Source organism: Desulfovibrio sp. SGI.133 (assembly GCF_050313955.1).
In the GTDB taxonomy this organism is placed as follows: Bacteria; Desulfobacterota; Desulfovibrionia; order Desulfovibrionales; family Desulfovibrionaceae; genus Desulfovibrio.
The window spans coordinates 338142-452941 of the sequence record NZ_JBNPMK010000001.1; the positions used below are offsets into that span (position 1 = coordinate 338142).

Annotated in this window: 100 protein-coding genes, 3 tRNA genes, 1 pseudogene and 2 CRISPR repeat arrays (1 of these 106 only partly in view); of the genes and pseudogenes, 31 read left to right on the plus strand and 73 right to left on the minus strand. The window is 61.2% G+C overall.

Features of this window, described 5'->3' with window-relative positions; translation table 11 throughout:
* Positions 1 to 146: 146 nt before the first annotated feature.
* From ACQRBR_RS01625 to ACQRBR_RS01685, 13 genes are all read right to left on the minus strand, one after another.
* The gene (locus ACQRBR_RS01625) at positions 147 to 602 is read right to left on the minus strand and encodes a GNAT family N-acetyltransferase (protein WP_427812134.1); all 456 of its coding nucleotides are present in this window, start codon (positions 600 to 602) and stop codon (positions 147 to 149) included.
* Positions 603 to 741: 139 nt separating this feature from the next.
* Positions 742 to 1263 (minus strand): 3'-5' exonuclease, encoded by a 522-nt coding sequence (locus ACQRBR_RS01630; protein ID WP_427812135.1) that lies wholly within the window; start codon positions 1261 to 1263, stop codon positions 742 to 744.
* Positions 1264 to 1269: 6 nt separating this feature from the next.
* Complete coding sequence (locus tag ACQRBR_RS01635) at positions 1270 to 1698, minus strand: hypothetical protein (protein WP_168935790.1); 429 nt, start codon at positions 1696 to 1698, stop codon at positions 1270 to 1272.
* 456 nt (positions 1699 to 2154) lie between these two features.
* Positions 2155 to 4377, minus strand: coding sequence for a ferrous iron transport protein B (gene feoB / locus ACQRBR_RS01640; protein ID WP_427812136.1), 2223 nt, complete (start codon positions 4375 to 4377; stop codon positions 2155 to 2157).
* 118 nt (positions 4378 to 4495) lie between these two features.
* A complete protein-coding gene (locus ACQRBR_RS01645) occupies positions 4496 to 4768 on the minus strand; it encodes a DUF2325 domain-containing protein (RefSeq protein WP_204626239.1) in 273 nt (90 codons plus the stop codon).
* A 209-nt stretch (positions 4769 to 4977) separates the two neighbouring features.
* On the minus strand, positions 4978 to 5745 hold the full coding sequence (trpA, locus tag ACQRBR_RS01650) for a tryptophan synthase subunit alpha (protein ID WP_303880418.1): 768 nt from the start codon (positions 5743 to 5745) through the stop codon (positions 4978 to 4980).
* 190 nt (positions 5746 to 5935) lie between these two features.
* Positions 5936 to 7126: a tryptophan synthase subunit beta gene (gene trpB / locus ACQRBR_RS01655; RefSeq protein ID WP_204626237.1), complete on the minus strand. Its 1191-nt coding sequence runs from the start codon at positions 7124 to 7126 to the stop codon at positions 5936 to 5938.
* An 83-nt stretch (positions 7127 to 7209) separates the two neighbouring features.
* Positions 7210 to 7860 (minus strand): phosphoribosylanthranilate isomerase, encoded by a 651-nt coding sequence (locus ACQRBR_RS01660; protein WP_303880419.1) that lies wholly within the window; start codon positions 7858 to 7860, stop codon positions 7210 to 7212.
* Positions 7850 to 8665: an indole-3-glycerol phosphate synthase TrpC gene (locus tag ACQRBR_RS01665; RefSeq protein ID WP_303880421.1), complete on the minus strand. Its 816-nt coding sequence runs from the start codon at positions 8663 to 8665 to the stop codon at positions 7850 to 7852. Before ACQRBR_RS01665 ends, ACQRBR_RS01660 begins: the two co-directional genes overlap by 11 nt.
* On the minus strand, positions 8655 to 10247 hold the full coding sequence (gene trpD, locus ACQRBR_RS01670) for an anthranilate phosphoribosyltransferase (protein WP_303880422.1): 1593 nt from the start codon (positions 10245 to 10247) through the stop codon (positions 8655 to 8657). The genes ACQRBR_RS01665 and trpD overlap by 11 nt, the downstream gene beginning before the upstream one ends.
* A complete protein-coding gene (locus ACQRBR_RS01675; protein ID WP_427812137.1) occupies positions 10228 to 11670 on the minus strand; it encodes an anthranilate synthase component I family protein in 1443 nt (480 codons plus the stop codon). The genes trpD and ACQRBR_RS01675 overlap by 20 nt, the downstream gene beginning before the upstream one ends.
* Positions 11671 to 11906: 236 nt before the next feature.
* The gene (locus ACQRBR_RS01680; RefSeq protein WP_303880426.1) at positions 11907 to 14099 is read right to left on the minus strand and encodes a glutamine synthetase III; all 2193 of its coding nucleotides are present in this window, start codon (positions 14097 to 14099) and stop codon (positions 11907 to 11909) included.
* Between the two features lie 28 nt (positions 14100 to 14127).
* On the minus strand, positions 14128 to 14550 hold the full coding sequence (locus tag ACQRBR_RS01685; protein WP_072332620.1) for an FKBP-type peptidyl-prolyl cis-trans isomerase: 423 nt from the start codon (positions 14548 to 14550) through the stop codon (positions 14128 to 14130).
* 318 nt (positions 14551 to 14868) lie between these two features.
* Between ACQRBR_RS01685 and lysA the strand changes: the two genes are divergently transcribed.
* The 6 genes from lysA (at position 14869) to ybaK (ending at position 22266) form a co-directional block, all read left to right on the plus strand.
* Positions 14869 to 16149, plus strand: coding sequence for a diaminopimelate decarboxylase (gene lysA, locus ACQRBR_RS01690; RefSeq protein ID WP_303880428.1), 1281 nt, complete (start codon positions 14869 to 14871; stop codon positions 16147 to 16149).
* A 348-nt stretch (positions 16150 to 16497) separates the two neighbouring features.
* Positions 16498 to 17874 (plus strand): MATE family efflux transporter, encoded by a 1377-nt coding sequence (locus ACQRBR_RS01695; RefSeq protein ID WP_427812138.1) that lies wholly within the window; start codon positions 16498 to 16500, stop codon positions 17872 to 17874.
* A gap of 15 nt (positions 17875 to 17889) precedes the next feature.
* A complete protein-coding gene (locus tag ACQRBR_RS01700; RefSeq protein WP_427812139.1) occupies positions 17890 to 18765 on the plus strand; it encodes a DUF2156 domain-containing protein in 876 nt (291 codons plus the stop codon).
* A gap of 9 nt (positions 18766 to 18774) precedes the next feature.
* A complete protein-coding gene (locus ACQRBR_RS01705) occupies positions 18775 to 20136 on the plus strand; it encodes an NlpC/P60 family N-terminal domain-containing protein (RefSeq protein ID WP_427812140.1) in 1362 nt (453 codons plus the stop codon).
* The gene (gene coaE / locus ACQRBR_RS01710) at positions 20136 to 21731 is read left to right on the plus strand and encodes a dephospho-CoA kinase (protein WP_427812141.1); all 1596 of its coding nucleotides are present in this window, start codon (positions 20136 to 20138) and stop codon (positions 21729 to 21731) included. Before ACQRBR_RS01705 ends, coaE begins: the two co-directional genes overlap by 1 nt.
* 40 nt (positions 21732 to 21771) lie before the next feature.
* Positions 21772 to 22266: a Cys-tRNA(Pro) deacylase gene (gene ybaK / locus ACQRBR_RS01715; protein ID WP_168935992.1), complete on the plus strand. Its 495-nt coding sequence runs from the start codon at positions 21772 to 21774 to the stop codon at positions 22264 to 22266.
* Positions 22267 to 22410: 144 nt separating this feature from the next.
* Here the strand turns inward: ybaK and ACQRBR_RS01720 are convergent, their stop codons facing one another.
* The 4 genes from ACQRBR_RS01720 to ACQRBR_RS01735 form a co-directional block, all read right to left on the minus strand.
* On the minus strand, positions 22411 to 23676 hold the full coding sequence (locus tag ACQRBR_RS01720) for an O-acetylhomoserine aminocarboxypropyltransferase/cysteine synthase family protein (RefSeq protein ID WP_427812142.1): 1266 nt from the start codon (positions 23674 to 23676) through the stop codon (positions 22411 to 22413).
* A gap of 150 nt (positions 23677 to 23826) precedes the next feature.
* Positions 23827 to 24270, minus strand: coding sequence for a DUF523 domain-containing protein (locus ACQRBR_RS01725; RefSeq protein ID WP_297138535.1), 444 nt, complete (start codon positions 24268 to 24270; stop codon positions 23827 to 23829).
* Positions 24270 to 24548: a hypothetical protein gene (locus ACQRBR_RS01730; protein WP_303880438.1), complete on the minus strand. Its 279-nt coding sequence runs from the start codon at positions 24546 to 24548 to the stop codon at positions 24270 to 24272. Before ACQRBR_RS01730 ends, ACQRBR_RS01725 begins: the two co-directional genes overlap by 1 nt.
* A 77-nt stretch (positions 24549 to 24625) precedes the next feature.
* Positions 24626 to 26350 carry a YeiH family protein gene (locus tag ACQRBR_RS01735; protein WP_279136064.1) on the minus strand — a complete coding sequence of 575 codons (1725 nt, stop codon included), beginning with the start codon at positions 26348 to 26350 and terminating at the stop codon, positions 24626 to 24628.
* A gap of 422 nt (positions 26351 to 26772) precedes the next feature.
* Here ACQRBR_RS01735 and ACQRBR_RS01740 point away from each other — a divergent pair.
* Positions 26773 to 26847, plus strand: a tRNA-Gln gene (locus tag ACQRBR_RS01740).
* A 17-nt stretch (positions 26848 to 26864) separates the two neighbouring features.
* Positions 26865 to 26941 (plus strand) — tRNA-Glu (locus ACQRBR_RS01745).
* A 183-nt stretch (positions 26942 to 27124) separates the two neighbouring features.
* Here the strand turns inward: ACQRBR_RS01745 and ACQRBR_RS01750 are convergent.
* The 22 genes and pseudogenes from ACQRBR_RS01750 to ACQRBR_RS01855 all read right to left on the minus strand — a co-directional run bounded on the left by ACQRBR_RS01750 (position 27125) and on the right by ACQRBR_RS01855 (position 52540).
* Positions 27125 to 27760, minus strand: coding sequence for a hypothetical protein (locus ACQRBR_RS01750; RefSeq protein ID WP_427812143.1), 636 nt, complete (start codon positions 27758 to 27760; stop codon positions 27125 to 27127).
* Complete coding sequence (locus tag ACQRBR_RS01755) at positions 27757 to 29058, minus strand: TIGR02710 family CRISPR-associated CARF protein (protein ID WP_427812144.1); 1302 nt, start codon at positions 29056 to 29058, stop codon at positions 27757 to 27759. The genes ACQRBR_RS01750 and ACQRBR_RS01755 overlap by 4 nt, the downstream gene beginning before the upstream one ends.
* A 19-nt stretch (positions 29059 to 29077) precedes the next feature.
* Entirely contained in the window at positions 29078 to 30229 is a 1152-nt protein-coding gene (locus ACQRBR_RS01760; RefSeq protein WP_427812145.1) for a Card1-like endonuclease domain-containing protein, read from the minus strand.
* Positions 30230 to 30318: 89 nt separating this feature from the next.
* Positions 30319 to 32313: a CRISPR direct-repeat array (repeat unit 35 nt; unit sequence GTCTTAATCCCTTTGAGAATCAGGTCTATTTCTAC).
* Positions 32314 to 32575: 262 nt separating this feature from the next.
* Complete coding sequence (gene cas2, locus ACQRBR_RS01765) at positions 32576 to 32860, minus strand: CRISPR-associated endonuclease Cas2 (protein WP_427812146.1); 285 nt, start codon at positions 32858 to 32860, stop codon at positions 32576 to 32578.
* The gene (gene cas2, locus ACQRBR_RS01770) at positions 32861 to 33136 is read right to left on the minus strand and encodes a CRISPR-associated endonuclease Cas2 (RefSeq protein ID WP_427812147.1); all 276 of its coding nucleotides are present in this window, start codon (positions 33134 to 33136) and stop codon (positions 32861 to 32863) included.
* 16 nt (positions 33137 to 33152) lie between these two features.
* Positions 33153 to 34304: a CRISPR-associated endonuclease Cas1 gene (gene cas1, locus ACQRBR_RS01775; protein WP_427812148.1), complete on the minus strand. Its 1152-nt coding sequence runs from the start codon at positions 34302 to 34304 to the stop codon at positions 33153 to 33155.
* Between the two features lie 12 nt (positions 34305 to 34316).
* The gene (gene yecR / locus ACQRBR_RS01780) at positions 34317 to 34691 is read right to left on the minus strand and encodes a YecR family lipoprotein (RefSeq protein WP_427812149.1); all 375 of its coding nucleotides are present in this window, start codon (positions 34689 to 34691) and stop codon (positions 34317 to 34319) included.
* A gap of 154 nt (positions 34692 to 34845) precedes the next feature.
* A CRISPR array of direct repeats spans positions 34846 to 36236; the repeat unit is 35 nt; unit sequence GTCTTAATCCCTTTATGAATCAGGTCTATTTCTAC.
* A 228-nt stretch (positions 36237 to 36464) separates the two neighbouring features.
* On the minus strand, positions 36465 to 38045 hold the full coding sequence (locus ACQRBR_RS01785; RefSeq protein WP_427812150.1) for an RAMP superfamily CRISPR-associated protein: 1581 nt from the start codon (positions 38043 to 38045) through the stop codon (positions 36465 to 36467).
* Position 38046: 1 nt separating this feature from the next.
* Positions 38047 to 39012, minus strand: a complete 966-nt coding sequence (gene csm4 / locus ACQRBR_RS01790) for a type III-A CRISPR-associated RAMP protein Csm4 (protein WP_427812151.1) — start codon at positions 39010 to 39012, stop codon at positions 38047 to 38049.
* 170 nt (positions 39013 to 39182) lie between these two features.
* Positions 39183 to 39872, minus strand: a complete 690-nt coding sequence (gene csm3, locus ACQRBR_RS01795; RefSeq protein ID WP_427812152.1) for a type III-A CRISPR-associated RAMP protein Csm3 — start codon at positions 39870 to 39872, stop codon at positions 39183 to 39185.
* Between the two features lie 22 nt (positions 39873 to 39894).
* Positions 39895 to 40287, minus strand: a complete 393-nt coding sequence (gene csm2 / locus ACQRBR_RS01800) for a type III-A CRISPR-associated protein Csm2 (protein ID WP_412627519.1) — start codon at positions 40285 to 40287, stop codon at positions 39895 to 39897.
* 11 nt (positions 40288 to 40298) lie between these two features.
* Positions 40299 to 42710, minus strand: coding sequence for a type III-A CRISPR-associated protein Cas10/Csm1 (gene cas10 / locus ACQRBR_RS01805; RefSeq protein WP_427812153.1), 2412 nt, complete (start codon positions 42708 to 42710; stop codon positions 40299 to 40301).
* A gap of 230 nt (positions 42711 to 42940) precedes the next feature.
* Positions 42941 to 44035, minus strand: coding sequence for a CRISPR-associated ring nuclease Csm6 (gene csm6, locus ACQRBR_RS01810; RefSeq protein WP_427812154.1), 1095 nt, complete (start codon positions 44033 to 44035; stop codon positions 42941 to 42943).
* Positions 44032 to 44967 carry a CRISPR system precrRNA processing endoribonuclease RAMP protein Cas6 gene (gene cas6, locus ACQRBR_RS01815; RefSeq protein WP_427812155.1) on the minus strand — a complete coding sequence of 312 codons (936 nt, stop codon included), beginning with the start codon at positions 44965 to 44967 and terminating at the stop codon, positions 44032 to 44034. The genes csm6 and cas6 overlap by 4 nt, the downstream gene beginning before the upstream one ends.
* Before the next feature lie 196 nt (positions 44968 to 45163).
* Positions 45164 to 45433 (minus strand): hypothetical protein, encoded by a 270-nt coding sequence (locus tag ACQRBR_RS01820; protein WP_427812260.1) that lies wholly within the window; start codon positions 45431 to 45433, stop codon positions 45164 to 45166.
* A 3-nt stretch (positions 45434 to 45436) separates the two neighbouring features.
* Positions 45437 to 45964 carry a hypothetical protein gene (locus tag ACQRBR_RS01825; protein WP_427812261.1) on the minus strand — a complete coding sequence of 176 codons (528 nt, stop codon included), beginning with the start codon at positions 45962 to 45964 and terminating at the stop codon, positions 45437 to 45439.
* A 367-nt stretch (positions 45965 to 46331) separates the two neighbouring features.
* Positions 46332 to 46703 (minus strand): annotated as a pseudogene (locus ACQRBR_RS01830) (relaxase/mobilization nuclease domain-containing protein); the annotation flags it as partial.
* Positions 46694 to 47035, minus strand: coding sequence for a plasmid mobilization protein (locus tag ACQRBR_RS01835; protein WP_427812156.1), 342 nt, complete (start codon positions 47033 to 47035; stop codon positions 46694 to 46696). The pseudogene ACQRBR_RS01830 and the gene ACQRBR_RS01835, both read right to left, overlap by 10 nt.
* A 211-nt stretch (positions 47036 to 47246) precedes the next feature.
* Entirely contained in the window at positions 47247 to 49601 is a 2355-nt protein-coding gene (locus tag ACQRBR_RS01840) for a DUF6371 domain-containing protein (protein ID WP_427812157.1), read from the minus strand.
* Positions 49594 to 49818, minus strand: coding sequence for a helix-turn-helix domain-containing protein (locus tag ACQRBR_RS01845; protein ID WP_300646294.1), 225 nt, complete (start codon positions 49816 to 49818; stop codon positions 49594 to 49596). Before ACQRBR_RS01845 ends, ACQRBR_RS01840 begins: the two co-directional genes overlap by 8 nt.
* A 233-nt stretch (positions 49819 to 50051) precedes the next feature.
* Positions 50052 to 51137: a hypothetical protein gene (locus tag ACQRBR_RS01850; protein WP_427812158.1), complete on the minus strand. Its 1086-nt coding sequence runs from the start codon at positions 51135 to 51137 to the stop codon at positions 50052 to 50054.
* A gap of 251 nt (positions 51138 to 51388) precedes the next feature.
* Positions 51389 to 52540 (minus strand): tyrosine-type recombinase/integrase, encoded by a 1152-nt coding sequence (locus ACQRBR_RS01855; RefSeq protein WP_427812159.1) that lies wholly within the window; start codon positions 52538 to 52540, stop codon positions 51389 to 51391.
* A gap of 197 nt (positions 52541 to 52737) precedes the next feature.
* Here ACQRBR_RS01855 and ACQRBR_RS01860 point away from each other — a divergent pair.
* Positions 52738 to 52818, plus strand: a tRNA-Glu gene (locus ACQRBR_RS01860).
* Between the two features lie 390 nt (positions 52819 to 53208).
* Here ACQRBR_RS01860 and ACQRBR_RS01865 read toward each other — a convergent pair.
* The 8 genes from ACQRBR_RS01865 to ACQRBR_RS01900 all read right to left on the minus strand — a co-directional run bounded on the left by ACQRBR_RS01865 (position 53209) and on the right by ACQRBR_RS01900 (position 66152).
* Complete coding sequence (locus ACQRBR_RS01865; protein ID WP_303878629.1) at positions 53209 to 53553, minus strand: hypothetical protein; 345 nt, start codon at positions 53551 to 53553, stop codon at positions 53209 to 53211.
* Between the two features lie 444 nt (positions 53554 to 53997).
* Positions 53998 to 54909, minus strand: coding sequence for a glycyl-radical enzyme activating protein (locus ACQRBR_RS01870; protein ID WP_427812160.1), 912 nt, complete (start codon positions 54907 to 54909; stop codon positions 53998 to 54000).
* A 64-nt stretch (positions 54910 to 54973) separates the two neighbouring features.
* Positions 54974 to 57466: a (2S)-3-sulfopropanediol dehydratase gene (gene hpsG, locus ACQRBR_RS01875; protein WP_427812161.1), complete on the minus strand. Its 2493-nt coding sequence runs from the start codon at positions 57464 to 57466 to the stop codon at positions 54974 to 54976.
* 54 nt (positions 57467 to 57520) lie between these two features.
* A complete protein-coding gene (locus ACQRBR_RS01880) occupies positions 57521 to 58921 on the minus strand; it encodes an MFS transporter (protein WP_303878615.1) in 1401 nt (466 codons plus the stop codon).
* Positions 58922 to 58934: 13 nt separating this feature from the next.
* Entirely contained in the window at positions 58935 to 60581 is a 1647-nt protein-coding gene (locus ACQRBR_RS01885; protein WP_427812162.1) for an amidohydrolase, read from the minus strand.
* A gap of 416 nt (positions 60582 to 60997) precedes the next feature.
* Positions 60998 to 63430, minus strand: a complete 2433-nt coding sequence (locus ACQRBR_RS01890; RefSeq protein WP_427812163.1) for a pyruvate formate lyase family protein — start codon at positions 63428 to 63430, stop codon at positions 60998 to 61000.
* On the minus strand, positions 63430 to 64413 hold the full coding sequence (locus ACQRBR_RS01895; protein WP_427812164.1) for a glycyl-radical enzyme activating protein: 984 nt from the start codon (positions 64411 to 64413) through the stop codon (positions 63430 to 63432). The genes ACQRBR_RS01890 and ACQRBR_RS01895 overlap by 1 nt, the downstream gene beginning before the upstream one ends.
* Positions 64413 to 66152, minus strand: a complete 1740-nt coding sequence (locus ACQRBR_RS01900) for a sigma 54-interacting transcriptional regulator (RefSeq protein ID WP_321127891.1) — start codon at positions 66150 to 66152, stop codon at positions 64413 to 64415. Before ACQRBR_RS01900 ends, ACQRBR_RS01895 begins: the two co-directional genes overlap by 1 nt.
* A 414-nt stretch (positions 66153 to 66566) precedes the next feature.
* On the opposite strand from ACQRBR_RS01900, the gene ACQRBR_RS01905 reads away from it, so the two are divergent.
* The 4 genes from ACQRBR_RS01905 to ACQRBR_RS01920 all read left to right on the plus strand — a co-directional run bounded on the left by ACQRBR_RS01905 (position 66567) and on the right by ACQRBR_RS01920 (position 71883).
* Complete coding sequence (locus tag ACQRBR_RS01905) at positions 66567 to 67736, plus strand: MFS transporter (RefSeq protein ID WP_427812165.1); 1170 nt, start codon at positions 66567 to 66569, stop codon at positions 67734 to 67736.
* Between the two features lie 9 nt (positions 67737 to 67745).
* Complete coding sequence (locus tag ACQRBR_RS01910; RefSeq protein ID WP_303878586.1) at positions 67746 to 68585, plus strand: amidohydrolase family protein; 840 nt, start codon at positions 67746 to 67748, stop codon at positions 68583 to 68585.
* Positions 68586 to 68623: 38 nt separating this feature from the next.
* Positions 68624 to 69781 (plus strand): iron-containing alcohol dehydrogenase, encoded by a 1158-nt coding sequence (locus tag ACQRBR_RS01915; RefSeq protein ID WP_427812166.1) that lies wholly within the window; start codon positions 68624 to 68626, stop codon positions 69779 to 69781.
* 476 nt (positions 69782 to 70257) lie between these two features.
* Positions 70258 to 71883, plus strand: a complete 1626-nt coding sequence (locus tag ACQRBR_RS01920) for a bifunctional metallophosphatase/5'-nucleotidase (RefSeq protein WP_427812258.1) — start codon at positions 70258 to 70260, stop codon at positions 71881 to 71883.
* Between the two features lie 294 nt (positions 71884 to 72177).
* On the opposite strand, the gene ACQRBR_RS01925 is transcribed toward ACQRBR_RS01920, so the two are convergent.
* The 24 genes from ACQRBR_RS01925 to ACQRBR_RS02040 form a co-directional block, all read right to left on the minus strand.
* On the minus strand, positions 72178 to 72900 hold the full coding sequence (locus ACQRBR_RS01925) for a lytic transglycosylase domain-containing protein (RefSeq protein ID WP_427812167.1): 723 nt from the start codon (positions 72898 to 72900) through the stop codon (positions 72178 to 72180).
* Between the two features lie 99 nt (positions 72901 to 72999).
* Positions 73000 to 73455, minus strand: a complete 456-nt coding sequence (locus ACQRBR_RS01930; protein WP_321031707.1) for an ATP-binding protein — start codon at positions 73453 to 73455, stop codon at positions 73000 to 73002.
* 19 nt (positions 73456 to 73474) lie between these two features.
* On the minus strand, positions 73475 to 73813 hold the full coding sequence (locus ACQRBR_RS01935) for an STAS domain-containing protein (RefSeq protein ID WP_168936127.1): 339 nt from the start codon (positions 73811 to 73813) through the stop codon (positions 73475 to 73477).
* 17 nt (positions 73814 to 73830) lie between these two features.
* Positions 73831 to 74481, minus strand: coding sequence for a type III secretion system export apparatus subunit SctR (sctR, locus tag ACQRBR_RS01940; RefSeq protein ID WP_321031709.1), 651 nt, complete (start codon positions 74479 to 74481; stop codon positions 73831 to 73833).
* On the minus strand, positions 74468 to 75664 hold the full coding sequence (sctQ, locus tag ACQRBR_RS01945; protein ID WP_427812168.1) for a type III secretion system cytoplasmic ring protein SctQ: 1197 nt from the start codon (positions 75662 to 75664) through the stop codon (positions 74468 to 74470). The genes sctR and sctQ overlap by 14 nt, the downstream gene beginning before the upstream one ends.
* Before the next feature lie 84 nt (positions 75665 to 75748).
* Positions 75749 to 76372 carry a type III secretion HpaP family protein gene (locus ACQRBR_RS01950; protein WP_427812169.1) on the minus strand — a complete coding sequence of 208 codons (624 nt, stop codon included), beginning with the start codon at positions 76370 to 76372 and terminating at the stop codon, positions 75749 to 75751.
* A 56-nt stretch (positions 76373 to 76428) separates the two neighbouring features.
* Positions 76429 to 76920, minus strand: a complete 492-nt coding sequence (gene sctO / locus ACQRBR_RS01955; RefSeq protein ID WP_427812170.1) for a type III secretion system stalk subunit SctO — start codon at positions 76918 to 76920, stop codon at positions 76429 to 76431.
* Positions 76921 to 76956: 36 nt separating this feature from the next.
* Positions 76957 to 78273, minus strand: a complete 1317-nt coding sequence (sctN, locus tag ACQRBR_RS01960; protein WP_006004792.1) for a type III secretion system ATPase SctN — start codon at positions 78271 to 78273, stop codon at positions 76957 to 76959.
* Positions 78274 to 78897: an HrpE/YscL family type III secretion apparatus protein gene (locus ACQRBR_RS01965; protein ID WP_204673975.1), complete on the minus strand. Its 624-nt coding sequence runs from the start codon at positions 78895 to 78897 to the stop codon at positions 78274 to 78276.
* Complete coding sequence (locus ACQRBR_RS01970) at positions 78876 to 79559, minus strand: SctK family type III secretion system sorting platform protein (RefSeq protein WP_427812171.1); 684 nt, start codon at positions 79557 to 79559, stop codon at positions 78876 to 78878. Before ACQRBR_RS01970 ends, ACQRBR_RS01965 begins: the two co-directional genes overlap by 22 nt.
* On the minus strand, positions 79559 to 80353 hold the full coding sequence (gene sctJ / locus ACQRBR_RS01975; protein ID WP_040369131.1) for a type III secretion system inner membrane ring lipoprotein SctJ: 795 nt from the start codon (positions 80351 to 80353) through the stop codon (positions 79559 to 79561). Before sctJ ends, ACQRBR_RS01970 begins: the two co-directional genes overlap by 1 nt.
* Before the next feature lie 28 nt (positions 80354 to 80381).
* On the minus strand, positions 80382 to 80951 hold the full coding sequence (locus ACQRBR_RS01980) for a hypothetical protein (RefSeq protein WP_427812172.1): 570 nt from the start codon (positions 80949 to 80951) through the stop codon (positions 80382 to 80384).
* 39 nt (positions 80952 to 80990) lie between these two features.
* Positions 80991 to 81347, minus strand: coding sequence for a tetratricopeptide repeat protein (locus ACQRBR_RS01985; protein WP_303878546.1), 357 nt, complete (start codon positions 81345 to 81347; stop codon positions 80991 to 80993).
* A 75-nt stretch (positions 81348 to 81422) separates the two neighbouring features.
* Positions 81423 to 81674 carry an EscF/YscF/HrpA family type III secretion system needle major subunit gene (locus tag ACQRBR_RS01990; RefSeq protein WP_040369130.1) on the minus strand — a complete coding sequence of 84 codons (252 nt, stop codon included), beginning with the start codon at positions 81672 to 81674 and terminating at the stop codon, positions 81423 to 81425.
* Positions 81675 to 81814: 140 nt separating this feature from the next.
* Positions 81815 to 82036, minus strand: coding sequence for a hypothetical protein (locus tag ACQRBR_RS01995; protein WP_204625455.1), 222 nt, complete (start codon positions 82034 to 82036; stop codon positions 81815 to 81817).
* The gene (sctD, locus tag ACQRBR_RS02000; protein ID WP_427812173.1) at positions 82033 to 83520 is read right to left on the minus strand and encodes a type III secretion system inner membrane ring subunit SctD; all 1488 of its coding nucleotides are present in this window, start codon (positions 83518 to 83520) and stop codon (positions 82033 to 82035) included. Before sctD ends, ACQRBR_RS01995 begins: the two co-directional genes overlap by 4 nt.
* The gene (gene sctC / locus ACQRBR_RS02005; protein ID WP_427812174.1) at positions 83517 to 85472 is read right to left on the minus strand and encodes a type III secretion system outer membrane ring subunit SctC; all 1956 of its coding nucleotides are present in this window, start codon (positions 85470 to 85472) and stop codon (positions 83517 to 83519) included. The genes sctD and sctC overlap by 4 nt, the downstream gene beginning before the upstream one ends.
* The gene (locus ACQRBR_RS02010; RefSeq protein WP_303878538.1) at positions 85469 to 85951 is read right to left on the minus strand and encodes a molecular chaperone Tir; all 483 of its coding nucleotides are present in this window, start codon (positions 85949 to 85951) and stop codon (positions 85469 to 85471) included. The genes sctC and ACQRBR_RS02010 overlap by 4 nt, the downstream gene beginning before the upstream one ends.
* Positions 85952 to 86066: 115 nt before the next feature.
* Entirely contained in the window at positions 86067 to 86846 is a 780-nt protein-coding gene (locus ACQRBR_RS02015) for a hypothetical protein (protein WP_427812175.1), read from the minus strand.
* A 20-nt stretch (positions 86847 to 86866) separates the two neighbouring features.
* Entirely contained in the window at positions 86867 to 87973 is a 1107-nt protein-coding gene (locus ACQRBR_RS02020) for a hypothetical protein (protein WP_303878530.1), read from the minus strand.
* Positions 87974 to 87977: 4 nt separating this feature from the next.
* On the minus strand, positions 87978 to 88514 hold the full coding sequence (locus tag ACQRBR_RS02025; protein WP_303878528.1) for a SycD/LcrH family type III secretion system chaperone: 537 nt from the start codon (positions 88512 to 88514) through the stop codon (positions 87978 to 87980).
* Positions 88515 to 88559: 45 nt separating this feature from the next.
* Positions 88560 to 89192, minus strand: a complete 633-nt coding sequence (locus ACQRBR_RS02030; RefSeq protein ID WP_427812176.1) for a USH1C-binding protein 1 — start codon at positions 89190 to 89192, stop codon at positions 88560 to 88562.
* A 25-nt stretch (positions 89193 to 89217) separates the two neighbouring features.
* On the minus strand, positions 89218 to 89784 hold the full coding sequence (locus tag ACQRBR_RS02035) for a USH1C-binding protein 1 (RefSeq protein ID WP_427812177.1): 567 nt from the start codon (positions 89782 to 89784) through the stop codon (positions 89218 to 89220).
* Positions 89785 to 89869: 85 nt separating this feature from the next.
* Positions 89870 to 90166 carry a hypothetical protein gene (locus ACQRBR_RS02040; protein WP_427812178.1) on the minus strand — a complete coding sequence of 99 codons (297 nt, stop codon included), beginning with the start codon at positions 90164 to 90166 and terminating at the stop codon, positions 89870 to 89872.
* Positions 90167 to 90491: 325 nt separating this feature from the next.
* On the opposite strand from ACQRBR_RS02040, the gene sctW reads away from it, so the two are divergent.
* The 17 genes from sctW (at position 90492) to ACQRBR_RS02125 (ending at position 111109) form a co-directional block, all read left to right on the plus strand.
* Entirely contained in the window at positions 90492 to 91607 is a 1116-nt protein-coding gene (gene sctW, locus ACQRBR_RS02045; RefSeq protein ID WP_427812179.1) for a type III secretion system gatekeeper subunit SctW, read from the plus strand.
* 30 nt (positions 91608 to 91637) lie between these two features.
* Positions 91638 to 92012, plus strand: coding sequence for a type III secretion chaperone SycN (sycN, locus tag ACQRBR_RS02050; protein ID WP_168934961.1), 375 nt, complete (start codon positions 91638 to 91640; stop codon positions 92010 to 92012).
* 2 nt (positions 92013 to 92014) lie between these two features.
* Positions 92015 to 92383 carry a type III secretion protein gene (locus tag ACQRBR_RS02055; protein WP_303878509.1) on the plus strand — a complete coding sequence of 123 codons (369 nt, stop codon included), beginning with the start codon at positions 92015 to 92017 and terminating at the stop codon, positions 92381 to 92383.
* A gap of 1 nt (position 92384) precedes the next feature.
* Positions 92385 to 92741 carry a tetratricopeptide repeat protein gene (locus ACQRBR_RS02060; RefSeq protein ID WP_427812180.1) on the plus strand — a complete coding sequence of 119 codons (357 nt, stop codon included), beginning with the start codon at positions 92385 to 92387 and terminating at the stop codon, positions 92739 to 92741.
* Positions 92738 to 94831, plus strand: a complete 2094-nt coding sequence (sctV, locus tag ACQRBR_RS02065; RefSeq protein WP_427812181.1) for a type III secretion system export apparatus subunit SctV — start codon at positions 92738 to 92740, stop codon at positions 94829 to 94831. Before ACQRBR_RS02060 ends, sctV begins: the two co-directional genes overlap by 4 nt.
* Before the next feature lie 9 nt (positions 94832 to 94840).
* Positions 94841 to 95098 carry a type III secretion system export apparatus subunit SctS gene (sctS, locus tag ACQRBR_RS02070; RefSeq protein ID WP_006004747.1) on the plus strand — a complete coding sequence of 86 codons (258 nt, stop codon included), beginning with the start codon at positions 94841 to 94843 and terminating at the stop codon, positions 95096 to 95098.
* 64 nt (positions 95099 to 95162) lie between these two features.
* Positions 95163 to 95999, plus strand: a complete 837-nt coding sequence (gene sctT / locus ACQRBR_RS02075) for a type III secretion system export apparatus subunit SctT (protein ID WP_303878503.1) — start codon at positions 95163 to 95165, stop codon at positions 95997 to 95999.
* A 56-nt stretch (positions 96000 to 96055) separates the two neighbouring features.
* Positions 96056 to 97099 carry a type III secretion system export apparatus subunit SctU gene (gene sctU / locus ACQRBR_RS02080; RefSeq protein ID WP_321030828.1) on the plus strand — a complete coding sequence of 348 codons (1044 nt, stop codon included), beginning with the start codon at positions 96056 to 96058 and terminating at the stop codon, positions 97097 to 97099.
* A 3-nt stretch (positions 97100 to 97102) separates the two neighbouring features.
* Complete coding sequence (locus ACQRBR_RS02085; protein WP_427812182.1) at positions 97103 to 98398, plus strand: sigma-54 interaction domain-containing protein; 1296 nt, start codon at positions 97103 to 97105, stop codon at positions 98396 to 98398.
* The gene (locus tag ACQRBR_RS02090; protein WP_427812183.1) at positions 98395 to 100467 is read left to right on the plus strand and encodes a PP2C family protein-serine/threonine phosphatase; all 2073 of its coding nucleotides are present in this window, start codon (positions 98395 to 98397) and stop codon (positions 100465 to 100467) included. The genes ACQRBR_RS02085 and ACQRBR_RS02090 overlap by 4 nt, the downstream gene beginning before the upstream one ends.
* Positions 100464 to 102800, plus strand: a complete 2337-nt coding sequence (locus tag ACQRBR_RS02095; protein WP_427812184.1) for an MFS transporter — start codon at positions 100464 to 100466, stop codon at positions 102798 to 102800. The genes ACQRBR_RS02090 and ACQRBR_RS02095 overlap by 4 nt, the downstream gene beginning before the upstream one ends.
* Positions 102797 to 104287 (plus strand): hypothetical protein, encoded by a 1491-nt coding sequence (locus ACQRBR_RS02100; RefSeq protein ID WP_427812185.1) that lies wholly within the window; start codon positions 102797 to 102799, stop codon positions 104285 to 104287. The genes ACQRBR_RS02095 and ACQRBR_RS02100 overlap by 4 nt, the downstream gene beginning before the upstream one ends.
* Positions 104280 to 105473 carry an alanine racemase gene (locus tag ACQRBR_RS02105; protein WP_427812186.1) on the plus strand — a complete coding sequence of 398 codons (1194 nt, stop codon included), beginning with the start codon at positions 104280 to 104282 and terminating at the stop codon, positions 105471 to 105473. Before ACQRBR_RS02100 ends, ACQRBR_RS02105 begins: the two co-directional genes overlap by 8 nt.
* A complete protein-coding gene (locus ACQRBR_RS02110; protein ID WP_427812187.1) occupies positions 105470 to 106621 on the plus strand; it encodes an ABC transporter substrate binding protein in 1152 nt (383 codons plus the stop codon). Before ACQRBR_RS02105 ends, ACQRBR_RS02110 begins: the two co-directional genes overlap by 4 nt.
* 88 nt (positions 106622 to 106709) lie before the next feature.
* Complete coding sequence (locus ACQRBR_RS02115; protein WP_427812188.1) at positions 106710 to 108623, plus strand: hypothetical protein; 1914 nt, start codon at positions 106710 to 106712, stop codon at positions 108621 to 108623.
* A gap of 492 nt (positions 108624 to 109115) precedes the next feature.
* Positions 109116 to 109952 (plus strand): hypothetical protein, encoded by an 837-nt coding sequence (locus ACQRBR_RS02120; RefSeq protein WP_289615807.1) that lies wholly within the window; start codon positions 109116 to 109118, stop codon positions 109950 to 109952.
* A gap of 98 nt (positions 109953 to 110050) precedes the next feature.
* Positions 110051 to 111109, plus strand: coding sequence for a helix-turn-helix transcriptional regulator (locus ACQRBR_RS02125; RefSeq protein WP_427812189.1), 1059 nt, complete (start codon positions 110051 to 110053; stop codon positions 111107 to 111109).
* 599 nt (positions 111110 to 111708) lie between these two features.
* On the opposite strand, the gene ACQRBR_RS02130 is transcribed toward ACQRBR_RS02125, so the two are convergent.
* Both ACQRBR_RS02130 and ACQRBR_RS02135 read right to left on the minus strand, forming a co-directional pair.
* Positions 111709 to 112455 carry a Rossmann-like domain-containing protein gene (locus tag ACQRBR_RS02130; protein ID WP_427812190.1) on the minus strand — a complete coding sequence of 249 codons (747 nt, stop codon included), beginning with the start codon at positions 112453 to 112455 and terminating at the stop codon, positions 111709 to 111711.
* 249 nt (positions 112456 to 112704) lie between these two features.
* Positions 112705 to 114285: a lysylphosphatidylglycerol synthase domain-containing protein gene (locus ACQRBR_RS02135; RefSeq protein ID WP_321126814.1), complete on the minus strand. Its 1581-nt coding sequence runs from the start codon at positions 114283 to 114285 to the stop codon at positions 112705 to 112707.
* Positions 114286 to 114527: 242 nt separating this feature from the next.
* Here ACQRBR_RS02135 and greA point away from each other — a divergent pair, with 242 nt between their 5' ends.
* Positions 114528 to 114800, plus strand: the 5' portion of a protein-coding gene (gene greA, locus ACQRBR_RS02140; protein WP_040369181.1) for a transcription elongation factor GreA. Its footprint extends 216 nt past the window's final position; only the first 273 of its 489 coding nucleotides appear in the window; the start codon lies at positions 114528 to 114530; its stop codon lies beyond the right edge, outside the window.

The following is a 114800-nucleotide window of genomic DNA, read 5'->3' on the forward strand; positions in this document are numbered from 1 at the left end:
CCTGTATCCATATATACTTAGCAAAGAGGATGCCATTCATAAATAGTCATTAATTACAATATATTAAACATCTTTATCAAAAGACTTCACATAAATATTCAAAAAAATGACGCACGCTGTCCCTGACCCAAGTCCACGTTCCCTGCCTATCTCCCGACAGACAGCTGGCGCCGCAGGTACACCATATCACGCAAGCGAATGCCCTCTTCCACGATGGGTCGGGGATAGTTGCGGGTAAAGAAGTCAGGGATGCGGTCAAACGGCACAAAACCACAGGCCCGGTAAAATGCCAGCGTCGATGGGACTTCTCCTGTTCCCAGCTGCACACTGTGGCAGGACGAGGCATAGCGCGCACAGACAAATTCTATCAGCGCCCTGCCGTAACCGCGTCTGCGCCAGGCGGCTGCCACGGCCAGGTTCTTGATCTCCACCACGCCTTCACTCTCACGGGTCACGACGCAAAGCCCCCGGGCATCGGGATCATGAAGGACGAACAGCTCCCCGCGTTCCAGATAACGGTCTATCATGGCTTCGCTCTCATCCCCTATGAGCAAGAGCGGCAACCAGGCTTTTTTATGACTACGGACATGCACGATATCCATATCCCCTCCCGGTTCTCTGTCTCTCCATACGGTCGCGCGGCTTCTCCCATCCGCCCGTGTCCCGTTCGCCAACCTTCAGTAATAAAAAAAGGAGGTCATCCCCCGGGGGATGCCTCCTGTCTGCGCTGTTTGAACGTCGTTACAATTTCATCTGGCCATCCGTGACGCCAAGGCCACGCAGGCGCAAATAGATCTCCGCACAGGCCCGGGCATCGGACCCCGCATGATGATGATCCAGCGGGATACCGAAGTAGTCGCAAACGCTGTCCAGCGCCCGCGATGCCAGAGGCAGGCTGCGGCGCGCTCCCTTGAGCGTACACAAAAACGGCAGCTGCGGCTGCACAAGGCCCAGCGCCTGGCAGGACGCATGCAGTACCCTGCGATCGAATCCGGCATTGTGGGCCAAGATGGCATGGCTGCCTTCCATGAAGGCAACGAGCTGCGACCACAGTTCCGTGAAGGTGGGAGCATCTTTCAGCATGGACCAGGTCAGGCCATGCACATGGGTGAACAACACACGAGAGGACGGCGGACGGATCAGGCTGTAAAAGCTGTCCGTCACCGCGCCGTCCTCGATGCGGCAAAGGCCCACAGCGCACGCGCTGTGGGCCGCATAGCCGGAAGTTTCAAAATCAAGGGCCACATACCGGCCTGTCGTCATACGGGGCTACTCCTTGCCCTCCGCCGCGCTGCGGGCAGCTTCGGCGATGCGATCAGCGATATAGGCACGCATGGCATCGTCGTCTTCATCCAGATTGAAGCAGCAGGCATCCTCACCCATGAGGCCGGCCGGTACATAGTCGCCCAGCTCGTCGGGATCCTGGATCATGTCGGCATAGAAGCAGACCGACAGCCAGCGGCTTTCAGGCTCGTCATCCACCACGTCCACCAGAACGAACAGCTCACGCCGTTTCTGGGCGGCATTGCGCGCACGCAGCGAATAGCTGACGCCCGGACGGGCCTTGAATTCCAGCGAAACGTTTTCCAGCCCCACCAGATAGTCACGATACGCCAGGAAGGCCGCGCGGGCATTCAGGGGATCGCTCTGCCAGGCCTGCACCAGTTCTTCAACGCCCTTGCTCCAGTCAGCGGACATATGAACACTCCTTTGTCTGCTCTTTGCCACGGCGTACCGCATACGGACGAAACGGCCTCGTCGTGAATCCGGGCACCCCGTTTCGCACACAGCCTGACCACCGGGTCGCGCGCGTCCATCGTCTGCGGACCGCATGTCCGCCGGATCAGAGAATGCCCCATCGTGGGGATAATGCCCGTGCTCCGCAGCCTTTGTCAAGGCAGGATACAGCCCTCTCCCGGCGGAGGATCAAGATAGCCAGGTGCGCACCGTGCTGTTGGTCTCCATCCCTGTCTTATAAGCACGGCGGCCATTCTCATGCCGCACCTTTAGGGGACCAGCGCCGGTCCCGCCTATTGTGGACCGGATCAGGCTCCCTCTTTCACAGCCACGGACATAAAAAAGGAGGGGCTCCAGAAAGCCCCTCCCATATGGCGGCGAATGATACCTGCCGCCGGACGTTCAGCTTGTATGGGGCTAATCCCAGACAACCAGACCGATCTGGTAGGCTGCTACGGAGACGGCAAAGGCCAGCAGCGTATTGAAGACCATGCTGAAGATCAGCCAGCGCCAGCCCCCGGCCTCACGCTGGATCACCACCAGGGAGACGAAGCAGGGCGAGTACAGCAGAACGAAAAGCATCAGGGAAAGGGCCGTGGCCTTATTCCAGTTGGGATTGTTCTGCAGCAGCTGGCCCAGACTCTGGGCATCTTCGGGATCCACATCACCAAGGGAGTAAGCCGTGCCCATGGTGGAGACCACGGCTTCCTTGGCCGCCACACCGGCCAGCAGGGCGATGTCCGTACGCCATTCAAAACCGGCAGGCAGGGTCAGGGGTTCGATGGCCTTACCCAGGCGACCGGCATAGCTGTAGGCCAGCTCGGCAGCGCCCTTCTCTTCTTCCAGCTTGGTGATCTGCTCTTCCAGAGCAGCGCGGCCTTCGTCTTCGGCAGGCAGGGCTTCCATCTGGGACGTCAGCTGCTCGATCTGCGTGTCGAACTTGGCCGATTCGGCTTCATCCAGCTTGGGATAGGTCAGACCGGCCCAGATGATGATGGAGATGGCCAGGATCACGGTACCGGCCTTCTTCACATACATCCAGGTGCGTTCCCAGCAGTGCATGAGCACGCTGAACAGGGTGGGCAGACGATAGGGAGGCAGTTCCATGACGAAGGGAGTCGCCTCCCCCTTGATGATGGTGGAGCGCAGCAGACGGGCCACCAGCAGGGCAAAGACCCAGCCGGACAGCATGACCAGCATCATCACCGTCGGGGCCTGATCCCCAAAGAAGGCCGCAGCCAGCAGAAGGAACACGGGCAGCTTGGCGCCGCAGCTCATGTACGGCAGGGTCAGCAGGGTCGCCAGCTTTTCCTTGGGGCTGCGCAGGGTACGCGTGGCCATGGCGCCGGGAATGGCGCAGCCGCCCGCGATGCCGCCCGCGATGATGTAGGGCATGACAGAGGCGCCGTGCAGACCGAACGCGCGGAAAATGCGGTCCATCATATAGGCGATACGCGCCATGTAGCCGCTGTCTTCCAGGAAGGCGATGAGGGCGAACATGATGACGATGAGGGGCGCGAAGCTGAGCACGCCGCCCACGCCGCCGATGATGCCGTCCACCACTAGGGATTGCAGCTCCCCTTCAGGGATGATCCCGGCAAAGAATTCGCCCAGCGCGGCGCAACCGTCTTCCACCCAGCCCTGAGGGTAGGCGCCGACCTCGATGGTCACATAAAACAGGCCATACAGCACGGCCAGCATAATGAGCGGGCCGAAAAAGGCATTGGTCAGCACCTTGTCCAGCTTGTCGGAAAGGGCCAGACGGTCCTTGCCCGCATCCTGGCGCACCACGCCGTCACGCAGCAGCCCGCGGATGTACCCGTAGCGGGCATCCGTGATGTAGGCTTCCATGGAAATATTATGCCCGGTACGGATGTGTTCGGCCACCTTGCGGCGCACGGCATCCAGTTCCGCCGCGGCCTCGCTGCTGGCCTGGTGCACTTCCTTGCGGATCTCGGCATCACCTTCCATGAGCTTCACGGCGATCCAGTGGGCCGCGTACTTTTTCAGCAGGCCTTCACGGTTGATGATGGCACGCATGGCACGCAGACCTTCGTCGATGTCCGCGCCGTAATTGAGTTCCAGCACCCGGCGCTGACCTTCGCCAGCCAGACGCACCGCCTCGCCGAGGGCCTGCTGCAGACCTTCACCGGTACGGGCCACAGCGGACACCACAGGAATACCCATCATCCTGGACAGGCGCTCCATGTCGATATGCACACCGGCCTTGCGGGCTTCGTCCATCATATTGCAGACCAGTACCACAGGCAGGCCCATCTCCATCATCTGTACGGTCAGCAGCAGGTTACGCTCCAGAGCCGAAGCGTCCACCACGTTGATGACGGCCTGCACATCGCCGCTGCCCAGTTCGGCACGAGCCACCAGCTCTTCCATGGAATAGGCGGTCAGAGAATAGGTCCCGGGCAGGTCAACCAGGGTGATGTCGGCGTTGCCGTGGCGCACATGACCTTCCTTGCGGTCCACCGTGACGCCGGGATAGTTGCCCACATGCTGCCGCGCGCCTGTATAGGCATTGAACACCGTGGTCTTGCCACAGTTGGGATTGCCTGCCAGAGCGATCCGCAACGCTCCCGTGGCCATTTTCCCCTGACCACCATCAAACCGGGCTTCAGCACTCATTCCAAAAACTCCTCTTTGAGGCCTTGTGTGACTAATTGGCGAAACAAAGGTAAGGGTTCGAAAAAACGAATTTCATTTCCCGAACCCTATCCAACTTGAAAATGAATGTCAATATTTATTAAGACGACAAACAATCACGCAAACTGGACACTCCGCAGGAGTGCACCAGATGGATGGGGATGTTGCGGGAGCGGGCATGCAGCAGAGCCTTGCGCTTGGCTTCATGCGAGACTTTGTTGGTGAACACGATGATGGCATCAGGGTTGCCGATCTTATCCACAAAATTTCGTTCGTTACGGCTGATGCATTTAAGGGTTGCTCCCCCCTGACGGGCAGCGGCAATATAGTCCTGCTTGAGTCTGTCCATTCCGCCGATGAGAGTGACGCACATATATGGCTCCTTATCTTGTTTTCATGCTCAGCACCCACTTGCTGCAGATCCAACTTAATTGAAAAAGAATTTCAATGTCAATAAAAAATTCACAACTCCCTAAAAAAGGAGCCGTCCCTGCTCTGACAGAGATGGCTCCTCTTTTCCGGTGAGGGCAACTCGCGATACTGCCCTCACCTTATTCTGAAAAAACAATATATACCTAAAAGTTACTTCCAGCGTGCGATAAATTCGGCCGCTGGCTTTCCTGCATCCAGGTGCTTCAACAGAGCACTGCCGAAGACCACGGCATCAGGCAGGGTATCCGGAGGCAGCCCTTGCATCTGTTCCGGCTGCTCCAGACCGAAGCCCAGCGCCAGCGGCAGGTGGAATACGGAGCGGGCCCGCTGCAAGGTTTCGGCCACCTGCATTTCCATACGGGCGCGCTGTCCCGTGGTCGCCATGGCCGAGACCACATAGACGTACCCCTCGCTGACGTCCGCATACAAGCGCATTCGTTCCTCCGGCGTATTGGGACCCACCAGAGCGATCAGGGCTAGGCCCTGTGCGGCGAAGATGCGGCGGATGTCCCCGGATTCCTCAAAGGGCAGATCCGGGATGATGAAACCATGCACACCGGCTTCGCGGGCCTCCACAGCCAGCTTTTCCAGACCATATTGCAGGAAGGGGTTCAGGTAGCCCATCAGGACGATGCCCGCACGGAAGACACCGGCACGCAACTTCAGCTCTGCCATGATCCGTTCCAGACAGACACCGTCGCTCAGCACCCGGCGCGAGGCCTCCTCCACCACAGGGCCGTCGGCCACAGGATCGGAAAAAGGGACACCGATCTCGATGATGTCCGCCCCGCTCTCATCCAGTTCCACCAGAGCGGGCCAGAAGCGTTTTTCATCCGGAAAACCGAAGGTCACGAAGGGGATCAGGGCATGACGTCCGGCGGCACGGGCCGCACGGATCTTTTCTTCAAGGATATGCATGACGAACTCCCAGAGCGGCCGTTGACGACCGCTCCCGTTATGGCTGTTGTTATATGGCTCTCTGCCGGTCTTTTCCGAACGACAGCAGGGGGATGGGGCTGTTTCTCCTCTCCATGTACGCGGGGGATGTATCTTCCCCGCTGCGGCACCCCTGCCCGTCCGTGCCGGAGGCTCTATTCCGCGGATAGCGCTAGCAGATGTCCCCGCTTTCCGGCAGGTTCAGGGCTTTGCGCACGATGGCCAGGTCCTTGTCTCCCCGGCCGGAGAGGTTGACCACCACCTTGCTGCCGGGCTCGAACTCTTCGGGATGGTCCAGGACCCAGGCCAGAGCATGGGAAGATTCCAGGGCGGGCAGGATACCTTCGGCATGGCACAGTTTTTCAAAGGCGGCCAGAGCGCGGGCATCACGGACCATCACATAGCGCACACGGCCCGTCTTGTGCAGGAAGGCATGCTCCGGCCCCACGCCGGGATAATCCAGCCCGGCCGAAACAGAGTGCGAAGGCTCGATCTGGCCGTCACTGTTCTGGAGCAGCATGGTACGGTTGCCGTGCAGCACGCCGGGGCTGCCCAGATTGAGCGGCGCGGAATTGAAGCAACCCGGCTCGCCCGTACCGGCGGCTTCCACCCCGATGATGCGCACGCGCTCGTCCTCCAGGAAAGGATGGAACAGACCGATGGCGTTGGAACCGCCGCCCACGCAGGCCACCACGGCATCCGGTAAGCGCTGGGCACGGGCCAGCATCTGTTCCCGCACTTCCTGCCCGATGACCTGCTGGAACATGCGCACCAGCGTGGGGAAGGGATGCGGTCCCGCAGCCGTCCCAAAGCAGTAGTGCGTGGTCTGCTGGCTGACGATCCAGGCACGCAGGGCCTCGTTGATGGCATCCTTGAGCGTACGCGAACCACTTTCCACCGGATGCACGGTGGCCCCGAGCAGGCGCATGCGCATGACGTTGGGCGCCTGCCGCTCCACATCTTCCGCCCCCATATAGATGGTGCAGCTCATGCCCAGGCGGGCGGCCGCCACAGCCGTGGCCACACCGTGCTGCCCGGCGCCGGTCTCGGCCACCAGGGCGGTTTTGCCCATATACTTGGCCAGCAGGGCCTGCCCCAGGGTGTTGTTGATCTTGTGGGCGCCGGAATGCAGCAGGTCTTCACGCTTGAGCCACAGTTCAAAGCCCAGTTCTTCGGAAAGACGCGGACAGAAGGTCAGGGGCGTGGGCCGTCCCGCATAGTTATGCAGCAGATCCTGCAACTCGTCCTGGAATTGCTGCGTCGGCATGATGTCCCGCATGGCGGCTTCCACTTCCAGCAGCGGCGGCATCAGCAACTCAGGAACGAAACATCCCCCAAATTCGCCAAAATAGCCTTTCTTCATGGTCGTTCTCCACTATATCTGAACTGTATCGTATTTTATAACTTTTATCCGTCCGGCTCTCCAGCCCTGCCGGGATCAGGCCGTCAGGCCCGTCTGGAAGGATCTGCCGGAGCATCCCGAAAAACTTTTTCGACAAGGCGGGCCATATCCGTCATGGCCCGGGCATCCTTCTGCCCCGGCGCACCTTCCACGCCGGAATTGCAGTCCACGCCGTCCGGACGACACGCCGTCAGCGCCTGGCGGAAGTTGGCGGGCGACATACCCCCGGCCAGCAGCCAGGGATGGGGCAGGTGCAGACCACCCAGCTTTTCCCAGTCCAGCGTGTGCCCACTGCCGCCGCCTGCCCTGCCGGCATCCAGCAGGTACAGGGCACAGCTGTCGGCATACTGTCCCGCCGCGACGTCCAGAGCGGCCGTATCACCGTACCGTTGCGGCCACAGCACCCGGATCACCCGCTCCGCCCCCAGCTGACGGGCACAGTCCACGGACTGGTCTGCATGCAGCTGGGCCATGTCCAGTCGCGCCAGCCGCATGATGCGGGCTATCTCGTCACTGTCCTGCCCGGTGAAGACGCCCACACGCACCATGTCCCCGCTCTCCAGGCGGGAGACCGTCACGGCATCCACGCAACGGGGGCTGCCCGCATGGAACACGAAGCCGCAATGCGTGGCCCCCAGCCGGGCTGCCAGCGTCACATCTTCCTGCCGCCGCAAACCGCAGAATTTAAGCAGCATGATGCCCTTCCTCCCGGCCGCGGAGCAGCCGCCGCAGCGCGGCACCGGGCTGCCCTTCCTGCATGAGGGCCGTCCCCACCAGAGCGGCGGAGAATCCGGCCCGGGCGGCTTCTTCCAGATGCTCGCGGCGATCCATACCGCTGGCAGCGATCCAGATCTCCCCCTGTTCCGGCGGGTACTGCCGTGCCAGTTCCAGACAGGCCTGCCTGTCCACCCGCAGCGTATCCAGATCGCGGGCATTGACCTGGATGATGCGCGCCCCGCTCTCCCGGGCCAGATCCAGGTCCTTCCTGCCGCAGACTTCCACCACGGCCTGCATGCCGAAGCTTTCCGCCTGCTCCCGCAGACGGCGCAGCAACGCGGCATCCGGGGTAAGGGCCACGATGAGCAGCAGGGCCGCTGCCGGAGTGGCTGCCGTGGCCCGCACCTGCAGCGGATCGAAGATGAAGTCCTTGCGCAGCAGGGGCGTCCCCGGGCAACAGGCAGCCGCCCGTCCCAGAAAATCCAGCTCACCGGCAAAAAAACGCCGCTCCGTGAGGATAGACAGGGCCCCTGCCCCAGCCGCCACATACTGCCGGGCAGCCTCTTCCACCGTCAGGCTATGACAGATGGGCCCGCGGGACGGGGAAGCCTGCTTGAATTCCGCGATGACGGTCAGCGGCGCACCGGCCTCCCGTCGTTGCAGGGCCGCGGCAAAGTCGCCGCGCTGCCCGCTGAAGGGAACAGGCTGGGCCCCTTTCCTTTCCTGCTGCCGCAACCGTGCCACTTCATCCGCCTTGGCCCAAAGGAAACGCTCAAGCAGCATGGAGGACCCTCCTCCCCAGCCCGGCACGCACCGCTTCACGGGCACGGGCCATGCAGACATCCAGCGGCATCCCTTCTTCCATGAGGAAGATGGCCAGCCCCACGTTGAGGGCCACCATGTCGCGCATGGGGCGCGGGCCTTCGCCATCCAGCAGACGGCGCAGCACTGCCACAGCCTCTTCGCGGCTCTCCACCGCCAGATCCTCCGGCGTGCAGCTCTGAAAGCCGAAGCTGGCCGGATCCAGCTCCAGCGGCCGGACGCTGCCGTTGTGCAGCAGCATGGCCGTGGCCGGGCCCATGGGCGTCAGCTCGTCATAATTCCCGGCCCCGCAGACCACCGCCGCCCGGTAAAGCGCGGACTGCGACAGGGTATCGGCCAGAAGGGGCACCAGCTCGGGCCGGGCAACCCCCATGAGCAGATGGCTGGGCCGGGCCGGATTGATCATGGGGCCCAGCAGATTGAACAGGGTACGCACCCCCAGCTCCTTGCGCAGCGGGCCGATATTCTTGAATGCCGGGTGGAAATGCGGGGCAAAGAGGAAGGCAAAATTGCGTTTGGCCACCATGTCCGCCACCGCCGCGGGATCGGTATCCAGCGGGATGCCCAGGCTCTCCAGGGCATCGGCACTGCCGCAGGTGGACGAGACAGCCCGGTTGCCGTGCTTGACCACCTTGTAGCCCATGCCTGCCAGCACCAGCGACGTCGCTGTGGAGCAGTTGAAGGAATGACGACCGTCACCGCCGGTCCCCACCACGTCGATGCACGGGCCCGAGATGCCTTCCACGCGCACGGCGCGGGCCAGGGCAGCCCGGGTGGCGTGGGCCAGTTCCAGAGCGCTTTCCCCCTTCATGCGCAGCCCCATGAGGAAGCTCCCGGCCTGGGCAGGCGTCAGTCTGCCGTCCATGAGCGCCCCGAAGCTGCGGGACGCCATGTCCGCCGTCAGGTCTTCCCGCCGCGCCAGATGTTCCAGCACCTCGGCCATACCGCCGTCCCGCCCCTGCCGGGGCAGGATGGCCTGCGGGAAGTTGCCCAGCAGGCGCAGCCCGTCCGGCGTCAGGATGGATTCAGGATGGAACTGCACGCCCACCCACGGCCTGTCGCGATACTGCAGGGCCATGACCTCGCCCTCAGGGGCGCGGGCCGTCACCGTGAACAGCGCATTGCCCTCCCCTTCTCCGGCATGGACCACCAGCGAATGATAGCGGGCCACCTTCATGGGATTGGGCAGGCCTTCGAACAGGCCGCTGCCGTCATGCACGATCTCGGACTGCTTGCCGTGCATGATGCAGGGCCCCACATCCACCCGCGCTCCGGCGTGCAGGCCCAGCAGCTGATGGCCCAGGCAGACGCCCAGCACCGGTACATGGTGCGGCAGGCGGCGCAGGAATTCGGGGCAGAAGCCCGTCTGCGAGGGATGTCCCGGCCCGGGAGAGATGCAGACCATCTCCAGAGCGGGATCCGCGGCCATGTCCAGGATGGCGGGATCGTCGTTGCGCAGCACCACGGGCTCGTGCCCCAGGGCGTAGAACGCCTGGACCAGGTTGTAGGTAAAGGAATCGTAATTATCGATGAGCAGGAACATGGTCGTCACCCTCTTCAAGCACAAGGCGCATGATGGCTGATTTGTTGCAAACTTCTTTCCATTCCAGAGCGGCGTCCGAATCATGGACGATGCCGCCACCGGCCTGCCAGAACAGGCGCCCTTCGCGGCTCCACATGCTGCGGATGGCGATGCCCATGTCCAGATCCACGCTGTCCTTGTCCAGCCCCAGCCAGCCGATGCAGCCCGCATAGGGCCCGCGGGCACGGCCTTCCAGGCTGCGGATGATCTCCATGGCCCGGACCTTGGGCGCCCCGCTCACCGTCCCTGCCGGGAAGGTGGCCGCCAGCACGTCCAGGGCATCGCGTCCGGGGGCCAGACGGGCCGTGACCCGGCTGGTCAGATGCATGACATGGGAAAAACGCTCCACATCCATGCAACGCTCCAGGTTCACGCTGCCGGGCTGGGCCACCCGGCCAAGATCGTTGCGCCCAAGATCCACCAGCATCACATGCTCGGCCTGTTCCTTGGGATCGCTGCGCAATTCCTCCGCCAGCCGGGCGTCTTCCAGATCGTCCCGACCGCGACGGCGCGTCCCGGCGATGGGCGACAATTGCAGACGCCCCTTTTCGCAGCGCACCATGACCTCCGGCGAGGCCCCCCAGAAGCAGAACTCTCCCAGGCGCATGAAAAACATGTATGGCGAGGCATTGTAGCGGCGCATGCGCCGGTAGAGCACAAAGGGATCCCCTTCGCAGGCCACGGAAAAATTGACGGAAGGCACCACCTGTATGGCCTCGCCCTGGTGCAGCATGGCCTTGATCTTTTCCACCATGGCCTTGTAGCCCTCCTCTCCGGGATCGGCACGGACATCACCGCTGACACGGAAGCTGCCTTCCGCCCCGCGACTGCCCAGCACCTCGCGGTGTCCGCCCAGGCTGATCTGGCACAGCCGGTTGTACAGATGGTCGAAGACCAGCTGCGTCCCGGGCAGCACCAGCATGCTCTCCGCCTCTTCCGGCGGCATGACCGCGGCCAGACGGGGCTGGAACAGGGAGGCCATACCGAATCCCACCCAGCCGTAGAGGGCTCGTGTGATGGCCGGGAGTCCATCGATCTGTGCCGGGGCCTCTAGGTACAGGCCCTGCATCAGGCGGCGCAGGCCTTCCACGAAAGGCAGCCCCTGCAGGACGGCGAAAGGGGCAAGACGTTCGTCCTCGATGCGCAGATCCAGCCGCCCCTCACGGCAGCGGACATACAGGGCCATATCGCAGGCCAGGACGCTGTAGCGACCCCAGCGGCCGTCCACCTCCGCGCTTTCCAGCAGGATGCCGTCCTGCCGGCCCACCATGCCCAGATACAGGCTGATGGGCGTATCCATGTCGGCGGGCAGCCAGCGGGCCTGCTGCTGCAGGGAAACGAGAGGAGCATGGGAGGCCGCGTCGGGAAGTGTGGTCGTATTCATAGGGTCATTCCTTCAAAACATAAAAAAAAGCGCCGCTCCCCTGTGGGGGAACGGCGCTTGCTCAATGCATGTGACGTATCAATCGCAACAGGCTATGCCTGCACGTCCCCCGTACATTGACTCGCGCGCCACCAGAAGGTGCGGAAGCAGATGTTGGAGAAAGTGCACGACATGGAAATAATCCTGTTGGTTAAAAGTTCTTTGCGTAGAAAATCACAATTCTTTTCGGCTGTCAATTATTTTCCGAAAAGGATTTCCTGATAGCTGGGCAGATCCCACAGGTCATCGGCCACGCGGGTCTCCAGCAGGTCGGCATAGCGCCGCACTTCGCCCATGATGGGCAGCACTTCTTCGCAGTAGCGGGTGGCGCGGGCCAGGAAGTCGCCCTTGCCGTCCACACTGGCCAGCGTGGCTTCCAGGCTGCGGGTGGCATCCTGCAGGCCGCGCAGCTGCTCGGTGACCTCGTCCAGCGTGATGGTACGGAAGTCCTTGCCGATGGCCTTCATGCGGGCCGCGGTCTCGGCCAGTTCGCCCTGATAGCGCATGGCCGCGGGGAAGATGATGGTCCGGGCGATGCGGATGGTCAGGATTGCTTCGGTGCGTACGGTCTTGCAGTACTGCTCCAGATAGATGTCATAACGGGCCTTGAGCTCGGCACGGTTCAGGATGCCCAGACGCTCGTACAGATCGATGACTTCGGGACGGATCAGCTCGGGCATGGCCTCGGGCGTGGTGCGCAGGTTGGACAGGCCACGGCGTTCGGCTTCGGCATGCCAGATGCTGGAGTAGCCGTCACCGTTGAAGATAACGGCGCTGTGCTCTTCGATGACATGCTGCACATAGTGCTGGATGGCCGTGTTGAGGTCCTTGCCGCGGGCCAGGTCGCCTTCCAGGAAGTCGGCCGCGTGGCCCAGCGAATCAGCCATGATGGCGTTCAGGGCCGTGATGGAATCGGCCGCGGACTGGCTGGAACCCAGGGCGCGGAATTCGAAGCGGTTGCCCGTGAAGGCGATGGGGCTGGTGCGGTTGCGGTCACCGGGGTCGGTGGGCAGGGGCGGCAGGGTATCCACGCCCACGTTCATGACGCGGCCGCTCTTGCTGTTGGCGGCATCGTCGATACGACCGGCACGGAAGGCTTCGAACACTTCCGTCAGCTGGTCGCCCAGGAAGATGGACATGATGGCCGGCGGGGCTTCGTGAGCGCCCAGACGGTGGTCGTTGCTGGCGCTGGCCACAGTAGCACGCAGCAGGCCGCCGAACTTGTGCACGGCGCGGATCATGGCCGCACAGAACACCAGGAACTTGGCATTGGCGTGCGGGGTCTCGCCGGGGTTGAACAGCGTGCCCAGCTCGGCATTGCCGATGGAGTAGTTCACATGCTTGCCCGAACCGTTGACGCCGTAGAAGGGCTTTTCGTGCAGCAGGCACTTGAGCCCGTAGCGTTTGGCCACGTTGCGCAGGGTGGACATGATGATGTGGTTGTGGTCCACGGCCAGGTTGCTGGCCTCGTACAGAGGCGCGATCTCGTACTGGCTGGGGGCGGCTTCATTATGGCGGGTGCGCACGGGCACGCCTAGCTTGTAGAGCTCGCGTTCCACTTCCATCATGTAGGACAGCACGCGCTGGGGAATGACCCCGAAGTACTGGTCACTGAATTCCTGGCCCTTGGCCGGACGGGCGCCGAACAGCGAGCGTCCTGCCACCTGCAGGTCGGGACGGGCAAAGTTGAAGTTGTGGTCGATGCAGAAGTATTCCTGCTCCAGACCGGCGTAGGAGACCACAGGCAGCTTGGTCTCGATGCCGAACAGCTTCAGCACGCGGCGGGCCTCACGGTTAAGGGCCTGACCGGAACGCAGCAGCGGGGTCTTCTTGTCCAGGGCCACACCGGTCCACGAGAGGAACATGGTGGGGATGCACAGGAAGGTCCCGTTGGGGTTTTCCATGATGTAGGCGGGGCTGGTCACGTCCCAGGCCGTGTAGCCGCGCGCCTCGAAGGTGGAGCGCAGGCCGCCGGAGGGGAAGGACGAAGCATCGGGCTCGCCGCGGATCAGCATGGCGCCGGAAAATTCGGCGATGATGCGACCCTGGCCGTCAGGCATCAGGAAGCTGTCGTGCTTTTCCGCCGTCTGACCGGTCAGGGGGTAGAAGATATGGGTGAAGTGGGTAGCACCCTTTTCGATGGCCCAGTCCTTCATGACGGCGGCCACGGTATCGGCGATGCTGGGATCCATGCGCTCGCCGAATTCGATGGTCTTGTGCAGGGCCTTGTAGACATCCTTGGGCAGGCGTTCACGCATCACCTTGTCGGTGAAGACGTTGCAGCCGAAAATGTCGGTGGGCTTGGTATCGTAAAAGTTCAGCGGCGACGCTTCCGGCTTGTAGGTGGTGATGGCCTGAACGGCACTTCTGCGGGCGGAATTGCTGCTCATGAAAGCTCCCTTGTCAACGTCCGGGAACCTAGTTGACGCTGACGATTTCGATTTCGAAGGTCAGTTCCTTGCCGGCCAGGGGATGGTTGGCATCCAGGGTGATCTCTTCGTCCGTGACTTCGGTGATGGTCACGTCCATCTGGCCCTGCTCATTGGAAAGCTGCAGCGGCACACCCACGGTCAGCGGGATATGGTCGGGCACCTGGGCACGGTCCACGGTGAAGACCAGCTCGGGATCGCTTTCGCCATAAGCCTGGGACGGGGGAATGGTGACGGTCACGGTCTCGCCCGCTTCGTGGCCCATGACGGCGGCTTCGAAGCCGGGGATGAGCATGCCTTTGCCCATGGTGAATTCCAGGGGGTCGCGTTCGCGGGAAGAATCGAAAACAGTGCCGTCGCTGAGAGTGCCGGTGTAGTGCACACGCAGGGTGTCGCCATTCTTGATAGCCATGGATACTCCGTATACTTCGGGCAAGCCCGGTTGATTACAAAAAAGAATGCGCGGCAAAAGGCCGCGTGAAAGGCTGGAACCCGGATGCCGCCAGGGCATTTTCCACCGTTCCGCTGTTTTGGAATAAAGCAGGGGGGCTGCCATGTCAATGCGGGCAGGCTTGCCCTTTCCCCTGCGGCACGGCCAGAAAGGCTATGAAATCGCCCTTGCCACGGGCCTGCCATCTTGACAGCCGGGGGAGGCAACAGCATATATTGAGCGCCCAAACAATTCCTGAGCCGGCCAGAGCCGGCAGCCTTTCAGACCAAGGAATCCCCTATGTCCCAGATCCGCTCCAGCTATACCGACAGTATCAATTTTTATGGTGGCCATTCTCCTCTGGATCTGGCCCAACAGTTCGGTACGCCGCTCTATGTCTATAATGAGACCGTGCTGCGCCAGCGCTGCCGCGAACTCAAGGCCCTTTCCTCCCTGCCCGGCTTTGGCGTCAACTATTCGGTCAAGGCCAACACCAACCCCGTGCTGCTGCGCATCATCCGCGAAGAAGGTCTGGTGGTGGATGCCATGAGCCCCGGCGAGCTGTACATGGACCAGCTGGCGGGCTTCACCGCCGACGAGATCCTCTACATCTCCAACAATATCTCTGAAGATGAGCTGCGCAATGCCGTCCGGCACGGCGTGCTGATCAGCGTGGATTCCCTTTCCCAGGTGGAGACCCTGGGCCGCGTCAACCCCGGCGGCAAGGTCATGGTGCGTTTCAACCCCGGTATCGGCGCCGGCCATCACGCCAAGGTCGTCACCGCCGGCAAGGAGACCAAGTTCGGCGTCTCGCCGGAACTGCTGGACGACCTGTTCGCCATCCTGAAAAAATATGACCTGCATCTGGCCGGCATCAACCAGCACATCGGCTCCCTGTTCATGGAGGCCGACGGCTACATCGCCGCTGCCGAGGTCCTGCTGCATCTGGCCGAACGTCTGCCCGCCGACGTGCTGGAAAAACTGGAAGTCATCGACTTCGGCGGCGGTTTCGGCATCCCCTACCACAAATATGAAGACCAGCCCCGTCTGGACATGGACGACCTGGGTAGCCGCCTGCACCGCCTCATCAGCGGCTGGGCGGAAAAGACCGGCTACACCGGCCGCTTCCTAGTGGAGCCCGGCCGCTATGTGGTGGCCGAATGCGGCGTCCTGCTGGGGAGCGTCAATGCCACCAAGACCAACGGTGACAGACGCTATGCTGGTACCGACCTGGGCTTCAACGTGCTGGTGCGTCCCGCCATGTACGACTCCTTCCATGATGTGGAAGTGTACCGTCAGGGCGCGCAGGGCCCGGATACCGAGACCGTGGAACAGAGCGTCGTGGGCAATATCTGCGAAAGCGGCGACATCCTGGCCAAGAACCGCCAGCTGCCCCTGCTGCATGAAGGCGACGTGCTGGGCGTGCTGGACGCCGGGGCCTACGGTTTCGTGATGTCCTCCTCCTACAACCAGCGCTGCCGGGCCGCCGAGATCCTGATCCAGGCCGACGGCAGCGTGCGTCTGATCCGCCGCCGCGAGACCCTGGAAGATCTGGCCGCCTGTTACGAGGGCCTGCTGTAATCCTGGGCCGCCTGCCTGATTTACACGAAGGGGGAAGGGGACTTTTCCAGCGGGAAAGCTCCCTCTTCCCCCTTCGAACGCTTCGGCCCGCTACGATCGCGCCTACTTTTTCCTTACAGTGACGACGTCCTGACCTGCCCGGCAGTCTACGGGACCTGATCCCCCGTCAGGGCCACAGTTTTTGCACGTCGCCTGTCCCCAGCTCTGCCGGGGCGTACGACTCCCCCGATACGCCGGCCGCTGCCGTTCACGACCTACCGAGCAAGATCTTTTTCAGCACTGTCCAGAGCCCCTGCTGCCGCCAACCTTTTCCGTGCCCTCCGCACGCAAACATTTTTGGAACACCTCATGCCGGAACCGGATCTCAGCGTTTCTCCCCGTGCCATATGGAAGCTCACCTGGCCGCAGATGCTCATGATGTATCTGGTCTTCTTCATGGGCTTCATCAATATCTGGGTGGCCGGACGCATCAGTGCCGACGTGCAGGCCGCGCTCGGCATGGTCAACCAGTGCGGCCTGTTCCTCATGGTCGTGGCCATGTCCATGTCCAGCGGTGCCACGGCAGCGGTCAGCCAATCGCTGGGAGCCAAACGCATGCGCCGTGCCCAGCGCTATGTGGGTACCACCGTCCTGGGCAGCCTGCTGGCCGGTATCTTGGTGGCTCTGCTGGGCTGGCAGCTGGGCAGCCCCATCCTTCGCATTCTCCAGATCCCGGAGCGCATCCTGCCGGTCACCGCCGGTTTCTGGGACATCACCATGCTGGCCCTGCCCGCCCAGTATGTCTACGCCGCCACCGGTGTCATGTTCCGTGCCACCCGGCAGGTCCTGCCGCCGCTCTGGGTGGCGGCCACGGTCTGCGTCTTCGACCTGCTGGGCTGTCTGGGGCTGGGTCTGGGCTGGTTCGGTCTGCCCTGCATGGGCTATATGGGCATCGCCTGGGCCAATGCCGGTGCCCAGTGCCTGGGAGCCGTGGCCAACTGCCTGCTGCTCTGTCGATCCGGCTACCTGTGCCGCAGGGCCCAGCCCACCACGCGCTGGTTGCGGGCCGGTCTGCCCTACCTGCTCAAGGTGGCTCTGCCCGCGGGCGCGGCCCAGATCGTCTGGCAATCCGGCTACCTCATGCTTTTCGTCCTGGTGGCCTCCCTGCCCTTTGACAGCATCAACGCCCTAGCGGGCCTCACCGCCGGTCTGCGCATCGAGGCCCTGCTCTTCCTGCCGGGCATGGCCTTCAACATGAGCGTCTCCGTGCTGGTGGGCAACTGTCTCGGCATGGGCGAGCCCACCAAGGCAAAGCGCGTCGCCCTGCAGATGATCATCATCGCCTCGCTGGGCATGAGCGTCGTGGCGGCCCTGCTCTGGCCCTTCCGGGCCGAACTGGCGGCCCTGCTCTCTCACGAGGCGGGCACGCAGGCCCAGATCATCAACTATCTGACCTACAATCTGCTTTCCACGCCCTTTTCCATTGCCAGCACCGTCATGGGCGGCGTCATGGTGGGCGCGGGTGCCACGCGCTACAATCTGATGGTCTACGGCGGCACCTTCTGGCTGGTACGCCTGCCGCTGGGCTGGCTGCTGGGCCACTGGCTGTGGGGCACGGCCTCCGGCGTGTTCCTGGCCATGCTGGTCTCGCAGTGTTTACAAACGGCCATCATGTTTTATGTTTTGCTGTACCGCGACTGGGCCCGCTTTGCCATGCGCGCCCGGCACCATCACGACAACAGATAACAACAGGTTCCCCTGATGAAGAATCTCTCTTTCACTCCCGTCACTCTGGACGGTCGTTCCGAATTCTACGAACTGTGGCACAAGACTCCGCGCCGATCCCTGGACTACAGCCTGCCCAATATCTGGGGCTGGCAGCAGTATTTCGGCCTGCAGTGGGCCTTTGACGGCGATCTGTGCTGGCTGCGCCAGACCGTGCCCTTCGTCACCTATTGGGCCCCTGTGGGCAACTGGGATTCCGTGGACTGGGCTGCCAGCGGCATCGACACCTGCCGCAGCTTCATCCGCGTGCCTGAAGAACTGCTGGAGCGCTGGCGCGCGGCCCTGCCGGACAAAGTCGAGGAGCACGATTCGCGCGGCCAGTGGGAATACCTGTATCTGCAGAGCGATCTGGCCACCCTGCCCGGCAACCGCTACCACAAAAAGCGCAACCATCTGCGCGGGTTCGAAAAAGCCTACGGCATCGACTACCGGCCGCTGGACGATGCCATGGTGGAAGACGTGCTGGGCCTGCAGGACGACTGGTGCCAGTGGCATGAATGCGAAGACTCCCCTTCCCTGCGAGCCGAAAATGAAGCCATCAACCGCGTGCTCTCCCACTGGGAGCTTCTGGACGGCCTGTGTGGCGGTTCCCTGTATGTGGACGGCCAGATGGTGGCCTTCAGCGTGGGGGAAGCACTGGACGAAAAGACGCTGGGGGTCCATTATGAAAAAGGGCTCAACGGTTTCCGCGGCGTCTACCAGACCATCAATGCCTGCTTTTCCCGAGAGGCGGGCAACGGCTTCGAGCTGCTGAACCGTGCCCAGGATCTGGATGAAGAAGGCCTGCGTCAGGCCAAGATGACCTATCTGCCGACGGACTTTCTGCGCAAGTATCAGGTGAGCTTCAAATAAGGGGGCATCATGACTCGGTCTTTCCTCTGGACAGGGGTACGGCTGGCGGCGCTGTGTTCGCTGCTGTTGCTGGCCGCCTGCGGCGGCAAACAGATCCCGCCGCGTGACGGCATCCCTTCCCCGCATCTGGGCACCATCCGTGACATGCGGACCTTTCCGCAGGATCTGACCGTGTTCGCCCAGCAGGCCGGTGCCGACACCCCCCTGCTGGACAGCCAGGCCCAGGCGGAGCAGGATGCGCGCTTCAACCGCATCTTCTTCGGCCCCTGGGACATGCGCAAGACCTCCATCCGCAAACGGGACGTGGAGATCTATTTCCGCAAGGCCAAGGGCTACAAATACGGTGACGTGCGCTGGACCCAGGACGAATGGGATGCCATGCGCGCCAACGCCGGTCTGAAGAGCTTCCCCAACACGGCCATGTACGGCATCACGGTGCGCAATGCCGACCTGCGCGAGATGCCCAGTCATACGCCGCGTTTCAGTGAGCCCACGCCTGACCCGCGCATCAATCCTTTCGACTACTTCCAGTATTCCCTGCTGCCGGTGGGGACGCCGGTCTTCATCGCCCACACCAGCCGTGACGGCAACTGGTACTATGTGGAGACCCCCGTGGCCGCGGGCTGGGTGGACGCCAATGATATCGGCATCGTGGACGAGCCCTTCGAGGCCAGCTACAAAACCGGCAGCTATGTGGCCGTGCTGCGCGACAACGTCCCCCTGCCCGGCAGCCTGGCCGGACAGGTCAATATCGGCACGGTCCTGCCCCTGGCCCCGTCCCAGAGCGACAACACCCGCCTGGCGGTGCTGGTCCCCGTCAAGAACGGCAGCCGGGCGGGCGTGGTCACGCTGACGCTGGCTCATGAAGACGCCGCCATCAAGCCCCTGCCCATGACCCCGGCGCAGGTGGCCCTCATCGGCAACGTCATGATGGGGCAGCGCTACGGCTGGGGCGGCATGTTCGGCGACCGCGACTGCTCCGCCCTGACCCGCGAGCTGCTGACGCCCTTCGGCATCTGGCTGCCCCGCAACTCCCTGTCCCAGGCGCGCAGCGGACGGCGCATCATGCTGGACGGCATGAGCATCAAGGAAAAGGAAAAGGCCATCCTGCGTGACGGCGTCCCCTTCCTGACCCTGGTCTGGCTGCGCGGGCACATCATGCTCTATGTGGGGCCCTACAAGGGACGGCCCGCCATCTTCCACAACGTCTGGGGCGTGCGCACCGTGGAGGGCGCCAGCGACAACGAGCGCTTCGTCATCGGCCGTGCCGTGGTCAGCTCCATCACGCCCGGCAGCGAACTGCGCAATCTGTACCGCACCACCACCTTTGGTGACCGCGTGAACAGCATCACCATTCTGGGAGGCCGTTGATGAGCGGGGAAAGCCCTCGTCAGCTGGACTTCCGTGTGGCGGGCGCTCTGGTGGGGCAGCGGCTGGACAAGGCCCTGTGCGGCCTGCTGCCCGACCTCTCGCGGGCTGCCGTGCAGCGTGCCATCACGGCCGGTACCTGTCGCATCGACGGGCTGCCGGTCTCCACGGCGTCCCTCAAGCTCAAGGCCGGCCAGGAGGTCCGTTTCGACCTGCCCGATACGGCCAACGAGCTTCGCGCCGAAGACGAAGCCGTGGACATCCTCTGGCAGGACGAGCATCTGCTGCTGTGCAACAAACCTGCGGGCCTGACGGTCCATCCCTGTCCGTCTTGCCCGGAAAACACGCTTGTCCAGCGCCTGCTGCACCACTTTCCGCGTTTGCGGGAACAGGAAGGATTGCGCCCCGGTGTGGTCCATCGTCTGGACAAGGATACCAGCGGCCTTTTGCTCGTGGCCCTGGACGAGCCCACCCGCCTGCGCATGAGCGAGGCCTTTGCCCGGCGGGAAGTCCACAAGGAATATCTGGCCCTGGTGCAGGGCGTGCCCCCGCAGACGGGCACCTGCCGGGAACCTCTGGGCCGCCATCCTACCGCCAAGGTCAAGATGGCCGTTGTCCCGGAGAACCGGGGCGGCAAGGCGGCCCACAGCGACTGGCGTGTGCTCTGGCGCAGCCCGCGCAAAGATTTTTCGCTGGTGGCCGTGCGCATCCATACCGGGCGCACGCACCAGATCCGCGTCCACATGGCGCATGTGGGACATCCCCTGCTGGGTGATGCCCTGTACGCCCCGGCCCCTGTGGCGGCCCGTGCCCCGCGCCAGATGCTGCATGCCTGGCACATCAGTTTTTGTCATCCCCTGTCGGGCGAAGAGCTGGAGTTCTTCTGCCCGCCGCCCGACGACATGCTCCAGTCCATCCTGAACAACAGCAGTCGCATGCAGCGGCTGGTCATCACCGGCAATCCCGGTTGCGGCAAGTCGACCCTCACCCATGCCTTGGAAGAGGCGGGCCTGCCCACGGTCAGCGCCGATGCCCTGGTGGCGCAGCTCTATGCCGCCGGTGGCGAGATGGCCGATTATCTGGGCCGCCGCTTCGGGGAACGTTTGCTGGAGGATGACGGCAGCGTGTGCAAACCCGCTTTGCTGGAGGCCATGCAGCAGGATCCCGGCCTGCGCAAAGAAGTGGAGCAGATGGTCCATGCCTTGGTCTGGGACGCCATCCTGGCCTTCTGGGACAAGGCGGAAGCCGAGGGAAAGGACTGCGCCGTGGCGGAGATCCCCCTGTATTTCGAATGCGGCTGGCACAAGGCCGGTCTGCCCGGGGCCCTGAGCCTGACGGTACGCTGCCCGCGCGAGATCCGCCTGCAACGCATCATGGCCACCCGCGGCTGGAGCGAAGAAAAAGCCGCGACTCTGGAAGCCTGGCAGTGGCCAGCCGAGCGCAAGGAAGCCGCCAGTGACCTGGTGGTGGACAATGCCGGGACACCGGCGGACCTTCACGCCCGCATCCCCGCTCTGCTGGGACAGCTGACAGCACTGCGGCAACAGGCACAAGATAATATCCTCCGGCAGGTCACGGCCTGCTGGCAGGCCAAATGACGCCATCCCCCGTTTCGATCACAAGTTTATCGCAAGCACTATGAGCAGCAAAAAAATAGCCAAGACCAATGCCGCGCGCCTGCTGGAGCGTCTGGAGATCCCCTTCACCCTGCATCAGGCCGATGTGGACGAAAGCGACCTTTCCGCCGTGACCATGGCCCACAAGCTGGGCGTGGATCCCGGCTGTGTCTTCAAAACCCTGGTGGCCCGCGGTGACAAAACAGGCGTCATCATGGCCTGCATCCCCGCCGCGGCGGAACTGAACCTGAAAGCCCTGGCCACGGCATCCGGCAACAAGCATGTGGAGATGGTCCACCTCAAGGAAGTCCTGCCCCTGACAGGCTACATCCGCGGCGGTTGTTCGCCGCTGGCAGCCAAAAAGGATTACCCCGTCTTTCTGGATGAACACGCCATCCTCTGGGAGCAGATCTACATCAGCGCCGGACAGCGCGGGGTGCAGCTCTGCCTTTCGCCGGACGACCTGTGCCGGGCCACCGGCGCCACCATGGCCGAGATCGCCAATAATGCAGACTGAAACAGTTTGCAAAAGACAGCAAAAAAGTCTGACTTCCTCTTCTGTCTGTCCCTGACGAAGCAGGAGAAGACTATCAGCCTCAACGCAAAGAGAGCGGGCCCCCTGCGGGACCCGCTCTCTTATTTTATACCGTATCGTTATGGCTTAGGCCTGAGCCAGCGCCTGCGACAGATCTTCCAGAAGGTCGTCGATATTTTCCAGACCGACGGACAGGCGGACAATGCCGGGCGTGATGCCCGCTTCCGTGAGCTGCTCGTCACTGAGCTGGCGATGCGTGGAGCTGGCCGGATGCAGGACACAGGTACGGATATCGGCCACATGCACCTGCAGAGACACCATCTTCAGGCTGTCGATGAAGCGAGCCCCGGCGTCGCGGCCGCCCTTGAGCGAGAAGGAAATGACGCCGCTGCAGCCCTTGGGCAGGTATTTTTCGGCCAGGGCCTTGTCGTGGCTATCCGACAGCCAGGGGTAGCAGACGCTCTCCACCTTGTCGTGCCCGGCCAGGAAGGTCGCCACAGCTTCGGCATTGCGGCAGTGGCGTTCCATGCGCAGGGGCAGGGTCTCCAGGCCCTGATTGATGTAGAAGGCGCCCTGCGGCGTCTGGCAGCAGCCCAGGTCACGCATAAGCTGCACGCGGGCCTTGACGATGAAGGCCGCCTTGCCGAAGGCCTTGGTATAGATCAGGCCATGATACGAGGCGTCGGGCTCGGTGAATTCGGGGAAGCGCCCGGAAGTCCAGTCGAACTTGCCGCTGTCCACGATGACGCCGCCCATCTGCAGGGCATGGCCGTCCATGTATTTGGTGGTGGAGTGGACGACGATGTCGGCACCGAAATCGAAGGGACGGCAGAGCACAGGCGTGGCAAAGGTATTGTCCACGATCAGGGGCAGACCGTGACGATGGGCCAGGGCCGCGATGCGTTCGATGTCCAGCACATCCATGGAAGGATTGGTCAGGGTCTCGCCGAACACGGCCTTGGTGTTGGGGCGGATGGCCTTCTCGATCTCGGCGTCATCGGCCCGCTGGTCCACGAAGGTCACTTCGATGCCCATTTTCTTCAGCGTCACGGCGAACAGGTTGAAGGTGCCGCCGTAGATGCTGGCCATGCTGACCACATGGTCGCCGCTCTGGGCCAGGTTGAGGATGGCGATGAGGTTGGCAGCCTGTCCCGAAGAGGTGCACAGGGCGCCGACGCCGCCTTCCAGAGCCGCGATTTTCTGCTCCACGGCGTCCACCGTGGGATTACCCAGACGGGTGTAGAAAAAGCCGGAAGTTTCCAGGTCAAAAAGCTTGGCCACTTCGGCCGTGGAGTCATAAGTAAAGGTCGTGCTCTGCACGATGGGCAGTACCCGGGGCTCACCGTTCTTGGGGGTATAGCCCGCATGCAGGCAAAGCGATTCGGTTTTCATGGGTTCCTCGTTCCGTAAAAAGTCCATTCGGCAGCGTCTGCCGGCCTTTTTTCTTATCTGATGGATAGGAGAAACACAAGCCGCAGCGCCCCAAAACAAAAGCCCGTCCTCAGGGAAGACGGGCAACAACGGCAACGACCATTCACAGGTCTAGATATCTTCGGGCAGATGTTCCTCGGTATACAGGGCGAACCCGGCCTCGCGCAGCATGCGTGCCCACAGCCCGTCACCGGGACAAAGGGTACGGCTGAACGTGCCGTCATAGATCTGCCCCACACCGCAGGAGGGCGAACGCCGCTTGAGGATGGCCGCCGTACAGCCGTGCCTGCGGGCCGTCTCCATGGCCAGGCGGGCCCCCCGGAGGAAATCCTCCGTCAGATCCCTGCCATCCTGCGACAGGACGCGCCCTTCTCTGATCTCGCACGGCGGGCGGGGCACGGGCAGGCAGGCCAGACCTTCAGGACAGGCCGTGACGGCCTCTCCCCTGCGCACCAGTTCTTGGACCGCAGCACAGGCGTTGCTCCCGCCGTCATAGCGGCAAAATTCTCCGGCCAGACAGGCGCTGACCACAAAACGGCATACAGGCGTCGTCATCACAGCTCCGCATTCCGGCGCTGGGCTATGGCCAGTTCGCGCCGCTCGGCCATCCCGGCTTTGACGGCACGCTTCATGGCCTCCTCGGCAGACTGTACCACAGGGACATTGGTGTAATACAGGGCACCGCTGTCCAGCCCGTTCTCTTCCTGGACGCGGTCATAATGCTGCCAGGCAGGGCTCAAGGCCACAAGGCGCGGCGTGATGACCGCAAAAAAGACCCACAGGCCGACGCCCCAGAGGACAAGCTTGCCCATCTTGAAGATTCTGTCATTCATGAGGATCACCCTACACCGGAACATCCGGGAAAAAAAGGGGCCGTTCCCGGAACGGCCCCCTTGATTGCAGATGAAGCTTAGATCTTGGCCGTGATTTCGGGGAAGACCTTGTAGAACATGATCCAGGCCATGAGCAGCGTCAGGGCCAGGTTCAGGGACTGACCGCAGACATAGAGCAGGATGGGCTTGCCGCCCTTGAAGTACTTGCCCAGTTCGCGGAAGTTGGTGGTCAGACCGATGGACACGAAGGCCAGGGCGAAGAACCAGCCGCGCAGAGGCACGGAGATCTTGTTGATGCCGTTATCCACCAGCATCTTGCCCACATCGGCACCCAGGGAGGAGCTGACCACGGACATGACGATGGAAGCCGTCAGGAAGCCCAGCACGAACTTGGGGAAGCGGTGCCAGATCTCCATGGCGCTGACCTTCTGGCCTTCCTGCACGTCCACCTTGGCGCACCAGTACATGGCCACGCAGAAGGCCGTCACACCGATGAGCACGTTCTGGATCATCTTGACCGTAGCGGCCACCTGCAGGGCCTTGGGACCGATGAAGGCACCGGCAGCGGCCACGGCGCCGGTGGCGTCCACGGTACCGCCGATCCAGGCGCCGCCCAGGATCTCAGGCATGCCCACCCAGTTGATGAAGGCGGGCATGGCCACCATCATGATGGCGGTGAAGGTCAGGGACAGACCGATGGACAGGGTCAGTTCTTCCTTCTTGGCGCGGCAGGCAGCGGCGGTGGCGATGGCCGCCGAGGTACCGCACACGGACATGTCGGCGGAAATGACCATGTTCAGGGTACGGGAAGGCATCTTGAGCACCTTCTGGCCGAAAATGAAGGTGCTGATGAGCACGATGGGGGTCACCACCCAGGCCACGAAGATGCCGGGGATACCGATGGCCAGGATCTTGTGGAACAGCACTTCGGCACCCAGCAGCACCAGACCGGCCTTGATGAAGTATTCCACCTGGGCGCCGTCCTTGACCAGCTTGGGCGTGCCGATGGTGTTGGCGATGATCATGCCGATGGCGATGGACCAGATCTCGGCGTTGATGCCGTACAGGCGCATGGTCTTCTGGTTGCCCAGGATGTTGGCCAGCACGCAGAGGGCATAGATGATGAGGAAGGAGACGAAGAACTTGCCGGGGTTCATGCCCATGAACACGGCACCGACGGTGCACAGGGCGCCCAGCACCAGACCCAGCACGATGAGGGTGGGGATACGGTTGAAGGGCTTGGCCAGACCGGAAGCAGCCTTGGAGGCCTTCTTTTCGGCGCTCTGCCAGGAGTCGATGGCGGCCTTGGCGGCATCGTTCAGACCGGCGTCCTGATAACCGGCAGCGGCGGCGGCATCCTGGGCGGCCTTAGCCGTGACCAGAGCCTCGGCAGCGGCCTGCTTGGCAGCTTCGACCTTGGGCTTGAGGGCGGCGTTGCGCTCATCCGCGCGGGCCTGATCCATCATCAGGGCATCCAGAGGATTGTCGGTCCAGCGGGCGGGCGTCTTCAGATAAGCGATGACATCAGCCACCTGGGACTGCTTCTGGGCCTGCACGTTTTTCTGGGCGGCAGTGGCCTTGTACCATTCGATGGTCTTGAAGGGCTTGCTTTCCTCAGCCTTGATGATGGTCTCGTATTCGTTGAACTTGGCTTCCAGGGCCGGACGCTGGCCAAAGCACAGCCAGGCGGCCACGATCAGGAAGAAAAAGCCGATCCAGATGGCCCAGTAGTCTTCCTTCTTCCACAAGTCGGACCACTGTGACTTGGCACGGTCGACAACGACTTCGTTGTTTTGTTCCATAACAGACAACCTCCGTTTGCGGCCGGGCTGCTCCCCGCCACGTCGTATTGAAAATGGCAACAAGAAGGCTTCTTGCGGAGCGTTCCCTCCCATCCCGAAAAAAGACAGCGGCTTTTTTCACAAACCATCTTGCTTTTGCGGCGCGCACAGGCGCACATCCCAAGGATAATACCAGGCAAATGGACAAAGTAAAGTAAACTATTCTCACAGGATAGAAACATTCACTGCGTAATGTCACCATGAAAAATCAATAGGTTAGATATCATGTGAAATATTTTGTAATGCAGCATCCCGTGACCGTGCCAAGGGACGCTTTCCTCCTGCCTGCTCCCGCATTTTTTCTGCCGGATACGATGCTTCAAAATTTTTTCGATTTTTTTGTTGACAAGGGGGCAGGTTTTGCGTAGGTTCCATTTTCGCGATGGGCTGTCGTTCAATTGGCAGGACGGCGGATTCTGGCTCCGCTAATCAAGGTTCGAGTCCTTGCAGCCCAGCCATCAAAACTTCATAGTGCGTCCCCATCGTCTAGCCGGCCCAGGACAACGGCCTTTCACGCCGTCGACAGGGGTTCAAATCCCCTTGGGGACGCCAAAGAAATCAAGCCCTTACGAGAAATCGTGAGGGCTTTTTCGTTGTGGGGCAAATCTGCCCCACCAGATGCCCCACAAATTTTGGAAAAAGTTTTCCGGCTCGGATAACCCTCGGAGAAATTCGCACATTTGAAAAAGGCCAGATGAGAAACGATAGGCTGTATGGTGTGAAGCGCAAAGCGTTTCAAATTTCTGCGGCCTGCCGTGCCGCAAGGCAGGATATGGCCAGCTGTCGGGCGCGTTCTTCGGACAGACCTCCAAGCGGCAGCTCGCAGATGCGATGCCAGTCCCTGTGGGCCTGTGCGCTGACAGCCTGGCGCGAGTCCGCGTCTACGACCTGCCAAAAGCCCGAGGCGCAGGGGGACGCGGCAACTTCCCGCAGCAGATCGTAACGGGTGGCTGCCCGCAGTTCGCTATAGCGTCCGGCCTTCATGTGCAGGCGGGCCGTCATGCAGCCTGCCTGCCGCCATGCCGGCGGCAGTTGAAGTTGCGCGGCCCATACGGCGGCGAGACGGACGCCCCGCAGCTCATGCCCGTAGTGATGGGGCCACAGCGCGGCGGGCGTCGTGAGCTTGCCGGCATCGTGGGCAAGAGCCATCCAGACGGCCGGCGGATTGCCTGCCACGGCATTCATACAGCGGGCCAGATGATCCAGCACGGAACCGGCATGATATGGGAGCGGCCCCGCCGGAATACGGGGCGCGTCCGCCAGAAAATTGAGGCGAGGCCCCTGCCCCGCAAGCAGCAGACGGCGCAGCAGATCGCCGGGCTGAGCCGCGCACAGCAGGCGAAAGAACAGCAGATTTACGGTCGTTTTCAAAGCAGCAGGCTTTTCCAGTTCAGGACGGGGAAATGTGGCAAATCGTCCTGATGCAGACCCAGCATGGTCAGCGTTATGTCCATAAGTTTACGGCAGGCTTCCGCGCTGACAGGCGTGTAACCGTGCGCCAGCAGCGAACCGTTGCGGGCTTCCAGCGTTTTCAGCAGTACCGTTTCATGGCGGCTGTAGACCTGCCCCAGCGGATCGTCGAGGGCGGCCAGAAGCTGAAAGGATTTTTGCAGTCCGATGCGGATGATGCCATCCGCTCCCTGCTGGGACAGCAGAGCCTGCCGCAATTCCTGCGGCACGTGTTCCGGAAGCTGCTCCGGCAGAAGGCGACTGTTGTCCAGTCCGTGGGCTGTCATGAGGCGGATTTTTGCGCTTTTTTCAATGGCGCTGTAAAGGCGGGCCACGGCGTCATCGTAGCGCCCTGCTCCGGCGCGGCGCGCGGCATTGGCCAGCAGATCACACAGATACGCCCCGCCGCAGTCGGCGGGCGGTGTCTCTGTTGAGGATCGCAGGAAACGGGCGTCCTGTACGATCTGTTCCAGCCGGGTCTGCTGGTTCCGGAAGTCCGTCAGCAGCTCAAGAAGCGGCGTATGTCCGAGCACAAAGGCCTCCAGCCTGCCGAGGGCCTGCCGCAGTTTGGAGAGAGCTTTGCCGTGATCGAAGGCATCCCACAGAGCGCAGCCCTCCAGCAGTTCCGCAATTCCGCCATAAAATTTTTCCTTGCCGGAAACTTTTACGGCAAGTTCCCGGGCGATAGTCAGGGCCGCGGTAAAGTCCCCGGCATTGAAGAAGCGGGCCAGAGAGCGGACTTCGCGCAGGGCCATGACTTCCCAGGGATTGTCCTGTTTCATGAAGGTTTCGTGCCCGGATTCCACCACGCCGAGGCCGTTCTTGCTGCGGGTGTCCCCGCCCACATAGGCAAAACGGCTGCGATACTCCATCATCACCAGCGTCAGAGCGGAGGACATGACCTTGGTGCCGCCGGTGATGTCCGCTATCAGCAGGCTGTCTTCCGGCAGGCCCATGCCGCGCAGGCCGTCGGCAATACCGGCGCGCATATCGCGGACGCAGGCCAGCAGGTCCTGATAGTCGGAAAGCGTGACGGTGTGACTGTCTTCGATGCCGTGCCAGTCCAGCGTGCTTTCTATGCCCTGTCGTATGGTCTTCCGGGACTCGGCGGACGCAATATAGATGATATAGCGCGGCCGCTGCTGATTGATGCTTTTGCGAATGGGTTCCGGGGAACCGCCCACGGAACAGACCAGCACAAAATCCTGAATTTCTTCCATGCGGTCTCCTGCGACGGGCCTACGAACGGGAAGCCCAGCGGGTAAAAACTTCGTCCAGTTGCAACAGCTCCCTGCCGCTTGCCACCCGTATGCCGATATCCCGCGCCCGTTTCTGTTCGCGGCTTTCCAGCGGCAGCACCGAACAGATCATGGACTGCGCAAAGACGCCGCCCAGTCTGTCCTGCAGGGAGTCCGCCTTGTACAGCATGGAGCTTACTTTATTGCGATCTTCGTCGGTTTTTCTGTCGGTATGCATGCCTGCGGTCTTGCATTCCACAATGAACAGACGGTTACGAACACAGAAGAGCGCGTCCAATTCGTTGGGCACGCCTGCCTTTTCCACCTGCACCGACGCGCCCCAGTCCCGAATCCGGCCCTCACACTGCATCTTGTACAGAATCATCCGCACATACTCCTCAAACCAGAGGCCGTTGCACCATGTGCGCGCCTCTTCCGAGGGGAAGCACAGCCAGCCGTTGGCGTAATGCAGCATGCCCGCCCGCTGGCAGATGTCCAGCAGGCGGCTCCATGTGCCGGTGGGCGTGGCCCTGTCTTCCGCCATGCGATCTGCCTGATGCGCGGCCATCCGGGCGCAGGCATTGAGGCTTTGCAGGGCCGGAGCAGCATCCGGGGCGGTGCAGAGCAATTCCAGCAGCTCCCGGAGCTGGTTGCGGCGTTCTCCCGGTACGGCGGTCTGTTCAAGGCTTTTGACCTTGTAACCTCCGGCAGCCAGCAGCCCGCGAACATCCAGCACGTCCGGCAGCGGCAGATATTCCCACTGCCGACCCGGCAGAACTATCGTATCCGCGCCCGTATCCACATAGAAGGTCGGCACCTCGCAGGCCCAGGCCCATTCCGCGGCGGCAAGCGCCATCAATTTGGTGCCGCCGGTGAGATTGAGGCCGAGACTCTCCCCTGCGCAGGACTCGCGCACGGCATCCAGCAGATCGAAAATACCCTGCTGGCCGCTGTCCCGCAGTTCATGCTCCTGATAGCGACGCCCCCGGCTTTCCAGCGCCTCTCTGAGAATACGCCCGTACGCCTTCATTCCCGGCGTTACAATGCCATGTACGCAGGCAGGTTCCGCGCCGGGCAGGCCTGCCGCCAGCACCGTTGGAAACAACTGACCGGAAACAAAGGAAATCTGATGTCTGTAACAGGGAAAGGGCATACGGGCCTCCTGTATCTGTAAAGGATGGAACGGGAGCGCTTTCTCTACGATAATATATTTACAGATTACTCTTGTCGCTAAGGAGCAACGTCTTAATCCCTTTGAGAATCAGGTCTATTTCTACTCTTTTCCGATCCCCTGAAATACGTTACTCCGAAAGGGCCTAGTCTTAATCCCTTTGAGAATCAGGTCTATTTCTACCTTTTCCCAACAGAGCTACGCGTACCGATACAATCCTTGTGTCTTAATCCCTTTGAGAATCAGGTCTATTTCTACGCCAACATATCCTATCGGGTATTCGCCGGAGAGGCAATTGAGTCTTAATCCCTTTGAGAATCAGGTCTATTTCTACGTCTTCAAAAGACACAAGGAATGCTATGGAACGCGGCGAGTCTTAATCCCTTTGAGAATCAGGTCTATTTCTACTGCAAAAGACTATTATCGAATGCATCCGCATTGCTGCCGCGTCTTAATCCCTTTGAGAATCAGGTCTATTTCTACTGGAACTTTGACCGAAGCCAAGCGCAACGCCAAGGCGCAGTCTTAATCCCTTTGAGAATCAGGTCTATTTCTACCTGGAGATGGATTGGTATCCGGGTAATGAAGTTCACCAGCGTCTTAATCCCTTTGAGAATCAGGTCTATTTCTACTGGTAAGCCTTTTTAGCGCTCATCTTTTCACAATTGGCCGACTGTCTTAATCCCTTTGAGAATCAGGTCTATTTCTACCCAGCGTATGGGTAACGTCTATAGAGCAACGGCAGATTGTCTGTCTTAATCCCTTTGAGAATCAGGTCTATTTCTACGTCTCTTGCTGAAAATCAGTTTATGCAGCCCTACCTTTGTCTTAATCCCTTTGAGAATCAGGTCTATTTCTACAGCAATGATGATGATGATGATTGGGAGTACCTGGATGGTCTTAATCCCTTTGAGAATCAGGTCTATTTCTACGCGTTCCTCTTTTCACAATGCGCCGGAATCGCTTCCGGGTCTTAATCCCTTTGAGAATCAGGTCTATTTCTACTTCGTCGATGCTTTCCGCCGTATGGACCGCGAAAATAATTGTCTTAATCCCTTTGAGAATCAGGTCTATTTCTACCCGGAAGTCATCGGTGCGCTTATCCTGGGTATGTGCGGTCTTAATCCCTTTGAGAATCAGGTCTATTTCTACATTAGGTGGAGTAGGTTGTTCATATAGAGCATTTTCTTTCACGTCTTAATCCCTTTGAGAATCAGGTCTATTTCTACCTCTCTTCAAGGAATTTAACGATTAAACTTAAACAACAGTCTTAATCCCTTTGAGAATCAGGTCTATTTCTACGGCTGCTATCGTTACTGCCCGTGTCAGCATGGCGGAAAAGGCGTCTTAATCCCTTTGAGAATCAGGTCTATTTCTACCCCCCCGTTGCTACTCCCGTTCGGGATATGGCAACCGTCTTCCCGTCTTAATCCCTTTGAGAATCAGGTCTATTTCTACGAGATTTATCCTTATTACCTATGGAGTTTACTATGCTGGATATGTCTTAATCCCTTTGAGAATCAGGTCTATTTCTACACCTGAATATCTACGTATTTGTAACAGTATACTTAAGTCTTAATCCCTTTGAGAATCAGGTCTATTTCTACGCGAAGACTACACGAGTATTTATTGCGGCGTAGGAACGCCAGGTCTTAATCCCTTTGAGAATCAGGTCTATTTCTACCCGCCACCAGACAGGCCGCCCATCGGTCAAGCCTGACATGTCTTAATCCCTTTGAGAATCAGGTCTATTTCTACCCGGGCTTTTGGAGAAAGCACTATGAAGTTGTCCGACATTCGCGTCTTAATCCCTTTGAGAATCAGGTCTATTTCTACCGCTGCGTTCAGGGCCTGCCATCTCACCTGCTTGCCGCAGCGTCTTAATCCCTTTGAGAATCAGGTCTATTTCTACGCTTGCCGCAGCTCATGCGTTATGCGCTTGGCGTGCTCGGCGTCTTAATCCCTTTGAGAATCAGGTCTATTTCTACCGCATACTCGCGGAAATGGAATATTCGAGTTTCCTCGCAGCTCGTCTTAATCCCTTTGAGAATCAGGTCTATTTCTACCGCTGCCCTCCTGAAGCCGCGCCGGGCGCGGGTTTGCGGGCCTGTTTGCGCGAACCTCGGCGCTGTGAACCCGTTTTGAGTGAAACAAAGATTGTCATTGCTGGTATCCTATTAAAATTTAAGGGAATATGTTCTGCGCGACCTTTTTATGAGCGGATTTTGAATGTGTAGTTATTTCAGCTTGTTGGAGATTTGCTCTTTTCCTCCGCGAGACTCGCGCAAAGCGTGGACGTGCCGCGCGCAGTCTGATGATACCCGCTTGTTACAGGAGAATCCAGCCGGGATCGCCGTCGGGAAAGCGGACGGCCCCCAGCCCCTGTTTTCCGGCCTGACAGGAGGCGCACAGCGGAAAGATTTTTATGCCGTCCTCCTGTTCCCTGATAACCGCACGCAGGCGTTGTTCCATTTCCAGACGGGCCGCGTCGGAAAGGCGCAGCTCGAAGACGGACTTCTGCACGCGGAAGCCGTAGTCCTCCAGAATGGCGGCTACCCTGTGCAGGCGTTTGCCGTCGGCAATATCGTAGATGGCAAGATAGTCTTTTTCCATTCAGATGATAATCCAGTCTGTCCGTTCAAGGCGGAGCCCCTGCCCGAGGATACGTCCCTTTCGGGCGCAGCGGGCGCACAGCGGGTAGAGGATAATGGAATCCCGATCTCCCAGTTCCTGCCGCCGCAGAAAGCGCAGAGTGGATCGCAGGGTTGCCGGGTCCATATCGCATTCAAAAACGGACTTTTGCGAGTGCAGTCCCTTTTCTTTCAGAAAGGCAAAGATTTTTCCCCGCAATCTGTTGTCGCTGATATCGTAGGCAACAAGAACGTGCATGGAGCCTCCGGGCCGGTCAGCGCAGCATGAGCGGGCTGTATTCCTCTACTTCGCCTTCGATCAGGCGACGATAGAGACGGGCCTGAAAAATAAGGGCGTCGCCATAGGTCATCTGTCGTTCCGCCACGGGATGGAAAAATTCGGTTTCCATTTTCCGATGGAAGGCCGTAAGCACCTTGCGGAAGGCCTCCTTGCACAGCAGTACCGGACGCGCTCCCGGCGCGGGCGCATCGGGCGGGGGCGTGTTCAGCTGTTCCCCCGGCAGATCGCTGACATCCGGCACGGCGTTATCCGGCGACATGAGGCCGACGGGATCTCGCAGGAGCGCGTCCATTTCGTCAGCATCTCCGCCTTCCGCTTCCGCATCCTGCGGCGGAGGCGTTTCAAAATCCTCCCTGCGCAGCATACGCATGTTGAACAGGGAAATTGTCAGAGTGTCGGCCACCATAGGACGGAACTCCTCCACCAGATCGAGCGGCAGGGACTGGCGGCCGTAGGCCGCGGCATGCAGACAGGCCGGAGCGGGGTCCAGACCGGCAATGCGCACGGAGGCACAGCAGCGATTGATCAGCAGCGTATACAGCAGAGACAGAACGGCATTGACAGGGTCCGTAGGCGGACGACGCACACGGCGGGAAAAGCCCCAGTCCCTGCTGAAGGCCAGCGGCAGATGGCGGAAATAGCAGGCCGCGCCGCTGCCCTCCAGACCGCGCAGGCTGTCCACGTCGGTTGCGTCTTCCGCTTTGCGGGCGAGGCGGCGCAGCTCGTACGCACCCTCTCCCGCCGCTTCCTGCCCGCGACTGCGCCTGATGCGCGCCAGCACGGTTGCCTGATTGAGGAGTTTGCCCTGCACCATGCGACGGGCTGCGCGGGTGCAGAAGGCGCTGTCATCCGCAAGGGCAAACTGCCTTTTACGCAGAAACACATTGGCCGGTTCCCTGCACGACAGCCGCCCCATGTAGCGCCCGTCGCGGCGTAGAAAGACCGTATCCACATCTTCGCGCAGAAGCAGGAAAAGCGCCGGGGGCGTCAGTTGCACATTGCCGAACAGCAGCAGCTGTTCCAGCCGTTCCACAAAAATCGTGCGCGTGACTTCCGGCGTAGTCACGATCAGCCGACGGCCTTCGCGGCTGATTCTGGCCCCCTGCTCGCAAATACAGGCAATCATGACTTTCCCGGTTTACTTTTTTACGGGAACGGGCCTACCCGTGGCGGGAGCGCCGATGCACTGAAATTCCGCAACGGCGTTCATCTGCGCGCAATAGGGGCCGATCCACGGGTCATAGACCATCTGGCCGCAATTCTCCATGACGCTGCCGAATTCTTCGGCATGGTCGTAGCCCCACGCCCGGCACTTCTGCGTTGCCAGCTCCAACGCCTGCTGATGGTCGAGCTGCGGCACTTCAATTTTCGGATTGTAGGTGTAACCCAGCCGGATGGTGGCGTCGCTGCGGCTGCCGCCCACGGCTATCCAGTCCTTTTCAACCGGCTTTGCGGCGCATCCAGCCAGACAGACGAGAGAGACAATAATCGGCAGCCATTTTGTTTTTTTCATGCTTTCTATTCTCCTGTTTATTTTGCGCGTTTTGCAATGCTGTTTCCCTGTGCGCGGACAGCCGTTTCCGCTGTCTGTCTCGTCGCCATCCCTTTCTACAGGTCTGTTTGCACGAGGTTGCGGCTTGCCCGCGTGTCACTAAGCCCGTCGGCAAATCATAATCCCTTTATGAATCAGGTCTATTTCTACGCCGCGCCGCTCTATGGAGTATAAAGGGAGGCCCCCTCGTCTTAATCCCTTTATGAATCAGGTCTATTTCTACGGAATGGTACGGAACTGGCTAGTGTGCTTATGTCTTAATCCCTTTATGAATCAGGTCTATTTCTACCCGCACGCCTCTCTACAACCACCAAAGCGCGGCAGTCGAAAAGTCTTAATCCCTTTATGAATCAGGTCTATTTCTACGCACATCATCACGAATATCACTACCATCACCGTCATTTCATGTCTTAATCCCTTTATGAATCAGGTCTATTTCTACCGAAGAATACGAACAGGATACCGGCGAAGATTTTGAACTAGGTCTTAATCCCTTTATGAATCAGGTCTATTTCTACCTGTTTGCCCTTTTCGACTATATCGAAGAATACGAACAGGAGTCTTAATCCCTTTATGAATCAGGTCTATTTCTACATGGAAGAAACCTACAGGCACATCGGCAAGGTTACGGGCCACGTCTTAATCCCTTTATGAATCAGGTCTATTTCTACAAGGATGCACATGCTTCGAGGAAGAAGTCTGTTACTATCGTCTTAATCCCTTTATGAATCAGGTCTATTTCTACTAGCAGCTACCTTGCTTCACACTACGCGCAAGTTTTGGCTTGCGTCTTAATCCCTTTATGAATCAGGTCTATTTCTACATCGCCTTTGACGAGCCACAAAGAGCAAATAAAAATCCTGGGGTCTTAATCCCTTTATGAATCAGGTCTATTTCTACGCTCCTTGACTTTTTCCTGGTACGATTATCCGCACCGTAAAGTCTTAATCCCTTTATGAATCAGGTCTATTTCTACACCTTGTAGGCTCATTCGCATTGGAAATGTGCAATGGGCTGTGTCTTAATCCCTTTATGAATCAGGTCTATTTCTACGGAAGTGGGCTTTTTTGATACGGAAGCGGAAGCGATTGGTCTTAATCCCTTTATGAATCAGGTCTATTTCTACCTATTGGCACCTTGCCGCGCTTGTCCAGTGTGCGGATAGCGTCTTAATCCCTTTATGAATCAGGTCTATTTCTACGGAATACTTTTCCAGTACACACCCTTCTTGGAAAGGTTGTTGTCTTAATCCCTTTATGAATCAGGTCTATTTCTACCTAGAACGCATTACATGGGATATCAGCTCTTGATGCACACGTCTTAATCCCTTTATGAATCAGGTCTATTTCTACGGGAGCGCGGATACGCTGAACTTCAGGGCGCGCTCAAGATAGTGTCTTAATCCCTTTATGAATCAGGTCTATTTCTACGGCCGCATTGTCAAAGAGCAATGCAGGGGAGGCGCTCCCGTGTCTTAATCCCTTTATGAATCAGGTCTATTTCTACCGCTGCCCTCCCGAAGCCGCGCCGGGCGCGGGTTTGCGGGCCTGTTTGCGCGAACTCCGGCCGCATGGCGGCAAAAAAGTGGAAACAGGGCTGCTTGTCCTCCTGTAACCTGTGGAAATGTCAGAGAAAAACGGCATGCGCGACCTTTGCTGCGGGCATTTTAAGAAAGTGTATATTTTCAGTGCGTTATAAAAACGGGCCGCAAAGGGGTGCAAGGTCGCGCATGGATTACTCTCCCAGAAGGCTGCGTATGCGCGCCACCTTTTCCTTCTGCTTCTTGGAGAGCTGTTTTCCCTGCCATTTGCCGGATGCCTGCCAGAAGGCTTTCAGTGCTTCCGCGGCCTGCCGTTGCAGAGGCGCTTCCAGTGCGTCGAGCTGCTGGAAAAGCGTCTGCGCTGTCTGATCGTCGGCATCGGGAAGGGACAGGGCGGCAATGGCCCGTTCCTGCGGGGAAAGACCGGCAAGCCGGGCTTCCCGCGCGGCGGCCTCCTGTTCCCGGCGCAGACGTTCCTCCTCGGCTGCGGCCCGCATGCGCGCGGCGGCTTCCTGCTGCAGACGCTGCTGTTGCAGCGCGTCGCGCAGAGTCTCCTCCTGGGCGCGTCGCCGCTGTTCCCGTGTATGCTGTGCCGTTGCAGCGGCTTCCCGCACGGCCCGCGTGCCTGCTTCGTACTCTTCCGTCTGGCAGAAATGGAGAATGACCCAGCCGAAGGGCAGCGTATCGTCCGCCAGCGTGCGCGTCTTGCCGTAGCCCTTTTTGTGTTCCGGCGCGTTGCGGCTGACGGTCATGCACTCCAGATGCGAATAGCGGCCCACGCGCACCAGCCATTCCCGCGCCGGATCGAGCCGTTCCAGGCGCGCGCGAATTGGTTGCAGGGCCTGCCGCACCCGTTCCAGATGCGGCAGGGCATAGAATGTCTGCCATTCTCGCAGAAAGCGCATACCGTAGAAGGCGTTGCACAGCTGGCCGATTCGCTGCCACGGCAGCACTTCGCCGCCGGGCAGTTCCACGGCGGGCTGTCCGCTGCGGCAGTCCAGATGCAGGCTGCCGTAAGGGAGCAGGCTGCCGTCGGCAAGAGGAAGCAGAGCCTCGCAGGGCGGCTTGGGCGTGCCGGGTTTGTTCGGATCGGCAGCGCGCCGGACTTCCCGTGCCGCCACAATGCCGGTTGCCTGTGGCGCAAGGGGAATATCCGCTACCTTGAGGGCCTGCATGGCGTGATTGCCGATGTCGCCGAACATTTTTTTCAGGGCTTCCGTATAGCCGGAGCGGAAGGCCGCTGTTGCCGAACGCAGATCGCCCTGCCCTGCCGTACGCCGATTGTCCAGATGATCAATCAGCGGCGTGAGCAGCGCCCCCTTGAGGGAGGAGCCGGGCAGAAAGGCGCAGCCGCTGACGGCGCTGCGCGGCAGGGGGAGAATTTCGGCCTTGCTGTTGCTGCGGGGATCGGTAATGCGCTTTTGCAGCTCCTGCGCCGTAGCCGGCAGGGTGAAGGGCAGGCGGGCCTGTCCGTAGAGCTTTTCGTCGAGCTGTTCCGTCAGCAGACGACGCAGACGCAGCATGTCGCCTTCGGCAAGGGCCGCGCCGATTGCCGGATCGGCGGCATGCGCCTGCAACCAGCCCGCGCAATCCGCCAGATACAGAACATGTTCCCGGCCCTCCTTGCGGATTACATAGTCCAGCGGAGAGAGTTCTTCGCCCGTACCCACAAAGACCGGCGTGAGAACCTCCAGCCGGAAGGGCAGAAAGCCTGCGGCATTCCAGCGGCGGGGGCAGTTTTCTCCCGTTTGCGGCGCGTGTTTCGGACAGGCCATGTCAGACCTCCTCGGCCATGCGGCAGGGCAGGGTCAGCGGATGCGTTATCTGCACGATGCGGGCATGGGGATGAATATGTTGCAGCACGAACGGCCCTTCCGGCAGGCGGTGCAGCAGACTGCCCTCGCTCAGGAGCAGCAGCGGATTCTTGAAGGGGCTGCCGCCGCCCCAGACTTTGCCGCGTTTTATTTCCGTAGCGTACCAGCCTTGCAGGGCCGCCATGTCCGGGGCCGCGCAGACCGAAAGCAACAGGGAGGAGGGGCCGTCGTTGTCCAGCGTTCCGGCGCGGAAGTCCGTATCCGCCTGTACGGCAAAGCGTCCCTTGCCCAGCGCCGCATCCTTGCCGAAACCTAGCTCCCCGGCTTCCGCCAGCAGGGAAAGCAGCGTTTCCGGGCTGTCGGTACGGGCATAAAGATGCAGGCGGGCATCCTGCCGGAACCAGCGCAGGCGGTTGAAGTACAGGCCGCCTTCCAGCGCGCCGCCGCTGCGCCGATCAATGCTGACGTGCGGTTCCACGCTGCCGTCTGGGGCGCTGCTGTGCTGCTCCGGGGCGCTGCGGGAGCAGAAGGAGGCAAACAGGCGGCGCACGGAAAGCGCTCCCGCCAGTTTCTGCCAGTCGGCAAGCGGCAGATGGGTTTGCTTACGAAAGCGTTTGAAGGCCTGAAGGGCCGCCATGAGCGCCAGAGGCACGCCCGCCGCATCGACAATCGCGCCTTCTTCCACCCATTGCCGGAAGCGGGCGCGGGGCACGGGTGGCAGACGCGGGGCAAAGACGCTGCCTTCCGGCAGGGCCGACGACAGCACAAAGGGCGGCTTTCCCTCAAGAAAAGCCGTAATGGCATGGCGGCAGGCTTCGTCCCCCTGTCGTTCGGCAATGCGCCAGAGCAGCAGTCCGTACAGGGTGTCGCTGCGCAGGGGCGTTGCCCACGGGGCAAGGGGACGGAGCAGGAATCGGTGCAGCCTCATGCGGCGAACCTCCGCTGAAAATGCTCCAGAGCTTTTCAGCTTTGAAAAAGGTGAAACGCGAGACGGCGGCACAGCGCCGCCCGGCCTGAACTAGGCGGAAAAGCACGTTTTTTCCGCTAAATGACAGGCCGTATTGTTTGAAATGCGAAGTTCTTCAAGCTGAAAATGTTTTAAAAGGTACTGAAGGCGGACATATCCACAGGCGAGCCGTTCAGGGCCATGTCCTCAAAGGCCACCTGTCCGCAACCGCGCGAGGAGCAGCCGCCGAGGGCGTCCAGCTCCACAAGGCGCAGGCCCCGGAATATCCAGTCCGCCAGATTCGGCGCGTCGTTTTCATAGACCTTGAGGGCTATGTTGAGATCAAAGCAGACCCCGGCGGGCACGCGCTCCAGCGGGCGCGGATGGTCGGCCACGCCCTTGACGCGATGGATGATGTTTTCGTTTTTGATTTCCATGGGCAGCCTGCCTTCGCGGAACAGGCGCGCATATTCCGGCGTTAGGCAGGCGTCCCGCACCAGCATGCGCGTGGGGCCGAGCTGCGGATCGCATTCCGTGGGGGGCTTGTGTGATCCGAACAGCGTGCAGACAGGGCAGGACGGCAGGCCGCAGTCACAGGGCTTGCCGCTGGTAACGGCGTTACGCGTTGCCTCGTTTTTCCCCATGAAGACAGCCGTTTCCAGCAGAGAACGCATCTTGCCCTTGAGGGACGAGCCGGGAATATAGGGTTCGCCGTTCAGCGGATTTTTGACGATGGGCTGATCCAGCCCGCCGATTTCCACCGTATCCTTGCCCGCGCCGATATGCAGGCCGGAGCGCAGACAGATTCGGCCCGTAATGGAATGAATGGCACACAGTTTCATGCGCGTTTTCCTCCTTTCCGCATCAGTTGTAATTGGCAGGCGCGCACCCGTAGCTGAAACCGACCACGGCCTCGAAGTGCAGGGCAAAGGCCCGGAAATCGCGGGCGGAATTGACGCTGTCCACATGCTCGCAGAGCCAGTTGCGGAAGGCGTCGGGAACCACGTTTCGCTTGCAGGCATAATTGGCCTTGGCCTTGAGCAGCTTGATCAGCGGCAGCACGGCGGGAAAGGCGGCGTCATCGCCGCCGCTGTTCAGCCATTGCCGCTCCAGCGTCTTGACGTCGCCGTAGAACTTGCGCAGCTGCGAGGCTGCGAGCTTCTTGCCGCCGTTGAAAAAGGATTCCGCCGCTGCCTGCGCCTTTTTGTCCATCCATGCGGGATCAATGGCGCTGTCGTTCAGATAGTAGTTGACCATGCTCTTGCTCCTCATGAGGAAATGCGGGTGCGGTACAGCGCCCAGACAATGCCCGGCTCGGCCCGGGGGAATTTGCGCGAGTCCTGCCCGAGGGCCTTCAGACGTTGCAAGTCGTCGGCCGTGTCCGACGAGTTTTTAAAGTTGCGGGCCAGATCGTAGGCCATGTGCGACAGATACAAGCCCTTGCGGATGGCGCCGCCGGCGGCAAAGTCCCGGCAGTCCCGCGCATAGCCCAGCAGACGGCGCAGCAGCCCCTGCGTCAGTACGCCGCGCAGGCACAGGTCTTCCAGCCAGCGTCCGTCGTCCAGCAGACTTTGGAACAGCGGCCAGGGGGCGGAAACGCCGAACAGCGTGGCCGCATTCTTGCCCGGCTCTTCCTTGGACTGCTCCAGCGCCGCTTCCGCCGCCTCCCGCAGGGCGCGCAGGGGCAGACGCGGCTTGACCACCGGCAGCCCGGCGGACAGAGTTACCGCGGGGTTGCCGCCTGAGAAGGCGGTAAAATCCGCCTGCAGGCGCAGGGCAAAGTCCACGACTTCCGACCACGGCCCCAGCACAAAGAGATCGTCCCCTCCGGCAAAGATGACGTAAATATCGGGGAACTCCCGTTCTATGACCCGCATGAGATGCGCCCCGAAGAAATGGTTCATCATCCGGGAGAGCATGGCAAAGCGAGAGATGGAAAAGCGGCTGTCCCCGCCCGTGCCGAAGCCCATGCCGAAAATCAGCCCCAGATTGTCCACGTCCGCCTTGCAGGCCGCAAGACAGGCGACGGAGCGCCATGCCTGGCCCTCCTTCTGCGGGGGAATGCGGGCCTCCTCGGCCAGCATGGCAAAGGTTCTGGGCTCGCCCGCACGGCATTCTTCCCCGGCAAGAAACAGGGCGTCGCTCTCCCGCCGCAGACGGCCCTCCTTCTGCCAGCGTTGCAGATCGTCTTCCCGCACCGTGGGAATAAAGCCCGCTATGGGCATGGCGGAAAAGGCCGTGCGATCCCGGATGGATACGATATCCAGAGCTTCGCCCGTATCGGGCGCGTGTTCCTCCAGCCGCAGATACAGCCCGCCGAACAGCGGCAGTCCGCCCGGACGGCGATTCAGTACCAGATAGCGCGCCCGGGGCAGACGCCGCCCCACCTGTCGCACCAGATGACGGCACTGGGCGCACATGGGCGCTTCCTCTTCCTCCTGCGGGGCCGTTGCCGGACGCCTGCGGCACAGTTCGCATTCGCCGAACTGCCGGTAGGCTTCATGGTCCACCGGCAGCACCGGGGACACGTGTTCCCCGAAAAGGCCGGAAAAGGGGCGCAGTTTGGCCTGTTCCAGTGCGTCGTTGAACTGCTCAAAGCACATCACGAAGCGTTCCCGCAGCAGATCGTCCGGCTCCAGCGGCAGACGCGCAAAGGTCATGCGCACACTGCCCTGAAAACTGTCCAGCAGCCAGCGTTCCGTCTCGCGTTCCAGTCTGTCGAGTTCGGTCCGCGTTGTCGGCGTGTCCGGCAGCAGCAGTACGAAGCGTCCACCCGCATCCATGATACGGGCCGCATGGGACAGTTCCAGACGTTCCAGCAGCACCAGCCAGACGGAATGCGTCAGCGCCTGCAACAGAAAGGAGCGCGCCCGCAGCAGCTTTCCCGCTCCCTTGTCGCCGCCGTCCGCATGGGAGGCCTCGCCGAAGATGAATTTCTGGATGCCGCCCAGGTCCGCGCCAAAGAGCAGAAAACGTTCCTGCCCTTCAGGACAGGCCAGCAGGGCCTGCGTAATAGCCGCCGTGGTGGCCGCGTGATCATGGAGCGAAATGTCCGCGCGGGTACCGTAGGTGGATGAAGGAATGCACCAGGTAAAGCGCTCCAGCACGGTTGTCAGCGAGTGCAGATAGTGCCGGAAGCCCAATTTTACCGGCAGGGCAGCCAGCGCCTTGCAGAAGTCCGCATACAGATCGGCATAGGCTCCACTGTCGTCCGTTGCCGCGCAGGGGAAAAGGGGATTGCTCTCCTCGTCATCCAGCGGCAGCAGACGGTAGCGCAGGGGCGCGGCGTCCTTTTCAGGCCCGCTATCTCCCAGGCGGATGCTGTGAAAGACGGATTCCAGACGGGCTGTACGGTAGTTGCCGCCTGCATCCCCTTCCCGACGATCCCCGCCGGACGAGAGCCTGTCGGCCCGTTGCAGAGCGGTTTCCTCGCGGGAGGCGCTGTCCGGGCGGTGATGCGCGGCGGCCATGCGGGCCAGCCCGCCGCGCAGTCCCTCCATTTCCGGCGGCAGGGGAAGCACGTTTTCGATAAAATAGTCCGTATACAGGACATGACGGTGCGTTTCTCCCTGCGGACAGATTTCCTGCTCCAGGCCCGCGGATGCCGGAGCGCCTGCCCGCTGGGCAAACTTGCCGATATCGTGCAGCCATGCCGCAAGCACGGCGAGTTCATGCTTCATGCGCTTTCTCCTTCTGTGCCGGAGTTGGTTCGGGGCGGTCATGCCGGAACAAGAGCATTTTCAGTTTGCAATGCTTCGCATTTCAAACCATACGGCCTGTCGTTTCGCGGAAAAAGCGCATTTTTTCCGCTCACTCTGGGCCGGGCGGCGTTGCGCCGCATTTTCACTGCTGTCTGTAGCATGATGCCACGCGGAATGTACAGGGCGGAGGGGCATTGGTAACGTTACCGTCAGCCCTGTTCCACAATAATCCGGGAGCGGGGCAGACGGAGCCCGTAGCGGACGTGGGGGCGCGCGCCCAGCGAGGCAATTTCCGCGCAGGGGGCGTCCATCCCCAGAGCGCATCGCAGATACCGATGGAGCTTTGCCTTGTAGGTTCTGAAATTTTCCGCGGAAAGATTCAGAATGCCTGTTGTGCTGCTCGCAGCCGCTGAAATGCGAATATGGCGATAGAGCTCCGCAAGGCTGTCACTCTCGGCAAAAAATGTTTGCAGTTCCATAAAACACTCATTGCCGCAGTCTTGGCAGCTTCCGGAACAGGGAAAATTCCGTTTACGCAGAGCAAAATAAAGCAATATGGAGAATTCCACTGGCGGCAGAATACAGTTTTTTCCCTGTACCGAGACGCAACGCTGCTTTGTGTTCAGGCGCAGCACAGGCATCTGTGCCATATCGAGGCTGGCAAGCAGGCTTTCCGGCGCTTGCGGCTGTTGCAGAAGGTGCGGCGGAAGCCAGGGGCGCAGGCGCGCAAAGGGCAGCACTGCCAGCGTGACGTGGGCGTCCCGCGTATCCAGCGGCGGACGGGGAGCCGGACGCGGCAGGAGGACACCGCCGGGCGGCGGATAGAAAAAGTCCGGCTGCGATTCAAATGCGGGGGACACCAGCACATGAAAGAGCCTGTCTTCGGCTCCCGCATAACACTGCGCCGCCAGAGCCAGACTTGCGCCCATTGTCTTGCGCCCTCCGGCAATGGAAAAGTCCACGGTTACGTCTGGTTCTCCGGCGAGCAGACGGGTCTGTTCCATACAGAGCGTCTGAAAAGCCTCGCTTTCTTCCAGCGTGGCAATATCATCCGCCGGGGGCGCGGGCGTCAGGATGTCTTCCCTGCCGAATCGACAGGCAGACGGGGCAATGCCGTAGTCGTCAAAAAAGCGGTGCAGCATGCCCGGCCCGTCAAAGAGCGTATTCAGACAGCGTTCCCGACCGGCGCGCGTCGTCAGCACGACAACCCGCTGCGGCAGACGGCCTTCGTAATGCAGAGCGTACAGAGTTTCCGTGATGATTTGCGGCGTCAGACCGCAGACGGCCAGCAGGACGCGCTTCATGACAGATTGTCCAGTACGAGCGCGCCAAGGCCAAAGCTGCTCTGTTTGCCTATATGTACCCGGCTGGCAAAGTCGAGATAGCGCGCAAAGACCGTGACGGGCCCCTGATAGACAATATGGCCGGTCAGGCCTCCCAGCTGCATGACGGTCTGCTGTCGGCCGGAGTAGCGGTTCCAGTCTTCCCAGCGCAGAGCGTTTTCCTCGACGCGCACGGAAGATGCCGTACGGATCAGGGCTGTAAAGTCCTTTGGTGGAAGGCGGAAAGCTACATCGTCCAACGCGCAGAGACTCTTGATGCGTCGGATAATCAGGCGCATGAGGGTTGCAAAGTCCAGCGTGGTCGACAGGCGGTTTGCCGCTTTGAATCGCAGGGGCGTTACAAATCGGCATATCACCTGCCCTTCAGGGCCAGCCGGGCACGGCTCGGGAAGCGGCAGTTCCTGTGCCGCGACATCATGGAGCCGTTCTTCCCGGGCGTCGTAGACGGACGTTTCGCTCTGAAGCACGTCCTCAATACAGAATTTGCCCTGTCCCTGCTCCGTGCCCCGGCCCATGCCGTGCTGTCCGGCCAGCGTGAAGGCATGAATGAAATAGGGCAGATAGTCCGTGGCGTAGGAAAAGAGTTTCAGAGCAAAGGAAAAACTGTCGCCCGCCGCATATTCCGTCTGTCTGTCCCGGGAAGGCTCGATGCAGAAGGGCGGCGGCAGCTGCGGGGCGGTGCCGCTACCTTTGGGCGCGGATGCCGCAGTGAAAAGACGGGGAAAGATGCACGTTCCGCACAGCATGCAGCGGCAGCATTCGGTTTTTTGCGTCATACAGACAGCGCGGCGCAGACTGGCCCCCAGCGTGCCGCGCAGCATGGAGCCCTTGTAGGCAGAAAAACTGCCTCTGGTCTGCATGCGGCAGACAAAGCGGACGGAGATGTATTTCATGCACTATCCTTTTCCCCCTTGATAGGGAGTCAGTTCATGAGGCTGACGTGTTGAGACATATCGATTTCAGCATAGAGAAAAGATTTTTCCCGGACAACAAAAAAACGCTTTTTGCTCCGGGAAGGCCCTTTCAAGGAACAGCCTTCCCGGAGCGTCTGTCAGCGCCCGCGCGTATGGTATCGCGGGCGGGGCATTGCTATTTGCCGTGCAAGGCGCTGTTCAAGCGCGTCAGCGCAGGCAACAAGCTCTCGTGTACGGCGCTCAAACGCTGTAAGTGCCGCATCAATGTCTGCTGTCCCTCCCGTAACTGAAGGATTTCCCGGTGCAGGGCCTGAATCTGGCGTCCCTGATCCTCCATGCGGGTCTGCTGGCCGGAAAGCCATGATTCCTGCCGGTGCAGCTTCGCGGCAAGTTCTCCTTCCAGGGCCAGTAGACTTCCTTTCAGCATCCTTTCCATTTCGGTCATGCGTCACCTCCGCACCACTTCCCAGGCGTCCCGTTGGCCCACCTTGCCCGCATTGACGATCTGCTGTCCCGCTGGTGTCAGAAGGTAGCTCTTGCCTTCGGCCTGATACGGCTCCAGCCCCTTGAAGCAGTTCCAGAGCGAGGCATTTTGCGCTTCCAACTGTTCCCGCCGGGCACTCAGGTTTGAAATCTCCTGTTCCAGAGCCTTGATTCGGTACTGTGACAGCATCAGCAGGCCCCAGATGGTCAGCACCGACACAATCAGGATTGCACAGCTCCACAGCAGGGCCAGCCGACAGGGACGGCTGAATACCGTCCCCATAGTCCGGCAGCGGGAGCTGATGTTCTGCTCCAGCTGTGCAAGGCTTTCGAGGATAGCGTTTTCGGTTGTAGCCAGCGCGTTTTTCGATGACGCTTGTAAATGCTGCTGCAAGGCGTGAAAGTTCTCCTGAAACAGAGCTTCTGTCGCCTGCCTTTCTTTCTCGGTTCTGGCCCGCAGTTTCTCGGCCAGTGAGGATGCACTGTTCTGCATAGATACCTCCCTTGAGGCGGAGCTTGTCGCCGCCCTCCGGATCATGGACAGTGAGATAGTTTTTTCCCATGCGGCCGATTTTCAGACCGGCTTCCTCCAGAGCCTGAATGATGTCCTTCCGCGTGCGGATTTTTCCCTGCTCCAGAAGCGTCAGCACATAGTCATGCACAGCCTGCCGGTTTTCCTCCCGTTGATTTCTGCCGGGCTTTCTGCCCCAGCGCAGCAGACGCGCCGCATGGAGATCGGCATGGTCCGGCGTACACAGGCGCGCCCGCTGCGGATCATCCGGTCTGGCCCAGCCTTCCCGGATATTGTGCAGGTCGCGAAAGACATCGAAATCCTTTTGCCAGCCGGGCGGGCATGGATTGAAGGCCCGCCCGCTGGAAAGCTCCACGCGCGGAATCACAAAATGCAACTCATGATGCCCGGCGTGGCTGTGCCGAACCCAGAGAATTGCCCGCTGGTCTTCTTCCAGCCCGGCAAAGGCGACAGCCTCAAAGTCATCCATGACGCGCCTCTCCTGTTCCGGCGTTACCTTATCTTCGGGATGCCAGGAAAGAACCCCGGCCGTAAAACGCCATGTCGTATCCAGCGAATCAATCAACGCCCGCGTGCGCTCCACGTCGCCGCGCAGGACTTCCGGCGGATGTGCGTCCCGGCCCGGATAGTCCGGCCGTACCAGATAGCGCGTGGGCGCGCTGCCGTTTCCTCGTCCATGCGGAAAAACCTTCATATACATGACGGCTCTCCGGGAGGGGGCGGGGGTGTGTCTTTCGCAAGCAACGCACGTTCAAGGCTGGCCAGCGCTGTCAGAATCTCCACAGCTTCGGCACGGCTTTTCCATGTGTTGGCCCAGCGGGCAAGCTGGTTAAGATTGGCCCCGATACGCGCAAGCTGCCGGATACGCTCTTTCTCCAGCGGTGTTTGTCGCAGACGATAGTCCAACGCCCGTTGGCGCAGAAAATCCGTAACGGTCTGTCCCTGCATAGTAGCCTTGGCAGTAATGGCTTCTTTCTCCTTCGGTGTGACGCGCAGCTTGAGCCATGCGCTGCGCCTTGCCGCTGTGCTCATATCCTTTCCTGCCTTTGGCTTTTGTGCGGGGTCGAGGGGCGGCACGCCCCCGCCAGCCCCGGCAGGGGGCACCGCGTCAGCGTGTGCCCACAACGGGTAGGCTGGCTCTGCGGCCTGCCGCCGTATTTCAGATACGCTGCCTTGACTGGCAGGGGATATCCCTTTGCGAAGAATGCGAAATAAGAAAAAAGCGAAATAAGCGAAAAAAGATTCATGATGCGTCACCTCTTTTTTCGCCAGATTCTCTTTTTTCGCTTATTTCTCTATACTCGCTTTTTTCGCACAGACAGAGAATCAGACGCGAACGTCCGCCGGTCTTTTCCCGGGAAATACTGATGCGCCGCTGGGCTTCCAGCTGCTGCAAGACTGGTTGCAAACGTTCTTTCGGGACATGCCCGTGAAAGACCCGGCTCAGCTCCGTTGCCGATATCGGCCCCCGCCGGAGTGCGGCCAGAACCTTCTCTTCCAGAGGGTCTGCTCCCCGGCTGCCGAAAATGTACATGGCTGATGCCCGGGCATAGCTCCACATGGCCAGCGCGGCCTGCAAATGTCCGGCGTCTATCTGCTCCTGTCCATCCAGCAGGGCATACACAAGGGCAAGGCGCAATGTCTGGGCCTCGGCACGATTTATCAGACAGCCCACAAGGCCGATGTGCTCTCGGGACAGTTCCGGGTAGACCTCTTTCCAGACTGTCAGTCCCCTTTCGCTCATTCGCATGAGGCCGCGCTTCTGCGCCCGGGCGATCAGCCTCCACAACTCCTGTTGCAGGGGAGCAAGTTTCTCCTCCGGCATGGGAGACGGCAGAGGAACCAGCTTTGCCCGGCGGGCGCATATCCAGAGAAAGCGATTGCCAAAGCCGTTGAAGGCCTGCACATCTCCCAGACTGACGGCAAGCTCCTGCATGGTGATATGCGTCAGAATGTTGATATGAGCGCCTCGCACCGTGATGGGATTATTCTTTGTCAGGGGAGCATAATCGCCGGAATCCCAGAAACTGCGGATGCCCATGGAAAGCGTATTGCCTTCGCGCCGTGTGCAGGCCAGTCCGCTGGCAAACTCCTCATCCATGACGAGCAGACGCTTGTCCCCTTTCTCGCGCAAAACTTCTTCCGGGTGGGCGGCCTGCCAGCGCTCCCGTTCGGCATCAGATTCCTCCCGGACATGGAAGGCCAGTCCCTCTCCGGTGGAAAGAGGGCCGCTGCTTTCCCGGGCGGGCAAAGGCAGTTTCCATGCCTGCAGATCCGAAGGGCAGCAAAACTGACGCCCGAAAAGGCGACTTACCGGATGCCGGGAGGTTCCCTTGCGTGCCTTGCTGGAATTGCCGCAAATAACGGCAAAAAGACGGGGCGGGTGGATAGTTTCTCCGACGTGGATATGCGGCCCGTAATTGGGAGCAAGCCCGTAAACTTCCGCACAAAAGCGCACTAGTGCCGTTATGCAGACCGCTGCCGGGTCCGCCTCGCTGTCCCGCGTGGCCAGCCGGACAAATTCTCCCAGAATGCCGGGACAGGCTTCCCAGGAAAACATCGGCCAGCTGTGCAGCTCCAGCTCCACCGGTTCCTCTGTCCGCAGGTGTGCGTCCTGCATGATGTGCAGGCCCGGAAAACGTTCCTGCGCGTGGCGCAAAAAATCCGCTGCCGGAAGGGCCTGTTTCAGACACTGCCCTATATCCATATGCTCGGGAACTTCATCCGCCAGATCCCATGCCTCGGGCAGTTCGGAGGGGGGCAGAACACACAAAGGCGCAACCTCCTGTTCTGCGAGAACAGTCAGCAGGGAACAGACCGCACGAAAGCCCGGCGCATCGTTATCCGGCCAGATCGTGACGCGTCGGAAACGCAGCGGCGCATAAGCAGATCGGCAAACAGCGTTTGCGCCGCCGCTCCATGTCAGAACAGCATACTCCGGGAAAAGACGCTGTGCGGCATCCGCTGTTTTTTCTCCTTCCACCAGCAGTACCGGCGCTTCCGGGCGAAGTGCGAGCCCATGCAGGCCATACAGGGGGCGCGGTTCCGGCAGGGCCTTCCAGAACCAGCCGGGGAAGCCTGTTCCCCCTTCCCGACCATAGGACAGAGGCAGAATGACCTTGCTGCCGTCTTCGCGTGAAAAGCGCGCGACACAAGCAAGCAGGCGTCCAGCCTCATCCAGATAGCGCCAAAGCCGCGTATACGTCCCTAGCTGTCCATGCCGACGCGGCGGCTCCGGCGCTGAAGGAGGCACAGGCAACAGGGGAATAAAGGGACGCGCCGGCGCAGGGGAAGACGTTGTTGCGCAGTCCGGAGAAAGCGCATACCGCCGGGCCAGCTCTCGTGCCGCCTCTCCGGGGCGCAGCCTCCAGCATTGCGCGGCAAGGCTGATGATGTCCGACCAGCGTTCTCCGGTGGCAAAGTCGCTGCCGACACCGTTTTGCAGATTGGTGCGGCAGGAGTTCCCCTGTCCGCCCTCCAGAGACGCGCAACAGTATTCTCTGCCGACGATCCGCCCTCCCGGTAGGATATCCGCAAGAACATCCGCCAGACGCGGTTGCAAACCATCTCTGACCGTCTGAAAGAGATCGCTACTCATGCCTGCCCCGCCCGCGTCTGGTATCGTTGCTTTCCAGCGTCTCAATGGAGCGAGAAGCAAAGAAGGCCTCAAGGTCCTTGATGTCATACAGAACACGTCTGCCGAGTTTGGCATAGCGCGGCCCTTTATGCTTGCAGCGCCAGACCTCAAGCGTATTGGGCTGAACGCCCAGATAGGCGGCAGCTTCCTGCGTGTTGAGTTTTTGTCGTTCGTTCATTTGACACTCCCTGCATGATTTGAGCTGCGCTGTATGCAGCCTCATGAGCTTTGAAGGGAGTGTAGGGGCTTTGCCTGAGGCAAAAAATTGTCTGCCTGAAACAGCGGACAAAAAAGAATCTCCGGGTTCTGTCCAAACCCGGAGATTCTTTGAAAGAGAAGGCTATTTCAACAGGTTGCAAAATATCACGTTCTGTTCATCACACTATATTCATGGAAACAGGCCTCAGAGAATCAGCGTGCTTTTCCTGCTCCCGGCGTCTTTCTGGCATGTCTGCCAAGTGCAGCCCGGATAATTTCCATCGCCCACCCATCCAGCGCATAGGGAGTTCCGCTTTCCTTTTTCCTGCCGGTGGAAAGCAGTGCTTCAATGTCCCCCTTTAGTTCCGGGTGTTGGGAAAGCTTCTCTTCAAAAGCCTGCTGTATTTCCGTACGTGTGTAGGCGGTATCAGGCTCTGCATCTCTCAACAGACGCTCAATCGTCGGGACAGCAACACGCCAGAATGGAATTTTTCTGATATCGCGGGTTTCCTGCCCCTTTCCGTCCCGTGCCTGCAATGTTTGCTGTTTTCTTTGCAGCTCCCTGTTTTCCTCATGCAGCGCAGCAAGTTCCTCCTGCTGCTTCCGGCAGCTCTCCCTTTCGAGAATGAGCGAAGCCTCAAGACCTTCTGCCTGCTTCTTCAGATTTGCGATGGTGGATACATGCGCCGCAATAAGCTGATCCTGATAACTGCTTTTCAGTGCAACAAAGTCTTCCACAGCAAGGCAAAGCGTCTGCCTGCCAAGGCAACGCTCAAGTGTGGCCATATCTCTCATGCCCGCATTGAAAGAGTATGGATAGAATCTGGCTTTCACATGCTCTTTTACCGGATCAATCAAGGGCTCAGCAGAAATATAAAAGGGCAGCGTATAGCGTATGGCAATATCGAAAGCCCTGCCGGGATCGGCAATCCCCAGTTCATTCATGCAAAATTTAAATTCAACAGCCTTGTCGAGCATCACGGGCGTTGACCAGTTCCCATGCCCTGCCCAGCGGATAATCCGCCATGCAACAAATCCGCAGGCAAGAAGTAATGCCGCATAGAGGGTAAAAACATGATCTGTCCGTGCTGCAATCAGCTGTTGCAAGACAGGAAAATTTTCCTTTACGATAAGGTCTTCGTTACAGGCACGCTCAATCAGGGATAAAAAGGTATACTTATCTATATGATCAAGAAGAAATGCAAGAGAAGATGCAATACACGCGTATACAAGAAAAGCAAACGTTTTCTGCAAGGTCCCTTTCTGCAACAGGGTAAGTTTTTTATCGGATCGTTCCATATATTTCCTGAATATCTGAAGGGAGAGTGTTCCTGCCGGTCAGCAGCGGGTAAAAATTCCCCCCGGAGCCAGCGTCGCAGCTCCCGGATGCCGAAGCCGCGCAGGGCTGGCAAGGGGAAAAGCGCAGCGGCCCTTGCCAGACTGAGCAGAGCAGGCAGAAAGGAGCCAGACGCCCGGGGAGAATTCCCCCTGGTGAAGCTGAAGCTGCCTTTCCTGCCTGCATTCTGTCAACTGTTACAGGAAAACTCACATTATCCCTGCGTTTCCACTGAGCCAAACAAGCCGGAAGCGACTTCGGAGGCCTTGCGCAGGGCATCATCATGCAAGTGAGCATAGCGCTGCGTCATCTGCGGGCTGGAGTGTGTCAGCAGCTTTTGCAGCTCGTACATGGAAACCTGCCCGGAACTGGCCAGCCAGGAAGCAAAGGAATGGCGCAAGCCATGCAAGGGGCGGAAAGATTCCGGCAATCCCGCTTTTCTCTTTATACGTTTCAGAAAGGGCGTGATATTCCCGCGCGGTTTGTCATCATAGCGGCCGGGAAAGACATAGGGGCTGCGTGTCTGTGGCACAGAGGAAAGAATGGCTCTGGCCTGCTCATTCATGGGGATAGTCTCGGTTTTCCCCTTTTTGGCCACTTCTCCGCGTAACGTGATGAAACCGCGTTCAAAATCCACATCCTGCCATTGCAGATTGAGAATGGCTCCGCGTCGCATACCGGTAAACAGTGCCAGACGAACCAGCGAAGCCAGCGTCTGATCCGGTTCCTCATCCAGAGCCTGCAAGAGCTTTCGAGCCTGTTCCGGTGTCAGGTTTTCCGTCACCTTGTTGTCAACCGTCGGCATGGAAATATGCAATGTGCCGGGAATCGCCTCCACATAGCCCTTGCGCAAGGCAAAATTCAGCAGGCGTTTGATCAGCGTCAGGACATGCTTGACTGTCTGCGGGGATTTTCCGGCCTTTTCCAGACGGGAACGCAGTCTGTCAATGTCGTGAACAGTCAGCTCCGGGATGCTCTTTTTACCCAGTGCCGGGGCAATGTGCAGCGAATAACGGATGCGATCATCCTTGATGGTGCGGTTGGCGCTCTTGGCTTCTGCAAAAAGGGCCCAAATCCTGTTAAAGGAGTACCGGGATTCCTCAGCCTGTCGTGCGGCTCGGGCGGCGGCTCTTTTTTCGCCATTGGAGGCATCCTTGCCTTCGATACGCAGGCCCCGGATGGAGGCAGCCTTGGCGGCGGTCATATTGTCACGATACTGCCCGCCGACTTTTTCCTCAATGAGCTTTCCCTGCTTACGATAGCGGATATAGTAGATTTTTTCTGTGCCGTGTCCTGCTGCCCGGAGGACCTCCACGAAATAGACGCCTGCATACCCAACAACTGACTGCCGCTTTCTGCTTGCCATACCGACCTTTACCCTGTTTGACGCTCCATGCCCCACATATGCGCAGCATGATGCAGCTTAACATATTGAAAATAAGGATGTTCCTCATTTTCATCTGCCCCACACCATGCCCCACAGGCAGCATAAAGTCCAGTCGATGTCGGCGGCTTTTTAGCGAATAAAAACTTCTTTAATCAATTGAAATATAAGATTTTATCAAAGTTTATCAAAGTAGGTAAATCCCACTGCAACGGCCTTTCACGCCGTCGACAGGGGTTCAAATCCCCTTGGGGACGCCAACGAAATCATGCCCTTACGAGAAATCGTAAGGGCTTTTTTCGTTTTAAGGCATTTTCAAAAAATACCCGTAGTATCATTTCCAGCGACTATTCAGCTGCGATCCCTCCCTACCACACTCTCCCAGACATGCTACTCCGGCTGCCGTGTAATCCGGTACTACGAATATAGCGGGACACCTTCCCCCTGCCGCGCTGAAAACTCCTCTCTAAAAAACGGCAACGCTGAGACGCATCCTTATGTCATCATCTCATTTATCATACCTTGCTACCGCACCGCACACGCTACCGTCTCCACAAACCATACATAAAAACGGCATACCCGCTCTGCAGGCATGCCGTCATATTCCAAAATCACTCTCCCCTGCGCCCAATATTGGGCGCACAGGAGGGCTACTCTTCAATACCGCACAATTTCCGTACGTCCTTTTGCGGAAGGCTGGTATCACGCGTCACCAGCTTATAGGACTTCTGCTCTCCAAGGGCATTGATGAGCAACAACCTGTCTTCGCCTTTCTTATCAAGATAGCAGGGAACGTCCGAGTTATCGACAAAGATCTCTACTCTTTCATCAGTCTCCTTGCTTATCCTATACTTGAAGCCGTATATCTTTTCTTCGTTGACCTTCATGAAGATGGAGGGCATCTCTTCAAGCTGCCACCAGCCGCGAATATCAAAAGCGAATGCATTCAAAGGTATCGCCAACATCATAAGCAGCAGCACTAACACGTTTTTCACAGTATTCTCCTCAAGTTAGTCAGTAGTTATTTTCTTGTTATATACAAAAGACAATATTTTCTGTATCAACAAAAAATACTTCCTTTATTATTTACCCAAATTTGTCTTCTTCCCTTTTCTGTCTGCCGACGGCAGCGATAGCAAAAAGAGGGAAATATTTCAAGGGTGCTACCATTAAAATAACTGCCCAATTTTAAATGTAATTTATTTATTTTAGCCATTCAAACTTAACTTAGACACGCTTCTCTCGGAAAAACTTACGCGACAAATAGCAATCATAGACAGCATAACATTGATAATAAAAAATGAATTCTATGTTCTTCATATAGCCTGTACATGTATTCTTACCAACATATCCCCATATGCAAAAATAAAAAAATCCTCCAATGCTGACAGCACTGGAGGATTTACCATCCGGCAGATGGACGGCATTTTAAGCGAACATCAGTCCTTTTCCGGGAAAACTTCCTCGACGATACCCCGCAGGCGCGCCAGGATCCCGGCATCCACCTGAGCAGGGCCGCCATAGGGATATTCCCTGCCCAAAAAGCGGTATTTCTGCTCACCCATACGGTGGTAGGGCAAAAGCTCGTAATGGACGGCATCCATGGAACGGGCCAGTTCGATGATACGCCGGATCAGCTCTTCGTCATCATTGATACCGGGGATGAGCGGCGTACGCAGGTGGATGGGCAGATGCGGATACGCCCTCCGCACAGCCGCAAGGTTGCGCAGGATGCGCTCATTGCCCATGCCGGTCGCCTTTTTGTGGGCCTCGCTATCCAGATGCTTGATGTCGAACAAAAGGTAGTCGAGCTTGCCGCAGGCGGCAAGGATGGTCTCTTCCGGGGCCTGACCGCAACTTTCCATGGCGGTATGCACGGCCCGGTGTTCCGCCTCTTCCAGGATGGAGAGGCAAAAATCTCCCTGCTGCAACGGCTCGCCGCCGCTCAGGGTCAGGCCGCCACCGGAGCGGGAGTAAAAGGCGGCATCTTCCTCCACCTTGTCCAGCACTTCGCGGGCCGTCATGGTCTTGCCGTAAAAGGTCAGCGCCTGTCCCGGACAAACCTCCGCACAGGCACGGCAGGCGGGATCGCAGCGTTCCCTGTCCCGATGGATGCCGTCCTGCTCAAGGCGCAGAGCCTGTTGCGGACAGGTAGCCACACAGCGCCCGCAGCCAAGGCATTTGTCCGCATTGTACGCCAGTTGCGGGGCGGCCTCCTGGGATTCGGGATTGCTGCACCACAGACAGCGCAGCGGACAGCCCTTGAGGAAGACCAGCGTCCGTATGCCCGGCCCGTCATGCACGGAATAGCGCTGGATGTTGAAAACGGTGCCGCAATTCTTGTCCGACATGGCATCTCTCCCGAAAGGCGGAAGGGGGCCGAAGCCCCCTCCCTGAGGTTGGATTGGCGATTTACTAGACCTGCTCGTGCTGGGTACGGGCGATGAGGTCGTCCTGCAGATCCTTGGACAGTTCCGTGAAGTAGGCGCTGTAGCCCGCGATGCGGACGATGAGGCCGCGGTACTTTTCCGGATCCTTCTGGGCGTTGACCAGGGTCTGGCGGTTGACCACGTTGAACTGCACATGCCACAGCCGCAGGTCAACGAAGGCGCGGATGAAGCTCACCAGCTTGCGGGTACCTTCCTTGCCGGCCAGGCAGCTGGGGGTGAACTTGATGTTCAGCAGGCGGGCGGCACGCTGGAACATGTTGTAGTTCTTGGAGTTGAAGTTGGAAAGCAGCACCGCGGTAGGCCCGTTGACGTCGGCACCGTGCGAAGCGGAAGACCCGTCGGACAGCGGCGTCCAGGCCTTACGGCCGTTGGGCGTGGCGGAGACCACGCGGCCGAAGGGCACATGCGAGGTAAAGGGCACCATACGGAAGTCGCACTTGATGCCCAGACGGGGCGCGTACTTCTTGCTGAATTCCTGGGCCAGGCGGTCGATCTCCAGACCGATGCTGTCGGCGTAATCATCGTTGTTGCCGTAGCAGGGGGCGCTCTGCAGCATCTTGCGGACGTCTTCCTTGCCTTCGAAGTTGCATTCCAGCGCGTCCAGCAGTTCCTGCATGGTCAGCTTCTTGTCGTCAAAGACCAGCTTGCGGACAGCCGACAGGGAGTCGATGGCCGTACTGTAGCCCAGGCATTCGAAGTAGCCGAGATCCAGGCCGCCTTCGTAATGGTGATCCTGGTGCAGGTCCACGCATTCCTTCATGGCCAGCACGTGCAGGGCGTCGGAGATGGGCGTGGCAAAGTGCTGCGCGCGGGCCTTGATGATGTGGTACTGCTGCATGAAGGCGTGACGCATCAGGTAGTTCTGCTGGGTGGCATAGGCCTGCCAGAACTCTTCCCAGGTGGTGAAGTTGCGCACGTCACCGGTCTCCACGGTCAGCAGCTCATCGCCGTACTTCTTCATGCGGCCGTTGTAGAGCACCAATTCCACGGCGGCACCAAAGTTCATCTGGGCATGGCCGCTGGTGTAGGTGTCCACGCGGGGCATACGGATCTCGGCGCAGCCGGAAGCGGCATAGTCATAGATGTCTTCCAGGGGCGCGCCCTTGGCCAGATGCAGGGGGATGATCTCGTCGTCATTGAGCAGCTTGGGGAAGCCGCAGCCCTGCTTGATCATCTCGGCCACAGCGGTCAGGAAGCGCTCGGGAGAACGGCTGTGCACACGGGCGGCCAAATCGGGATAATGCAGGGGGCATTCCCGCTTGGAACGCATGATGATGTAGGACAGCTCGTTGGTGGCGTCGCGGCCGTCGCGGGTCTGGCCGCCCACGGTCACGGCTTCCCAGTGGGAATAGCCTTCATGCGTGGCCTTGTTGTAGGGCGTGATGGCCAAGTCCAGACACTGAGCCATGCTGGCCCACATGCACTGGAAGAGCTCGATGGCGCCTTCTTCGTCGATGCGGCCTTCGGCCAGGTCCTTCTGGTAGTAGGGCCAGAAAAGCTGGTCCATGCGGCCGTTGGTGGGGTTGGAGCTGATCTTCTGCTCCAGGCGGGCAAAAGCCTGGGTGAACCAGTGGGCCTGGATGGCTTCATGGAAGGTGCGCGGCGGGTTCTCGGGCACCCATTCGCAGTTGGAAGCGATGGTCATCAGTTCCTGCTTGCGGCGGGGATCGGTCTCTTCGGCGGCCTTGCGGCGAGCCAGTTCCGCATGGCGGCGGGCCCAGGTAACGATACCTTCACTGACGGTGACGATGGCCTCCAGGTAGGGACGCTTTTCGCTCTGGTCCACCGGATCGTCGGGGTCCAGTTCGGCCATGCGGGCCAAGGCTTCTTCACGGATGCCCTTGAAGCCCAGCTTGAACAGGCGTTCCCAGTCCAGGCACCACTGCAGGCTGGAACGGTTGGAGGCCGTTTCGCAGCAGATGTAGCGGGAGATATAACCGCCCTTGTCGGCATAAGCCAGGCGGTGGGACTCGGGATCAAGACGGCTGTTCAGATCCTGATGGAAGGTCTTGTCCTTCCAGTAGGGGGTGATGATCTCTTCCACGGCGCGGGCGTCTTCGGCGTTGACGTCGAAGGGAGAAGCCTCGTGGCCGGGCAGTTCCTTGAGGGCGGACGCCTGATAGTCGCCGTCCAGTTCGGGATACAGGATGCCGTAACGGGCGCCCTGCTGGCCGCAACGGCCGGCGATGAGCTGGTCATCGTCGATGTAGACGGTCATGTTCTCACCGATGTGCTTGAGGGCCTTGGCCCAGCGCAGCACCAGCAGTTCGCCTTCGGTCTGCTTCATGGATTCGGTGAACAGCAGGGCGCGCTCCACGTCGATATGGGGCTTTTTGCCTTCAAAGGCAGCCACCAGACGGTACAGGCGGGGATGCTTTTCAGCATAGGGATTGCTCTTGCCGGCGATGGTATCGAGAAGGAGCTGTTCCTGTTCGGAATAAGTGCAGGCACACGACATGGTATGTTCCTCCAGGGCCCGCAGGCCCGTTGTTTGTTCTTGTTGTACGATCCTCTACTTGCCGCTGGAGCTGCCCGTGGCGTCCACGCTCTTGCCCATGGTCTCCTGTCCCCAGATGGCCAGGAGCGCCGTGGAGACGAGGTAGCAGATGGCCAGGAACCAGAACACCGCGTGCTGGTTGCCGGAAGCGATGAGGAAGGCGATGAAGTAGGCCGCCAGCACGCCGCCGCAGATGCGGCTCACGGCTTCGCCGAGACCGGCGCCCGTACCGCGCAGTTCCGTGGGATACTGTTCGGCGATGTAGAGCTTGCAGATGGAGAAGATGGCATTGCCGAAGAAGGCCAGGGCCGTCCCTACGATGAGCCAGGCATTGAGGCTTTCCACCATGGTCAGCAGGATGCTACAACCGGCGGTCAGCAGGGCCAGAATGATGTACATGGGCTTGCGGCCGTACTTTTCGATCATGTGGCCGCAGACCATGCCGGCCACGGCACCGATGGCCATCATCAGGCCGCCCATCAGCACGGAGCTGGACATCTGGAAGCCCTTGCCCGTGAGGATGGTGGGTGCATAGACCATGACCACATACCAGAACACCAGGGCGGCCGAGAACATGGAGTAGGACACGATGGTGCGGCTCAGGTACGGGGGCTTGAAGAGCATGGTCCAGCTGACCTTGGGCTTGTTGCCGGAGCGGGCTTCGTTCACGGCAGCCAGGATGGTGGGATCCATGTAGTTCTTGTCATGCTCCATGCCCAGGCTGCTTTCCAGACGCTCCACCAGGGCCTCGGCTTCGTCATGACGGTTGTGGCGCATGAGCCAGCGGGGAGATTCCGGCATGTACTTGTGGATGAAGTACAGCATCACGATGGGCATACCGCCCACGAGGAAGGGCAGCTTCCAGGCCACTTCCAGCGGGAAGGTGGCCACGGCCCAGGCGCCGAAGGAAGACGGCAGCACATAGGAGAGCACGAGGATGGAATTGCAGTAGGCGAAAGTGACGCCGCGCTGCTTGGCCCCCACCAGTTCGGAGATGTACAGATACGGGATAGGGAAGACGGCGCCCGAACCAAGGCCGCTCAGGAAGCGCATGGCCACGACCCAGTAGAAGTTCTCCATCAGGGGGCCCATGAAGGTGAAGACCGTGAAGATGAACACGGCCCAGAAAAGGACGCGCTTGCGGCCATAACGGTCAGAGAGGAAGCCGCAGCTGAAGGTGCCCAGCACCACACCGATGGTGGAACAGGTGGCCAGCAGGCCGGTCTCCGCCGGGCCGAGGTTCCAGATCTGCTTGAGGACCAGCACGGTCTGGCCGATCAGGCCCAGGTCAAAGGCTTCCACCACGCTCACCGCGGCCAGCACGGCGATGATCTTCAGCATTTCGCTTTTGACCGGCAGGCGGTCGAAGCGGGACAGGCAATTGGCCTCGCGATGTATCAGGGACTGGTTTTCCATGATCTCCTCCATCCTAGGAGCGGCTGTACACGACATCGCCGCCCACATAGGTGCGCAGCACGGCAATGTCCTTGATATGTTCGGGGGCGACCTTCAGGGGGTTCTCGGCCAGCAGGACCATGTCGGCGTACTTGCCGGGCGTCAGGGAACCCTTCACATGCTCCTCGAAGTTGAGGAAAGCAGCATGGATGGTCACGGCCTTGAGGGCCGACATGACCGTCACGGCCTGGTCAGGCCCGTACACGGTGCCCTTGCGGCTGGTGCGGGTCACGGCCGTGCAGACCTGGATCAGGGGATCCACCGGCGTGATGGGGGCGTCGGTATGCAGGTTGTAGGGCAGGCCCAGTTCATCAGCGTCATGGCAGGGGCAGAAGCGGGCCACGCGGTCCGCGCCCACATAACCGGCATGGATCTCGCCCCAGTGGTACAGGGGGCTGATGAAGAAGCAGGGATAGGCCCCGGCAGCCTTGAGACGCTGCAGCTGGCTGTAGCTGGGATACTGGCAATGGATGACCAGGTGCCGCGCGTTGGGACGGGGATGGAGCTGCTGCAGGCGCTCGTAGGCCTGGGTCACGATTTCGATGCCACCGTCGCCATTGGCATGGATGGCGATCTGCCAGCCGGCCTTGTGGATGGGCAGGATCTTTTCCACCAGCTCGTCCACGGTATAGAGGAATTCACCACGGTAATCCGCGCCCTTGGCAGGATCCACGAAGGGATAGGGCTCCAGGAAGTAGCCGGTGTGCCCACGCGGATCCCCGTCGGCCCACAGCTTGGCCGCGCCCATGGTCACCCGGCCGTTGCCGGAAAGATCCGTGCCGGGCACATGGTTGGGATACGGAGCCAGGCGGCTCATGTCATTGGCGCGGATGAAAAGCACGGTACGAATGGTCAGGGTGCCGTCGTGTGCGCAGTCCAGGACCAGCTCGGTCACCTTGTGGCCCAGTTCCGCATCCATGGGGGAAAAGGCCGGGCCACCCTGCGCCGTGGTGATGCCGCAGGAGGCATAGCGGGCACTGTCGTCAGCCAGGGCCGCACGCATCTCGTCCAGCGTGAAGCCGGGGATGTGCTTGCGCACCAGGGTCTGGGCCGGGATGCCTTCCAGGATGCCGTTGGGCTCGCCCTGGGCATCACGGCCGATGATTCCGCCGGCCGGATCGGGCGTATCACGGGTGATGCCCGCGATCTCCAGGGCCTTGCTGTTGGCGATGCCCGTATGACCCGTCACATGGCGGAAAAAGATGGGAACGTCCGTGGAAACTTCATCCAGGATCTCGCGGGTGGGGTAACACTGCTCCACCATGCCCTTTTCGTCGAAGCTGTGCCCGACGACCCACTGGGAGGGACGGTCGTCTTGCAGCTTGCGACGCAGGCTCTCCTTGAGGGCTTCCATATTCTCCACGGCACAGTCGGCCGCATACAGGCGGTTCATGCCGCCGCTGCAAAAATGGCTGTGCCCGTCGATGAATCCCGGCAGCAGCGTGCCCCCTTCCAGAGAGACCAGGTCGGCGTCATCGCCCACAGCCTGCTTCACATCCTTCAGGGAGCCCGTGGCCACTATACGCCCGTCCATCACGGCCAGCGCTTCGACCTGGGGGAAGTCCGCATCCATGGTCAGGATGGTACCGTCATGGTAAATGGTGATCTTATGGTTTGCCATTGGGAAACTCCTGTTGATTTCTTGGTCTGTTATAAGCAAAGGCTGTGCCACAAAAATAACAAGCAATATTTTCAATATGTTAAAAAACGATTCCACCAATATTTCTCTTCCATATTGCAACATTGCAATATGGAAGGCCTTCAAAAAGCCTGCATGCCTGCAAAATTGCAGCATATCCCTATAAGAACAAATAAAATAAATAAAAACAAATAGTTATATTATTTATTTCGATTTTGCAATATCGTACAAATGCAATATAGAAATAAATAATAATTATTTATTGCAGATAAACTGGACTAGTCCGTGGGAAAAACGGGCAAAATCGATCCGATCAGGGCCTTACGACACAAAAAAAGAGGGACGCTGTGCGTCCCCCTTTTCTGCGTATAAGGAAAAGCTTCACATGATACAGGCCATCAGAGCGGCGTGTCCTGCTCCGTCGTATCCCGCAGCAATTCTGCCTGTGCCTCCGGCCGCAGCGGCCCCGGAAGGGCCGCATAGCCCTCGAAAGGCATCATCTGGGCATAGAATTTTTCTTTGTCGTTGCGGGCGGCCAGCAGCTGCAGGGCATCCTGCATACAGATGTTGAGGTGCCAGTGCTTCTGACGGCTCCAGGTCCTGACGAAGGACGCCATCCTGGCACAGCCGTCCTCACCGGCCACGGCACGCGGCGGTATATAAATGTCCAGCATGCGGGCGGCACGGGCCAGACCCTGCTCATATTTGCAGGCGGCCACGGAATGCAGAATCGCCGTATAGCCGTTGCGGGCACAGCCCGCCCCCGGTGAGACCCCCGCAGAAAGTGCGTCACCGGCCCGGCGCCCGTCAGGTGTGGCGCCCGTGACGCCCCCCATGGCCCGATGGCTGGTCACCGGTACATAAAAGACCTCGGGAGTGCCGCCGTAATAATTAAGATGGCGGCCGCAGAATTCGACCATGAAACGGTCGAGCCTGGCAGCGATGTCATCGACCCTGTCATCCTGATTGCCGAACTTGGGGGCGGCCAGGCAATACTGGCGTTCCAGCTCGAAGCCTTCAAAGTTGTTTTTGAGGGCCTCCAGAAGTCGGGCCATATCCAGAACACGCCGCTCATAGACCAACCAGCGGATGGCCGCCAACGAATCCACCACTGTCGCGAACCCGGTAGGGCCGATCTGCCCGCCCAGGATCAGGGCGCCTTCCAGCCTGCCCACGTTAATGTCCCTGCCCTGCTCCATGCAGAGATCATGCAGACTGGAAAGCAGTGGTGCCGCCACATGGGCGGGCCGCAGGGTATCCGCTACATACTGCTGGATGAGGACCTGCTCCAGGATGAAGGAAAGCTGGGCGAAAAAGGCTTCTTCAAAAGCCGTGTAGGTGCTGAACGTGCACGGATCGCCGGTCTCCAGTCCCAGACGGCCGCTTCCTTCCATGCTGCAATGCCCGTTGTACAACACCATCTCGAGAACGGCTGCCAGATTGAACCAGGTGGTGCCGGTCAGATAGGTCGTCCGGTTGATCAGGCGGACCTCACTGCAGCCGGAACCGCTGTAGTCGCGTGCCTCCTCAAGGCTCGCCCCTTTCCTCACGAACAGATCGATGATCTCGACATCATTCATGAATTTCGGGCCGCGCCCCTCACGGATGGCGGCACAGGCCGCCCGCAGCAGATCTTCCGGCGTGCCCTCATGGATCCGCAGGCTGAGGTCGGGGTAATCCAGCGGGAACTCGCGCCGGGAACGCAGCAGCAGCCAGGAAAGTTCGTTGGTGGCATCACTGCCGTCCGCCAGCTGCCCTCCGATGCAGGTATGTTCCCAGTGGGCGTTGCCCTCATAGATCTGGATCCCGGCCGCCGTCGGCTGGACACGTACGAACTGAGCCATATTCAGCCACAGACAATCCAGCAGCTCCAGGGCCTGCTCTTCATCCAGGCGGCCCTCCTCCCTGTCCTTTTTGTAAAAAGGATACAGGTACTGATCCATGCGCCCGTTGCTGATGATGCCGCCGTGCAGTTGTTCCAGACGCGACACCAGCTGCGTGAACCACTGGGCCTGCAAAGCCTCATGGAACGTGCGGGCGGGCTGCCAGGGCACATGCTCACAAATGGCCGCGATGCGCTCCAGCTCGCCACGGCGCACGGCATCGCCACAGTCTGCCGCCTGCTGCCGGGCAAGTGCGGCATAACGGCAGGCAAAGCTCCGGATGCCTTCGCATAGGATCATCACCGCCCGGTAGAAAGGCGCCTTGTCCCAGTTGTTGGCCGGGTCGTTGATGTCCAGCGCGTCCAGACGCCGGGCGGCCTCCTGATAGATGCCGCAAAAGCCCCGTTGCAGGACCTTGCCGTAATCCAGAACCCATTGCAGAGAATGGCGGACCGTGGCTGTTTCGTGGATGATGAAGGACGGCACATAGATGTCCCCATCCTTGTAAAGAAGTCTGCGCAGATGCAGGGGCACCGCATCGGCCAGGCTTTCCCGGAAAGTTCTGCCGGCCCAGAAGGGCAGCAACTCATCGCGGATGACGGCGATATCCTGCGCAGAAAAATGATGCGGCATATCTTCCGCCGATTCCAGCAGGCTGCCGGCAGTGGCAAAATAGGCTCCTTCCAGTTCGGGATAAAGAATGCCGTAGAGTCCCTCTGGCCCGCCTCTGCCCACGATGAGCTCGTCGGGCAGGATCTGAACATCTATGTTCTCCATGACATGCGCCAGGGCCTTGGCCCAGCGCACCACCAGCGGCAGGTGCTCCGTGGTACGGAACGAGCGGGTGAAATAACGTGCCCTGTCCACCGACAGGCGAGGCACCTGGCCCGCGAAACGCGACAATATGCGGGCCGTACGTGCCCGCGGACTCGTCATGGCAGTCTTCATCACGCCTCCCCTTCTGCCCGTCCGTGCCGCGCCTCACGGCGGCAGGCGGCCACCACGGCCCGCAGCTCCCGCAACTGGGCACTGTCGGGCCCAACGCTGGCCAGCTGGGAACGAACCATCCCGAGTTGGGCATATTTTTCTTCCCCTACCGGCAGACACGGCAACAGCTCGTGGCGCGTCACCGTAGGCAGCTGAGCCACATGGCGGGCCATGTCCCGGATATCTGCCTCATTGTCATTGAAGCCCCGGACGACCGGTGTCCTGACCCAGAGGGGCAAGGCCGGGAACTCACGCACAATCCTGTCCAGATTCTCCAGTATCCGGCTGTTGTCCATATGGGTGAACGCCCGGTGCTGGCGACTGTCCAGATGCTTGAGGTCAAATATCAGCAAGTCGCAATGCTGCAGGGCGGTCCTGTTCTCCGGGGCGTCCAGGTCGAACCAGCCGCAGGTCTCGATGGCGGTATGCAGCCCCTTCTGGCGGGCCAGCGTCATGACCGCTGCTGCCAGGGCAGGCCGAACCAGCGGTTCACCGCCGCTCAGGGTCAGCCCTCCGCCGGAGGTACTGTAAAAGTCCCTGTCCTTTTCCGCTTCCTGCACGATCTCCGCGGCCGTCATGGCCCGCCCTACCAGCGAAAGCGCCCCCGAGGGACAGACTCGCGTACACTCCCCGCAGACGCGGCAAAGCTGCCGCCGTACCACGGGCCTGCCGTCCGTGTCCGGCCCCGGCGGGACGATTCCCCCCGAGCTGCATACGTCCAGACACCTGCCGCAAGCCGACGCCCCGATGCAGAACTGCGGCACATAGCGCAATTCCTGCTGAAAATGCAGGCTCTCGGCATTGTAGCACCACGGGCAGCGCAAGGGGCAGCCCTTAAGATAGACCGTCGTCCGCCAGCCGGGCCCGTCCTGTACGGCCCCCCGCTGTATATGGGAGACCAGGACCATCTCTCTGGAAAGGTTTTCCACTGCTTCCCCTGCCATCACGCCTTACCTTCCTGTCCCATATTGTGCTGCGCGAGCTTGCGCCATAGGGTGGTGGGATGCATCCCCAGCATCTGGGCCGCCTCATGCATGGTCGCGCAACGTTGCAGCGCCTGCCGCAGGCATTCTTCCTCCACAGCAAAAAGGATGTCCTTCAAGGGTTTGCCGTGCTGGTAGACAAGGCTTGCGGCATCCCCCTCCTGCTCGACCGGGGCTGCCGCCTGCACAGGGCTCCCCTGCCGCATGGAAAGGGGCAGATCGTCGGGCCGCAGGACATTGCCTTCGGACATGACCAGCATCCATTCCATGATATTGCCCAGCTCCCGGGCATTGCCCGGAAAGGGGTGGGAAAGCAGCAGGTCGATGACTTCGGGAGAAAGGCGCTTCTGGCAGCCATGCCGGGCGTTATGTCTGTCCAACATGTCCAGGGCCAGCGCATAGATATCTTCCTTGCGTTCCCGCAATGGCGGGATCAGGATCGGGATGACGTTGAGCCGGTAGAAAAGGTCCTTGCGGAACCTCCCCTGCTCCACATCCTCGGCCAGGTTCCTGTTGGTGGCCGCCACGATGCGGACATCCACGGAAACGGGCTTCGTCCCCCCCACCCGCAGGAAGGCGTGTTTATCCAGGGCTTCCAGCAGCTTGACTTGCATGGGCAGGGGAAGTTCACCGATCTCGTCAAAAAAGACCGTGCCGCCGTGAGCCGCCTCCAGCAGACCTGTCTTGCCCTTAGGATTGGCACCGCTGAAGGCCCCGCGTTCATAGCCGAAAAGCTCGCTCTCCATGAGCTGTTCGGGGATGGCGCCACAGTTGATGGAGACGAACGGCCCGTTCTTTCGGGGCGAAAGCCTATGCACGATGGCCGCCAGCATACTCTTGCCCACGCCGGATTCGCCCTGCAGAAGAACGGAGCTGTCCGTCTGGCTGACCTTGATGGCCCTGTCGACCACGCGCCGTATGGCCGCGCTGCGGACGACCATGCCCACTTCCTGGGTCACCTGACTGAAGATATCGCCCCCGTGCGCCACGGCTTCCGCCTCTTCAGCGCTCCGGCGGCTATCTTCCAGCTGCTGGCGCACATAGTCGAAGCGCTCCAGATCCATGAGCGAGACCACGACGAAGCGGGGCTTTTTATGGTTATCCAGCGAGGGGACCGACCACAGCAGCAAGGGCCGCCCCTGGCAGCGGGCGATGCTCTGGGCAGGCAGAGCCCGCTGGAGACAGTGCGCGACCTCCACGGACAGTTCGGGAAAATCCTTTTCCAGCTCGCGAACGTTGCGCCCCTGCAAGCTGTCACGCTCCATGCCGCACAAGCGACAGCAGGGAGCATTGACCCGCAGGATGCGCCCTTCCGCATCTGTTACCAGTACGGCCTGCGGCAGGGCCTCCAGCAATCCTTTCAGCTGGCTGTCCAGCTCCCGATACGCTCCCAGCTGGCGCACCACAGCATCCAGCGATGAGATCTCCTGCATGGCGCAGACCACGCCCGCCACCTTGCCGTTCTGCAAGATGGGCAGCCGGTTGGCCACCACCGTGGCCGCAGGCAGGTGCATGGTCTGCCCCAGCAGGGGCTTTCCCGATGTCAGCACCCGCTTGGCCTCCACCCAGTCAGCGGCATTGAAATCCGACAGCGGATATCCGGGGAAAGGCGTCTCGCCCCCCTGGTAAAAACGCCTCATGCTTTTATTGACGGCAATGATGCTGCCGCTGGCGTCCACCACAAGGACACCATCGCTCATGGCATCCAGGATGGGCATAAGGGGGACAAGCTGCTGCGGTAAAAGTTGAATACCCGTAGAACTCATGGCAGGCCCTGAAAAAATTGGAGATATGTCACGGAACATGCCGTCAGGCCAGACCGGCCCCGGCTGTTTTTTTCGATGATACTGCATCCATGCAAATTGTGAAGACTTTCTTTTACTGTAGAAAGCCATCATGCATCTATGCAATGCAAAAATGCAATATATTCCCCGCCCTTTTTCTTTTACTTCTATGGGATATATGCTTTGAAAAATTATTTTTATAAATATTATAAATTAGTTATGTATAAAAAATAGACGTAAAGATTCATGGCGGCACTCTTTTTGCTTTGCCGCTCCGCAACGGGGAGATCCTGCCAGCCTCCCCCAAACCATGCGGAGGAAGCAGCCCCCATGTCCACATGTTCACCGGCCCCCAGCCTGGGCAAGGTGGAATTCCTTGTCCTGCTCTGGACGACCTTTGCGGCCTTTGCCGCCCTCTATGGTCCCCAGCCCCTGCTGCCGGTCATCCAGCAGCATTTCGGGGTCGGCAGCCAGTCCGCCAGTCTGCTCATGACGCTGGCCATCCTGCCGCTGGGGCTGGCACCGATCTGCTACGGCTATATCCTCAACCTGTGCAGCACCCGCCGTCTTTTGCAGATGACCACCGGCCTGTGCGCCCTTGTCCTTTTGACCGCCTCGTTCACCACGGCCTTCTGGCAATTGCTGGTACTGCGTACTTTGGCCGGCCTCCTGATCCCTGCCATACTGCTGGCCCTGATGACACATATTTCCCTGCACAGCCGTCAGGAATCCTTGCAGCGGGCCATGACCATCTACACCACGACGACCATGTTCGGGGCCTTTCTGGGCAGGATAGGCTCCGGCTTCATCGCCAGCTGGCTTGGCTGGCAGACAGCCTTCCTGACCTATGCCATCCTGCTGGCCTCTGTGCTGCCCTGTCTCCTGTTCGTGCAGCAGACCCGGAGCACACAGCATGACGTTTTTTCTCCGGTACATCTGTTACGGGTGTTGCGCCAGCCGGGCCTGTTGCTGCTTATGCTCATCGGCCCCCTGTGCATCTTCGCCCATGCGTCTGTCCTGAACCTGGCGCCCTTCCGCATGCGGGAACTCCTGCCCGATGCCGGCAGTTGGGCTACAGGCCTGCTCTATGTCCCTGCTTTCATCTGTTCCCTGCTGGGAATTTTCTCCAAGCGGGTCATGCACCTGTTGCACGGCGAGATGCGCACTATCCGTTGCGGCGTCCTTATCTTCCTCGCCTCTGTCCCGATCCTGCTCCCTTCGAGCCCGCTTTCTCTGCTCCTGGCCATATTCGGCATGACGGCCGGCTTCGTACTGGTCTACACCACGCTGCCCGGCGTGGTGAACCGCATGAGCCAGGCCGAAAAAAACATGACCAACGGCGTCTATCTTTCCATTTATTACACCTTCAGCGCCCTGGGGACCTGGCTGCCTGTCCTGGTCTACAGCCACTTCGGCATCATTCCTTATGTCCTCTGCCTCACGGGCGTCTTCGCTCTGGCCCTTTCCCTCGTCCGCAAGAACCTCACCATCAACCTGTAAGAGAACATCATGAAGATCATCGACTTCCGCTATCGCCCCAGCACCCGCGCCTCTCTCGACAGTGTCATCAAAAACCCCGTGTATTGCGAATACATCAAAAAGACGGATTTCTGCTCCCGCCCCGAGAAGAGCCTGCCGGAATGCATCGACGAACTGCGCGGTCTCGACATCGCCAAGGCTGTCGTCTCCGGGCGCGACATCGAATCCACCTATGCCATCAAAAGCACCAACGACGACGTGCTGCAATGCATGGCGGCAGCGCCCGACCTGTTCATCGGCTTCTGGGCCTATGATCCCCACAAGGGCATGACGGCGGTGCGCCGCTTCCGCAAGGCCGTTCTCGAAGACGGTATCCGCGGTGCCGCCATCGACGCCGCCATGGCTCACTGCGCTGTGGACGATGCCAAATTCTATCCGCTGTATGCCATGTGCTGCGAATTCGACATCCCCGTCATCATGACCGCCGGTCTTTCCCCCTTCATGCCCAAGGTCGTCCTGGATTCCACCGATCCCCGCCACATCGACCGCGTGGCCACCGACTTCCCCGAACTGAAGATCCTGCTCAGCCACGGCGGCTATCCCTGGGTGCTGGAGGCCATCGCCCTGGTCCTGCGCCACAGCAATGTCTACATGGATTTCTCCACCTGCGAATCCAAGCTGATGGGGCAGAACTACATCCAGGCCGCCAACGAATACATCACGGACAAAGTCGTCTTTGCCAGCGCCAATCCCTTCGTGGAAGTTCACAAGGCCGTCGAAAAATATCAGCGCCTCGACCTTACTGAAGAATGCCGTCGCAAACTCTTTTATGAGAACGGCATGAAGCTGCTGGGCCTCAGCAGCCTGTAGGCAGGCATACAGGAACCATCAACATCTGAGAGAACACCATGGATATCACGACGTTCAAGATCTGTCGCCGTATCGTCAACGGATGCGGCAGCTTTTACGGGAATATCGCCGAAGAGGCCGCCTCGCTGAACGGCCACAAGATTTTTCTGGTCTGCGACCCCATCCTGGCCAAGCTGGGCCTGACGGAAAAGACCGCTGCCCTGCTGCGTGAAAAAGGCTTTGAGGTGGCGATCCATGCCGATGTGGAACCCGAACCCCGGGTGGAGAGCGTTCTGGCTGCCGCCGAACAGGCCCGTGCCTTTGGTGCCGACTGCGTCATCGGTATCGGTGGCGGCTCCTCGCTGGATACCGCCAAGACCTGCTCCGTGCTGCTGGGCAACCAGCAGGATATCCGCGAACTGTACGGTATCGAGAAAGTGGCCAAGCCGGGGGCGCCCCTGATCCTCGTCCCCACTTCCGCCGGTACGGGGAGCGAAGTCACGGACATCGCCATCCTCTCCGACGAAGCCGCCCAGCTGAAAATGGGCATCGTCAGCCGCCATATGCTGCCCGCCAGCGTGATCCTGGATCCCGAACTGACCCTGAGCCTTCCCAAGGGCCCCACCGCCGCCAGCGGCATGGATGCCCTCATCCACGCCATGGAAGCCTACACCTCGATCCATGCCACGCCTCTCACCGACATGTGGGCGGAACATGCCATCGCCCTCATCGCTCCCAACCTGCGCAAGGCCTGGGCCCGCGGTGAGGACATCCAGGCCCGGCAGGCCATGTTGACCGGCAGCTTCTATGCCGGTGTGGCTTTCTGCAATGCGGGCGTCACGGCCGTGCATGCCTTCGCCTACCCCATCGGCGCGCGTTACCACATCCCACACGGCCTGGCCAATACCCTGATGCTTCTGCCTGTCTTCCGCTTCAATATGGTGGGCAACATGGAACGCTTTGCCCGACTGGCCGCCATGTTGGGAGAAAACACCACCGGCTTGAGCCCCGAAAAGGCCGCCGGTCGCTGCCTCGATGCTCTGGAAAGCCTGGCCCGCGACCTGCAGGTGCCCCGTCATCTCGCCGACTATGGCGTCACGCCCGACGATGTGCCCGTGCTGGCCGAATCCGTGCTGCAGGTGACCCGTCTGCTGGGCAACAATCCGCGCAGCGTCTCGCTGCAGGATGCCGTCAACATCTACCGGGAAGCGCTTTAACGCCTTCCCCTGTCCGGCTTGACCGGCAGACTGTCAGCCATACACACCCTTCGCCCTGACCAGACCTCATGTCCAACGGCACTTGCAGTCATGCAGGTGCCGTTTTTTCTTCCCCGACTCTCCTCCCGGAACAACGCATGCGGCGCTACAGGGAGACCGCCAGCAAGTTGCCCCGCTACCGACCTGCCATGCTCTTCCCTTTTGCGGGCTCCCCATATAACAATCTTCGGGGCGCGGGAGCGGATTTCTATCCCGTCCATGCATACCGTCCGGTGCGGCCCCCTGCCTCAAGGGACGCACAGGCACATTGGCTGTGTACGACCAGATTCAGCATCAATCATGCAGCAGCTGCCTGCCCTCCCCTGCCAGGCCAACGATGAAGCTCCTCCCGGTCCACATTCATCGACGTCCGACACCTCCGCACATCAGGCAACATAAAGGATATATCCATGCATCACCTGCCACGGGAACGACAGATGTTTCTTCCGGTCACGGCCCTTCTCTGTGCCCTCTTCCTCATCGTGGCTGCCTGCTCTCCCGCACACCGCACGGCGTCGCCGAGTGATGGGCTGGAGTTGCGTCTCCTGCACGTGAACGATACCCACGCCTTCCTTGCCGGTATTGATGGACAGATGAACGCCTGTTTCGAGGCCACAGACTGCCGCGGCGGCCTGGCTCGCATCAGTGCAGCCATCCAGACTGCCCGGCAAGAACAGGACAACGTCATCGCCCTGGACGCGGGCGACCAGTTCCAGGGCACCCTGTTCTATAGCGTCAACAAGTGGCCCGTGATCGCCGCTGCGGACGCACTGCTGCCCTACGACGCCATGACCCTGGGTAATCATGAATTCGACGAGGGGTGCGACGAACTGGCCCGTTTCCTGGAGGCCCAGCCCCTGCCGGTACTGGCCGCCAATCTGACGCCGCAGCAGGGCTGCCCGCTGGCCGAGAGCCGCATACGCCCCTATCTTGTCCGGACGGTACGCGAGACCAGGGTGGGCATCATCGGGCTGGCCAATGACGAAGTCACCGGACTGGCGGCAGCCTGCCCCCGGACCACGTTCCGGGATGCACGGACAACCCTGCAGCAGTATGTCGCCGAACTGGAGGCACAGGGCATCCGGCATATCATCGTCGTGACCCATCTGGGGCTGGAACGGGACAGGGAGCTGGCCCGCAGCGTCAACGGCGTAGATGTCATCGTGGGCGGCCATACCCACACCTATCTCGGCCCCGGTTCCAAGGATGGTCCCTACCCCATCGTGGAACACGCACCGGACGGCGCTCCTGTCCTTGTGGTGACAGCCGCCCGTGCGACCCGCTATCTGGGGGATCTGAACATCACCTTCGATGCGACGGGCATTCCCGTGGCCTGGACAGGCGGCCCCAGGGAACTCGTCCCGGCCCTGCCGCAGGACGAGGCCATGACCCGTCTGGTGGCCAGCTACGCGGAAAGCCTGGAGCGCTATCGTAAAGAGATCGTGGGCCGCCACAGCGTGCGGATGCCGGACGGCATGGAAGCCTGCCGCAAGGGCGACTGCTTCAGCGGCCTGCTGACGGCAGACGCTTTTCTGGAATACGGAAGAAAACAGGGTGCCCGCCTGGCTCTGGTGAACGGCGGCGCCCTCCGGGCCTCCCTGCCCGCAGGCGACATTTCCCGGGGGGATCTGCTGGCCCTGCATCCCTTTGACGGTCAGGTGTATGTCCGCGAATATTCAGGCAAACAGATTATGGACGCTCTGGAACACGCCGTATCCGGGCCCGATGGGGAGGGGCCGCAGCTGTTGCAGGTAGCGGGCCTAGCCTATGAGGCGGACCCCAGCCGTCCTGCAGGTCGGCGCCTGCAGGACGTCCATATCGTGGACGAACGCGGCCAGCGGCAGGCACTGGATCCTCAGGCCCGTTATGGTGTGGTCCTGAGCGATTTTCTGGCGTCAGGCGGTGACGGTTTCGGGATGTTGCGGCAAGGCCGTCTGCTGGCCACCAGCCCCCTGTCCGTCAGGGAGCTGACGGGGGATTATATCCGGCGTCATTCCCCGCTGACGGCACCGCGAGGGGAACGTATCATCCTTGGCCGGGCAAACGGCCAGAGCCCGCAGTAAGCCGAGAAAGGACGCCAGACAGGCCCCTCGGAAAAATCGATATGGACAGGATACTCCCGAGAACTCCCGGATGCGCCGACAGACAGCTTAGCCTCCGGCCATGGAAAACAAGAGGCAAAAAGGAACGGAGGAAGCAGAAGGAAAAGAGAAGATAGATAGAGGAAGGCCACCGGTTCAGCGCCGGAAGGGCTTAGCTAAAGCACCAGGCGGCGAAGCTTGTGGCGGCCCCGCGTCAGCATAAAGGCTGGCAGAGGAGATGAGAGACGGCGGCAAGGGCTCCCGCCTTGCCTGTTCTTAAGAGTGCGTCGGCTGGTCCGCAGGAACGTTCCGGTTCCAGTAGACCAGGACGCGCCGGACGAATTCCTGCGTTTCAGGAAAAGGCGGGATACCGCCGTACTGCTCCACGCTGCCGGGCCCGGCATTGTAGGCCGCCAAGGCCAGCTCCACGGAGCCGAAGCGCTGCAACTGGTGCATCAAATACTGGGAACCGGCATAGACATTGGCCCGGGGATCAAAGGGGTCGATGAGCCCCAGCTCTTCTTGGGTATGGGGCATGATCTGCATGGCCCCCTGGGCCCCTACGGGTGAGACCGCAGTGTGGTCAAAAGAGGACTCGGCCTGGATGACCGCCAGGACAAGCCCCGCGTCAAGGCCGAAAATCTCCTCGGCCTCACGGGCCAGACGGCGCCATTCCTCAGGTGCAGGGGGCACGATGTCGTCATGGATCACCGGTGCGGACGGCGGACGAAAAGACGTACGCCGTACCGGAGCGGCAGCAAAAGCCTGCCGCGCGTCCCGGTCAGCCGCCGATACGGCGGCCACGGTCATGGTCTGGGGGGCAGGAGCCGTCATGGCCGCTGCGGTCTGCCGGGCATCGCCCAGGGCTTTTTTCTGCGGCAGGGAAGCGACCCGCACCATACGCGGCAGGACCTTCTGCTCCTGATATTCATGGGAAAGGATGCCCGTACCGGGCTGCAGAGGCACCGGCGGCAACGCCGCTTCCGGCGGAGGCGGCATGTGTCTGGACGTCCGGGAGCCACAGCCCCCGGCCGGCAAAAGGCACAGCAGCAGGCAAAACAAACAGAAAAAACGAAGGCAGCGGCTATCCTTCACGGCTCAATTTTCGTCGTGGGCAAGCTGGAAATAGAGTTCGATGGTATTGGTGCCGTCATCACCGCTGTAGCAGTGGTGCGCGGAAACGTTCTTGACCAGATGGACGCCCAGACCGCCGATGGGGCGATCCTCCGCAGCCAGCGACGTGTCCGGCGTGGCGGTCTCCATGAACGGATCGAAAGACGTGCCCCAGTCCCGTATCCAGACGCAGAGGAAGGGCGCGCTGTCCATGCTCACCCGCTTGAAGCCCAGTTCCATCTGCCCCCAGTGGGCGCTCCTGTCGCCTTCCTGCGGGCAGGTACCGGCATAGGCATAGGTGGCCACATTGACCAGCAGTTCTTCTACTGCCAGTTCCACGAAACCAAGGATGTCGGCATAGTCGGCGGCCAGGTGTTCACGCAGGAATTCCATGGCCGACGCGCAGCTGTCAACACGGGCGGGAAGCATGATTCTGGCCACAGCCTACCTCCTTGCCCTCTCAGCCGGCCAGAGCCGCAAGGGCTTCCTGCCGACTGTCCCGGACAGTCAGCATGGCGTTGAACCCGGAGATGCGGAACACTTCCGCCGTCATGGGCTGCAGGGAACAGAAGGCCAGCTTGCCGGCACAGGCCTTGAGCGCCTTGACTAGCCCCAGGATGCCCCGCAGACCGGCGGAGCTGATATATTCCAGCCGGGACATGTCGATGAGCAGACGCTGCTTGCCCGCTTCCAACAGCGCGCGGGTCGCGTTTTCGAATTCCGGTGTCGTCGTGGCGTCCATGCGGCCTGCAAGCTCCACGATGGCGATACCGTCCTGTTCCGTTACGATGACTTCCATAGAACCTCCGAATCTGGCTACTGATAGCTGAGCAGCAGGCCCTGACTGATCTTCAGCCAGCCGTCCAGCGTCACGAACAGCAGCAGCTTGAACGGCAGGGAAATGGTCATGGGCGAGACCATCATCATGCCCATGGCCAGCAGGACGTTGGAAATAATAAGGTCTATGGCAACGAAAGGCAAATAGAGCAAAAAGCCGATCTGGAAGGCCTTGGTCAGCTCCGTGATGGTAAAGGCCGGCACCAGGATGAACATGTTGTCACGCGTGATGCTCTGCCGCTGATGCTCCGGCCATATGCGCTGGGCCGTACCCATGAATTCCTGCAGGATGGCGGGGCTGGTGTTCTTTTCCAGGAATTGCCGCAACGGCGGCGAGACGGCCTGCAGGGTCTCCAGCATCTCCGAAGGCTTTGGGTTCGCGCTGAAACGCTGCTCCTCCAACAGGGCCTTGGTATCCATGGCCACCGGCGCCATGATGAAGATCGTCAGGATGATGGCCAGGCCGTTCATGACCATGGCAGGCGGTACCTGCTGCACGCCCAGAGCGTTGCGGACAAGGCTCGTGACCACCACGATCTTCACATAGGATGTGACCATCATGAGCAGGAAGGGCGCCAGCCCTAAGAGCGCCAGACCCGCGATGAGATAGAGGGGATTAATCCCGGCCAGTTCCATCCCCGGCCCCCTGCGGCGTACCGCTGTCCTGTCCGGCGGCATGCATGCGGGTGATCTGTACGCCCGGCATGCCGCCTACATCCACCAGACGTCCCTGCGCCAGCAGCTGACCCGCAACACGGATGTCCACGACGGGCGACGGTGTCTCGCCGCCCAGGGCCAGTGTATGCCCGGGGACCAGCGCCGCCAGTTCATCCAGACGAAGTTGCAGCCTGCCGATCTCAAAGACCACAGGCAGCTCCAGCGCTCCGACGGACGCAGGGTCCACCGTGGCGGATTCTGCGGCGGCCCCATCATCCTGAACGCCCCCGGTGGGGGCCAGCTGTCCTTCATTCATGCCGTCCTCGCTTTCTTTCTCTGCAGACTCCCGGCCGGGGTCGCCCATATCCGGCCCCAGCACGGACAAGCTCCCTTCCCCAAGCCGGCAGGCCAGTGCCCTGCCCTGCGGCAGGCGCAGACGCGGCGTCTCAGGGGCCCAGCTCTCCGGCAAAAGGACATCCCCCGGGACCAGCGTCGCCGCCTCGTCCACAGACAGATGCATGTGCCCTGCTTCCAGCGGGCAGGCCAATGTCCCCGAGAAGCGGGGCTTGGCCTCCGTGCGCATGGGAAGCTGTTCCAGCCGCTCCAGCACATAGCGTACGGCATTTTCCTTCGCCCAGGACAGACGCAGGAAGACAGCCTCACCACCGGGCAGATCCAGCCGCAGGGGCAACGAACCGCCCCAGGCGATCCCGGCCTGCGGCGCTCCGGTAAAACGCAGTTCACAGCCCAGGAAGGGTTCCAGCCGTTGCAGCGCAGGCACCAGCAAACGCTCCAGAACAGCCAGACACAATTCGCCGGGCAGGCGGGCAAAGGTCTGCTCCCCTGCGGGCTGGGCGCCGCGCCAGGCGGCAAGATCCGGCCTCAGGGCCAGCGCCTCCAAGGATGACCATTCCAGCTGCCACAGATCCTCGCCACTGTGCAGATACAGCACGGCCGCCGGAACAAAGGGAACATCCTGCTCCGCGGTGGCCGCCGCGACATTGAACGACAGCGTACAGGGAACAGGCTGCTCCGCTCCGGCATCCAGCGGTACGGACAACGGCAGGGCCCGGCAGACGAGAGCATTGACCAGCCGCGCATGCAATGGCGGCAGCGCCGGCGGAATGAAAGGCCGGGAAGGGATCACCTGGGACATGACTCACCTTTTCCGAAATCAGCGGGATCTGTCCGCTCCCCTTCGGAGGGGGAAAATATCGTGCACGCCGTGTGGCGGCCGTAGCTACTCCACGTCAGGGACGTAATCCTGGCGCCCCCGGGACTGCTGCCGGGCATCGCCTTCATTGCCGCCGTCCGTCCGGCTCTGGACGACCTCCACGCGAACGTTCTCGCCACTGCGCTCCAGAGCGCTGCGCAAGGCATCCTGTGCCCCCACCGCCGTCTGGAAGGACGCCGGATCGGCGCAGGCGAGCCGGATGAACAGCTGTCCGTCCTGCGCCCGGGCCAGACTCAGCTCCGCACCGGAAAGGGGACCCTGCCCCAGCGTGATGCGGACTTCCTGGGAGCCCTTGCCCGGCTCGGAGACCAGGATACGGTCCACCAGTTCGTTCACGAGGGCGTCCACATCCCCGGGAGCCGGAGCTGCCTGTGCGGCGCCCGTCTGCATGTTCTGCATGCGGCTGCCGAAAAGGCTGTCCAGCAGCGCCTGCGGCGACAGGGCATCCTGCCGGGAACCGCCCCGATCATTTTCCTGACCGCTCTGCCCGTCCCGTTCCTGGGATTCCTGCATGGCCCGGTCAAAACGTTCCTTGTCCCTGTCGTCCACGGGACGATCCGCGCCTTCACGCTCCGCCTGCATGCGGGAATCCGCTTCCTGCAAACGTCGGGAACTGATCTCCATGCCCATGGGCACCTCCAGCATATGCCGCCATGCGGATCCGGCCGAACACTCTGCGGGTGGCCTCAGGCATCGTCACTGGCGCGGGAAGGGGTGGAGAACTCCTCCAGCTCCAGATCTTCCAGATGCTCCTGCTCCCGTTTGGCGTTCTCCTGCCAGATGTCACGATGTTTCTCGATCTTCGCCGCTTCCCGGCGGGCCAGGGCCACGGCCCTTTGCGCACCGGTCACGGCCTGTTCCTGCTGCCGCACCTGCTCCTCTGCCTGGCGCACGGCCTGGAAGCGTTCCTGCTCTCCGGTGGCCAGCATACCCAAAGAGGCCCGAAAATCCGCCACCTCTTCCAGAGAAAGGCTGGCCCCCAGGATGGCGGCATAACGCCGCTCCTCTTCTTCCTGCCGCCAGATACGGTAGCGTTCCAGCTCGGCCTGCCGCCGCCCCACTTCCTCACGAGCCTGTACCAGCCGGCGTTCTTCCAGCCGCAAGACATTGCGGGCGGCGTCCTCCCGATAGTGGCGAACGGACAGCAGGGCCTGCAAAGGATAGAGTCGTTGCGCCATGATGCACCTTTGCCATATGCAGAGGCCGGGCCCCGCTTACAGCACGACCTTTTTCAGGGCCGCCAGGGTCTCCTCGAACGAACTTTTTTCCTCCAGCCCCTGGCGCAAGAAGGCATTGACCGCCTGGATATGCCCCAAGGCGAAGTCCGCCTCGGCATCGGCCCCTTTCTTGTATTCGCCGATCTGCACCAGCAGCTCCACTTCCGCATACTTGGCCAGTATCTTGCGCAGGGCCTGGGCCGCGGCCTTGTGCTCCTTGTCCACCACGGCGTTCATGACGCGGCTGACGCTGGCCTGGACGTCGATGGCGGGATAATGGTTGGCAGCGGCCAGCTTGCGCGAAAGCACGATATGCCCGTCAAGGATGGACCGGGTCTCGTCGGCGATGGGTTCGGTCATGTCATCACCTTCCACCAGCACCGTATACAAGGCGGTGATGGAGCCTTTGTCGGAATTGCCCGCCCGTTCCATGAGCTTGGGCAGTTCCGAAAAAACCGAGGGCGGGAAGCCCCGGCGGGTCGGAGGCTCTCCGGCCGCCAGACCGATCTCGCGCTGGGCGCGTCCGAAACGGGTCACGGAATCCATCATCAGCAGCACGCTCTTGCCCTGATCGCGGAAATATTCGGCAATGGCCGTGGCCGTATAGGCGGCCTTGAGCCGCTCCATGGAGGAACGGTCCGATGTGGAGACCACGAGCACGGCCTTTTTTCGCCCTTCCGGACCGATGTCGCGTTCGATGAATTCCCGCACTTCGCGGCCGCGTTCCCCGATGAGCGCCAGCACGCAGACATCGGCCGTGCAGCCTTTGAGGATGCTGGACAACAGGGTGGACTTGCCGCCGCCGGCCGCGGCGAAGATGCCCATGCGCTGCCCTTCCCCGCAGGTCAGCACGCCGTCGATGACGCGCAGGCCCAAGGAGATGGGCTTGCTGATGACCTTGCGGGTCATGGGATTGGGCGCTTCGGCCACCAGCGGATAGTGGGTGCGCGTCCTGATGGCCGGACCACCGTCCATGGCCTGCCCCAGACCATCCACCACGCGGCCCAGCAGCTCATAGCCCACGGGGACGGAGAGTATCTCGCCCGTGGGGATGACTTCCGTGGCCGGGGAGATGCCCTGCATATTGCCCAGGGGCGACAGCAGGGCCACATTCCTGACAAAGCCGACCACCTCGGCCTTGAGGCTCCAGTCTTCCCAGGGATTGCGCAGCAGGCAGAGTTCCCCCACTTTCACGCCGGGGACCACGGCACGGATGATGGTGCCCACCACCTGCTCCACGCGTCCCCGCGTCTCCAGGGGATTGACGTCGCGGACGGCCTCTTCCAGCAGGTCGCCGATATATTCGAAGGCCATCTACGACTCCCTGATCTTGCCCAGCAAGGCGTGCTCGATAGCCTTGAGCTGGGTCTCCAGGCTGGCGTCCACGACCCCCAGCTCGCATTCCAGGATGCAGTCCCCGGGCTTCATGCGGGGATCGGCCGTCACGTCCAGAAACGTGGCGCCGTTGGGAGCGGACGAGATCATGGCCGCCAGCGAGCTCCGCACCGCGTCCTTGTCGTCAGGAGAGACACGGATAAGCACACGCTGCTGGCTGCGCACGGCGTTCAGGGCATTGCGCACCACGCGCACCGTGCATTCCCGGTCGTCCAGCTCGCCGATGATCTTGCGTACGGCGGAGGTCACTACGCCCACGAGTTTGGCTTCCACACCTTCGATGTATTCCACGGCCTGCATGGCCGTTTCCATCATCTTTTCGGCCTGCTCCATGCGGCCTTCCATGAGACCGTCCTCATAGCCTGCCTGCCTGCGCTCCTCGTAGGCTTTTTCCGCCTCGGCAGCCATGGCGGCAGCCCGTTCCCGGGCAGCGGCCAGCACATCGTTGGCTTCTACAAGACGCGCATAATCGGCCGCGCGCAGCACCCGCACCCCAGGGGCGGGCATCACGGTATTGCCCGTCAGTCGAAACACGGCGCCCATGACGGAGCCACCTCCTTGAGCAGCAATTTTTTCACCCCGCGCCACAACTCGTGGCACTCATCTTCCGTCAGAGACGGCAGCACGGCCGCCTCCGGCAGCGCGGGCAGACGATCGCAGACGCGCAGGGCCACATCTTCCGGCCAAAGCCCGGCCACCAGACGCAGTGCCATGTTGCCGTGCAGGGCACAGCGTTCCGCCAGGGGCAGATCCGTATCCAGCCACTGGAAAAAGCGCCGCACGCCTCCCAGCTGGTAACGACCCCGCTGCAGGGCGTACTGATAGGTCTCCTCTCCCAGGGATTCCCGCAAGGGCAGGACCTCATCCCGCAGCAACACCGTCGCGATGGCCGGAGCATGCAGGACAACGCCCGTCACCCGGCACAGTTCCAGCAGCGCCGGAGCATCCAGAAGAGCCAGGCGGCGCGACTCCTCGGCATAGTCCCAAAAGGGGACCTGCTCGACAGGCCCGCTTTCAATAGCGACCGGTCCGTGCGTCAAAGGCCGCTGCTGCAGCCAGGCCCAGAGGCTGTCCGCAGCCCCGCCCAGCTGTTCACGGCAGTCATCCGGGAGCCGCGGCCCGCCTTCCGGCAGATTGGCTTGCAGCAGGCGCTGCCACAGGGCCGGACGACGCGCGAGGACGTCCGCAAAAAACTGTTTGTGCATCAGGCCTCACCCTGCTTGCCGGTGTCATCCCCCTCCCCGGCCTCAAGGGCTTCACGGGCAGCGCGACGACGGGCCAGCAGACGGCGACCATAGACCCAGCCCCCCACGCCCAAGGCCAGGAGCACTGCCGCCATGGCCAGCATCTGCAACAGCAGGGCGGGCGTATGGGCCCCCGGCGAGAGCAGCGGGGACGGGAGCTTCGTATCCGGTACCGTCACGCTTTCCCGTACCGGGACCAGCATCACGCTCACATTGTCGTATTTGAGCGAGGCCACGGCGCCCGCCACCAGCTCCCTGATCTCGGGCACAAGGTTGACCACGGGCGAATCCAGGGTATGACGCAGGAAAACCGCCGCAGAAGGCGCGATGGTGATGTTGTTCACCTTGTCGTTGACGCCGAGCACCACGTGGACGCGGGCCGTCAGCACACCGTCGATGCGCGAGAGCGTGTCCGCCAGCTCCTGCGAAAGGGCGTAGGACATGCGAGCCTGGACCTCGGAGGTGGACGAGATCATGCCGTCACCGGCAAACACTTCTCCCAGGTTTTTGAAGGCTTCGCGCGGCAGGCTGTTCTCCTTGAGGACCTGCAGGGCGCGCACCAGCTGGTCGTCATCCACCAGCAGGGTATAGCCGTTTTTGCCTGCGGCCTGCTTTTCCGCCTCGATCCCCCGTCGCAGCAAGGTGGAAAGCATCTGGTTGGCCTGATCCTCGGACAGACCGGAGTACATCTCCACTTTACAGCCGGAAAGGAGCAGAAGCAGGGAAAGCAGCAAAAAAAGCATGGGACGCAGCATGAAAAAACCTCTGATAAAATACGGGTGCCTAACCGGACTGGCGCAGCAGACCCTCCAGGCCTTGCGTCGTCTGCTGCGATGTCTGGACACCCACTTTGGCCTGTACGTTGAGCATGCCCACAAGCTGCTGCACATGCAGCAATTCCTGCGGGCTGATGGCCGCCCCCTGCGCGGAGACACGCTCCAGCAACTGGCCCAGCTCTTCCAGAACATCCTGGCGGGAGATCCCTTCGCTCTGGAAGACAGCCTGCGGCTCCGTCACCTCCTGCCCGGCGGGGACATCAGCGCCACCAGCTGCGGCGGGCTGTTCCACGGCAAGAGAGCCTTCCGCCCCTGCTCCGGTAACTGGCGGGCACGGCATGGATTCCGCCGGTCCCGGCAGGAGCGCCGCTGCCGATGATGCAGCAGTGCCGCCCTCACCGGTCGCAGCTGCGGGCCCTTCCGCCGGAGCCGTGGAAAGCGCCTCTTCGAAGGCCCGCACCAGCTCACGCGACGGCGCGCCGGAAGGGCCTCCCCCGGAAGGCTCGCCCGCCCATTGGGAAAGCTTTTCCAGAGCTTCCAGCAGCTTGGTCGCCCCTTGTGCCGATGCGGGGATCATGCGCCGTGCCTCCCGGTGGACAAAACGTCATGCCGCCTATCAGGCGACTTCCATGACGGCCCGGGCCATATCGGCCGCAGCGCAATCCTGCGGAATGGCGGCAAAGGCCTGCTCCGCCTCTCCTCTGCGCCCGGCCAGCAGACAGGCAAGGCCACGCATGGCAAGGGCGTCGGCATCAGCGGCATTATCCGCAAGGACCTGGTCCAGGATGGTGAGCGCTGTATCGAAATCGTCCACGACCACATGAGAAAATGCCAGCCCCACAAGGGCCGGCGCGAACCCCGGCCTGAGCGCCAGGACTGCCTGAAAAATGGTCCTTGCCTCCCCGACGAGCCCTTTTTGGCAAGCCAGATTGGCCAGATCCAGCAGGCGGGCCATCTGTCTTTCGGAAACCATATATTTCTCCCGTTTTAGGGGCCGGGAAACGGCCCCGTCACAACATTCTTGCCTGCACACCTCCGTTCCCGGAGGCTAGCCCGTCCGCTGGGCCAGAGACTTGAGCATGTCCTGGATGCTCTTGGTCACCGAGGAGATGGTCTCCAGCTTGGCGTTATACTGCCCCATGGCGAACTGCAGCTCCAGCAATTGCATCTGGTCCACCTCGCCGGAGGCGCTGATCTGGTCCATCTTGGCCTGCAGGGCCTGCCCGTCCTGGCTCAGACCGTTGGTGGCATTCTGGAACAGCTGGCCGATATCGATCCCGCCCGAGCTTCCTATATTCATGATATTCTCCTGACTGATCCGCAATGCGGTCATCTTGCTCTTACGCTTTCTGCTGCCCGGCGCTGCGGCCGGCAGGGCGCTCCTAAGCTGCGGGGACCGGCCACACCGGCCATCCGCAGTCTGCGGCGGCTTTTCCCGGATCAGCGGTTCAGCGTATCGTAGACACGCTCCGCCACCTTCTCCGCGGCATCCACGGCGGTCATGACCTGCCGGGCAACAGCCATCTCGTCTGACGTCATGCCGGCATCCATGGCGCGCTTGACGTCCGTCCGCATCTCGAACAGCTCCTCGCGAAGCTGCTTGAGGCCACGGCCCGACGGATCTTCCGCCAGCATATCAAAGGCTGATTCCATTTCCATCATTTACCTCTCAATCTGTGACTGACGACCTGGCTGCCGTTACGCAGGACAAGGACTTTGGTATCGATGCTCTCCAGGGTCCAGCCGCTGGGGAGCACAGCGCCTTCAAACAGGCGTCTGCCGTCGGCGGTAGTCACGAAACGCATGGGCGACATGGTGACACCGGTCACGCGCAGCCCGCCCAGGGGATCCCCGCCGGCACTGCCCGAAGGCCGGGCTGGTGTGGCAGCGGCGGGTTCACCGTCCCGGGAAGGTGTCAGGGAGCGCTCTGCAGCTGCCAGAGCGCCCGACGCCGACGAGGTCCCGTGCAACCGAACACCGAACAGCTCGCTGGCATCCTGACGGATGGCGTCCAGTTTTCTGGTGTCTTCCGGCCGAAAATCACCGGAAAAATCCACCCTGCCCGGCAGGTAGATGACCCGGACGCTCCCCAGACCTTCCCGCTGCAGGGCCGCATCCAGCACCGGCGCCAGATCCTTTTCGTAAACGATGTGCCGGTCCACCGCCGGCAGGCCCCGGACTTCGGCCTTGAGGGCCGTGAAAGCCGCTGCCTCCAGCAGCTCGTCCTTCATATAGGCCCTGACCTGCAAACGCGGATTGCCCTTGTTCTCCCACAGGACGACATCAGGATGGAAACCGCGGATACCAAGCGAACTGCGCACAGCACGCAGCATGTCTTCCTGTACGGCAACTTCCAGGTACACAGGAATATGCAAGCTACGTGCCATGTCGCGCAAGCGGATCATGGCAGCATCGTCCGCCACTGTCCCGCGGATCTCCACTCCGGGATCACGGCGGCTTACAGCCAGCCCGCGTATGCCGGCATCTTCAAGATATTTTTTAATGATCTCAGGATAATGTTCAGGATCAGAGTCCGCAGGCCTGACCATCAGCGACAACGCAAGCAGAAAAATCGCCACCAATACCAGCAGCAAGGCCCGCCAGCCGACACGGCGAGCGGGGGAAGATTCCGGGACATCCGGCAACAGTGTTTCCGAAGCCCCGGCGTCCATGCCAAGATCATTGGCGGTCGGCAACAGCTCCGCTGTCTCCGTGACAGCGGGGACAGATTCTGCCTCCGCGGGCGCCGCTTCTTCGGCCCCGGCGGTGCGGGCGTGCGGGGACAGCTCCGGTACAAGACTTTCCTGGGGGACTCCGGGACGGTTCCAGGCAAAACAGGTCGTGCCAAGATACCAGGCGCTCCCGGCTGCGGGACGCAAGGGACCATCGGCCTCGGCGGGCTCCACGGGCTCTTCTCCCTGCAGGCGAAGGGGACCATCCAGGGGCGTCACGGCCAGTACGGGAAAGGCATTCTCTTCGGACGAAATATCCAGAACGGCATGGCGGGGAGCAAGGCCGGTCAGGATGATGTCGCAGGCATCATCAGACCCGACGACCCAGCTTCCCTCCGTCAGTTCAACACAGGCCCCCAGATGCGGCCCGGAAAAGACATACAGGCAGATGCTGCTGCCCCGGCTGCAGGTCACTGCCGTCCTCCGGCAGAAACAGACGTGCTGCCGACAGGGGTCGGCACCGGCTGGGCTCCCGCGCTGACAGGAGTCAGGATAGGCTGCGGCATGGTCGAATTCTGGATGCTCTTGTTGGTGGCGGGCACAGGTGCCGGCTGGGGCGTGACCGTCACAGGAGGTGCGGGCTGCACGTCCGGCGCCAGTTCACGGCGACGAGCACACCCGCCCACAGGCATCTCCTTGGGACGGCGTTCCTCATAGTCGGCCTGTGTCGGCGTCCGGCTGAAACGGGGATCATCCACGCGGGAGGGCACATTGGAGGCCGTATCCATGCGGACGATGCGCGGCGTGATCAGGATAAGACGCTCCATGCGCTGGTGCTTTTTGCCCGTAGAACCGAACAGGCCGCCCAGGATGGGGATGTTCTTGAGGCCGGGGATGCCGGTCTCCGCATCGCTCTGAATCTCGTAATAATGCCCCCCGATGAGCAGGCTCTGCCCTTCTCCCACGATGGCCTGAGTATTGATCTTGGTCTGCTTGATGGGAGAAAGGTTGTTGGGATCCACGGAAAAAAGGCTGGACCCGTCATCCCGGTCGTCCTGCACGCTGACCATGAGCTTGATGCTGTCCGTCTGCCCCGGCAGGCCGGGGATGATGTGGGGCGTCACCTTCAGGACGGTCCCGGAGTCGATCTTGAACAGGTCGGAAGACTCGTTGCCCGATACGGGAACGTAGTAGGAGCTGGTATTTTCCAGCGAGGCCTGCACGTTGTCCATGGTCAGCACGGAAGGCTTGCCCAGCACGCGGGCCTGACCGTCTTCTTCCAGAGCGGTGACGCGGGCCAGGAAGTAGTCCGAGCCGTAGGAATACAGGGTGGAATAGGAAAGGCCCCCGGCACTGGAAGCCCCGGCAGAGGGGAAGATGCCGCTGGTCGAAGTGCCCCCGGCACTGCCGCCGCCTGTCCAGTGCTTGCCGTAAGCACCGGTACCCGACCAGTTGACGCCGAAATCACGGGAGAAATCGCTGTCGATATCCACGATGGCCGCATGGATCTCCACAAGCTCCACAGGCTTGTCCAGATCGGCGATGACCTTGGCATAATAGCTCATGCGGTATTCGGCATCAGTCACCACAACGGCATTGACCCGGGGGTCGGCGATGATGCTGGGCCCGGCAGTCGTCCCGGACTGATCCTTCCCGTTCTGGGGGACTGCCGACGCAGCCTGGGACGTATCCGTCGAGGCGTTCATGGCGATCAGCCCCTTGCCCCGCAGACCGCCCTGCGCCGACGGCTGCACCGTCACCTGTGACCCGGTCAGGGGGGTCCCGTTGGCCATGGCCTGCAGGATGCTGGCCACACCGGGGATGGTCACGGTGGAATCCATGCTGTTGACTTTCATGTCTTCCGCCCAGGCGTACTTGAGCGGGAACACGCGCATGACACTGCGGCTGCCCTGGGCATCTTCAAAAGCTTTCATGGCCCCGCGCAGCTGGTCCAGATAGATGGGCGGACCGCTGACCGAAAGCAGATTCTGGGCGTGCAGCAGTTTGACGGGCAGCTGCGGCGAGATCATGCCCGCACTGCGCAGCATGTCCCGCAAGGCAGCGGCCGAGACCGTGGACGGCGCCAGGAAGGCTTCCGCCTTTTCGCTGTCGTTCCAGAACGTCACCGTACGTCCCTGCGTATACCAGCGCACCCCGAAGGCCGAACGCATGCCGTTGAGGAACGTACGGGGATCCACCTGCTCGAAACGACCGCTCATCTGCCCCTTGAGGGCAGGACTGCACACCGAGCCATAGCCTTCGGCGCGGGCAAAAGCGAAAAGGACCGTGCAGATATTTTCATTGTCCGCATAATGAGAGAACGCCGCCCGGAACGGGAAGGCGCTGCGGGAAGACGCGCAAAGACCTTCCGTTGCCAGAAGGCAGCAGAAGATCCAGCACAGGCAGACAGCTACAAGGCGCTTCAATAGACGCCTCCGAAAAACGTACCCGACATGGAGAACATGGGAGGCAACTCCTCACGCGGCGAGTCCCCCAGGTTTTTTTTCCACCAGGCGAGGTCATTGAGGAAATCCCGGACAGCGTTATCGAACTGCTGCTGGGGCACGTCCACAGGCACCCGGGATTGCAATATCAGGCGCTCTCCGTCCAGGCCCCGGGCAGCCGCATCTTCCTGCGGTTCAAGGGCCACGACCGAGGCTCGCTCGCGGCAGATGCCGGCCTGCTGGCCTGCCACTTTGCGGAGCAGACTGTCTCGTTCATGTCCCGGCTCCGGCAGGGCGCGCAGGTCAGCCAGAAGGAAACACAAGCGCCCGTCAGGAGAAAAGACTTTCAGGTCAAGGCCATCCTCCAGCCGAAAGCTGTATGAGCCGTCCTGTCCCGGACGGGGGGTCTTCCAGCCGGCCGTCACCGCAAGGGCACGGACCTTGTCATCCAGCGAAACCATAGGCAGTCCTGCATACGTCTTTCATGTCCAAACACAGTTTAACGGTACGCAAAAACAAGCGTCATCGTCAAACCTTTTTCTTCCGGACCGGCGCGCCCTTACGGGCGCTGCCGGATCATCCCAGGATCTTGGTGCGGGTCTGGTTCATGTTGGCCTGCATGGAGCTCATGAAGTCCAGAGACTTGGAGACCAGGTCCTTGAGCGCCTCGTTGGTCTGCTTGGTCTGCTCCATCATGGTGCGGATCTGCTCCTGCTGGGCCTCCAGACGCTTGGCCTCGGCAGACTGCATGCTCTGGCCGAACTCCCCGCCCGCCGTGAACATGCTTCCGGCCGAAGAAAGCATGGTATTGAACGACTGCGCAACTGCGGCCGTGAGCTGGCCGTCCGCGGCATTGCCCGCGCGCATGTTCAGCCCGCCGCTCGAGGATCTGCCCACACCGGCGGCAGCCACGCCCAGGCTGGCCCCACCGGCCGCCATATTGACCACGGCCCCGGTCACGGCGCAGGCAAACTTCTGGATGGCGCCCGTCTCGATCTTGTCGGCCTGCTGTTCCATCAGGTCGACGATCTGCAGCCCCTGCGCCTGGATGATGCTGCGGTTGGTGCGCCGCTGCTCCGCCGCATCCTTGAGGATCACGGAAGCGAACATGGCCGCGGGGCTGGGCAGGGCCACCCAACCGGACAGGTCCCCCGAATTTTCTCCGGGCGACGCCAGGTCGGGCAGCTGGCTCCGCACGTCCTTGACGGCCGCGGTAAAGTCCTTGCCGGCCTGGATGGCATCGATCAGGGCCTCATCGACCTTGGCGGCACTGACACCCTTCGCCTGGGCCTGCTCCAGCAGCCTGCTGTACTCGACGGAGCTGTATCCCGTTGCATTCGTGATGATGGTGTCCATACTATCTCCCTTTTCAGGCATCAGGCCATGGCCGGATTGCCGCTGAGGATGGCCACATTGGCCTGCACACTTTCCTGAACGATGTCCGACACGGTCTGGAGCGTCTGTTCGGAGCGCCGCATCACTTCCTTGAGATGTTCCAGATCCAGCTCATTGGCCATGGCGATGCGTTCCAAAATGGCCTGCAGATGCTTCTGCTGGGCCTGCAGATAGCTGATATCCTTTTCGTTAACGGCGGAAGCGATGCTGGTGGCCGACTGGGCTATGGTGTTCGCCCCACCGGCCATGGTCGCCACGCGGGCCGTCCAGGAGGCCGCCTTCTGGACGGTCTGGGCCGTATCAGAAACAGTCTTGGTGGCTGTCTGGGCGACCTTTCCGGCCGCGCCTGCCGCTCCGGCACCGAAGGTGAGCGCCGTCAGGGCGATGGTGGTGGCAAGATCCACGGCGAACTTCGTCCACTGGATCGCCGTATCGCTGGCGCCGCAGGCTTCCATGATCTTGCCGGTGATGAACGACAGGCTGAAACCGGCCTTGCCGCCTGACGCCTCCTCCATGATGGAACTTGTCAGCAGCGCCAGGCTCGCGGCACCGACGGCGATGAGCGCCGCGCCGGAACCACCGGCAGCCAGGCCCACGGAACCGGCAGCGATCATGGCCACGGAGCCGATGGCCGCCAAAGCCATGCCGATATACTTGAACGCCTTGAGCAGGCCATCCAGAAAACTCTGGCTCTTGGCCTTTTCCAGCTGCTCCTGAATGGATTTGAGCTTTTCGTCGTTGGCCATGGCGCGTTCCTGGGCGCGGGCCTCCAGCGAGGCCATACCGGCCTTGGTCTCGGTACGGCGCTGCTCGAAGCCCACAGCATCCAGCAGGGTCTCCAGAGAAAGACCGCTCATGGTCAGACCGGACAGCGAGACCGTGGTACTGCTCTTCGAGGACGGCTCTTCAAGATCCGGCAGCAGCGAATCACCGCCTGCGGCCAGGAAGGAGCGCAATGCGTTGAGGCTCTCTTCCAGATCCTTGACATCCAGGGCCTTGGTCGAACCTTGCTGGGTCGCCGCCAGTTGCAGCAGTGCGCTCAGATCGGCCGCGGGCGTCCCGGACTGTGTTCCCTGAACCATACTCATAGCATCACTCCTTGGACTGGGACAGCGTGGCAAGCAGGGCACGGATACGGTCATGGACGGCCTTGTGCGCGGGGATGGAGGCATCGCCCAGCCCCAGAGCGGCGCGGAAGGAAGCCGCCGCGTTCTCGCCGTCCCCCAGCTTCAGATAACACAGGCCGCCATAGTAGAACGGCGCGGGATCCTTGAGACCTCCGGCCACACCGGCCATGCCGTAGGTATCGATGGCCTGCTGCCAGGCTTCCCGGGCCTGCAGGCAACCGGCCAGACCCATCCAGTATCGGGGATCGTCGCCGTCATACATGCAAAGGCCGCGGAACATGCTTTCGGCATCCTTGTAGTTGCCCGCCTTGTACAGGTTGTAGGCATAGGCATAGCCGGATTCCAGAGTATCCTTGCTGATGTTGAACACATCGGCCAGGGTGGCCCCCTTTTCCAGGGCGGCCTGGATGGTGTGGAATTCCTTTTCCGTGAAACCCGCCGCCTTGGCCATGTCCAGCAGGGCGGCCTGGATGTCTTTTTCCTGTTCAGTGATCTGACTCATACTCGCTCCTTGGGGGGGGATGCCGTCGTCCTGTCCTTCCGACGGCTACTGGCCGCGGGCCAGATTGGTGAGGGTCTGGTTGGAGTTGGCGATCTGGGTATTGGCGCCCTGCAGATAGGAGTTGTACTGGCCCATGTAGTCCTGGACGTAGACCATCTCCTGCTGGGTGTTGGTGCCCAGCTCTTCCAGGCGGCTTTCCAGGGCCGTGATGGCCACGTCCCACTCGTCGGCGCTGTGCGAATGGTTGTTGCCGGTCTTGTCATAGGCCAGACCGTGCGCATCCATGTAGTCCACCATCTCCTGGCTCATGAACGTCGCATTGTTGCCCTTGGGCACGGTCTCGGTGACCGTTTCATAGACCACGTTCCCCTGGGCATCATGTACTTCATTGCCGTTGGCGTCCTTCTTGGGGAGCTCATAGGTCTGGGTCTTTTCCTTATCATTGCCCACACTGGAGTTGGCATCGGCCTTGGCCTGACGGGCCTCGTTGAGCAGCTGGGAGACCAGCTTCTGCTCGTCCTGCGCCGAAGCGATGGCATCCATCTTGTCCATGGCCTGAGTCTTGGCGGTCTGGGCCAGTTCCAGCTGCAGCTTGGCGAACATCAGCTGCAGGCTCGTGGTGGGGCCCAGTTCACCGAATGAAACAGAAGACGTCGAGGAAAAATTGACCTGGCTCATATCACTTCCTTATGTCGGCCGCAGCTTATTGGCCACGGGCCAGACTGGTGAGGGTCTGGTTGGAGTTGGAAATCTGGGTGTTGGCGCCCTGCAGGTAGGAGTTGTACTGGCCCATGTAGTCTTGGACATAGACCATCTCCTGCTGGGTATTGGTGCCCAGCTCTTCCAGGCGGCTTTCCAGAGCGGTGATGGCTACGTCCCATTCATCAGAGCTGTGATTGTAGTCGCCGCCGGTCTTGTCGTAGGCCAGGCCGTGCGCATCCATGTAATCCACCATTTCCTTGGACATCAGGGTACAGTTCTTGGTGTTCTTTTCCGTCGTCCCGTTGGAATAGGTCTCGGTCTGCGTGCCTGCGGCGATACCGGAGTTGGCATCGGCCTTGGCCTGACGGGCCTCGTTAAGGAGCTGGGAAACGAGTTTCTGTTCGTCCTGCACCTTGGCGATGGCGTCCATCTTGTCCATGGCCTGGGTCTTGGCGGTTTCGGCCAGTTCCAGCTGCAGTTTGGCGAACATCAGCTGCAGGCTCGTGGTGGGCCCCAGTTCACCAAAGGAAGAGGTTGCAGAGACATTGTTAAGATCGACCTGACTCATATGGATTCCTTGATTATATACCCTGTTGAAAAAGAAGAAAAATCATCAACCGGCGCTGGCAGCCTGAGGCCTGGATCCTGTCCGCTTACAGACGGACGATATTCCGGCGACCGCCTCCGGGGATGCCGCCGGCAGCAGCCGGTCTGGCGGCAGTACGGGCCTGGGCGGCACGGGCTTCACCGGCACGACGGGCTTCGGCCTCGGCTTCCTCGACCATCTTGCGCAGTTCGGGGGTCAGAGAAGCCGGATCCGTCTTTCCCTGCTCCGGCAGGCCGAGCTGCTTGCGCATGGCTTTTTCCTGGCTTTCCAGGCGGGAAAACTCTTCACGAAGGGCGGAAAAATCTTCCATCTGCTTCTTCATATCCTGTTCCGTAAACGACATAACCAAGCTCCTTTTTGTGTTTACAGCGTTGCAGCTTGTAAAGCATAAAACGTGCCAAATTTGTATCAGACTAAAAAGACATTAAAAATATCTTCTGGAACACTAAAGTGCCAACTTTTTTGCCATCTCGTTTTTTCAGTGAACAACCAAGTTCCCCCGGCAGCTTCCCAGGCGTGGCGTTTTTTCAGACAAGCCACCGGATTCCGCAGGGAGCGCCCTTGCTGTTGCTACAGGCTCATGCTACCAGAAACATGTGGCATGATTCTGGCATATAGCATATCGTGTTGCCAACATTTTTTTACGGGATCGGGAGGCGCAGTCCGCCATGAGCATCGATTTTTCCATCCAGCACTCCCAGGTGCAGCCCACATCCCGCGATACCACGGCTTCTTCCGCGGTCACCGGTTCGCTGTTCGGCAATACGGCCACTGTGGTGGAATCTCCTCTTTCCCTGCTGGCCGAAGCTGCCGAAGAACTGACCTTTGCCGTGGACACCACGGATGATTTTGAACTGGAGGAACGCAAGGAGCGGGACGAGATCAGCGAGGCCATGGAGGAACGCATCAAGAAGTACCAGGAGATGATGCGTGGCGCCCGTGAGATTCAGAAGACAAGGGATCTCAAGGGATTTCTGGATTCACGGACCGAAAAGGAAGAAGCCCTGCGCCAGCTGCGCCGCTTCTTCCCCGATCCCTCCGAAGCATGGGCCGCCCTCAAGGACATCCACGAGGAACTTTCCGCTGCTCCCGACACCCCGCCGGAGACCCTGCGCGTCCTGAACGAGGCCCTGGAAGAGCTGGAACGTACGGAAGGTCCCGCCATACGGGCCGGGATCAACGGCGCCCTCAACGCCCGGGGGTTCGAAGACCTGGGCGATGCCGGCGTACTGGGGAGTTTCTATCGGGAAGCCGTCTGCCATTTTGAAGACGTCAACAGCCTCTACGACCACATCCAGAAGACGTACGGCAAGGATTTCGACGCCGCGCTGGACTTCCTCTACAAGGCACTGGGCAGCGACCTCGCGGCCGACGTGCCCAGCATGGAGACCAGCCATCTGGAGCACGTCAACGGCAGTCTGGGGGAACTGCGGCAGCTGCAAAGCGCCCGCAGCCTGTGCGCCCGTCTGCTGGAACGCTGGAGCAGCGTCCACGGGATCCGGCACTGTCCGCTGGACGATATGGCCCTGCTGGGCAAGGTGCTGGACCTGCGCAAGGAGCGCTACATCAGCGGCAGCCGCATCAGCCGCCTGGCCGAGGAAGCCGGTGCCCCGGACATCGAGCGCAAGGTGCTTTTCCTTCAGGAGCTGCTCAACACTACGCGTTCCTTCGCCCCGTCTCTGTTCGACGGCAACGAGGGCCGCATGAAGGTGCTGGATGCCGTCCAGGATGCCGTGGACGCCGCCATCGCCGAAGAAGACGCCTGGCTGGCGGAACAGGGATAAGCCTTTGTCCAAGACATACGCGGAGATCTTATGCTGGACCACGAACTGAACGCTTTCGGCATGCGCATGGGCCTGCCCGGGCTGGCCTTTTCACCGCAGGGGCTGGTGGCTCTTGATGTCAGCGGCATGGGGCGCCTGTATTTCGAGAAGCAGCAACGGCATGGCCAGGAGGAACTGCTGGTCTATCTGGCCCGCCCCTTCCCCCCGCATGACAGCACGTTGCCCGAACGGGCCCTGGCCCTGTGCCATTACCGGCATGCACACGCTTTTTCCCTGACCGCCGGCATGAAAGGAGATACCCTGATCCTCCTGACCCGCCTGCCCGAACGTCAGACCACGGCCGCCCTGCTGGAAGAGGCCGTCATGGAGCTGGCCCGCGTCATGAACCATCTACAGGGAGCCTGATCATGGCATCATCCTCCATCAACCTGCTGGATCCCGGACTGGGGATACAGAACATTATGGACCCCGGGACGGCGGGTCACCTGCCTGATGCCCGTCCGCTGGCCTCCAGCGCCATGCGTGAAGCCGGTCTGGATGAGCTGTACAACAGCCGCAAGGCAGCCCAGCAGCTGGAGGCGGCCCTTTGCCCGCCCGTGGGCGACGGCTCCCTCCTCCAGCCCGAACTTTTCCATATGGAACTGCAGGGCGCCCTGACGGCCCTCAGGGACAGCGACAAGCCCGCCGTGCGGGCTTTCGTGCGTGACGAGCTGGCGCCGCTGCTGGAGAACACCGAATTGCTCCGGGCCTATACGGGCCTGATGGTAGGAGGCTAGCATGGCGGAGGCCACCTCCCCGCTCACCACCGGCCAGGGCCGTGCCCTGCAGGTACTGGGCCATCTTTTTCTGCGCATGGGGCAGTTCCAGCGAGCCCGCAAGCTGGCTATGGCCCTGCTCGCCCTGGATCCCGCCGACCTCTGGGCCCGGCGCTGTCTTGCCGTGGCCTGGCTGGAACTGGGCGATCCCGAGCGCGCCCTGGAACAGCTGGACCTCGTCCTGGCGGGGGGACCGCTGGCCTCCCGTGATGCCGTGCTGTATCTGCTCAGGGCCCGTGCCCTGTGGCAGGCGCAGCGCCCCGACGAGGCCCGCAATGCCCTCAATGCCTATCTTGCCGCAGGGGGAAGCCGCCTGTGAGCCTGTTCTCCGACGCACGCAACATCGTCTCCCTGACCACGCGCCACAGTGACCTGGCCCTGGTGGGCCTGCTGGTGGCCGTCATCGCCCTGATGATCATGCCCCTGCCCACGGCCCTGGTGGACACGCTCATCGGCGCCAACCTGGCCCTGTCCTTCGCCATCATGATGATGACCATGTATGTCAGGACACCGCTGGAGTTTTCATCCTTCCCCACCATGCTGCTGTTCACCACGCTGTTCCGCGTGGGCCTGAACATCACCACCACCCGCCTGATCCTGCTCAACGCCGACGCCGGCGAGATCATCCAGACCTTCGGCGAGTTCGCCCTGGGCGGCAATTTCGTCGTTGGTGCCGTGGTCTTCCTGATCCTGACCATCGTGCAGTTCCTGGTCATCGCCAAGGGTGCCGAACGCGTGGCTGAAGTGGGCGCGCGCTTCACCCTGGACGCCATGCCCGGCAAACAGATGTCCATCGACGCGGACATGCGCGCCGGGGTCATCGACATGGAAGAGGCCCAGCGCCGCCGCGATGTCATCAGCCAGGAAAGCAAGATGTTCGGCGCCATGGACGGCGCCATGAAGTTCGTCAAGGGCGACAGCATCGCCGGTATGATCGTGGCCGTGGTGAACATCGTGGGCGGTACCGTCATCGGCATCACCCAGCACGGCATCTCCGCCGGGGAAGCCCTGGAGATCTACGGCATCCTGACCATCGGTGACGGCCTCGTCTCCCAGATCCCCTCGCTCATCATCGCCATCTCGGCCGGTATCCTCATCACCCGTTCCGGCGATACCCAGGAAGATGTGGGCGCGCAGATCGGCGGCCAGTTCTTCGCCCAGCCCAAGGCCCTGCTTATGGCGGGCGGGCTGATCTTCCTGTTCGCCCTCATCCCCGGTTTTCCCAAGCCGCAGCTGTTCGCCCTGGCCTTCGCCATCGCCGGGCTCGGCTACATCCTGGACAGGATACGTTCCGCCCCCGCGCCCCGGGATGCCCGCAAGGAGCTCAACCAGTCCCTCAAGTCCGCCACCCGCAAGGAACGCAAGGGGCGGCCCTCCGGTCCCCAGGACGACTTTGCCCCCACGGTCCCCATCATCCTCGATATTTCGGAAGGCCTGGCGGCGTCCCTGGACTACGACAATCTTAACGACGAGCTCTCTGCGCTGCGTCGTGCATTGTATTTCGACCTTGGCGTGCCCTTCCCGGGCATCAACCTGCGCGTCTCCTCGTCCTTGTCGGGCCTGACCTACGAGCTCCAGGTCAACGAGATCCCCATGTCGCGCGGGCATTTGGAACAGGGTATGGTGCTGGCACGCGAAAGCGAGGACACCCTGCGCATGCTCGGCCTGGACGTACGGCGCGGAGAGAACTTCCTGCCCGATGTGGAAAGCCTGTGGATCCCGGCGGAAAAACAGGCCCTGCTGGAGCAGGCCGGGCTCTCCTGCATGACCCACTCGCGCATCCTGGCCTATCACCTTTCCCTGATCCTGGCACGGCATGCCTCCAGCTTCATCGGCATGCAGGAGACAAAATATCTGCTGGACCGCATGGAAGAACGCGCCCCGGACCTGGTGCGCGAGGCCACCCGTCTGCTGCCCGTGCAGCGCATCGCGGAGATCTTCCAGCGCCTGGCCCAGGAACAGGTCTCCATCCGCGACCTGCGGAACATCCTCGAGGCCATCATCGAATGGAGCCCCAAGGAAAAAGATACCGTCATGCTGACCGAATACGTGCGCGGGGCCCTCAAACGCCAGATCAGCTACATGTATTCACGGGGCCAGAACATGCTGCCGGCCATCCTCATGGATCCCTCGGTGGAAGAGACCATCCGCAAAGCCATCCGCCAGACATCGGCCGGGGCCTTCCTGGCGCTGGATCCCGATACCTCGCGCCGCTTCATCGCGGCCGTGGGAGCAGCGGCGGGCGATTACCGCAAGCATGCCCAGATGCCCGTCCTGCTGGCCAGCATGGACATCCGGCGCTATGTGCGCCGCCTTATCGAAGGGGAGCATTACCGCCTGCCCGTGGTCTCCTACCAGGAGCTTACCCCCGAGATCAGCGTCCAGCCCATGAACCGGATCCGCCTCTAGGAGCTTGGCATGGAACTTGCCATCGATTACGCCGTCAAGGCCCTGTACCTGGTCATGATCCTGTCCCTGCCGCCCATCATCGTGGCTTCGGTAGTGGGCATCGTGCTCAGCCTCATCCAGGCCATCACCCAGCTGCAGGAACAGACCCTGGCCTTCGGCGTCAAGCTGCTGGCCGTAGGTCTGACGCTCTTCCTTATGGGCAAATGGCTGAGCGGTGAGATATTGCGGTACAGCGAGGACATCTTCAACCGCTTCTATCTGCTCTGAACAGCAGGCCCGGATACGGCTGATGAAAGGGGTGCCCCCAGGGTACGCCACGGACAGGACACGCATGGATTTTTCGCAATTTTTGCAGGAACTCGGGGTTTACGGGCACCTCACGGCCTTGCTGCTGGGCATGCCGCGACTCTTCGCCCTGGTCACGGTGACGCCCTTCCTGGGCTCTGCGGTGGTAACGGGCCAGATACGTCTGCTGCTGGTGCTGGCCCTGTACCTGCCCCTGCATCCTGTCATCGTCAGCCATCTGACCGACGAGATCACGCTTTCCGCAGCGCTCTCCCTGGCGGTGGGCGGCAAACTGGCTCTGCTCCTGCTCAAGGAGGCCGTGCTCGGCCTGATGATCGGCTTTCTTGCGGGCATCGTCTTCTGGACCGTGCAAAGTGCCGGTTTTTTCATGGACAACCAGCGCGGGGCCAGCATGGCCGAAGGAACGGACATCCTTTCCGGCGACCAGAGCAGCCCTCTGGGCCAGCTGCTGTTCCAGAGCCTGGTCTACATCTTTTACACTTCCGGGGCGTTCTTGGCCTTCGTGGGGCTGGTGTACGCCAGTTACGGCATCTGGCCGGTGACGCAGCTCCTGCCCCTGGATGTGCCCCAGGGAGCGCCCCTGTATTTTGCGGAAAAGGTCGGCTGGCTCATGGGCCATATGCTGCTGCTGGCCGGGCCCATCGCGGCAGCCTGTCTTTTGACCGACGTGGCCCTGGGCCTGATCAACCGTTTTGCGTCCCAGCTCAACGTGTATGTGCTGGCCATGCCCATCAAGTGCGGCATCGCGGCTTTCCTGCTGTGCTTCTATTTTGGGCTGCTGCTGTCGCATGCACCGGAACTTTTTGATTTTACACGGGAATCCATCCTCAAGCTGAATAATCTCCTGCCGGGAGGGAACTGATGCCGTCATGCCCGCAGGCATGACGGCAGCCGCGAAGCGCGGGAGACTTTGAGCCTATGAGCAGCGAAAAAACAGAACAACCGACCCCAAAACGCCTGCGGGACTCCCGGGAAAAAGGGCAGGTCGCCAAAAGCCAGGATGTGCCTTCGGCCCTGACCGTCATGGCGGTGGCCGTCTATCTGCTGGCCATGTCTTCCGACATGCTCAATACCTTGCTGGCCATGGGCGAGGCCCCCATGCTGCTCATGGACAGGCCGTTCGAGGAGGCCCTGCCCCTGGCCGTCACGTCCACCCTGCTCTGCGCCCTGCGCGTGGCCTTGCCGCTCATCGGCATGGTCATGGTCGTGGCCCTTTGTGCCAACATGATGCAGGTGGGAGTGCTGTTTTCCGTACAGGCCGCCATGCCCAAGCTGGAGAACCTGAGCATGAGCAAATGGTTCAAGCAGGTTTTCTCCCTCAAGAACCTGGTGGAGTTCCTCAAGAACATCATCAAGGTGCTGATCCTGGGCATCAGTGTGTACGTCATTTTTTCCGACTACATGCCGCAGCTGTTCCGCATCCCGCAGGGCGACATCGGCGACATGTGGCGTCTTCTCGGTTCCGTTTGCGGTGACCTTGTCCTTGTTTCGGCGGGCGTGTTCTGCGTCATCGCCGCAGCGGACTGGTGCTTCCAGAAGTGGCAGTTCAACAAGCAGCACATGATGAGCAAGGAAGAAGTCAAGCGGGAATTCAAGGAAAGCGAGGGCGACCCGCTCATCAAGGGCAAGCGCAAGCAGCTGCACCAGGAGATGATCGCCCAGAACCAGATCGCCAACGTCAGAAAAGCGAAGGTGCTCGTGACCAACCCCACCCATTTTGCCGTGGCTCTGGACTATGAAAAAGACAGGACCCCCCTGCCCGTCATCCTGGCCAAGGGCCAGGGCGTGCTGGCCCAGCGCATGATCGAGACCGCCCGGGAAGAGGGCATCCCCATCATGCGCAACGTGCCGCTGGCGCGCAGCCTGTACGAGCAAGGTACGGAAAACGCCTATATCCCCCAGGACCTCATCGGCCCCGTGGCGGAAGTGCTGCGCTGGGTGCAATCCCTGCGCCAAGGATAAGCCATGCACGAAAAGAACGCCCGAACCCTTGCCCTGCTGATACGCCTGTGCGACGACCTTGCCTGGGGTCGTCCCGCGGACGAGGATGCCCTGTTCGCCCTGACCCGGGAAGGCAGCTCCTCGCCGGATCTGGAACGTCTGGCCGAGGCCTTCGGCATGATGATCGTCAAGGTGGAAGCCCGTGAATTCCACCGGGCGGAACTGCTGGAAAAGGTGGAACAGCTTTCGCAGGAGCTGGAAAAAAGCCGTCTGCGCCTGCACGAGGAGAACCGGCAGGTGGTGGAGACGCTGCAAAAGGAATACAACGTCCGCCGCATCATCGGCCGCTGCCCGGCCATGCGTCAGGTGGTGGCCCAGGCCCTGGCCATCGCCCGGCGGCCCATCAATACTCTGATCCTGGGGCCTTCCGGCACGGGCAAGGAAATCTTCGCCAAGACCATCCATTACCACTCTCCCAGGCGTGATGCCCCCTTCGTGGCCGTCAACTGTACGGCCATCCCCGACTCCCTGTTCGAAAGCGAGATGTTCGGCATCGAAAAAGGCGTGGCCACCGGCGTCAACGCCCGCCGCGGCCTGGTGGAAGAAGCTTCGGGCGGAACACTCTTCCTTGACGAGCTGGCGGACATGTCCCTGCCCAATCAGGCCAAGCTGCTGCGCGTACTCGAGGAACGGGAAGTCCTGCGCGTGGGCAGCGCCCGGCCCGTGCCCGTGGACATCAAGGTCATCGCGGCCACCAATGTGGACCTGCGGCAGGCCGTGGCCCAGGGGCGCTTCCGGGAAGACCTGTACTACCGCCTCAATGTGGCCGAGCTGACGCTCCCTCCCCTGCGCGAACGAGGCGACGACATCCTGCTGCTGGCCCGGCATCTGCTGGCCCAGCATGCGCACAATATGGAACGCGCCGCCCTGACCCTGGCCCCGGCCACCCAGCAGTGCCTGCTGGCCTACGACTGGCCCGGCAATGTGCGCGAACTGAGCAACGAGATGGAGCGGGCAGCGGCCCTTACCGTGGACACGGTCATCCGTCCGTCGGATCTTTCTCCCAAACTGCTGGCCGCCCTGGCGCGCCACGGTTGCATAAAGACAAGCGCTACCGCCCCCCGGGAACCGCTGCCGGACATCCAGACGACATTCAATCTGGAACAGGCGGAACGCCTGCTGGTACAACGGGCCCTCGACGCCTGCCAGGGCAACAAGAGCCGGGCGGCAGAACTGCTCGGCATCACCCGGGAAGGCCTGCGCAAAAAGCTGCTGCGCCTCGATAAAACGGCCCACGGCCATGACGGGGAGGAGGCATGAACGCGAGCCTGAGATTGCGGCTGGCCCTGCTGGTGGTCTGTTCCGTGGCCCTCACCGTCGCGCTGGTCCTCTACCTGACCTGGCAGCGGGTCGGGGAGACCATGATCGGGATGGAAGAAAAAAATTTCGCAACCCTGCTGCTGGTGGAAGAGGAACGGCTCAACACGGCCACCCTCAACCATCTGTCCGCCAAGGTGCGCTCCGTGCTCCTGCGCAAGGCGCAGCTGCGAGATTCCTCTGCTCGTGTCCAGACCCTGCTGCGGGCCCTGGCCCCGCAGCGACCCGCGGGCAGCGGGCAGGGCCATGTCGTCCTTCAGCCCCTGCTGTCCGCCATGGACGCCGCCAGTATCGGTCTGGTGGATAACGTTGACAGTATCCGCATGGAGATCCTGGATACGGAAAAGCTCAGCAGTGGCCAGACGAGCCTCCTGGGCCTGTCGTCCGGTCTGCGGGATGCCAAACAGCGGCCTGTGCAGCGCCTGCTCAAGCAGCTGTCCCGGGATGGCGATTTTGCCGTTTTTGACCTGCCCCGCCTCGTGGCCACCAACGAAGGCCGCATGATCCCCTCCGGCACCTATCGCCCTGTGCTGGCCTATTTCCTGCCGCTGGATGGCCACAGGCCGTCACGGGAGATCCTGGTCTCCATGATCCCTCTGGATGACCTAGAAAAGATGGCCGCACGGGCACAGGCACAGCTGCTGGAAGACACCCGGGAAAAATTCAGGGAAATGTCCCTCTACCCCGGCGGCCTCGTGGCGCTGCTGGACGGTGACGGGCATATCCTGGTCTCCGGTGGTGACGGTCTTCTTCCTGACGGCCTCGACGCGGCCCGGGCAGAAGCCCGCCAGACGGGCATGGCCAAGGTCATCCTGCCGTCGGCACAGGGCGATATGCTCTGCCTGCTGGGCAGCATCCGGGCCTTTGGCTGGTATGTGGCCCTGACGGCCCCCCTGAACGAGATACAGGAACCTTCCGACAGCCTGCTGGCCAGCCTGCTGGCCGTGAGCCTGCCCATCATGCTGCTGGTGGCTCTGGCGGCTCTGCTCATGCTCATCAGGACGCTGCGTCCCCTGAAACTGCTGACCCGCAAGACCCGTCAGCTGGCCGAAGTGGATTTTGCCGCCCCCGATGCCCTTGACCGGCTCGAGCCGCTTCTCAGCCAGGGGCTGCCGCTGGAACGTCGTGACGAGCTGGGGCAGCTGGCCCGGGCCTATGCCCATCTGGGAGGGGCCCTTGCCACCAACATCCGCAATCTGATGGAGGCCACCGCCAGCAAGGAACGCATGGAGGGCGAACTTTCCGCCGCACGCGAGATCCAGATGGGCATCCTGCCGCCCCCGGACGGTGCACCCGAGGTATGCGGTTTCCGGGCCTCGGCCTTTCTGGACCCCGCCAAGGAAGTGGGCGGCGACATGTATGACTTTTTCGTCACCAGCGACGGTCGGAGGGCCCTTGTCCTGGGAGACGTGTCCGGCAAGGGGGTCCCGGCGGCCCTGTTCATGTCCATGACCGTCACGCTCGTGCGGTACGCCCTCGGCTCCGGGCTCGATCCTGCGGCCGCCATGTCACAGGTCAATGCCATGCTCGAGGCCCACAACCCGGGCAATATGTTCGTGACCCTTTTCCTGGCCCTGTATGACCCCCAAAGCGGTGAACTGAGCTACGCCAACGGTGGCCACTGCCCGCCTTACATCATCGATGCCGCCTCGGACGCCCCGCCCCGCACGCTGGACAAGCTGAGCGGCCCGCTGGTGGGTGTCATGCCGGATATGGAATACACGCTGTTCACGGATACCCTCAAAGAACAGGAGACCTGCCTGATCTTTACCGACGGGGTGACCGAAGCCATGAACAGCGACAAGGAACTGTACGGTGAGGCCCGGTTGCAGGATTTCCTGGCCGCCCATCGCGGAGCCTCTCCTCGGGAGCTGCTGACGCATATCTTCTCCGAGCTCGTCCGCTTCCGGGGCGAAGAACCGCAATCCGATGACATCACCATGCTGGCCTTCTGCCGCACGCACAGCACGAGCGTGGCCCAGCCCACTTCTACTGCCCGGACGTCCTCATGAACCAATCTTGTCCTTCGATACACCAGCGTACGCCCTTGGGCCGTATCCTGGCCGGATGGATAGCCATCCTGCTGTGCAGCCTGCTGCTGTACGATGCCCTGCTCTATTCCTCCCTGCGCACGGCCACACGGGAAGGGACGCAGGCATCGGCCAGTGTGGCGGCCACAGCCCTGAAAAGCCGCATGGCCATAGGGATCCGCTTTGGCAAAAAGCTGGAGACCTACCACAATGTCGACCGGCTGCTGGCCAGTGTGGGCCAGGCCGCCGACATGCCGCTGGCCGTGCTGGATGCCCAGGGCGTGGCCCTGCATCACTGGGGGCGCTTCCCGCTTTTGCCGGACATCAGCGACCGTCTGCCGCAGACGGGGACAGAGGTTGTTCTTTCTCTGAAGGACGGGGAACTGCTGCTGGCCCCCGTCGCGGACCGGGACGAGCACATCGCGGGCCATATCGCGGTCTGGATGCCTTCCCGCAATCTGGATGCCACACTCAGGGACCTGTTCCGGCAGCAGCTGCTCTTCCAGGGCGGACTGGCACTGGCGGGGATACTGCTTCTGTCCCTTTGCCTCGGCCTGCGCCGTTCCGAGGGGATGCCCCGCAATCTGTGCATCGTCATTTTCCTGCTGCTTATGCTGGGCAACGGAGCCCTGGCCCTGCGTGCCGTCAGCCAGCAATACACCCAGGGGCTCAGGAACGATGCCGCGCATACCGGCGCCATCCTGACCGAAGACCTCAACCGCCTGCTGCTGGTGGGTGTCTCCCTGGACGATACGAGCCGCCTGTCCGCCTACCTGACCCGGGCCGCCACCGCCCACGGGGATGATCTTGTCCTGGAGGTCCTGGCGCCCTCCGGCAAGGTCTTCGCCTCGAGCCACACTTCCGGCCCCCTTCCCGAGCTTTTACCGCCCGGTGAGGACTTCCCCTTGCTGGAGCTGGCCTCGGCTTTCTCCGTCAGCGGGGATTCGCCGGAACAGGGCTGGAAGCTGCGGGCCAGCCTCACGCGCGGCCCCTGGCTGGAACGCCTGATCGCCAACGGGCTGGACATCCTGACCCTGGTGGCCATTTCCCTCATCTTCATGGTGGAGATGTTCCTGCTGCTCTCCCGCAGTCTGGAAGCCCGCCTGCAGGGGACGACGCAATCCCACGCTCACCGCAGCGCCCTGTTCCGCCCGCTGATGTTCGTCTTCATCCTGGCCATGGACATGACCATTTCCTTCATTCCCCTGCGCATGGCCGAACTCACCACCACGAGTATACTCCCGCGCGACGTGCTGCTGGGCCTGCCCATCTCCGCAGAAATGGGCATGACCGGCCTCAGCGTGCTCATCGCCGGGACATGGATGAAGCGAAAAGGGGCCCGGCCGCCCCTCATGACGGGCATCATCTGTATGGCCCTGGGCTATCTGGCCTCCATGCTGGCCTGGACCCCCTGGCTTTTCATCGCCGCCCGGGCGCTGGTGGGACTGGGCTACGGCCTTTCCCTGCTCACTGCCCAGGCCTACACGGTGCGGGACGGCAAACTGGCCGACATGTTTGCCGGTGTCTATGCCGGATCCCTGTGCGGCAGCGCCCTGGGGGCCATGCTGGCCGAACGTTTGGGCTACGGCCCCGTTTTCGCTATCTCCGCCGTCATCCTGGCCTGTCTGGCCCTGGTGCCCCTGCGCCTGCTGCGCGGACAGGAAAAGCAGGAAGACGTCCGGGAAGAATCCCCGGCCGCCAGACTGACGCTGCCGCAGATCCGCCGTTTGCTGGCGGACCGTCACTTCCTGGCCTTTATCCTGCTGGCTCTGCTGCCCTCGGCCCTGCTCTGCGTGGGCTTCCTCAACTACTTTTTGCCTGTCTTCCTCAAACAGGCCGATGTGGCCCAATCCAACATCGGGCGCATCTACATGCTCAACTGTCTCATCGTCATCTACAGCGGCCCTCTCTTCGCCCGTCTGGTCGGCAACAGCCTGCACAAAGGTCCGCTCCTTTTCTGGGCCGGCATCCTCTCGGCCCTGTCCGTGGCCTGTTTCTGTTTCCTTCCTCCCCTGCCGGCCTCGGTGGCGGGCTCCATCCTGCTGGGACTGGCCACCGGTCTCAACATCCCGGCCCAGAGCGAATTCCTGCTGGAACTGGACATCGCCCGGGCCATCGGTGTGGATCAGGCTATGAGCCTGCTGGATGCCCTGCAACGCGTGGGGCAGGTCATCGGTCCGGTCTGCGTGGGGGCTGTCATGGCCATCATGAGCGTGGATGACGCCGCCCGCTGGGCAGGCATCATCCTGGTGGCCATTTCCCTTCTTTTCCTGTTGCTGGTCCGCCCGGCCCGCCATTCGGGAGACAAAGCATGACCTCCGCCCGGGAGTGGATCCGCAGCCGTTGCCCGGAGGCATTGGCTGCCTTCGAGCAGGCAGGAGCGCAGACACTGGCGGACTATGCGGCAGGCTTTGGCGCGGATGCCGCCCTGCCCAGGCCGCCGCAAGCCGCTGACGACCTTGTGGAACTGGCCGCCGCGACCTGCGCCCGGCTGTATTCGCCTGATCTGGGGCAGGCCCTGCGCCGTGAACTGGAGAGCGATCTCCATGCCCTCACAGCCAACCATCACGGTGTGGATTTCCACCCGGAATTCTTCCAGGGCGATTTGCTGTTCGCCATGAGCTGCCGCCACGCCGTGCCCCTGTTCAACTACGGCGCTGTCCCGGCCAACAACGTGGCCTATCCGCGCGGCATCCTGCTGGGATGCGGTACCCCGGGGGAGGTGAGCTTCCGCAGCCGCAAACTGCCCATCCTGCCGGGAAGGGACCGGCATGGCCTCATCAGCGTGCGCCCGGCGTTCACCACTGCCGAGGTCACCCTGCCCTCGCAGCTTTCCGGCCAGCCGGAAGAGCCGCATGCTCTGGACCGTCTTGTCCAGGCCGTCTACCGCCATCCCCGCGTCCTGGAACAGCAGACATTCCGGGATCAGGCCAGCATCATGAATGCCCTGCTGTGGCAGCAGGTCATCCCGAAAAGCTGTGATCTTCCGCCGCTGGTCTCCCTGGACATGCAATGGCTGTGCGGCCGCCTGATCACGGCCGATCTGGAACAATCGGACAGTCTTGTCCGGCACCTGCTCCTGCATCCGCCGCTGACCGCTGCGGTCTGGGAGGCCCTCAACGGGCAACGGGCCTGCTGGACCGGGGATGCGCAAGGCCTGCAACGAGGCACCTTCCTGTTCTGGGGCGTAGACGGCAAAGGCCGGGCCCTGGCCCTGCGGCCTGACCGTGATTTCCGCTCATTGGTGGCTGCACGGGATGCAGGCTGGCGCCTGCCGCTGGATGCCCGTTCCCTGGGCAGGGCCCTGAGGGAAGAGCGCATCCTCCCCTCGCTTTTCCTTTATTTCTCCACCGTGACGGCGGCCAGGGGGCTGCGCTGTGCCGGAGGCATCTTCCAGACCTCGTACCTGCCGCGCATGATCCAGGGCATCTGTGCCGCCCTGCGGCATTGCGGTGCCGACGGGCCGGCCACACGCATCGCCGGGGCATTCCGTCCCTGCCCCCCCTGCACGGGGCTGCTGCCCCTGCGTCTGCCCTGCACTGACGGTCCGTTGCGGCAGACCGGCCGGGGAGCCGGCGCCGCGGACCTCTGGCTGGCCGGCGGCCTCTCTCCTGCCCTGTGGCAGTCACTGCGGCACAGCCGGGTCGACCATGCCCTGGCGGCCTCGCTGCCGTATCATTATGAAGACCTGTCCGCTCAGGAGATGCGACCGCTGCTGCTGGACAGCCTTTTGCAGCAGGCTCCGCCCATCGGGAGTCTGCCCTTTTTGCCGCCTTTCCCCCTGGAGATACCTCATGCCTGAACTGGAGATAAATCTGGATGCCCTGGCTCATAATCTGCGTCTTATACGGCGCCAGGAACGGGCCTGGGGCTTCCGTTTCCTGCCGGTACTGAAGATGGTGGCTTCCCACCCGGACGTCGTCGATTTCCTGCGTACGCAGGGCTATGCCCGCCACGGCATCGCGGACATGACGGAGCATCTTCTGTACGGGCAGAAGCCGCCTGCACGTACAGGGCGCGTCCTGATCAATCTGGCCCCCCCGGACAGGGCCGACGACGTCGTCCGCCTGTTCGAACGCAGCGCCTTTTCCTGTGAGACGACCTTCCGGGCACTGGATGCTGCCGCCCGTGCCGCGGGCCTGCATCACGAGGCCCTGCTCATGGTGGATATAGGCGACATGCGCGAAGGCATCCCGCAGGATGAGGCCCCCAACCTGCTGCGGGCCGTGGCTGCCGCGTCGCAGCGTGCGGCCCATGGCCCGGGCGCCCATGTGGCGGGTATCGGCGTCAATCTCGGCTGCCTGTACGGCACTTGCCCGGACGACGAAAACATGGCCCGACTCCAGGCTCTGGCGGCCCGGGCCGGAGACCTGCTGGGACACGCCCTGCACCTGGTCAGTCTGGGTGGGAGCATCTTCTGGAACTGGTTTGCCCGCCGTCACGGGCATGGGCCGCATCTGCCGCCCGGCTGCATCATGGAATTCCGCATGGGAGATCCCCTGCTGCTCGGCCGGGACATGTACCGGGACGAAGCCCTGCTGGCCGGGGAGTTTCGACAGGATATCTTCCGCCTGTCGGCCACGGTACTGGAAGTGACGGAACGGGACATCCACCCGCCCCGCCACAGCGTCCATAACGGACGGGGAAAGTCCGCCGACTGCCCGGACCTGGGAAAACGACTCCGGGCACTGGTGGACTGCGGCAGCCTGCACACGGACGTTCGGGGCCTCTCCCTGGCCCGCCAGGACTGGCGGATCTCCGATTTCAGCGGCAATTACGCCATTCTGGACATGAGCGGCTGCCCACAGGCTCCTGTGCCGGGCGATCATATCCACTTCATCCCGTCCTATTGGGCCGTGGCCCGTACCTGTCGCATGCCCCACATCCGCAAGACCCTCATCCACGATACGCTGCCGGGACGGTCGCTTTCCGACTCCCGGCCTGCCGCTCCCCATCAGGAGACGGTCCCCTTTTCGGAGGTTTCATGAAGACGTCACGATATGTCGCCCCAGTGCTTGCCTGCCTGCTGCTTCTGCCCCTGCTGCTCCGGGACTGCGCCTTTGCCGCCCCTGCCCAAAACAATCCCGCCGGTGACAAGGTATGGCGGGTGATCTACGTAGAAGGCGGCCCCTTTTCCGATTACCAGCGCATCTTCCAGGGGCTGGCCCTGGGTCTGGAGGAGCGCGGCCTGATCGAGAACGGGCATGTGCCTCTGCCCAAGGACAGCGAAGAAGCCCGAGGTATGTGGGAATGGCTGCACCAGCGTGCGGGTGGCAACCACCTTGTTTTCCTGGCGGACGGTTTCTATTCCGCCGGATGGGACAGCCGGCAACGGGAAACGGTACGCCAGGAGGTTCTGCGACGCATCCGGGAAAAGAAGGACGTGGACATGGTCCTGGCCTTCGGCACTTGGGCCGGACAGGATCTTGCCGCGCAGGATCTGCCGGTACCGGTCATCGTCTCGTCCGTGACCAATGCCGTGGACGCGGGCATCATCCCCTCGGTAGAAGATTCGGGACGGGACAATCTTGTAGCCCCCATTGAACCTGACCGCTTCAAGCGCCAGGTGCTGCTGTTCCACGACATCTTCGCCTTCAAAAAACTCGGCATCGCCTACGAAGATACTCCGGCCGGCCGCGGCAGCATCGCCCTCAACGAGATCGAGGATGCCGCCAGGGAACTGGGGGTCACCCTGCTGCGCTGTACCGACACCTTCGACATCCAGGACACGGATCTGGCCTCGGAACGCCTGCTGGCCTGCCACAAAAAACTGGTGGAACAGGGGGCCGAGGCCGTCTATCTCACCTACAACGTCGGTCTGCAGGCCGGTGCCATGCGCAAGGTGCTGCAGCCGCTGGCCGATGCGCACGTTCCCACCTTTTCCCAGCTGGGCGCACCGGATGTGATCCACGGGGCCCTGCTGAGCGTGGCGCAATCCAATACCGCCGAAGAGGGCCGCTTCAGCGCCGGTCTGGTGGAGGCCATCCTCAAGGGGGCACGTCCGCGTGACCTGTCTCCGGTCTTTGAAAGCCCTGTCAGCATGGCCCTGAACCTTTTTATGGCCACGCTCATCGGTTGGAACCCCCCGCTGGAAGTGCTGGCCGCTGTGGACGAATTCTATCAGGAAATGAAGTAGACGCAGCAGTCCCCCTCAGAACACACGAAATACGAAAGGCGTACCGGATACCGGTACGCCTTTTTTGTCTGCCGGATGCCGCGATCCCGTGGCTCACCTGCCTTTCTTCCGTATGCATCCTCCACCAGTCAGTTCCCCTCATCCTGTGTATGGCGGGTATTTCCGGGACATTTCCACTTTTTCGGCACTGACATCACGATCTGGAACGATGCGCCTCCATACTGCTGCCAACAGTGCCTGCACGAAACTGGACTGTCTGTACAGGAGGATGGATATGGCGTCTCAGCCCCTCAGATATTTGCGGAATACTACCGAGATCCCCTCATACTGCCCCCGGGAGGAGCAATGCCGGCGACAACATGTGATGCATGGCCGGGACCCCCTTATGGAAGAGCCTGTTCGGTCCAGTGTGGCGCGCAGCACACACCTGCGGCGCCCCTACATGAAGCCGTTGTCTTTCTTACTGGAGCAGGCCCCCCCTTCCCGGATCCTGCACCTGATGGCCACCTGTCGCCTGGAGACCAGGCACAGGGACTTCCTCTGGCGGCAGGGCCCCCAGGAGATCCGGCAGGCACTGCTCGACTGTGACGGCTTCCTTACCAGCCTGACTGAAAGCCAGGCGCGGGATATCCTTACGACCGGGGATATCTCGTTGCTCTGCCGACTGGCCTCCCTCCTGCCGGGAAGAGCCCACGCCCCCTATCGCCTTTCCCGGATCACACACGAGAAGCTGTGGCGGCATCTGCGCGAGCACCCCGACATGCGCATCCGTGAAGCGCTGGCCGGCAATGACGATCTTCCCCCGGCATTTGGCATCCCTTTTGCCGACAGGATACGCCAGCATCTGCCTTTCAACTGGACGGCCTTTCGCGATCTGCGGCAGGACGACGTGGCCCTTTTGCTCCAGGCTCCCTATCAGCGACTGCTCGAAGCGCTCCCGTTCGAGCAGTACATCAGCGACAGCAGCGTACGCAGGGCCTTCCTCCAGGGCGTGCGGGAGCATAAAGATCCGCTCGTCCGTCTGGAGTTGTCCGGAACATCGCAAACCCTCTCCCCTTTCCTGCGCCGACATAGGGCGGAACTCTTTCCCGATGACCGGCTGGCCTATCCGGACGGCATGCAGGAATCGTTATGCAAAACCGTCTGGGACACACAGATCGCGGAGGACAGTGCGTCCTTGCGGCTCACCGCGTCCGGAAAAAATCTTCCCCTCACCTACAGGCAGCTGACAGCGCTGGCGGCGTCCCTTGGCCCATGCCAACAGGAACTGGCCGCTGCGCTGCTGGACCTGAAGATCCCCTCCCTGACCGAAACCATCATAGCCGGAGGCAGCCTTTCCTGCGAACAGATGGACAGCCTTTGGCGCTCGGGAGGGCTGGAGGTCCGCCGGGCCCTGCTGGGACAAGGCCGCTTCATTCAGCAACTGAATGCCGAACAGGCGCAGGATATTCTGGAAGCCGACGATATCCCCATGCTGTGGCAGCTTGCCCTGGGCATGAGGAAAGAGGCGCGCTCCCTCCTACCTTCGGCTGATTCCGTATTCGACAGATTATGGCGCCATCTGCGCGAACATCCTGACATGCGTGTGCGTGAAGCACTGGCCCGCAATCCCCATGTGTCGCCGGAGTACGCCTTTTCCGTGAGCGAGCGTTTCCGGCAGGACTTGCCGTTCTGCACGACAGCCTTCAGCCGCTTGCAGCAAAGCGATCTGGGGATGCTCTTCAAGTCGGCGCATACCTTGCTGCTCCAGCTCAGCCGCGAGATCGGAGGCATCGAAAACCCCAGTGTGCGGAAAAACGTCATTCGCTATCTGGCCCGCCACCCCGATCCTCTTGTCCGTCATGCGCTGGCCGGGCATGGCGGCACAGGGCTCTGCCTCAGCGAGGACAGGCAACTTTTTCACACTGTCCTCATGGACTTGAGTGAAGATCCTGATCTGCGGGTCTGCGCGACTGCCCGGGAGAACCTGTTCCTGTGGGAATGCTGTTCCCCTGCGACATGAGGCGGGCATGGGGCAACGCCCCCTGGGCCGCAGGCCAGACCGTCCACAACGGATGGCGCCTGCCGGCCTGCCACACGCCCACAGACTATCTTCTCCGCGTAACGACGTGGCGCGGGGCCAGTGCCAGCAACCTCAGACAGGCCCGCTATCGCATATGTATCTATCTGCACGGCGGCCCTCTCTCCTGTTCTGCAAACCGGCAACACCAGAAAAAAGCGACATACCATGTGAGCAGCACATATTTTTTTCATAGTCTTCATATTATGGAACGATAACCTTGCATACTGCCCCTGTCAGGAGGTTCCCCATGCTCCGTAAGAACGAATCTTTTCCTGTACGGGGCAAAGCCCGGAATCTTTTCCTGACTGTGATACGACCGGCAGATTCCCGAATCTCTATGATGCGAAGCCTCCCCCGCGCAAGAGGACAAGAGCGGCCCTGCCACCGACCTTCCTGATGAAAACATCTGTTACCACAACCAAGGAGAACGACATGATGTATCTGCGCCTGCATGAAAACGGTCCCGAATTCCCCATCGGCCACGACCTTTTGCTCAGGCTTGTCAGAGGCCTGAGACGGCGGGGCAGCTATCCGGAGCTTGTGACCGCCCTGCTGGAACTCCATATCCCGTCCCTGACCATAGAACTGCTCGACGGATTTGCTCTGGAGACGGAGCACAGGGACCGCCTTTGGGCATCCGGTGATCTGGAAGTCCGGCGCGCCTTGGTGGATGACATGGATTTCATCAGGAATCTGACGGACGAACAGGCAGAAGACATCATCAAGGCCGATGATGTTTTCATGTTGTGCCGTCTGGCGCGCTGGATCGAACTGCTGGAAGGCGATCTTTCGGAACAACGCATGTCCCCTGCCAGACGTGATGCCTTATGGCTGCACCTGCGCCGGCATCCCGACATTCGTGTTTTGCAGGCCCTGGCTGCCAACAGCGCCCTGCCTGATGCCATCGCCATCCCGCTGAGTGAACGGCTTAGGCTTGGTCTGGACTTGAACTACAGCGCCTTCCGGAGCCTGCGGCTGGACGAGATCCCTGCCCTGCTCCAGGCACCCGTCTCGGATCTCATCGACCTTGCCCGAAAAGTGGAAGATATCCCTAACCAGGAAGTCCGACATGCCGTTCTGGAAGCATTGCTTTCCTTCCCTGATCCGGGCGTGCGCATGGAGCTGGCGGGATATACGGAGGATACCGCCATCCTGACAAGGCTCCTTGCCGACAAGGATCCCGGCGTCAGAGCGGCGGCCAAAGAAAGCCTGGAAGAACTTCGCAGGGACGAGGAGGAAGAGGACGAAGACGAGTGGGGGGACGACTGATCCCCGTCCCGCATGATCCGCTCTGCCGGGAAGGCAAAGCCCCTTCCCGGCAACAGCTCCTCACCCGAAACGAGACAATAGAGGCTACAGGAGGCCTTATGGGAAAGAAATGGTCAGAGAGCCGCCCGGCGGAAAAGATGCTCTCGCTCTACACCCTGCTGCTGACATCGTCGCAGCCTGTACGGCTCACGGAACTTTCCCGGCTCCTCAACTGCGCCAAGCAGTCCGTGACCCGGCTCATCGACCAGCTGGAAAGCTCCCATTTCGGCAAGATCGTCCGGCATCAGCTGGGACGCCAGGTGGCCTACAGCCTGGACAGGCCCAGACACCGCCCCTGTACGAGCCTCGATGCCGAAGGCTTACGCCAGCTGGCCCTGTGCCGGGAACTGCTGCTGCACTTCCTGCCGGATGACATGCACCGTGTCATGCGTGACAGCCTGTATCAGGCGGCCGCCCTGCTGCCGGACGCGGAGAGCCTGCCGCCCGGCGGTATCGGCGGGCGGCTGAGCAAGGGCCATATCGACTACGATCCCTTCGCGGCCACGTTGGACTGTCTGACTGGAGCCATGCAGACGCGCAACGTCTGTACCGTGAGCTACCGTGCCGCCCTGCACCGGCAGGAAAAGACCTGGCAGTATGCGCCGCTGCGCCTGCTGGCCTATCGCGAGAGCCTGTTCGTGCAAGGCTATATGGTCACGGATGACGGTCCTGTGGAGCGTCTGTTCGACGACACTACTCTGCTGGCACTGCATCGCATCACGGATTGCCGCGTCACCGGACGCAGCTCTGCCGCCCTGCCGGACATTCCCGTACCCTCCGGCCAGGGGCTGGGGATCATGGAAATGGAAGAAGATCCTTTCGAGGTCAGCGTACGCTTTGCCCCGGAGGCCGCCACCTATGCCGCCGAACGCCGCTGGAGCCAAGACCAGCGGTGCGAAATGCATGAGGACGGTTCCGTCACGCTGCATATCAAGGCGCATAACGAAGCGGAGTGCCTTTCCTGGGTACTGGGCTTTGGTGACAGGGCCCAGGTACTGGCCCCTGACTGGCTGCGCAAGGAGGTCAAAAAAACGGTCTATGCCATGGCCCGTCTGTATCACACTCCGCGCAAACCGGCAGACACGGATGAAAGCGGCGACTCGCCTGCCGTGGATTGAGCGCCCGCGGTCAAGGGGGCAATAACAGCCCGGAACCTTTTAGCGAGCGAAGTGAATGCCGGCCCGCATGAGGGCCAGTATGGACGGGGACACATCCTCAGTCGCGTACCTGCGAGCCTGTTCCGTGTCATGACAGCATTCCCGCAGCATTTCCGGCCCGTACCGCAAAAGCATACGGGGCATCTTGCCTTCTTGCCCTGGTGTCATCCCGCATGGGGCGCCGTGACTGACGCGCTCCGGTCGCAGGCTGGTCCTGCCGACGGACCGGGCGCTCCAAACCGGCAATACGGCGCCCTTCCACTATGCGGGTACCTACCCATATCCGGGCATAGCCTGCGGTACTACCGCGCAGGGCGATGTACAGCAGCCCACGCAGGGGCGCAGGCAGAAGACGCAGCAGCACATCACGGCAACCTTCCCGAAGACGCAGGGAAAGCTGCTGCTCCAGCACCTGGCAAAGTATCCTGTCGTTGTCGGTCATATGCTTACCTCCGCATATGCCGACAGTCTGAAATCCCTCACCTGTCAGGATGACGTCGGACAGCCGACATTCTCCCGACAGCCCAACAAGGGGGGCCATGATGTCCCCAGGCAAGACCTCAGGCCGACATGGGGCAGAAACGTTCCGCTCCCAGAATGTGTGCCGCCCCGGCACAGGAGGTACCGAAGAACAGCACCGGCTTGCCGATATCCAGAAAGTTGACGAACGAACCATTGCAAAGCGTGCTGCCCGTGCACAGCACCAGCTCGGCCCAATCCCGCACCACATCCTGATAGGCTGCCATGCCGTCTTCCACCAGAACGCCGGAACGTACCGTCCCCACGATCTCGGGATTGAGATCCAGCACCCGCACGCTGAATTCTTTGGACAGCCGTGCCAGCAGCGCAGGCTGGAAGCCCACCAGAGCGATGCGCGGCGTACCGAAGCGTTCCCGGACAAGAGCGGCATACCGTTCCGCACACAACTCCGGCCCGTCATCGCGGCAGTGGACCGTATTGTCGATCTCGCCCACGGCGCGCAAAACGGCATTGAGCGTGGCCACCAGCATCCCGGCTGCCTGGGGATCATGCACCGTATCCAGTGCCAGCACATCGGCCAGCGAGCCCTCGAAATCCACCGGCGCACTGGTGAAGGCCTGCCCAAGGGCCTCGCCGAACCGGGCCTGGAGCATGACTTCCCTGCCGTTAAGGATGGGATAGTCCGTGCGCGCGGTCCTCCCTATGGCTTCTTCCGGGGTAAGGCCGCGGCTTTTCAGGCTGATGCTGCGCTCGTCCAGATGATGCCGTGCGATGGCATCACGCAATGCCTCCTTGAGGCGGGCATACAGGATTTCTTCCGTCATCATGGTCCATACCTCCGAATGGTAACGGGCGTCTTCCAGCCTGAAAGATGCCCCAACACACCAGTATAGCGGCAATAGCCGGCGTTTCTGCTGCCCTGGCATTGCCACCTTGCCAGGCACATGGCATGTCCCGGCCCGGGCACCTGCAGCCAGACAACGGACAGCCCCCTCCGGTCCCCCCTTTACCGGTCCGATGCCCCACCAACGAAAAAGGCTGCCCCATACGGGACAGCCCTCAGGTACATCTCAACTTCAGGCGCGCGGGACACGCCCGGATTGCAGGTTGCGTTCCTGCAGGCGCTTACGGGCCCGCAGGCTGACCCGAACGAGCCACGACACCAGGACCACGACCGCGATACCCACATCGGCCAGCAGAACGCGCGAAGCGTTGAAGTGCTGCTCAAAGCCCCACAGGGTGGCCCTGTCCCATGCCGGATGGTAGATGAACCAGCCCAGGCCCATGGCCAAGCCCAGAGCCGCAAAAGCAAGGACCAGCCAGTGTGCCGGGATGGCTTCTTCCCAGAAGAAGGAAGAACGGTAGAAGCGACGCCGGGACAGCCAGACCGTTATAAGCACCACCAAAGCAGCTCCGGCGGCCAGGAAGGAGAGCCCCTTGAGCAGAGCCCCTGCGATGCCCAGCAGCAACAGGATCACCGCCATCCAGAAAGCACGGTTCTGGCGCCGCTCCAGGCCATAGGCCACAAAGAGCAGCAAGGCACCGGAAAGCGCACAAACCAGATGTCCTCCCATGAGCAGGGTACGGGGAAGGAAGTCGTCAAGCTGCGCCACCACGGCGGGCAGCGTCGGCAGCATGGCGGAGACCAGCAGGATGCAGCCGCCCACGAAGGTGGTGTAGGCCGCGATGGAATGGGAAAGTACCGAAAGCCAGCGACCCGCTTCCCGCAGGGTATTGCGGCTTTGCCGGGCTTCATACACGGCCAGCAGAGCCGCGGCGGCCAGCAACGGCAGGATGAAATAGATCAGACGGAACAGCAGCACCGCGGCAAAAACAGCCTGCTCGCGCGGGGTATGCGTCAGGTGCAGGATGACCAGCTCGAAGACCCCCACGCCGCCGGGCACATGGGTCAACACTACGGCCACCTGCGCCATGAGGTAGCTGGGCAGGAAGTCGATGAAGCCGATGCCCAGATCATCGGGCAGCAGCACATACATGCAGGCGGCGGCAGCGATCAGGTCCACCCCCGCCACGACCATCTGGGCCACGGCGATGCGGGGGATGGGGAAGACGAATTCCTTGCCGAAGATATGGACCGGCTTGCGGACGGTGAAGCACAGCACCAGATAGGAAAGAGCGATGGCCAGCAGGATGCCCCCGAGGAAGCGCACGTCCTGGATGGGCATCTTGGCCAGCAGCTCGTCGGGGATCACGGGCGGCGCCAGCAGGAAGACCACGCCGCACAGTCCCAGAGCGCCGACCCAGAAGGTGACGGCCAGCATGAGCACGAGGCGGACGATCTCGACCAGGGAAAAACCCCAGGCAGAATAGAACCGGTAGCGGACGCTCGTACCGCCCAGCAGGGCCCCGAAGTTGTAGCTGACGGCTTGTCCTACAAGGGAAACGAGCCCCACACGCGGCAGGGGCAAGGATTTGTGGATGGCCTTCAGGGCGAGCCAGTCATAGCCCACCAGGATGATATAATTGACGATCATCAGGCCGATGGAGAAACAGATGCTGCCCGTGGAGACCTGCTGGATGCTTTCTCTGATCTGGGCGATGCTGTAAGCTTTGAGCTTGTGATACAGGAGATATATGGCCAGCACGAAAAGTGCCGTTATGAGTACAGGCCCCAGGTAACGCAAGTATTTTTTCATGGCGTTCCGGCAAGGTAAGAAGTTGTTCAAATTATCTTCACCATATACGCAGCTGCCTCCCGGTGCAAGCCTCAACATGCCCGGCGGCATCCCGGCAGACGGGTGATCCGTATGGCCTGCAGGGCTTGACCAATAGTGACGCAACGGCTATAGTCTGAAGAACGAATGCAATTTTCTCGCGCTCCGCTGCCCGCGCAGCGGACGCTTTTTTTTCATCCGACGAACAGAGGTGTATCATGGCCGTGACCAATATCCCCATTTCCAAGCAGGGCTACAAGCGTCTGGAAGAAGAGCTGGCCCGCCTGAAGAGCGAACGCCCCGCCATCATCCAGGCCATCAAGGAAGCCCGTGAAGAAGGCGACCTGCGTGAAAACGCCGGTTATGATGCCGCCCGCGAACGCCAGGGTATGGCGGAAGCGCGCATCAAGTATATCGAGTCCCGCATGGCCCTTTACCAGGTGATTGACCTGGACAAGCTGAGCGGTGACAAGGTCATCTTCGGCTCCACGGTGGAA

What these genes read in the sequence shown, in the direction of transcription:
- ACQRBR_RS01625 (WP_427812134.1), bottom strand. Translation starts at nt 602, where the DNA reads ATGGATATCGTGCATGTCCGTAGTCATAAAAAAGCCTGGTTGCCGCTC.
- ACQRBR_RS01630 (WP_427812135.1), bottom strand. Translation starts at nt 1,263, where the DNA reads ATGACGACAGGCCGGTATGTGGCCCTTGATTTTGAAACTTCCGGCTAT.
- ACQRBR_RS01635 (WP_168935790.1), bottom strand. Translation starts at nt 1,698, where the DNA reads ATGTCCGCTGACTGGAGCAAGGGCGTTGAAGAACTGGTGCAGGCCTGG.
- feoB (WP_427812136.1), bottom strand. Translation starts at nt 4,377, where the DNA reads ATGAGTGCTGAAGCCCGGTTTGATGGTGGTCAGGGGAAAATGGCCACG.
- ACQRBR_RS01645 (WP_204626239.1), bottom strand. Translation starts at nt 4,768, where the DNA reads ATGTGCGTCACTCTCATCGGCGGAATGGACAGACTCAAGCAGGACTAT.
- trpA (WP_303880418.1), bottom strand. Translation starts at nt 5,745, where the DNA reads ATGCATATCCTTGAAGAAAAGATCCGTGCGGCCCGTGCCGCCGGACGT.
- trpB (WP_204626237.1), bottom strand. Translation starts at nt 7,126, where the DNA reads ATGAAGAAAGGCTATTTTGGCGAATTTGGGGGATGTTTCGTTCCTGAG.
- ACQRBR_RS01660 (WP_303880419.1), bottom strand. Translation starts at nt 7,860, where the DNA reads ATGCTGCTTAAATTCTGCGGTTTGCGGCGGCAGGAAGATGTGACGCTG.
- ACQRBR_RS01665 (WP_303880421.1), bottom strand. Translation starts at nt 8,665, where the DNA reads ATGCTGCTTGAGCGTTTCCTTTGGGCCAAGGCGGATGAAGTGGCACGG.
- trpD (WP_303880422.1), bottom strand. Translation starts at nt 10,247, where the DNA reads ATGTTCCTGCTCATCGATAATTACGATTCCTTTACCTACAACCTGGTC.
- ACQRBR_RS01675 (WP_427812137.1), bottom strand. Translation starts at nt 11,670, where the DNA reads ATGAATACGACCACACTTCCCGACGCGGCCTCCCATGCTCCTCTCGTT.
- ACQRBR_RS01680 (WP_303880426.1), bottom strand. Translation starts at nt 14,099, where the DNA reads ATGAGCAGCAATTCCGCCCGCAGAAGTGCCGTTCAGGCCATCACCACC.
- ACQRBR_RS01685 (WP_072332620.1), bottom strand. Translation starts at nt 14,550, where the DNA reads ATGGCTATCAAGAATGGCGACACCCTGCGTGTGCACTACACCGGCACT.
- lysA (WP_303880428.1), top strand. Translation starts at nt 14,869, where the DNA reads ATGTCCCAGATCCGCTCCAGCTATACCGACAGTATCAATTTTTATGGT.
- ACQRBR_RS01695 (WP_427812138.1), top strand. Translation starts at nt 16,498, where the DNA reads ATGCCGGAACCGGATCTCAGCGTTTCTCCCCGTGCCATATGGAAGCTC.
- ACQRBR_RS01700 (WP_427812139.1), top strand. Translation starts at nt 17,890, where the DNA reads ATGAAGAATCTCTCTTTCACTCCCGTCACTCTGGACGGTCGTTCCGAA.
- ACQRBR_RS01705 (WP_427812140.1), top strand. Translation starts at nt 18,775, where the DNA reads ATGACTCGGTCTTTCCTCTGGACAGGGGTACGGCTGGCGGCGCTGTGT.
- coaE (WP_427812141.1), top strand. Translation starts at nt 20,136, where the DNA reads ATGAGCGGGGAAAGCCCTCGTCAGCTGGACTTCCGTGTGGCGGGCGCT.
- ybaK (WP_168935992.1), top strand. Translation starts at nt 21,772, where the DNA reads ATGAGCAGCAAAAAAATAGCCAAGACCAATGCCGCGCGCCTGCTGGAG.
- ACQRBR_RS01720 (WP_427812142.1), bottom strand. Translation starts at nt 23,676, where the DNA reads ATGAAAACCGAATCGCTTTGCCTGCATGCGGGCTATACCCCCAAGAAC.
- ACQRBR_RS01725 (WP_297138535.1), bottom strand. Translation starts at nt 24,270, where the DNA reads ATGACGACGCCTGTATGCCGTTTTGTGGTCAGCGCCTGTCTGGCCGGA.
- ACQRBR_RS01730 (WP_303880438.1), bottom strand. Translation starts at nt 24,548, where the DNA reads ATGAATGACAGAATCTTCAAGATGGGCAAGCTTGTCCTCTGGGGCGTC.
- ACQRBR_RS01735 (WP_279136064.1), bottom strand. Translation starts at nt 26,350, where the DNA reads ATGGAACAAAACAACGAAGTCGTTGTCGACCGTGCCAAGTCACAGTGG.
- ACQRBR_RS01755 (WP_427812144.1), bottom strand. Translation starts at nt 29,058, where the DNA reads ATGGAAGAAATTCAGGATTTTGTGCTGGTCTGTTCCGTGGGCGGTTCC.
- ACQRBR_RS01760 (WP_427812145.1), bottom strand. Translation starts at nt 30,229, where the DNA reads ATGCCCTTTCCCTGTTACAGACATCAGATTTCCTTTGTTTCCGGTCAG.
- cas2 (WP_427812146.1), bottom strand. Translation starts at nt 32,860, where the DNA reads ATGGAAAAAGACTATCTTGCCATCTACGATATTGCCGACGGCAAACGC.
- cas2 (WP_427812147.1), bottom strand. Translation starts at nt 33,136, where the DNA reads ATGCACGTTCTTGTTGCCTACGATATCAGCGACAACAGATTGCGGGGA.
- cas1 (WP_427812148.1), bottom strand. Translation starts at nt 34,304, where the DNA reads ATGATTGCCTGTATTTGCGAGCAGGGGGCCAGAATCAGCCGCGAAGGC.
- yecR (WP_427812149.1), bottom strand. Translation starts at nt 34,691, where the DNA reads ATGAAAAAAACAAAATGGCTGCCGATTATTGTCTCTCTCGTCTGTCTG.
- ACQRBR_RS01785 (WP_427812150.1), bottom strand. Translation starts at nt 38,045, where the DNA reads ATGGCCTGTCCGAAACACGCGCCGCAAACGGGAGAAAACTGCCCCCGC.
- csm4 (WP_427812151.1), bottom strand. Translation starts at nt 39,012, where the DNA reads ATGAGGCTGCACCGATTCCTGCTCCGTCCCCTTGCCCCGTGGGCAACG.
- csm3 (WP_427812152.1), bottom strand. Translation starts at nt 39,872, where the DNA reads ATGAAACTGTGTGCCATTCATTCCATTACGGGCCGAATCTGTCTGCGC.
- csm2 (WP_412627519.1), bottom strand. Translation starts at nt 40,287, where the DNA reads ATGGTCAACTACTATCTGAACGACAGCGCCATTGATCCCGCATGGATG.
- cas10 (WP_427812153.1), bottom strand. Translation starts at nt 42,710, where the DNA reads ATGAAGCATGAACTCGCCGTGCTTGCGGCATGGCTGCACGATATCGGC.
- csm6 (WP_427812154.1), bottom strand. Translation starts at nt 44,035, where the DNA reads ATGAAGCGCGTCCTGCTGGCCGTCTGCGGTCTGACGCCGCAAATCATC.
- cas6 (WP_427812155.1), bottom strand. Translation starts at nt 44,967, where the DNA reads ATGAAATACATCTCCGTCCGCTTTGTCTGCCGCATGCAGACCAGAGGC.
- ACQRBR_RS01820 (WP_427812260.1), bottom strand. Translation starts at nt 45,433, where the DNA reads ATGACCGAAATGGAAAGGATGCTGAAAGGAAGTCTACTGGCCCTGGAA.
- ACQRBR_RS01825 (WP_427812261.1), bottom strand. Translation starts at nt 45,964, where the DNA reads ATGCAGAACAGTGCATCCTCACTGGCCGAGAAACTGCGGGCCAGAACC.
- ACQRBR_RS01835 (WP_427812156.1), bottom strand. Translation starts at nt 47,035, where the DNA reads ATGAGCACAGCGGCAAGGCGCAGCGCATGGCTCAAGCTGCGCGTCACA.
- ACQRBR_RS01840 (WP_427812157.1), bottom strand. Translation starts at nt 49,601, where the DNA reads ATGAGTAGCGATCTCTTTCAGACGGTCAGAGATGGTTTGCAACCGCGT.
- ACQRBR_RS01845 (WP_300646294.1), bottom strand. Translation starts at nt 49,818, where the DNA reads ATGAACGAACGACAAAAACTCAACACGCAGGAAGCTGCCGCCTATCTG.
- ACQRBR_RS01850 (WP_427812158.1), bottom strand. Translation starts at nt 51,137, where the DNA reads ATGGAACGATCCGATAAAAAACTTACCCTGTTGCAGAAAGGGACCTTG.
- ACQRBR_RS01855 (WP_427812159.1), bottom strand. Translation starts at nt 52,540, where the DNA reads ATGGCAAGCAGAAAGCGGCAGTCAGTTGTTGGGTATGCAGGCGTCTAT.
- ACQRBR_RS01870 (WP_427812160.1), bottom strand. Translation starts at nt 54,909, where the DNA reads ATGTCGGACAAGAATTGCGGCACCGTTTTCAACATCCAGCGCTATTCC.
- hpsG (WP_427812161.1), bottom strand. Translation starts at nt 57,466, where the DNA reads ATGTCGTGTGCCTGCACTTATTCCGAACAGGAACAGCTCCTTCTCGAT.
- ACQRBR_RS01880 (WP_303878615.1), bottom strand. Translation starts at nt 58,921, where the DNA reads ATGGAAAACCAGTCCCTGATACATCGCGAGGCCAATTGCCTGTCCCGC.
- ACQRBR_RS01885 (WP_427812162.1), bottom strand. Translation starts at nt 60,581, where the DNA reads ATGGCAAACCATAAGATCACCATTTACCATGACGGTACCATCCTGACC.
- ACQRBR_RS01890 (WP_427812163.1), bottom strand. Translation starts at nt 63,430, where the DNA reads ATGAAGACTGCCATGACGAGTCCGCGGGCACGTACGGCCCGCATATTG.
- ACQRBR_RS01895 (WP_427812164.1), bottom strand. Translation starts at nt 64,413, where the DNA reads ATGGCAGGGGAAGCAGTGGAAAACCTTTCCAGAGAGATGGTCCTGGTC.
- ACQRBR_RS01900 (WP_321127891.1), bottom strand. Translation starts at nt 66,152, where the DNA reads ATGAGCGATGGTGTCCTTGTGGTGGACGCCAGCGGCAGCATCATTGCC.
- ACQRBR_RS01905 (WP_427812165.1), top strand. Translation starts at nt 66,567, where the DNA reads ATGTCCACATGTTCACCGGCCCCCAGCCTGGGCAAGGTGGAATTCCTT.
- ACQRBR_RS01910 (WP_303878586.1), top strand. Translation starts at nt 67,746, where the DNA reads ATGAAGATCATCGACTTCCGCTATCGCCCCAGCACCCGCGCCTCTCTC.
- ACQRBR_RS01915 (WP_427812166.1), top strand. Translation starts at nt 68,624, where the DNA reads ATGGATATCACGACGTTCAAGATCTGTCGCCGTATCGTCAACGGATGC.
- ACQRBR_RS01920 (WP_427812258.1), top strand. Translation starts at nt 70,258, where the DNA reads ATGTTTCTTCCGGTCACGGCCCTTCTCTGTGCCCTCTTCCTCATCGTG.
- ACQRBR_RS01925 (WP_427812167.1), bottom strand. Translation starts at nt 72,900, where the DNA reads ATGCCGCCTCCGCCGGAAGCGGCGTTGCCGCCGGTGCCTCTGCAGCCC.
- ACQRBR_RS01935 (WP_168936127.1), bottom strand. Translation starts at nt 73,813, where the DNA reads ATGGAAGTCATCGTAACGGAACAGGACGGTATCGCCATCGTGGAGCTT.
- sctQ (WP_427812168.1), bottom strand. Translation starts at nt 75,664, where the DNA reads ATGTCCCAGGTGATCCCTTCCCGGCCTTTCATTCCGCCGGCGCTGCCG.
- ACQRBR_RS01950 (WP_427812169.1), bottom strand. Translation starts at nt 76,372, where the DNA reads ATGGGCATGGAGATCAGTTCCCGACGTTTGCAGGAAGCGGATTCCCGC.
- sctO (WP_427812170.1), bottom strand. Translation starts at nt 76,920, where the DNA reads ATGGCGCAACGACTCTATCCTTTGCAGGCCCTGCTGTCCGTTCGCCAC.
- sctN (WP_006004792.1), bottom strand. Translation starts at nt 78,273, where the DNA reads ATGGCCTTCGAATATATCGGCGACCTGCTGGAAGAGGCCGTCCGCGAC.
- ACQRBR_RS01965 (WP_204673975.1), bottom strand. Translation starts at nt 78,897, where the DNA reads ATGGGCGCCGTGTTTCGACTGACGGGCAATACCGTGATGCCCGCCCCT.
- ACQRBR_RS01970 (WP_427812171.1), bottom strand. Translation starts at nt 79,559, where the DNA reads ATGCACAAACAGTTTTTTGCGGACGTCCTCGCGCGTCGTCCGGCCCTG.
- sctJ (WP_040369131.1), bottom strand. Translation starts at nt 80,353, where the DNA reads ATGCTGCGTCCCATGCTTTTTTTGCTGCTTTCCCTGCTTCTGCTCCTT.
- ACQRBR_RS01980 (WP_427812172.1), bottom strand. Translation starts at nt 80,951, where the DNA reads ATGATCCCCGCATCGGCACAAGGGGCGACCAAGCTGCTGGAAGCTCTG.
- ACQRBR_RS01985 (WP_303878546.1), bottom strand. Translation starts at nt 81,347, where the DNA reads ATGGTTTCCGAAAGACAGATGGCCCGCCTGCTGGATCTGGCCAATCTG.
- ACQRBR_RS01990 (WP_040369130.1), bottom strand. Translation starts at nt 81,674, where the DNA reads ATGAATATAGGAAGCTCGGGCGGGATCGATATCGGCCAGCTGTTCCAG.
- ACQRBR_RS01995 (WP_204625455.1), bottom strand. Translation starts at nt 82,036, where the DNA reads ATGATGGAAATGGAATCAGCCTTTGATATGCTGGCGGAAGATCCGTCG.
- ACQRBR_RS02010 (WP_303878538.1), bottom strand. Translation starts at nt 85,951, where the DNA reads ATGGTTTCGCTGGATGACAAGGTCCGTGCCCTTGCGGTGACGGCCGGC.
- ACQRBR_RS02015 (WP_427812175.1), bottom strand. Translation starts at nt 86,846, where the DNA reads ATGGACACCATCATCACGAATGCAACGGGATACAGCTCCGTCGAGTAC.
- ACQRBR_RS02020 (WP_303878530.1), bottom strand. Translation starts at nt 87,973, where the DNA reads ATGAGTATGGTTCAGGGAACACAGTCCGGGACGCCCGCGGCCGATCTG.
- ACQRBR_RS02025 (WP_303878528.1), bottom strand. Translation starts at nt 88,514, where the DNA reads ATGAGTCAGATCACTGAACAGGAAAAAGACATCCAGGCCGCCCTGCTG.
- ACQRBR_RS02030 (WP_427812176.1), bottom strand. Translation starts at nt 89,192, where the DNA reads ATGAGCCAGGTCAATTTTTCCTCGACGTCTTCTGTTTCATTCGGTGAA.
- ACQRBR_RS02035 (WP_427812177.1), bottom strand. Translation starts at nt 89,784, where the DNA reads ATGAGTCAGGTCGATCTTAACAATGTCTCTGCAACCTCTTCCTTTGGT.
- ACQRBR_RS02040 (WP_427812178.1), bottom strand. Translation starts at nt 90,166, where the DNA reads ATGTCGTTTACGGAACAGGATATGAAGAAGCAGATGGAAGATTTTTCC.
- sctW (WP_427812179.1), top strand. Translation starts at nt 90,492, where the DNA reads ATGAGCATCGATTTTTCCATCCAGCACTCCCAGGTGCAGCCCACATCC.
- sycN (WP_168934961.1), top strand. Translation starts at nt 91,638, where the DNA reads ATGCTGGACCACGAACTGAACGCTTTCGGCATGCGCATGGGCCTGCCC.
- ACQRBR_RS02055 (WP_303878509.1), top strand. Translation starts at nt 92,015, where the DNA reads ATGGCATCATCCTCCATCAACCTGCTGGATCCCGGACTGGGGATACAG.
- ACQRBR_RS02060 (WP_427812180.1), top strand. Translation starts at nt 92,385, where the DNA reads ATGGCGGAGGCCACCTCCCCGCTCACCACCGGCCAGGGCCGTGCCCTG.
- sctS (WP_006004747.1), top strand. Translation starts at nt 94,841, where the DNA reads ATGGAACTTGCCATCGATTACGCCGTCAAGGCCCTGTACCTGGTCATG.
- sctT (WP_303878503.1), top strand. Translation starts at nt 95,163, where the DNA reads ATGGATTTTTCGCAATTTTTGCAGGAACTCGGGGTTTACGGGCACCTC.
- sctU (WP_321030828.1), top strand. Translation starts at nt 96,056, where the DNA reads ATGAGCAGCGAAAAAACAGAACAACCGACCCCAAAACGCCTGCGGGAC.
- ACQRBR_RS02085 (WP_427812182.1), top strand. Translation starts at nt 97,103, where the DNA reads ATGCACGAAAAGAACGCCCGAACCCTTGCCCTGCTGATACGCCTGTGC.
- ACQRBR_RS02090 (WP_427812183.1), top strand. Translation starts at nt 98,395, where the DNA reads ATGAACGCGAGCCTGAGATTGCGGCTGGCCCTGCTGGTGGTCTGTTCC.
- ACQRBR_RS02095 (WP_427812184.1), top strand. Translation starts at nt 100,464, where the DNA reads ATGAACCAATCTTGTCCTTCGATACACCAGCGTACGCCCTTGGGCCGT.
- ACQRBR_RS02100 (WP_427812185.1), top strand. Translation starts at nt 102,797, where the DNA reads ATGACCTCCGCCCGGGAGTGGATCCGCAGCCGTTGCCCGGAGGCATTG.
- ACQRBR_RS02105 (WP_427812186.1), top strand. Translation starts at nt 104,280, where the DNA reads ATGCCTGAACTGGAGATAAATCTGGATGCCCTGGCTCATAATCTGCGT.
- ACQRBR_RS02110 (WP_427812187.1), top strand. Translation starts at nt 105,470, where the DNA reads ATGAAGACGTCACGATATGTCGCCCCAGTGCTTGCCTGCCTGCTGCTT.
- ACQRBR_RS02120 (WP_289615807.1), top strand. Translation starts at nt 109,116, where the DNA reads ATGATGTATCTGCGCCTGCATGAAAACGGTCCCGAATTCCCCATCGGC.
- ACQRBR_RS02125 (WP_427812189.1), top strand. Translation starts at nt 110,051, where the DNA reads ATGGGAAAGAAATGGTCAGAGAGCCGCCCGGCGGAAAAGATGCTCTCG.
- ACQRBR_RS02130 (WP_427812190.1), bottom strand. Translation starts at nt 112,455, where the DNA reads ATGATGACGGAAGAAATCCTGTATGCCCGCCTCAAGGAGGCATTGCGT.
- ACQRBR_RS02135 (WP_321126814.1), bottom strand. Translation starts at nt 114,285, where the DNA reads ATGAAAAAATACTTGCGTTACCTGGGGCCTGTACTCATAACGGCACTT.